This window comes from Balneolaceae bacterium, assembly GCA_034521495.1.
Taxonomy (GTDB): Bacteria; Bacteroidota; Rhodothermia; order Balneolales; family Balneolaceae; genus Rhodohalobacter.
Genome location: JAXHMK010000016.1, coordinates 1 through 115,343, shown reverse-complemented (window position 1 = coordinate 115,343; position 115,343 = coordinate 1). Strand labels below are relative to the sequence as shown.

Annotated in this window: 107 protein-coding genes (1 of these 107 running past the window's edge); 63 read left to right on the top strand and 44 right to left on the bottom strand. The window is 42.9% G+C overall.

What is annotated here, in order from left to right; translation table 11 throughout:
• Positions 1-1,134, bottom strand: partial view of an alginate lyase family protein gene (locus U5K72_15750; protein ID MDZ7720270.1) — the 5' portion only. Its footprint begins 186 nt before the window's first position; 1,134 of the gene's 1,320 nt are visible here — the first part of the coding sequence; the start codon lies at positions 1,132-1,134; its stop codon lies off the left edge, out of view.
• Between the two features lie 195 nt (positions 1,135-1,329).
• Here U5K72_15750 and U5K72_15745 point away from each other — a divergent pair, with 195 nt between their 5' ends.
• The 18 genes from U5K72_15745 (at position 1,330) to U5K72_15660 (ending at position 27,401) form a co-directional block, all read left to right on the top strand.
• Positions 1,330-2,100, top strand: a complete 771-nt coding sequence (locus U5K72_15745) for a sulfotransferase family 2 domain-containing protein (protein ID MDZ7720269.1) — start codon at positions 1,330-1,332, stop codon at positions 2,098-2,100.
• A 129-nt stretch (positions 2,101-2,229) separates the two neighbouring features.
• Positions 2,230-2,859: a class I SAM-dependent methyltransferase gene (locus tag U5K72_15740; GenBank protein ID MDZ7720268.1), complete on the top strand. Its 630-nt coding sequence runs from the start codon at positions 2,230-2,232 to the stop codon at positions 2,857-2,859.
• Positions 2,860-2,963: 104 nt separating this feature from the next.
• Entirely contained in the window at positions 2,964-3,857 is an 894-nt protein-coding gene (locus U5K72_15735) for a glycosyltransferase (protein MDZ7720267.1), read from the top strand.
• Positions 3,858-3,872: 15 nt separating this feature from the next.
• Entirely contained in the window at positions 3,873-4,919 is a 1,047-nt protein-coding gene (locus U5K72_15730) for a glycosyltransferase (protein ID MDZ7720266.1), read from the top strand.
• Positions 4,916-6,313, top strand: coding sequence for an O-antigen ligase family protein (locus tag U5K72_15725; GenBank protein ID MDZ7720265.1), 1,398 nt, complete (start codon positions 4,916-4,918; stop codon positions 6,311-6,313). Before U5K72_15730 ends, U5K72_15725 begins: the two co-directional genes overlap by 4 nt.
• Positions 6,310-7,503: a glycosyltransferase family 4 protein gene (locus U5K72_15720; GenBank protein MDZ7720264.1), complete on the top strand. Its 1,194-nt coding sequence runs from the start codon at positions 6,310-6,312 to the stop codon at positions 7,501-7,503. Before U5K72_15725 ends, U5K72_15720 begins: the two co-directional genes overlap by 4 nt.
• Before the next feature lie 152 nt (positions 7,504-7,655).
• Positions 7,656-8,642 (top strand): NAD-dependent epimerase/dehydratase family protein, encoded by a 987-nt coding sequence (locus U5K72_15715; GenBank protein MDZ7720263.1) that lies wholly within the window; start codon positions 7,656-7,658, stop codon positions 8,640-8,642.
• 103 nt (positions 8,643-8,745) lie between these two features.
• On the top strand, positions 8,746-9,525 hold the full coding sequence (locus U5K72_15710) for a WecB/TagA/CpsF family glycosyltransferase (protein MDZ7720262.1): 780 nt from the start codon (positions 8,746-8,748) through the stop codon (positions 9,523-9,525).
• Between the two features lie 165 nt (positions 9,526-9,690).
• On the top strand, positions 9,691-10,650 hold the full coding sequence (locus tag U5K72_15705; GenBank protein ID MDZ7720261.1) for a GDP-L-fucose synthase: 960 nt from the start codon (positions 9,691-9,693) through the stop codon (positions 10,648-10,650).
• A 260-nt stretch (positions 10,651-10,910) separates the two neighbouring features.
• A complete protein-coding gene (locus U5K72_15700) occupies positions 10,911-11,645 on the top strand; it encodes a sugar transferase (protein ID MDZ7720260.1) in 735 nt (244 codons plus the stop codon).
• A 67-nt stretch (positions 11,646-11,712) separates the two neighbouring features.
• The gene (locus U5K72_15695) at positions 11,713-14,289 is read left to right on the top strand and encodes an SLBB domain-containing protein (protein ID MDZ7720259.1); all 2,577 of its coding nucleotides are present in this window, start codon (positions 11,713-11,715) and stop codon (positions 14,287-14,289) included.
• A gap of 202 nt (positions 14,290-14,491) precedes the next feature.
• Positions 14,492-15,628, top strand: coding sequence for a GDP-mannose 4,6-dehydratase (gene gmd, locus U5K72_15690; protein MDZ7720258.1), 1,137 nt, complete (start codon positions 14,492-14,494; stop codon positions 15,626-15,628).
• 16 nt (positions 15,629-15,644) lie between these two features.
• A complete protein-coding gene (locus U5K72_15685) occupies positions 15,645-17,447 on the top strand; it encodes an ABC transporter ATP-binding protein (GenBank protein ID MDZ7720257.1) in 1,803 nt (600 codons plus the stop codon).
• 353 nt (positions 17,448-17,800) lie between these two features.
• Positions 17,801-20,212: a polysaccharide biosynthesis tyrosine autokinase gene (locus tag U5K72_15680; protein MDZ7720256.1), complete on the top strand. Its 2,412-nt coding sequence runs from the start codon at positions 17,801-17,803 to the stop codon at positions 20,210-20,212.
• A 103-nt stretch (positions 20,213-20,315) separates the two neighbouring features.
• Entirely contained in the window at positions 20,316-20,855 is a 540-nt protein-coding gene (locus U5K72_15675; GenBank protein ID MDZ7720255.1) for a hypothetical protein, read from the top strand.
• Positions 20,856-21,498: 643 nt separating this feature from the next.
• Positions 21,499-22,869, top strand: a complete 1,371-nt coding sequence (locus U5K72_15670; protein MDZ7720254.1) for an Nramp family divalent metal transporter — start codon at positions 21,499-21,501, stop codon at positions 22,867-22,869.
• A 109-nt stretch (positions 22,870-22,978) separates the two neighbouring features.
• Positions 22,979-24,397: an alpha-L-fucosidase gene (locus U5K72_15665; protein MDZ7720253.1), complete on the top strand. Its 1,419-nt coding sequence runs from the start codon at positions 22,979-22,981 to the stop codon at positions 24,395-24,397.
• A 193-nt stretch (positions 24,398-24,590) separates the two neighbouring features.
• A complete protein-coding gene (locus U5K72_15660) occupies positions 24,591-27,401 on the top strand; it encodes a family 78 glycoside hydrolase catalytic domain (GenBank protein MDZ7720252.1) in 2,811 nt (936 codons plus the stop codon).
• A 31-nt stretch (positions 27,402-27,432) separates the two neighbouring features.
• Here U5K72_15660 and U5K72_15655 read toward each other — a convergent pair whose 3' ends face one another.
• On the bottom strand, positions 27,433-31,638 hold the full coding sequence (locus tag U5K72_15655; GenBank protein ID MDZ7720251.1) for an ATP-binding protein: 4,206 nt from the start codon (positions 31,636-31,638) through the stop codon (positions 27,433-27,435).
• A 142-nt stretch (positions 31,639-31,780) separates the two neighbouring features.
• On the opposite strand from U5K72_15655, the gene U5K72_15650 reads away from it, so the two are divergent.
• From U5K72_15650 to U5K72_15630, 5 genes are all read left to right on the top strand, one after another.
• On the top strand, positions 31,781-31,966 hold the full coding sequence (locus U5K72_15650) for a hypothetical protein (GenBank protein ID MDZ7720250.1): 186 nt from the start codon (positions 31,781-31,783) through the stop codon (positions 31,964-31,966).
• Between the two features lie 112 nt (positions 31,967-32,078).
• On the top strand, positions 32,079-33,371 hold the full coding sequence (locus tag U5K72_15645; GenBank protein ID MDZ7720249.1) for a ubiquitin-like protein: 1,293 nt from the start codon (positions 32,079-32,081) through the stop codon (positions 33,369-33,371).
• The gene (locus U5K72_15640) at positions 33,301-36,702 is read left to right on the top strand and encodes a choice-of-anchor Q domain-containing protein (protein ID MDZ7720248.1); all 3,402 of its coding nucleotides are present in this window, start codon (positions 33,301-33,303) and stop codon (positions 36,700-36,702) included. The genes U5K72_15645 and U5K72_15640 overlap by 71 nt, the downstream gene beginning before the upstream one ends.
• Positions 36,671-37,171, top strand: a complete 501-nt coding sequence (locus U5K72_15635; protein ID MDZ7720247.1) for a T9SS type A sorting domain-containing protein — start codon at positions 36,671-36,673, stop codon at positions 37,169-37,171. The genes U5K72_15640 and U5K72_15635 overlap by 32 nt, the downstream gene beginning before the upstream one ends.
• A gap of 213 nt (positions 37,172-37,384) precedes the next feature.
• A complete protein-coding gene (locus tag U5K72_15630) occupies positions 37,385-37,516 on the top strand; it encodes a hypothetical protein (GenBank protein MDZ7720246.1) in 132 nt (43 codons plus the stop codon).
• A gap of 78 nt (positions 37,517-37,594) precedes the next feature.
• Here the strand turns inward: U5K72_15630 and U5K72_15625 are convergent, their stop codons facing one another.
• Positions 37,595-38,608, bottom strand: a complete 1,014-nt coding sequence (locus U5K72_15625; GenBank protein MDZ7720245.1) for a sugar-binding transcriptional regulator — start codon at positions 38,606-38,608, stop codon at positions 37,595-37,597.
• Between the two features lie 293 nt (positions 38,609-38,901).
• On the opposite strand from U5K72_15625, the gene U5K72_15620 reads away from it, so the two are divergent.
• The 15 genes from U5K72_15620 (at position 38,902) to U5K72_15550 (ending at position 60,055) form a co-directional block, all read left to right on the top strand.
• On the top strand, positions 38,902-42,123 hold the full coding sequence (locus U5K72_15620) for a family 78 glycoside hydrolase catalytic domain (GenBank protein ID MDZ7720244.1): 3,222 nt from the start codon (positions 38,902-38,904) through the stop codon (positions 42,121-42,123).
• Between the two features lie 145 nt (positions 42,124-42,268).
• The gene (locus U5K72_15615; protein ID MDZ7720243.1) at positions 42,269-45,724 is read left to right on the top strand and encodes a ThuA domain-containing protein; all 3,456 of its coding nucleotides are present in this window, start codon (positions 42,269-42,271) and stop codon (positions 45,722-45,724) included.
• A 169-nt stretch (positions 45,725-45,893) separates the two neighbouring features.
• Complete coding sequence (locus tag U5K72_15610) at positions 45,894-46,523, top strand: hypothetical protein (GenBank protein MDZ7720242.1); 630 nt, start codon at positions 45,894-45,896, stop codon at positions 46,521-46,523.
• 160 nt (positions 46,524-46,683) lie between these two features.
• Positions 46,684-48,087 (top strand): hypothetical protein, encoded by a 1,404-nt coding sequence (locus U5K72_15605; protein MDZ7720241.1) that lies wholly within the window; start codon positions 46,684-46,686, stop codon positions 48,085-48,087.
• Positions 48,088-48,345: 258 nt separating this feature from the next.
• Positions 48,346-50,544 (top strand): bifunctional rhamnulose-1-phosphate aldolase/short-chain dehydrogenase, encoded by a 2,199-nt coding sequence (locus U5K72_15600; GenBank protein MDZ7720240.1) that lies wholly within the window; start codon positions 48,346-48,348, stop codon positions 50,542-50,544.
• A gap of 176 nt (positions 50,545-50,720) precedes the next feature.
• Entirely contained in the window at positions 50,721-50,894 is a 174-nt protein-coding gene (locus tag U5K72_15595; GenBank protein ID MDZ7720239.1) for a hypothetical protein, read from the top strand.
• 175 nt (positions 50,895-51,069) lie between these two features.
• On the top strand, positions 51,070-51,699 hold the full coding sequence (locus tag U5K72_15590; GenBank protein MDZ7720238.1) for a hypothetical protein: 630 nt from the start codon (positions 51,070-51,072) through the stop codon (positions 51,697-51,699).
• A 98-nt stretch (positions 51,700-51,797) separates the two neighbouring features.
• A complete protein-coding gene (locus U5K72_15585) occupies positions 51,798-52,355 on the top strand; it encodes a hypothetical protein (GenBank protein ID MDZ7720237.1) in 558 nt (185 codons plus the stop codon).
• A gap of 300 nt (positions 52,356-52,655) precedes the next feature.
• Positions 52,656-54,056, top strand: coding sequence for an FGGY family carbohydrate kinase (locus U5K72_15580; protein ID MDZ7720236.1), 1,401 nt, complete (start codon positions 52,656-52,658; stop codon positions 54,054-54,056).
• A 5-nt stretch (positions 54,057-54,061) separates the two neighbouring features.
• Positions 54,062-55,393: a glycosyl hydrolase gene (locus tag U5K72_15575; protein MDZ7720235.1), complete on the top strand. Its 1,332-nt coding sequence runs from the start codon at positions 54,062-54,064 to the stop codon at positions 55,391-55,393.
• Complete coding sequence (locus U5K72_15570; protein MDZ7720234.1) at positions 55,342-56,895, top strand: glycosyl hydrolase; 1,554 nt, start codon at positions 55,342-55,344, stop codon at positions 56,893-56,895. The genes U5K72_15575 and U5K72_15570 overlap by 52 nt, the downstream gene beginning before the upstream one ends.
• 53 nt (positions 56,896-56,948) lie before the next feature.
• Positions 56,949-57,683, top strand: coding sequence for a (Fe-S)-binding protein (locus tag U5K72_15565; protein ID MDZ7720233.1), 735 nt, complete (start codon positions 56,949-56,951; stop codon positions 57,681-57,683).
• 288 nt (positions 57,684-57,971) lie between these two features.
• Positions 57,972-59,405 (top strand): LutB/LldF family L-lactate oxidation iron-sulfur protein, encoded by a 1,434-nt coding sequence (locus tag U5K72_15560; protein MDZ7720232.1) that lies wholly within the window; start codon positions 57,972-57,974, stop codon positions 59,403-59,405.
• Positions 59,398-59,709: a hypothetical protein gene (locus U5K72_15555; protein ID MDZ7720231.1), complete on the top strand. Its 312-nt coding sequence runs from the start codon at positions 59,398-59,400 to the stop codon at positions 59,707-59,709. Before U5K72_15560 ends, U5K72_15555 begins: the two co-directional genes overlap by 8 nt.
• Positions 59,657-60,055: an LUD domain-containing protein gene (locus tag U5K72_15550; GenBank protein MDZ7720230.1), complete on the top strand. Its 399-nt coding sequence runs from the start codon at positions 59,657-59,659 to the stop codon at positions 60,053-60,055. The genes U5K72_15555 and U5K72_15550 overlap by 53 nt, the downstream gene beginning before the upstream one ends.
• Before the next feature lie 212 nt (positions 60,056-60,267).
• Here U5K72_15550 and U5K72_15545 read toward each other — a convergent pair whose 3' ends face one another.
• The 4 genes from U5K72_15545 to U5K72_15530 form a co-directional block, all read right to left on the bottom strand.
• On the bottom strand, positions 60,268-60,783 hold the full coding sequence (locus tag U5K72_15545; protein ID MDZ7720229.1) for a hypothetical protein: 516 nt from the start codon (positions 60,781-60,783) through the stop codon (positions 60,268-60,270).
• 47 nt (positions 60,784-60,830) lie between these two features.
• Positions 60,831-63,554, bottom strand: coding sequence for a hypothetical protein (locus U5K72_15540; protein MDZ7720228.1), 2,724 nt, complete (start codon positions 63,552-63,554; stop codon positions 60,831-60,833).
• A complete protein-coding gene (locus U5K72_15535) occupies positions 63,539-63,817 on the bottom strand; it encodes a hypothetical protein (protein ID MDZ7720227.1) in 279 nt (92 codons plus the stop codon). Before U5K72_15535 ends, U5K72_15540 begins: the two co-directional genes overlap by 16 nt.
• Before the next feature lie 352 nt (positions 63,818-64,169).
• On the bottom strand, positions 64,170-65,684 hold the full coding sequence (locus U5K72_15530) for a CAP domain-containing protein (protein MDZ7720226.1): 1,515 nt from the start codon (positions 65,682-65,684) through the stop codon (positions 64,170-64,172).
• 256 nt (positions 65,685-65,940) lie between these two features.
• Between U5K72_15530 and U5K72_15525 the strand changes: the two genes are divergently transcribed.
• The 4 genes from U5K72_15525 (at position 65,941) to U5K72_15510 (ending at position 68,937) form a co-directional block, all read left to right on the top strand.
• A complete protein-coding gene (locus U5K72_15525; protein ID MDZ7720225.1) occupies positions 65,941-66,285 on the top strand; it encodes an ECF-type sigma factor in 345 nt (114 codons plus the stop codon).
• A gap of 1 nt (position 66,286) precedes the next feature.
• The gene (locus U5K72_15520) at positions 66,287-66,538 is read left to right on the top strand and encodes an ECF-type sigma factor (GenBank protein MDZ7720224.1); all 252 of its coding nucleotides are present in this window, start codon (positions 66,287-66,289) and stop codon (positions 66,536-66,538) included.
• 204 nt (positions 66,539-66,742) lie between these two features.
• Positions 66,743-68,650, top strand: coding sequence for a serine/threonine-protein kinase (locus U5K72_15515; GenBank protein MDZ7720223.1), 1,908 nt, complete (start codon positions 66,743-66,745; stop codon positions 68,648-68,650).
• A complete protein-coding gene (locus tag U5K72_15510; protein ID MDZ7720222.1) occupies positions 68,647-68,937 on the top strand; it encodes a tetratricopeptide repeat protein in 291 nt (96 codons plus the stop codon). The genes U5K72_15515 and U5K72_15510 overlap by 4 nt, the downstream gene beginning before the upstream one ends.
• A 391-nt stretch (positions 68,938-69,328) precedes the next feature.
• Here U5K72_15510 and U5K72_15505 read toward each other — a convergent pair whose 3' ends face one another.
• From U5K72_15505 to U5K72_15490, 4 genes are all read right to left on the bottom strand, one after another.
• Positions 69,329-70,018 (bottom strand): CPBP family intramembrane glutamic endopeptidase, encoded by a 690-nt coding sequence (locus U5K72_15505; protein ID MDZ7720221.1) that lies wholly within the window; start codon positions 70,016-70,018, stop codon positions 69,329-69,331.
• A 26-nt stretch (positions 70,019-70,044) separates the two neighbouring features.
• On the bottom strand, positions 70,045-71,175 hold the full coding sequence (locus U5K72_15500) for a Gfo/Idh/MocA family oxidoreductase (GenBank protein MDZ7720220.1): 1,131 nt from the start codon (positions 71,173-71,175) through the stop codon (positions 70,045-70,047).
• Between the two features lie 92 nt (positions 71,176-71,267).
• The gene (locus U5K72_15495) at positions 71,268-72,215 is read right to left on the bottom strand and encodes a response regulator (protein ID MDZ7720219.1); all 948 of its coding nucleotides are present in this window, start codon (positions 72,213-72,215) and stop codon (positions 71,268-71,270) included.
• 1,164 nt (positions 72,216-73,379) lie between these two features.
• A complete protein-coding gene (locus tag U5K72_15490; GenBank protein ID MDZ7720218.1) occupies positions 73,380-74,660 on the bottom strand; it encodes a GAF domain-containing SpoIIE family protein phosphatase in 1,281 nt (426 codons plus the stop codon).
• Between the two features lie 207 nt (positions 74,661-74,867).
• Between U5K72_15490 and U5K72_15485 the strand changes: the two genes are divergently transcribed.
• The 5 genes from U5K72_15485 to U5K72_15465 all read left to right on the top strand — a co-directional run bounded on the left by U5K72_15485 (position 74,868) and on the right by U5K72_15465 (position 81,538).
• Positions 74,868-76,400 (top strand): serine/threonine-protein kinase, encoded by a 1,533-nt coding sequence (locus U5K72_15485; protein MDZ7720217.1) that lies wholly within the window; start codon positions 74,868-74,870, stop codon positions 76,398-76,400.
• Complete coding sequence (locus U5K72_15480; GenBank protein MDZ7720216.1) at positions 76,393-77,412, top strand: tetratricopeptide repeat protein; 1,020 nt, start codon at positions 76,393-76,395, stop codon at positions 77,410-77,412. The genes U5K72_15485 and U5K72_15480 overlap by 8 nt, the downstream gene beginning before the upstream one ends.
• Before the next feature lie 88 nt (positions 77,413-77,500).
• Positions 77,501-77,917, top strand: a complete 417-nt coding sequence (locus tag U5K72_15475) for a hypothetical protein (GenBank protein MDZ7720215.1) — start codon at positions 77,501-77,503, stop codon at positions 77,915-77,917.
• 596 nt (positions 77,918-78,513) lie between these two features.
• On the top strand, positions 78,514-80,391 hold the full coding sequence (locus U5K72_15470) for a protein kinase (protein MDZ7720214.1): 1,878 nt from the start codon (positions 78,514-78,516) through the stop codon (positions 80,389-80,391).
• A 934-nt stretch (positions 80,392-81,325) separates the two neighbouring features.
• Positions 81,326-81,538 carry a hypothetical protein gene (locus U5K72_15465; protein MDZ7720213.1) on the top strand — a complete coding sequence of 71 codons (213 nt, stop codon included), beginning with the start codon at positions 81,326-81,328 and terminating at the stop codon, positions 81,536-81,538.
• Positions 81,539-81,729: 191 nt separating this feature from the next.
• On the opposite strand, the gene U5K72_15460 is transcribed toward U5K72_15465, so the two are convergent.
• On the bottom strand, positions 81,730-82,380 hold the full coding sequence (locus U5K72_15460) for a phosphoribosylanthranilate isomerase (protein ID MDZ7720212.1): 651 nt from the start codon (positions 82,378-82,380) through the stop codon (positions 81,730-81,732).
• A 98-nt stretch (positions 82,381-82,478) separates the two neighbouring features.
• On the opposite strand from U5K72_15460, the gene U5K72_15455 reads away from it, so the two are divergent.
• The 3 genes from U5K72_15455 to U5K72_15445 all read left to right on the top strand — a co-directional run bounded on the left by U5K72_15455 (position 82,479) and on the right by U5K72_15445 (position 83,771).
• Complete coding sequence (locus U5K72_15455; protein ID MDZ7720211.1) at positions 82,479-82,859, top strand: hypothetical protein; 381 nt, start codon at positions 82,479-82,481, stop codon at positions 82,857-82,859.
• A 23-nt stretch (positions 82,860-82,882) separates the two neighbouring features.
• A complete protein-coding gene (locus U5K72_15450) occupies positions 82,883-83,419 on the top strand; it encodes a hypothetical protein (GenBank protein MDZ7720210.1) in 537 nt (178 codons plus the stop codon).
• A 70-nt stretch (positions 83,420-83,489) separates the two neighbouring features.
• On the top strand, positions 83,490-83,771 hold the full coding sequence (locus U5K72_15445; protein ID MDZ7720209.1) for a hypothetical protein: 282 nt from the start codon (positions 83,490-83,492) through the stop codon (positions 83,769-83,771).
• 146 nt (positions 83,772-83,917) lie between these two features.
• On the opposite strand, the gene U5K72_15440 is transcribed toward U5K72_15445, so the two are convergent.
• The 5 genes from U5K72_15440 to U5K72_15420 all read right to left on the bottom strand — a co-directional run bounded on the left by U5K72_15440 (position 83,918) and on the right by U5K72_15420 (position 86,482).
• A complete protein-coding gene (locus U5K72_15440) occupies positions 83,918-84,112 on the bottom strand; it encodes a prolyl oligopeptidase family serine peptidase (GenBank protein MDZ7720208.1) in 195 nt (64 codons plus the stop codon).
• Complete coding sequence (locus U5K72_15435) at positions 84,079-84,708, bottom strand: alpha/beta hydrolase (protein ID MDZ7720207.1); 630 nt, start codon at positions 84,706-84,708, stop codon at positions 84,079-84,081. The genes U5K72_15440 and U5K72_15435 overlap by 34 nt, the downstream gene beginning before the upstream one ends.
• Before the next feature lie 299 nt (positions 84,709-85,007).
• On the bottom strand, positions 85,008-85,226 hold the full coding sequence (locus U5K72_15430; protein MDZ7720206.1) for a hypothetical protein: 219 nt from the start codon (positions 85,224-85,226) through the stop codon (positions 85,008-85,010).
• Between the two features lie 28 nt (positions 85,227-85,254).
• Complete coding sequence (locus U5K72_15425; GenBank protein MDZ7720205.1) at positions 85,255-86,262, bottom strand: S41 family peptidase; 1,008 nt, start codon at positions 86,260-86,262, stop codon at positions 85,255-85,257.
• Entirely contained in the window at positions 86,210-86,482 is a 273-nt protein-coding gene (locus U5K72_15420; GenBank protein ID MDZ7720204.1) for a hypothetical protein, read from the bottom strand. Before U5K72_15420 ends, U5K72_15425 begins: the two co-directional genes overlap by 53 nt.
• A 75-nt stretch (positions 86,483-86,557) precedes the next feature.
• Here U5K72_15420 and U5K72_15415 point away from each other — a divergent pair, with 75 nt between their 5' ends.
• Positions 86,558-86,983: a hypothetical protein gene (locus tag U5K72_15415; protein ID MDZ7720203.1), complete on the top strand. Its 426-nt coding sequence runs from the start codon at positions 86,558-86,560 to the stop codon at positions 86,981-86,983.
• A 167-nt stretch (positions 86,984-87,150) separates the two neighbouring features.
• Here the strand turns inward: U5K72_15415 and U5K72_15410 are convergent, their stop codons facing one another.
• From U5K72_15410 to U5K72_15390, 5 genes are all read right to left on the bottom strand, one after another.
• Entirely contained in the window at positions 87,151-88,032 is an 882-nt protein-coding gene (locus tag U5K72_15410; protein ID MDZ7720202.1) for a phytanoyl-CoA dioxygenase family protein, read from the bottom strand.
• Positions 88,033-88,109: 77 nt separating this feature from the next.
• Positions 88,110-88,496 carry a hypothetical protein gene (locus U5K72_15405; protein ID MDZ7720201.1) on the bottom strand — a complete coding sequence of 129 codons (387 nt, stop codon included), beginning with the start codon at positions 88,494-88,496 and terminating at the stop codon, positions 88,110-88,112.
• Between the two features lie 69 nt (positions 88,497-88,565).
• Positions 88,566-89,621 (bottom strand): calcium/sodium antiporter, encoded by a 1,056-nt coding sequence (locus U5K72_15400; GenBank protein MDZ7720200.1) that lies wholly within the window; start codon positions 89,619-89,621, stop codon positions 88,566-88,568.
• 267 nt (positions 89,622-89,888) lie between these two features.
• A complete protein-coding gene (locus U5K72_15395) occupies positions 89,889-90,080 on the bottom strand; it encodes a sialidase family protein (GenBank protein ID MDZ7720199.1) in 192 nt (63 codons plus the stop codon).
• Between the two features lie 1,059 nt (positions 90,081-91,139).
• Complete coding sequence (locus U5K72_15390) at positions 91,140-91,556, bottom strand: hypothetical protein (GenBank protein MDZ7720198.1); 417 nt, start codon at positions 91,554-91,556, stop codon at positions 91,140-91,142.
• Positions 91,557-91,986: 430 nt separating this feature from the next.
• On the opposite strand from U5K72_15390, the gene U5K72_15385 reads away from it, so the two are divergent.
• Both U5K72_15385 and U5K72_15380 read left to right on the top strand, forming a co-directional pair.
• Positions 91,987-92,208 (top strand): hypothetical protein, encoded by a 222-nt coding sequence (locus U5K72_15385; protein ID MDZ7720197.1) that lies wholly within the window; start codon positions 91,987-91,989, stop codon positions 92,206-92,208.
• Positions 92,205-92,594 carry a type II toxin-antitoxin system death-on-curing family toxin gene (locus U5K72_15380; protein MDZ7720196.1) on the top strand — a complete coding sequence of 130 codons (390 nt, stop codon included), beginning with the start codon at positions 92,205-92,207 and terminating at the stop codon, positions 92,592-92,594. Before U5K72_15385 ends, U5K72_15380 begins: the two co-directional genes overlap by 4 nt.
• A gap of 208 nt (positions 92,595-92,802) precedes the next feature.
• Here the strand turns inward: U5K72_15380 and U5K72_15375 are convergent, their stop codons facing one another.
• Both U5K72_15375 and U5K72_15370 read right to left on the bottom strand, forming a co-directional pair.
• The gene (locus U5K72_15375) at positions 92,803-93,390 is read right to left on the bottom strand and encodes an OsmC family protein (GenBank protein MDZ7720195.1); all 588 of its coding nucleotides are present in this window, start codon (positions 93,388-93,390) and stop codon (positions 92,803-92,805) included.
• 599 nt (positions 93,391-93,989) lie between these two features.
• Complete coding sequence (locus tag U5K72_15370) at positions 93,990-95,069, bottom strand: alpha/beta fold hydrolase (protein ID MDZ7720194.1); 1,080 nt, start codon at positions 95,067-95,069, stop codon at positions 93,990-93,992.
• A gap of 672 nt (positions 95,070-95,741) precedes the next feature.
• On the opposite strand from U5K72_15370, the gene U5K72_15365 reads away from it, so the two are divergent.
• The 9 genes from U5K72_15365 (at position 95,742) to phoU (ending at position 101,518) form a co-directional block, all read left to right on the top strand.
• Entirely contained in the window at positions 95,742-95,993 is a 252-nt protein-coding gene (locus tag U5K72_15365; protein MDZ7720193.1) for a zinc-dependent peptidase, read from the top strand.
• Positions 95,920-96,303 (top strand): zinc-dependent peptidase, encoded by a 384-nt coding sequence (locus U5K72_15360; GenBank protein ID MDZ7720192.1) that lies wholly within the window; start codon positions 95,920-95,922, stop codon positions 96,301-96,303. Before U5K72_15365 ends, U5K72_15360 begins: the two co-directional genes overlap by 74 nt.
• A 278-nt stretch (positions 96,304-96,581) precedes the next feature.
• Positions 96,582-97,700, top strand: coding sequence for a phosphate ABC transporter substrate-binding protein PstS (gene pstS, locus U5K72_15355; protein ID MDZ7720191.1), 1,119 nt, complete (start codon positions 96,582-96,584; stop codon positions 97,698-97,700).
• 85 nt (positions 97,701-97,785) lie between these two features.
• Positions 97,786-97,974: a hypothetical protein gene (locus U5K72_15350; GenBank protein MDZ7720190.1), complete on the top strand. Its 189-nt coding sequence runs from the start codon at positions 97,786-97,788 to the stop codon at positions 97,972-97,974.
• 66 nt (positions 97,975-98,040) lie between these two features.
• Positions 98,041-98,787, top strand: coding sequence for a phosphate ABC transporter permease subunit PstC (gene pstC, locus U5K72_15345; GenBank protein MDZ7720189.1), 747 nt, complete (start codon positions 98,041-98,043; stop codon positions 98,785-98,787).
• Positions 98,784-99,659 (top strand): phosphate ABC transporter permease PstA, encoded by an 876-nt coding sequence (gene pstA / locus U5K72_15340; protein MDZ7720188.1) that lies wholly within the window; start codon positions 98,784-98,786, stop codon positions 99,657-99,659. The genes pstC and pstA overlap by 4 nt, the downstream gene beginning before the upstream one ends.
• A gap of 170 nt (positions 99,660-99,829) precedes the next feature.
• Positions 99,830-99,979 carry a hypothetical protein gene (locus tag U5K72_15335; GenBank protein MDZ7720187.1) on the top strand — a complete coding sequence of 50 codons (150 nt, stop codon included), beginning with the start codon at positions 99,830-99,832 and terminating at the stop codon, positions 99,977-99,979.
• A 4-nt stretch (positions 99,980-99,983) separates the two neighbouring features.
• Positions 99,984-100,586, top strand: a complete 603-nt coding sequence (locus tag U5K72_15330) for a phosphate ABC transporter ATP-binding protein (protein MDZ7720186.1) — start codon at positions 99,984-99,986, stop codon at positions 100,584-100,586.
• A gap of 281 nt (positions 100,587-100,867) precedes the next feature.
• Positions 100,868-101,518 carry a phosphate signaling complex protein PhoU gene (gene phoU / locus U5K72_15325; GenBank protein MDZ7720185.1) on the top strand — a complete coding sequence of 217 codons (651 nt, stop codon included), beginning with the start codon at positions 100,868-100,870 and terminating at the stop codon, positions 101,516-101,518.
• Between the two features lie 52 nt (positions 101,519-101,570).
• On the opposite strand, the gene U5K72_15320 is transcribed toward phoU, so the two are convergent.
• Both U5K72_15320 and U5K72_15315 read right to left on the bottom strand, forming a co-directional pair.
• Positions 101,571-102,296, bottom strand: coding sequence for a radical SAM protein (locus U5K72_15320; GenBank protein MDZ7720184.1), 726 nt, complete (start codon positions 102,294-102,296; stop codon positions 101,571-101,573).
• Complete coding sequence (locus U5K72_15315) at positions 102,239-102,445, bottom strand: hypothetical protein (GenBank protein MDZ7720183.1); 207 nt, start codon at positions 102,443-102,445, stop codon at positions 102,239-102,241. Before U5K72_15315 ends, U5K72_15320 begins: the two co-directional genes overlap by 58 nt.
• Before the next feature lie 513 nt (positions 102,446-102,958).
• On the opposite strand from U5K72_15315, the gene U5K72_15310 reads away from it, so the two are divergent.
• Complete coding sequence (locus U5K72_15310; GenBank protein ID MDZ7720182.1) at positions 102,959-103,099, top strand: hypothetical protein; 141 nt, start codon at positions 102,959-102,961, stop codon at positions 103,097-103,099.
• Positions 103,100-103,161: 62 nt separating this feature from the next.
• Here U5K72_15310 and U5K72_15305 read toward each other — a convergent pair whose 3' ends face one another.
• The 18 genes from U5K72_15305 to U5K72_15220 all read right to left on the bottom strand — a co-directional run.
• A complete protein-coding gene (locus tag U5K72_15305; GenBank protein ID MDZ7720181.1) occupies positions 103,162-103,350 on the bottom strand; it encodes a hypothetical protein in 189 nt (62 codons plus the stop codon).
• 4 nt (positions 103,351-103,354) lie between these two features.
• Positions 103,355-103,639 carry a hypothetical protein gene (locus U5K72_15300; GenBank protein MDZ7720180.1) on the bottom strand — a complete coding sequence of 95 codons (285 nt, stop codon included), beginning with the start codon at positions 103,637-103,639 and terminating at the stop codon, positions 103,355-103,357.
• Between the two features lie 3 nt (positions 103,640-103,642).
• Positions 103,643-104,623, bottom strand: a complete 981-nt coding sequence (locus U5K72_15295; protein ID MDZ7720179.1) for a permease — start codon at positions 104,621-104,623, stop codon at positions 103,643-103,645.
• A gap of 23 nt (positions 104,624-104,646) precedes the next feature.
• Positions 104,647-104,970 (bottom strand): rhodanese-like domain-containing protein, encoded by a 324-nt coding sequence (locus U5K72_15290; GenBank protein ID MDZ7720178.1) that lies wholly within the window; start codon positions 104,968-104,970, stop codon positions 104,647-104,649.
• 89 nt (positions 104,971-105,059) lie between these two features.
• Complete coding sequence (locus U5K72_15285; protein MDZ7720177.1) at positions 105,060-105,296, bottom strand: thioredoxin family protein; 237 nt, start codon at positions 105,294-105,296, stop codon at positions 105,060-105,062.
• Between the two features lie 515 nt (positions 105,297-105,811).
• Complete coding sequence (locus tag U5K72_15280; protein ID MDZ7720176.1) at positions 105,812-106,558, bottom strand: sulfite exporter TauE/SafE family protein; 747 nt, start codon at positions 106,556-106,558, stop codon at positions 105,812-105,814.
• 28 nt (positions 106,559-106,586) lie between these two features.
• Positions 106,587-106,913 (bottom strand): carboxymuconolactone decarboxylase family protein, encoded by a 327-nt coding sequence (locus U5K72_15275; GenBank protein ID MDZ7720175.1) that lies wholly within the window; start codon positions 106,911-106,913, stop codon positions 106,587-106,589.
• 188 nt (positions 106,914-107,101) lie between these two features.
• Complete coding sequence (locus U5K72_15270) at positions 107,102-108,400, bottom strand: arsenic transporter (protein MDZ7720174.1); 1,299 nt, start codon at positions 108,398-108,400, stop codon at positions 107,102-107,104.
• A gap of 65 nt (positions 108,401-108,465) precedes the next feature.
• Positions 108,466-109,386, bottom strand: coding sequence for a universal stress protein (locus tag U5K72_15265; GenBank protein ID MDZ7720173.1), 921 nt, complete (start codon positions 109,384-109,386; stop codon positions 108,466-108,468).
• Positions 109,383-109,733: an ArsA-related P-loop ATPase gene (locus tag U5K72_15260; GenBank protein MDZ7720172.1), complete on the bottom strand. Its 351-nt coding sequence runs from the start codon at positions 109,731-109,733 to the stop codon at positions 109,383-109,385. The genes U5K72_15265 and U5K72_15260 overlap by 4 nt, the downstream gene beginning before the upstream one ends.
• Positions 109,720-110,952, bottom strand: coding sequence for a TRC40/GET3/ArsA family transport-energizing ATPase (locus tag U5K72_15255; GenBank protein MDZ7720171.1), 1,233 nt, complete (start codon positions 110,950-110,952; stop codon positions 109,720-109,722). Before U5K72_15255 ends, U5K72_15260 begins: the two co-directional genes overlap by 14 nt.
• 22 nt (positions 110,953-110,974) lie before the next feature.
• A complete protein-coding gene (locus tag U5K72_15250) occupies positions 110,975-111,172 on the bottom strand; it encodes an ArsA-related P-loop ATPase (protein ID MDZ7720170.1) in 198 nt (65 codons plus the stop codon).
• Positions 111,173-111,889: 717 nt separating this feature from the next.
• Positions 111,890-112,144: an arsenite efflux transporter metallochaperone ArsD gene (gene arsD, locus U5K72_15245; GenBank protein MDZ7720169.1), complete on the bottom strand. Its 255-nt coding sequence runs from the start codon at positions 112,142-112,144 to the stop codon at positions 111,890-111,892.
• A gap of 573 nt (positions 112,145-112,717) precedes the next feature.
• A complete protein-coding gene (locus U5K72_15240; GenBank protein ID MDZ7720168.1) occupies positions 112,718-113,161 on the bottom strand; it encodes a DinB family protein in 444 nt (147 codons plus the stop codon).
• A gap of 6 nt (positions 113,162-113,167) precedes the next feature.
• Positions 113,168-113,548, bottom strand: a complete 381-nt coding sequence (locus U5K72_15235; GenBank protein ID MDZ7720167.1) for a hypothetical protein — start codon at positions 113,546-113,548, stop codon at positions 113,168-113,170.
• A gap of 159 nt (positions 113,549-113,707) precedes the next feature.
• Entirely contained in the window at positions 113,708-114,472 is a 765-nt protein-coding gene (locus U5K72_15230) for a metallophosphoesterase family protein (GenBank protein MDZ7720166.1), read from the bottom strand.
• A gap of 3 nt (positions 114,473-114,475) precedes the next feature.
• A complete protein-coding gene (locus U5K72_15225; GenBank protein MDZ7720165.1) occupies positions 114,476-114,802 on the bottom strand; it encodes a metalloregulator ArsR/SmtB family transcription factor in 327 nt (108 codons plus the stop codon).
• Between the two features lie 292 nt (positions 114,803-115,094).
• The coding region (locus U5K72_15220) for a hypothetical protein (protein MDZ7720164.1) at positions 115,095-115,343 on the bottom strand (249 nt) is incomplete at its 5' end.

Here is a 115,343-nt window from a genome sequence, read left to right as displayed (position 1 = left end):
CTGCTTGATAAAATCGGCGATATTATCAAGGGCTGCTTTCAAACCACCTGCTTCGCAACTGTTTAGGGCGCAGTTCTTAAGCACAGGCCAATCACGATCCTGGCCTGTTCTGAAAAAATGGTTCTTCCGGAGAATACTTAACTTCATATAGGCTTTTAAATTAAAATAAATATAGTGCTGAGGAATTCCGCGATTCGATTCATAACGTTGAAGTCCATTTGCCTCAATTTGATTTTCAATACGCTCGGAAACGGGCTGAACATGCCTGGAGTTGTTTAATTTATCTTCCTCTTCGGTAAATAAAAGATAGATTACTCGTTGTACATCGAGCCAGGTTGATATGTTAGTAGCACTGTAAGAATCCGCAGGATATTTATTATGCATCCACACGTAAAACTCAAAAAACCATTTTTTTAGCTCATAATGCAGATCTGACGTCCAATCAGAGCTGTCGTATATCAGGCTTGCTGCTTCTATCACGGCAATAAAATCAAGTGCTCCAACGATGCCGGCTCCACCGGGTTCTTCATGCACACCTGGACGTAAGCTCGAATATTTCATGTTTGGATTCATTCGGGTTTCAGGGTTTAAAAACCAATTTTTAAGTAATTCTGAAGCCTTTTTAGCATAAGCTTCTATCCCTGTATAATGATAAGCTAATGCGAGAGCATAGACCGAAAATGAAATTTTTTCAAGTTTGGGCTTGTCGTAATCATAAAATTCAGGATTTGTTTTCCCATCTATGATATCTGTGTAAGCACCGGTGGAATCATTCGGGTAAGAATATCTGTGAAGACTAACGTAGTCATGAGGATCTCCGCTTGGGGCAATGTTATCTTTATTTTTATCGGGGACGTATGTAAAATTGACGGTCAAAAGAGAGTCGGCGCCGCGGATCAGGTCCCGGTAGGCTTGGTTGATAACAGGATCTTCAGCTCTAAGAGAATCTATTAGCCTGAGATGGTCAATTTTTAGGATATAGGGGCCGGTGTTTGATGTTGAAAACTGCGGTATTATGCCATCACTCTTGTTGCAGGAGATAAAGAACAGGCAGGCCACTAAAATAGACAAACCAAGATAAATTCCTCTGAAAGTATGCCGAAACTCCAATAAGCGTTGGATTTTATTAGTCATAGACTTTAACCATTAACAGCATAAAATATAGAATACGTAGATGTTTTTAGCGAACCATTTTGGTAAAGTTAACCAAATATTAATTTAACGCATTTCATAATCTCCAATTTATAGAACTCATTGTATTGTCTCCTTTTGGATAGAACAGGATTTTCCTATTATCTCTTTCACACTTGAAGAGATATTAGAACAGCAATGGATCTAAGTACTATTTTAGAAAAAATTAAGAATCTGCCCACACGCAATAAGCCATATATTTTTTTTGTGCACATTCCTAAAACGGGAGGAACTTCATTGATCTCCTCTTTAAAGAGAAAGTATCCATTCAATTTTTTTAAAGTCAATGCTGGCAGTTCATTACGGGCGGCAGAGAGAAAATATGGCGAGAACTATAAAAGTTTTGAACAGTGCTATGATCTTCGCGAGTCAGTGGCCATATATGCAATGGAAACGGGCTTTAAATGCATTGCAGGTCATGTTCCGTATTCAAAAAAACTTTTTGAAATTGAGAACAGCAAATATCTAACGCTCACGATTCTTAGAGATCCAGTTCAGCGTTTTATTTCCAAATATTTATTCAATGTTCATAAAACAGGTGAACACTGCAGTTTTGACGTATCATTTTCGGAGTATTTAAACTCCGGCACTGGAAGAGAGTCCGGCAGGGAATATTTAAGATATCTTAGCGACGGGTATAAACCGGGTGATACCGTTTCAAAAGAGATGATTGAGCGATCGAAGAAAAATATTTTAAAATTCGATCTTGTTGGATTTCTGGATAATATGGATCATTTTGTGTCGAAATTTCAGAAGAAGACAAACTTAAAGCTCAATATTCCTCACAAAAACCGTACAAGTGATCTTACAAAAGGAAATAATTTTTCACCGGAAACTATTGAGAAGATTGAGAATCTGTGTAAGTACGATATAGAAATTTTTGAGCATGCCAAAGAACATATTCAGTGAATAAATATTTCCGTGCTTACTTTGAAAAGCCCCTTCCTTTTAAACTTATTTTAGAGAAATCGTTAAATTGATTTGATGCACATTTTTGTATTAGCTACTTTCAATACCTTTTGATTTTAGATTATTTAAATGCTTAAAAAGATACTTGAACGAATTCGGATCTGCTTTTCATCAGTTGCTTATCGCAGAGAGATTTGGCCGTTTGCCGAAAAGCTTAAATCCAGGCATATAAAAAATTGTAAGCTGGTTGAAGATCGCATAAAAATGCTTGAGGAGATTCCAAAAGGAGGTGTCTGTGCCGAGATTGGGATTTTAAAAGGGGATTACTCACGATATATACTGGATATTGTAAAACCCCAGCAGCTGCACCTGGTCGACATCAACCCGAAATCAATAAAGGTAGCCCGAAAACGGTTTGAGGATGAGATTGAACAAAATCTTGTTGATGTACATGAGGAAGATTCTTCAACCTTTGTATCATCCATGCCGGATAATACCTTCGACTGGATCTATATTGACGGTGACCACAGTTATGAAGGAGTGAAAAAAGACCTGGAGGCAGCGCATAAAAAAATTAAGCCGGAGGGATTGATATCACTGAACGATTACATCTTTTTTGGTTCGTCTGACTTGACAAAATATGGCATTATTGAAGCGACCAATGAATTTTGTATCAAGTATGATTATGAGCTGATCCATTTTGCACTTCACGGCAGAATGTATAATGATGTTACTATCCGGCGAATAAAGCAGGATTGATCCGGTTGCATTCAATCTCTTACTGTTTATTAGGCTCGGGTTCTATACTTCACTATTATTCATATGAATGTTAACTTTGTCGAGTCAAAACAGATAACCCGATTGTGAATACCAAAGTATCCGTTATTATTCCTGTTTTAAATGCAGCCGATCTGCTTAAACGGGTACTTCAATCTCTTTCTGAACAAACCTATCCTGCGGAATTAACAGAAATAATTGTAGTTGATAACGGGTCGATAGATAAATCGGTTGATGTGGCCAGATCATTTGGAGTGAGGCTTTATTCTCAATCAGATAAAAAAAGTCCGTATGCGGCCCGAAATCTTGGTTTAGAGCACGCCTCAGGTTCAATCATAGCTCTGACGGATGCAAATAAAATTCCCGATAAACGCTGGCTCGAAGAGGGTGTAAAAGCACTTGAACATAATAATGCAGATCTGGCCGGCGGACAGATCTCATTTGAGCTGGAAAATCGGGCAACGGCATCTCAGGTTTATGATGCCATAACTTACAATAATAACCGGCTTCTTGTCAGGGAGCGTAATGGTTCAGCGGCCGGTAATCTCTTTTTTAAAAAAGAGCTGATTAAAAAGAATGGTAAATTTCCGGATACATTTCGCTCCGGTATGGATATCTGGTGGACGGCTAAAGCTGTAAACGCGGGACACAGTATCGTCTTTGCAGAAAATTCGATTGTATATTGCCAGCCAAGAAAATTAAAGTCACTTCTAAAAAAATCGTGGCGGGTTGGAGTACTTCACCCGGTGATATTTCAACAGCAGGGTAAATCACTATTTTATATTCTGGGACAGACATTTCGTACATTTGCTCCCCCAAAAGTACGTGTGTTGCGGCAAAAAATGGATGGTTTAGATTATTCCACATCTTTCACAAAAGTTTGGGCCGTAGCCTGGCTAAACAAAATGATGATGGGAATGGGACGAATTCGGGGACTTACAAATCTCAGCAAACAGATTGATGTCCCTCTTGAACAGTAGGTTGAAGATTTCAATATGAAGGTTGGATTCATTTATTACACATTTTACCCGGTAACAGGCGGCGCTTCTGTTCATGGTTTTAATCTTGCAAAGGAGTTGTATAAAAAAGGATACGAACTATTCAAGATTAACGGAGAACCTGATCCGTACACGCATCGACTGAAGAATCCGATTTCGGGATTGTTTTGGATACTGGCAAATTGCGATCTGATCTACCTGCGGATGGATTATTTTCTGTATATGAGGAATTTCGTATCCATACTGGCACTTCTGAGCAGAAAGAAAATAATTGTAGAACTCAACAATCCGTCAGATGAACTTCATCTTTTTGGGCGTGGAAAAAAATATATTCAATTTACAGATCGTATTATTTCAAAAATTTTAAAACGTGCAGATGCTGTCATCACTGTCAGTGAACCATTGAAAAGATATTGTGAAGAAGCTCTTCGCCTGAACAATGTACATGTGATTGAAAACGGTGGAGAAATATTTGATGATTCTTCAGATAAAGTGAGTAGTAAAATCACAGAAAAACTTGAAGAGCTTAAGAAAATATACTCAAGGACAGTGGTTTGGTCCGGTTCGGCTAACAATATGCAGGATCTCAAAAATTTGGAGGAGATAGCCAAGTCTCAGAAGGGGGAGACGGCAGTACTTTTGCTTGTTAAAGATGACAATCAAAATAACACCTTGCCTGTATCAAAAGAGAATCTATTTGTTTTTAAAAATTTACCCAGAGAGGATGTGAAATATATCATTTCCAATTCTGATATTGGTTTGGCACTTTACAAAGAGTATCCATGGTCGCGCTGGGGATTTTACAACAGTTCGCTGAAAATTTTTGAATATCTGAACAACGGGCTTTTGACGATCACAAATAAAGAAGGAACGGAGGTTCAAAAATCATATCCCAATTTTAAATTCGCAGGATCGAACGAGGAAATTATCACCCTTATCAATGAATACAGTGATGAACGTTCCTTTGATATTGAACAACCCCGAACATGGGAAGATGTGGCGGAGGAAACATCCCAAATCATACAGCAGATTTTAAGCCGATGATGACAATCACACATAAACAGGTTAAGGAGTGGCTGTTTTTACTGCCCTTTTTCTTGTATGAGGATATCGTGTTGTCCGCCATCATGACGGTTTTGGGATTTGCACTCATTAAATATGAGAAAATTGACAAGGCAATTTCAGAGCTCGAATGGCGAGAGTATCTCTTTTTTATTTATATGTTCCATATGATGTTCGGGGAGCGCAGCTTCGCTTATGTGGGGTTTGAGCCTCTCTTTATTACAGAGATTGTTATTTTCGCACTTGTACTCTCCTATGCCAGAGACCTTTTAAAAATCAGGAAAACCTTGTTTGTTTACTACCTGATGGTGATGATAGGGCTGGGTTTCGCTATTCTCTATTTCCCGGTAAATAAACTGGATGCCATCCGCGATTCTTTTATGTTGGTGTATGCTATTTGGGTGCCCATCGTTTACCATGTTTTTAAAAGTGAAAGGCACTATGATCTGTTCTTTCTGCTTTTAAAGCTCTTCATTGTCTTGAAAGCGGTATCGTATTTCTACGAAGCGGTGATGATTTTAGCAGGTATGAGAACGCTTTCCTTTGAAGGGTTCCGGTTTGGAGTGGGGTATATTGTACCGTCTTTAATTGTAATTGCTCTTTTCCTCCCTCTCAAACATATAGACTTTAAATATAAAGTGGTTGCCCTGGTGATGATCCCGGCCGTATTCACCATGTTTCACCGCTCACTCTTTGTAGGAATTGCGCTGGCTGTTTTATTGATGTTTGCAATTGGCAGCAATCTTACCAAGCGAAAAATTGTTACGTACGGTTTGATAAGTTTCGTTTTGATGGTTGGATTCCTGTTTTACTATAATTCCCTTGTTGATGTAAACCTGTTCCAGATACTGGAAGAAAAAACCTCTCTTGAAGAGGGAAATATAAATTATCGGTTTCTCTCCTGGCAACATGTATTGGATAAATTTTACGAACACTACATCCTGGGATATGGTGTTGGAAGGCCTCTTTTCTTTTCGCAATACAATGTTTTCTACAGCACGGTTGAGTTGACCTATTTTCAGATCAGAGATCTTGAGGGTAATGCCCAGCCGCATAATTCATATCTTAATATGCTGGCCCGATTTGGTGTACTTCTGTTTCCTATACTTATGTATGGAATTTTAAAGCCGCTAAAAAAGATTCCTGAGTTTTTAAATATCAAGAGAAAAGGCGGAGATCATGTATATTCTAAATTTTTGTTCCTGGTAGGGTTTTTAGTCATCATGTATGTTTGGGCGTTCTTTAATGTGGTTTTGGAGGGGCCGCATCATTCATTCCATTTTTGGTTGGCTGTTGGAATGATATTGAGCTTTGGACGTGCCGGTAACTTCTCGAAAAAGTATGTTCGAATTCAGAAAATAGGTTCAGCCTCATGAATATTCTCCAGGTTCATAACAGGTATAAAAAACCAGGCGGGGAGTGGACGGTTTTGAACATGGAGTATGATCTTCTCAGCAGGGATCATTCTGTTGAACAACTGATTGTAGATAATACGAAAGAACTAAATTCACTCTATAGCAAGTTAAAACTGATTTTTACCACACATTACAATCGGCAATCAAAAGAGCTCGTACGGCAAAAAATCCACGAAACCAGCGCCGATATTATGCATGTGCACAACTTTTTTCCATTGCTGAGCCCGTCTGTTTTTGAAGCGTCTAAAGAGGAAGGTGTTCCATCCGTTTTGACTCTGCACAATTACAGGCTTATCTATCCGAATGGTTACTTGCTGCATGATGGTGAAATTGATGAGCGGACTATTCATGGAACTGCATACTCCTGTGTATCAGATGGTGTTTACCGGGATTCCATCCTTCAAACGGCTGTGGTTGCTCATATGATTGAATACCACCGAAAAAGGCAGACATGGGCTAAAAAAGTAGATTGCTTGTTGTGCCTGACTGAGTTCGCAAAGTCAAAATTTGTGGAGGCGGGATTGCCGGAAGAGAAATTGAAAGTAAAACCGAATTTTGTTAAAGACTCTTTTCAGGATCAGGACTTTCAGCAGGTTGTGAATCAAAAAGAAAATTTCTACTTGTTTATCGGCCGTATCAGCGAAGAAAAAGGAATACGAACTTTGGTAAATGCCTGGAATTCTTCCATAAATAAATCGGGTTCTAAACTCTTGATTCTGGGTGATGGACCGCTCAAAAAAGAGTTGCAAAAAAAATCACAAGATAATTCACGGATTTCCTGGCTGGGATTTCTTGACAGACACCAGGTACTGGATTATTTGAAAAAAGCGAAAGCATTGATATTTCCATCAGAATGGTATGAGGGGATGCCAATGACAATTTTGGAGGCCTTTTCAGCCGCAACTCCGGTTCTGTCAACAAACATCGGCAGCCAGGCCGAAATTGTGGATCATGGGAAAACAGGTTTGCATTTTGAGCCAGGAAAGGAGGAGAGCTTGATTAATACTGTTCAACAATTCGAATCTATGAAACAGGAACAAAAAGAGATGAGCTTGGCAGCCCGGCGGGAATATGAAGATAAATACACGCCGGATGTGAATCGATTGAAATTGCAATCTGTTTACCGGGAACTTGTTGATGGGAGGGGCTAAATCAGGATTTTATTTTACTCAAAATTTTCAGAATTTGAGGCATCAGAAATAAAATAAATTCAATAAGTTTCATCTGTAAGATTTTAATGAATTTGAGGCATTTTTGAGTGTCGGCTATTACTAAGCATTATAATTAAAAAAACGCGCAGTTTATGACAAAGCAAAAGAAAGCACTTGTTTGCGGAGCAGGAGGATTCATCGGGGGACATCTTGTCAATCGGTTAAAAGAGGAAGGATATTGGGTGAGAGGTGTTGACCTCAAAGAAAACGAATTTGGTAATATGAATGCAGATGAATTTGTGATCGGTGATCTGCGCGATGCAGAGGTCGTGAGAAATGTAGTAACTGCCGATCTGGATGAAGTTTATCAACTGGCGGCTGATATGGGTGGGGCCGGTTTTGTTTTTACAGGTGATAACGACTCAGATATTATGCATAACAGTGCACTTTGTAATTTGCATGTAATCGAGGAGGTTAAGAAAAAGGGTATTGACAAAACCTTCTATTCCTCATCGGCGTGTATTTATCCCGAGCGGAATCAACTGGATCCTGATAATCCGGAATGTTCGGAAGATAGTGCCTACCCGGCAGATCCAGACAGTGAATATGGATGGGAAAAACTGTTTAGTGAGCGACTTTATCTTACCTACCGGCGAAATCATAATATCGATGCTAATATCGCCCGTTTTCATAATATTTTTGGTCCGCAGGGAACCTGGGAGGGAGGCCGGGAAAAGGCACCTGCCGCAATTTGCCGTAAAGTAGCCGAAGCGGAAAATGGAGGTACTGTAGAAGTATGGGGTGATGGAACTCAAACCCGATCATTCCTGATTGTTGATGAGTGTGTTGAGGGAATTCGCCGGCTGATGGAATCTGATTTTTCCGGCCCGGTAAATATTGGATCTGATGAAATGATATCGATTCAGGATTTCACAAAGATGGTGATTGACATTTCAGGAAAAGATCTTACCATCAATAATATTGAGGGACCAGAGGGCGTAAAAGGGCGTAACTCTGATAACAAGTTGATCAAGGAAAAACTGGACTGGGCTCCATCGAAACCACTTCGCGAAGGCGTGGAAAAAACCTACCAATGGATTTCAGAGCAGATCCAGCTGCGTGAAGCAGTAGATGCGTAGCTGCTGTACTTAAATTGTATGCTACCTTTGTTAGAGCAGAGCATTGTTGAAATTTTTCAGATAATCAGTTTATTACCTGCAAAGAATTCTTAGAAAGCATTTGATGAGAGATGATTACAGTATAGAGGTTATCGGTATTCAGATGTACAACAAAGATCTGGATTCCTTTGTTAATCATGCTTTAGAAATTGTTTCTGATGATCAAACCCGGGAAAACCTGTGCATTAGTGCGACGGGTGCGCATGGTATTATCCATGCAAAAAAAAATGCAGCATTCAGGGAACTGCTCAATAGTTTTTATACAAATCTGCCGGATGGCATGCCTGGTGTTTGGGTAGGCAGGGGAAAGGGAGCCAGTGACATGAAACGATGTTACGGACCGGATCTTTTTGCTAATCTCATGGAAAGATCAGCCGGTAAAGATGTTCAACACTATCTCTGTGGAGGAAAAGAGGGTGTGGCTGAAAAATTAAAAAAAGCATGTGCAGATAGATTTGGAAATACAAATATAGTAGGTACATACAGCCCGCCTTTTAAAAAAGTTAATGAGTATGACTACGAGGGGATTGCAGATCAAATCAATCGGTCAGGGGCAGATGTAGTTTGGGTTGGAATCAGCACACCCAAGCAGGAAAAATTTGCAAAAAGATTGTCTCGTTATACGGATGTTCATTTTCTGATTACAGTTGGAGCAGCCTTTGATTTTCATATTGGTGAGCTTCGGCAGGCACCTAACTGGATGCAGAAAGCTGGTTTGGAGTGGTTTTTCAGGCTGATTGTAGAACCCAGCCGGTTATATCGCCGATACCTGGAAATCGTACCCGCATTTTTGTTTTATGGAATCAAAGACGTAATAAAACACAAAACCGCAAGACGAAAGTAAGTTTAGAGGTTACTGAATAGATTATGCAGGCTGGTAAATTTATAATATTTTCCTACGCAAGGATCGAAGTTATCAGTATGTAAACTCTGATTGTATATGAATGGGTTTATCTTTCATTCATCACAGAGAAAAAGAGTATAATAGAAAAGTACAAATAGGAATAGCATGACGGTAAATAAACAGGATACTGTTTTTGTTGCAGGTCACCGGGGTATGGTTGGGTCTGCAATTCACAGGAGACTCAAAAAAGAGGGATTTACAAATCTTCTCACACAAACGCGGCAGGAGTTAGATCTTCGTAATCAAGCTGCGGTCAGCCGATTTTTTAAGCAGGAAAAGCCTGATGTGGTAATTATAGCTGCGGCAAAAGTGGGTGGAATACTGGCTAATGACCGATACCCATATTCATTTCTGCACGAAAATCTGGTTATTGAAGATAATCTTATTCATGCTTCTCATAAGAATGAGGTAAAAAAACTGATTTTTTTGGGCAGCTCCTGCATCTATCCGAAATTTGCGGAACAACCTATAAAGGAAGATTCTCTTCTCACAGATAAACTCGAGCCAACAAATCAATGGTATGCCATCGCCAAGATTGCCGGAGTTAAGCTTGTTGAGTCTCTCAGGAAACAACATGACAGGAATTATATTTCTCTGATGCCCACAAATTTATACGGGCCGGGCGACAATTTTGACCTGGAGACATCTCACGTTTTACCGGCTATGCTTCGGAAATTCCATGAGGCAGCCCGGAACGGTCATCAGCCCGTAACTCTTTGGGGAACCGGCAGTCCGATGCGTGAATTTTTGTATGTAGACGATTTAGCTGATGCGGTTTTCTTTGTTTTAAGAAACAAAATGGATGACCATCTCTATAACATTGGGACAGGTAAAGATGTTACAATTAAGAAATTAGCTGAAAAGATACAGAAGATTACCGGCCATGAAGGAGAGGTTGTCTGGGATAGAGATAAACCGGATGGTACCCCGAGGAAACTTTTGGATGTGTCTAAAATTGCCGGTCAAGGATGGACCAGCAATATAGAACTGGATGAAGGCATAGAGAAAACATATCAATGGTTTGTAGATAACGTTGAAAATATTCGGGAAGTCGAAATGAGTTAAATTTAAGGGATTTTATACAAAGCAAACATTGACTAAACTCAGAATTTTGTTACTTGCCTGTGTTAATTTGAGCGCAGTGATTTGTGCGTTATTTAAGTATCTGCCGATTATAATTTTATGTTCAATTTTGAAGACAAATATTATTAAGTTTGACCGATATGATAATATTTAAATAGTACTTTTTTTTATTGTAAATAAAACACAAACAAAGTAAGTTTATTTTTTCCAAAAATTACGTGGCGAGGTAAAGCTATTAAGTAATGGATATATCGATCAACGAAGTTCAAACCGTAAGAGAAAAACTCCGACAAGAGTCTGAAAATGGCTCTGCTGATGGGAGTGGTTCTGTCGAAAACGGTTACATGTTGTCGACATATAAAAATTTGAAGGTGAGACAGTACCGGGGTAAAAGAGTGTTAGATCTGACGATTGGTTTTGTTGCATTAATTTTTTGTCTTATTCTTTTTCCATTTATAGCTCTTGGAATTAAACTCTCCTCAAAAGGCCCCGTTTTTTTTAAGCAAACCCGAACAGGACAAAATGGTATTACATTTACCTGTTATAAGTTTCGTACAATGAAAGAATCATCCCAAAGAGATTTAAATGGTAAGCCTGATATTACCGTAGAAGGTGATGAGCGAATTTTTCCTTTCGGAAGGCTCCTGCGGCTGTTGAACCTCGATGAACTACCTCAAATTATAAATGTTTTAAAAGGAGATATGAGCCTTGTGGGGCCAAGACCGTACCCCGTTGATGAATGTTCTTACTGGAATTCAACCTTCGATGATTTTTTCTATCGCTATGCAGTAAAGCCGGGGATTACCGGTTTTTCGCAGGTTAAAGGATACAGGGGCGGAACATATAGTGTAGAACACATGAGAAAAAGGACGGATTACGATCTCATCTATGTGCAAAAGAATACTCTTTTTATGGATCTGTATATTATCATGAAAACGGTTACCAAGATGATCAATTTTGATACGAATGCTCATTAATTAAATTTCATCCATTAAACTTATTTTACTGTACTTTAAAAATTTTACTCTACACGATAATAATCACATGAAAAAAGTTTTATCTCTACTGCTGCTATTTCTCTTCTCTGCCCTGATATTTATTCCTCAAGATTCAACTGCCCAGGTGAGTAACATTGGATTTGGAAATATCCAAAATGTAAATGTGGATAACCTGAGTGATGCTCAATTACAAAACTTTTATCAACAGATGCAGTCGCAAGGCTTAACACCTGAGCAGGTGGCCAGTATTGCCAGAGCAAGAGGAATGCCAGCAGCCCAGGCTTCCAGGTTGGTGACTCGCTTAAATCAAATATCATCTTCACAGGGTGGGCAAACAGGAACGAGTGATTCAGGAGCACAAACACGACAAGCCCAGGATACTGGATTACTCTATCCCGACAGAACTCTCCAGGAACAAAGTTTGCTCATATCTGAGTTACAACGCTTGGTTGAAGAGAGAAATGAAGAAGATCTTCTGCAACAGCTCGAAGTGATTATTGAAGAGGGATTCCCGGTATTTGGCGAGGCTATATTTACCGGGTCATCTCAGTCCTTTGAACCGTCTTTAAACATTCCTACACCGAAAGATTATGTATTCGGGGCTGGTGACCAAATAGAAATTGAAGTATGGGGAGCTGCTGAAGCTGAATATGTTTTGGAAGTAACTCCTGCAGGAAACATTAACATTCCGAACATTGGCCCAATACAAATAGGAGGCATGGTATATAATGAAGCAAGAACGAAAATCCTCCGAAACTTGCAGCAGATATACTCGGGTATTAATCTGTCAAATCCATCTGAGGGAAACACGTTTGCCGACGTTACATTAGGAAACGTAAGAAGCATTAATGTCAGTGTGATTGGTGAAGTCCGCCAGCCGGGTTCCTATACAATCTCTTCCTTGGCCACGGTTTTTAACCTTCTCTATGCTGCCGGCGGGCCGAATCGGTCAGGTTCCTGGCGGGAAATCCAGGTGATTCGGGGCGACAGTATTGTCCACACATTTGATCTGTATGACCTGCTTGTTTATGGTAACCAAAAAGGAAATATCCGTCTGAATGACCAGGACGTAATTAAAATTCCCCCGTATATCAACAGAATAGAATTGACAGGCCAGGTGAAACGTCCGGGATTATTTGAGATGAAAGAGGGAGAAACACTTGAAGACCTGATGACATTTACCGGTGGTTTTTCTGCAAATGCCTACAAAGACCGGATTGTGGTTCACAGGAAAACCAATATACAGCGAAGCGTCTCTGATGTAGACTGGCCTGAAGGAGGTGATTTTGTATTGCAGAATGGGGATGAAATTGAAATTGGGACAATAGTTGATCGATATACAAACCGGGTCACCGTAGAGGGGGCTGTTTATAAACCCGGTGATTATGAACTGACAGATGGGTTGACACTACGTGGATTGATTCAAAAAGCTCAAGGTGTTACTGAAGATGCTTACCTGGAGCGGGGAATTATATACAGGAATAAAGATAACCTGATGCTGGAAAGTATTCCGTTTTCAGTACGAGATATTCTCCAGGGGAATGCTGAGGATATTCGGTTGAGGCGAAATGATTTGGTTCGAATCTCATCACGTTTTAATCTTCAGGAAACACATACGGTTTCTGTAAGGGGTGCTGTTAACAGCCCCCAGACATTTGAGCATCTTGACGGCATGACATTGCAGGATGCCATATTCTTGGCTGACGGACTGAGAGACGAAGCTGCAGCCTACAGGGTGGAAGTAGCCCGAAGGGTTGTAGATGATGATACCCGCGTGAAGGTAAACCAAATTGCAAACGTCTATGAGTTTGAGATAGATGAGAATTTTACATTTAATGGTACTGATGGTGAGTTTGTGCTTGAACCCTACGATATGGTATTCGTGCGAACCAAACCAAATTACCAGGCACAACTTACGGTTCGGATAGAAGGTGAAGTTCAATTTCCCGGTGAATATGTCCTTGAAAGAAGAGATGCAAAACTGACAGATCTTGTTCGTCAGGCAGGTGGTTTGTCCGATTTTGCGTATCCCGATGGTGCATCGATGGACCGGATTTTAGAAATAACCGCAGAACAGGTTCAGGTTGATGAGGGTAGCGAACAACGAACCGAAGCATTGTCTACTCTGAATTTGGAAAATGTAAATCTGGATCGGTTCGAGACTGTAAATGATACTACTTATACGCCAGTTGGTATCCGTTTGGGTGAAGCTCTCGAAAATCCAGAGGGAATCAATGATATTCGGCTGCAGGAAGGAGATATCATTCGAATTCCAAGAAATTTGAATACTGTTCGGGTAGAGGGTGGTGTTCTCTCGCCGGTTACGATGCGCTTTGTACCCGGCCGAGGGCTCCAGGGATATATTGATAATGCCGGGGGAACGACCGAGCGTGGGCAACGGCACAGAGCTTATATTGTTTATGCAAACGGGGAGGTAGATCGTGTTCGGCGTTTTCTGAGAATTCGCAGTAATCCGGATGTTAGAGCTGGTGCTACAATTATAGTACCTGAGAAGCCACAAGCCAGAGAAATGACAGCACAGGAGCGAATAAGTATAGCATCAAGTATTGCATCAACAGCTCTGTTGTTTATAACTCTGATCGACAGAATACAGAATCAATAATTAAATCGGTTGACCAGAACTGCTTAACGTTACTTTCATCGAAAGAGAATAAACATCATTGGAAGTTCACACTGATGTGATATTTTAGGGAGCAGGTTTGATCGATAAATTTTTTCGGTTTCCCCGGTATGAGAGCTGCTGACGACTGTATATTCCGAATTCTGTGAATTGATTTTAGAATGATAGTTTTTAAAATATATCTATGAGTAAAAATAAAACGGCTTTAATAACAGGAATAACCGGTCAGGATGGAGCTTACCTCACAGAACTGCTGCTGGAAAAGGGGTACACTGTGCACGGTATTAAGAGAAGGGCCAGCTTGTTCAACACGGATCGAATCGATCACCTGTATGAAGACCCGCATGCGGAAGATCCATCCCTGTTTCTGCATTATGGCGATATGACCGATTCCATGAATATCACTCGTATCATCCAGGAAACACAGCCCGATGAGATCTATAATCTGGCTGCGATGAGTCATGTGCAGGTAAGTTTTGAAAAACCGGAATACACAGCAAATGTAGATGGAACCGGCACACTCCGGATTCTCGAAGCCGTTCGGCTTCTTGGCCTTGAGAAAAAAACCAGAATTTACCAGGCCTCCACATCTGAATTGTACGGCAAAGTTCAGGAAGTTCCTCAGGATGAAAATACCCCGTTTTATCCACGCTCTCCATATGCTGTTGCAAAACTTTATGCCTATTGGATCACCGTTAACTACAGGGAAGCGTATGATATGTTCGCCTGTAATGGAATTCTTTTTAACCATGAATCACCCCGGAGAGGAGAAACTTTTGTAACCCGTAAAATTACCCGGGCGGCCTCCAAGATTGCTTTAGGTTTACAGGAAACCCTATATATTGGGAATATGGATGCCAAAAGAGACTGGGGGCATGCCATCGATTATGTAGAGGCAATGTGGCTCATTCTACAACAGGAAAAACCGGAGGATTTTGTTATCGCTACCGGCAATACCACTTCCGTTCGAGACTTTATTCAGTTTGCATTTGCTGAAACGGGAATTACCGTTCGATTTGAGGGTGAGGGAGTTCATGAAAAAGGTGTGATTGATACAATTGATGATGAGTTGAAAGAGAGCTCTTTGTTCAAACTCAAGCCTGGGGATGTAATCATAAAAGTGGATCCAAGATATTTTCGTCCTACGGAGGTTGATATTCTGATCGGAGATCCGTCAAAAGCAAAAGAGAAACTTGGGTGGGAACCCAAATACGATCTGAAATCGCTGGTTGTGGATATGGTACAGTCTGATCTGAAACTGTTTAAAAAACAGCAGACCCTACTCGATAACGGGTATGAAATATTGAACCAGGCTGAATAGCCGGCACAACTCCTGAATGATGAAAAAAGCCGTCCGTCACATATATCATCTTCTGCCGGAGGGCGATCTTTTGAAAATTGCCGCTCTCTTTATCATGATGATCATCGCATCTGTAATTACTCTGATCGGGGTGGGTACAGTGCCTGTATTTGTCTCGGCCGTAATTGACGCCGACCGTATTTTGAACTATCCTGTCCTGGGCGATTTCTTAACCGAGATTAACATCACCACTCCCCAGAAACTGGCTCTATTTGGAGCATTTTTTCTAATTACAATCTATCTTCTTAAGAATCTATTCATGCTTTTTTATAATTACATGAATAGTAAATATATGCTCAACCGGGTGCTTTATCTTCAAAACCGGATTTTCCATGCGTATATGAATTCGCCTTATACTTTTTTCATCGGCCGAAACTCCTCTGAACTTCTGCGGAATATTAACAGCGAAGTTGGTAAAATTGTAAATGGAACTCTGCAGCCGGCGCTTATAATTAGTCTGAATGGAATCATGACGTTTGTCGTGGTGGGTGGGCTTATTGCTGTTGAGCCGCTTATTACTGGTCTTGGAATTCTATTCTTTGGTGGATTTACGTTTTTATTCCTTCAAATGACTAAAAGTGCAATTTCGCGGTATGGAAGTGAATCCCTGGCTCACCGAAAATCGATGAACAAAGCGATTTTAGAGGGGTTACAGGGTTTTAAAGACGCCAAAGTTTTAAAGCGGGAGGCCTATTTTTTAGATCAGTATGATCGACATGCAAACCGCCATAAAGTGTATGATTTGAAAAATATGGTTCTGAATACACTACCCCGGCAAATCATTGAGATGATTGCCCTGAGCGGTATTCTCTTTATTGCTGTTATAATGGTTCTGCAGGGGAGAGAAGTATCTGCAATTGTTCCGATGATAGCTCTATTTGGGGCCGCAGTAATGAAGATAAAACCATCTATTATCGCAATTATAGAAAATACGAATAGTTTAAGATATAATATTTTTTCAGTTGAGGCGGTGTATCAGGATTTGACTTATCTGGAAAATAAATACAATCAAAACACGCCGCAGAGGGAGGGAAAGAAACTCAAACTGAAAGAAGAAATCCGTCTGAAAGATCTGGATTATTCCTACCCGGACCAAACCCGGCCGGCAATTCGCAATATCAACCTTACGATTCCCAAAAACAGAGCAGTAGCATTTGTAGGACCTTCCGGTGTAGGAAAAACCACCCTTGTTGATGTGATCCTCGGGCTGCTGGTTCCTCAAAAGGGATCCATTACAGTGGATGGAAAGAATGTATTTGAAAATCTTGATGCCTGGCAGCGAAACATCGGCTATATCCCCCAATTTATCTATCTGCTTGATGATACTATCCGAAGAAATATCTGTTTTGGAATCTCTGAAGACGAGGTGGACGAGGAGATGCTGGAAACAGCTATAGAAATTGCTCAGCTCAAAGAGTTTATTTCAAGCCTTGGTGAAGGGATGGAAACTGTAGTGGGTGAGAGAGGAGTACGTCTTTCCGGCGGGCAGCGGCAGCGTATCGGAATTGCAAGAGCATTGTACAATAATCCGCAGGTACTGGTGATGGACGAGGCCACATCTGCACTTGATAATGTCACCGAGAGAGTCCTCATAAAGGCGATTGAACGATTACGCGGCGATAAGACAATTATTATGATCGCCCACCGCTTAACAACCGTGAAAAATTGCGATACAATCTATATGATGAAAGACGGTGAAGTGATTGCTGATGGAACTTACGAAAACCTGCTGGTAAACAGTAAGGAGTTTCGGGAGATGAGCCTGGTGGATGAATCCTGATTGTTTGTCTTTTCAATTATCATCCTGCATTTATCTTCACCTAAAAAACTCATTCATCAGTTATCCCGTATTTGATGTGCGATCTCCAAACTGTTGTGGATTTTGGCTTTGCAACAATGGAAAGGATTTCCATACCCGTTCGGAGATTCTGAGTCAAACACAGGATGTGGTAGTGACGAGTGTGAACCTGATAATAGATCCATTTTTCGTATTATCTTTTTTTGAATCTTTATGTTATTTTTTTAATTGATATGTTTTGGATATTAAATGATTTTAATAATTCAGAGAGGGCTAAGGATTGTAAGGATTATCAAAATCAAAGAAAGTCAATTTCTCAACAGCAGCATCAATAAATGAACAAAGGTAATAAGCAAGAACCATTCAGCAGAAAAACAAACGGCTCACCCAACGGAAATAAATCCTATCGCGGTGAATATTATTCAGGGGAGAATTTTGCCTCAAGTGAGACCGAAATGGAGGAGCTGGATCTGCAGCAACTCTTTGCAACCATCATGCGGTATAAATGGTGGGTGGCCGGTATTGTAGTTGGAGCAGCTTTAATTGCAGGAATTATTGCGAAAACCATTCAACCGGTTTATCAAAGCTCCGGAACGATGATGATTGCCGAGGAGAGAAACCGATATACATGGGCCGGCGGCACCGATTTGAATAGTATGATGTCCTCTTCGTTTGGAGTTGGTGCGGGAAGCCGGATCGCAAATGAGATCCAAATACTTCAGTCAAGAACACTGGCACAGGAGATTGCCCAAAAGATTTACGAGCAGGAAGAGCTGCCCAATGGTGAGATGTTCCCTTCTCTTTACCTGGAATACCCTGACCAACGTTCTAAAATAACGGAGTCGATGCTGTCCTCTCGTATTATGAATAATATGTCAGTAAACCAGATTTCACAGGAGACGGATGTCATTACTATCTCCTATCAAAGTCCATCTCCGTTGGAGGCAAAGACCATAGTGGATCTGATTATGGAAACCTATATGGAGGTTTCTGCCCGCCAAAAAAGAAGCAGGGCTAATTCGGCTATCGATTTTCTGGAGGATGAACGGGCACGAATTCAAGATAGACTTGCCCGGGCTGAAGAAGATCTTCGGGACTACATGAGAAATACAAATTTGGTGCAGGTTGACGGCCAGACCCAGGCGGCCATTGATCGGGTTGCTGAACTCGAATCACAACGGCAAGAGGTACAGGTAGAACTGGTTGCTGTAAACTCCTCCATTGATTCATATGAAAAACAGCTCAATGAGATCAGGCCGGGGCTGGCTGAACAGTTTGCTGAAAATGTGAGTAGTCAGCTTGAAAATGCACAATTAAGACTGGCTGAACTTCGAACCGAACGTTCTTTGATTTTACAAAGAAACCCAACACTGAGAAATAATCCCGAAAGTGAACCGCAGCTTGTACAACTCAATGAAGATATTGAAAGGGTACGAAATGAGATCCGTGAGATCACCAGCAGTGTGCTGAATGCAGATGACTCAGATGTTTACATCGGCTTTCTCGAAAATGAGGATGGCGGAGTTACGGATCGTATTGTGGAACTTAGAAGAAACCTGATTGAACTGAGGATCCAGGAGTCTCAACTCATTGCACAGGAAGAGGTTATAAATCAACGATTACAGGAAGAAAACCAGTTCTTCGAGAATCTTCCGGAAAATATGCTGGACCTGGCCCGATTACGCCGTGAAGTTCAAATCAATGAACAACTCTTTACCGAGATCTCAACAAAGTACCAGGAAACTCAGCTTTGGGAACAAACACAATCCGGTAACGGGCAGGTTATTGATGAGGCAAGTTTACCCGGACAACCTACTTATCCAAACACAACTCTATTTATTCTTGTGGGATTTATGATTGGCGGTGTTATTAGTATAGGTTCGATATTAACTCATGAAACATTTAATCGAACTATTGACGGAACGGACAAAATTAGATCGATGGGATATCCTCTCCTTGCTGTGATTCCTGATTTCCATGAATATCTTTCGAAACGTTTTGAAGGTAAAGAACGGGTGAATATTGAAGGACGTTCTGTTTCAACATCCTGGACGACACTGATTGATAGCATTTCCCCTATTTCTGAAGCCTATAGACGGTTGCACAATAATATTGTATTTGCGGATCCCGACAAAAACTATCAAACGATCCTTGTAACCAGTTCGAGAAAAGCAGAAGGAAAGTCAACAATTTCGGTGAACCTTGCAGTAGCGTTTGCGGAATCTGGTAAGAAGGTACTTCTTGTGGATGCCGACCTTCGGCGCCCAAATCTGAACAGATTGATCGGTGAAGAACGGGAGCCTGGAATTGCTGAACTTTTTTATGATAAAGCGACAAGAAAGGAAGCCATTCGCCCCACAGCTGCACCGGGAGTTGATATTATAACATCCGGGCAAAAAATTCCCAATCCATCTGCGGTTTTACACAGCAAGAAAATGGTTGAGTTTCTTAAGGAGCTGAAACAAGAGTATGAGCATATCATCATTGATTCTCCGCCATATGGAGTGATTACCGACGCAGCACCTCTCATACAACATGCCGCAGATGGGATTCTTCTTGTATCTCAATTTGGGGAAACACAGGTCAACGAGCTCAATCATACAGTAGAAAATCTTCAGCAAATCCGGGCCGATGTACTCGGTACCGTTTTAACTGCTTACAGATACAAAGACAGTCGTGATTACTACTATTACAACGAATATACCTACGACAGTTACCAGGCTTATGAGGATTATAAAGAAGCTTAGGTTTAGGTATGAGACGTGAGATGTGAGATGTGAGATTTGAAACTTGAGCTTGACACGTGAAACCTGAAACTTAAATTTAGACCTTAAACCTACTATCTCTCAAATGAAAAAACTTCTGTCCCTGTTTGTCTCCACAATTCTGTTTATCATAACCCTGAACATTGGCACCGTAACCGCCCAAAGCCTCAATGCCTCTATGTTTCGCCTGGCAGAGGGATTTGTACGCATAGCTGAACCCGGTCAGCTTGCGGATACCCTGAACGTTTGGGGAGATGTTAGTGCGCCCGGACGATACATTGTACCACGTGGGACTACTGTTCATGAACTGATTTCATATGCTCGCGGTGCTACAACAAGCAGGGGAGGTTCCAGAGATCAAAACCTTGACTGGAATAAACTCCGTGTAGAAATCAACATCTCTTCCTACAATGGTACCCAAGAGTCTGAAACTGTAGAAAATTTTATTTACCGATATAATGAGCCTTATCCGGCAGAGCTAAGAACATATGTTTTGGAGAATGATGATATTTTGAGTGTAGAGATGAAACGACGTCCCAACTTCCTTGATTATCTAAGGGTATTTTCTACTGTAGTTAGTGCCACCGCGACGACCATCATCGTCGTTGACCGTCTGGCAGAATAATTTCAAATAGAAACCAATATTGATCTCTTGTAGTTTATCAATCCGTTCCAACTTTCATACAGGAGTTGATACGGGATCTTCTTCCGTCGGCCTTCCGGGATCGGTACCAACGGTGCAGAGTCGTTGGTGCGTAGGTGAATCTGAATCGAGTTCAGAATGACGTTATTGAAGTTGGGAGGTCTTAAGGGGAGAAGTTGTTGATTACCTCTTGCCAATCCCACCCGGAAGGGGTTAAATAAGTAGCCACCACTCCGTTAAAGCCTCGAGGTGCAGGCTCAAGTGATCTTCGAAAAATTGTGCTCCAAAACGATTATCTCGTTAGTCTTGAAATCAAAAGAAAACCGGCCTTTGTAGACTGCGGGACTGTGGTACGGGTCTTATCTACCGTCAGCTTGTCGGAGTACCATGCAGGTCGATCAGCGATTATTATAATAGATCGTATCTCTGAGTAGAGTGAAATATTTGGTTTAAGATGAAAGATTTCGCATTTAAAATCTTTCCGAATGCAGAATTGCAACCTGAATCCTGAATGAATTTGTCTTGTCGAATAAAAAAAGCTACTATTTGTGATCAATAGGGGACTGCCAAATGACATGGAGCTCAAGCATTTCCCGCAGATTCTACCTGTTAATTTTTCGCAAATATGGAAGATATAACTAAAGATCGCCCCAAAGATCCTTACGTACTGACACAGGACGATATAAAAGATCCACCAGAAACATTCCTGGAAACCTTGAAGCATTTGGGCCCGGGTTTTGTGATGTCAGCCGCAATTGTAGGCTCGGGAGAATTGATAGCAACAACTACACTGGGTGCAAGGGCGGGATTTGTAACTTTCTGGGTGATTATTTTGAGTTGCCTGATAAAAGTTACACTGCAGCTTGAGTTTGGGAAACACGCCATCAGCAACGGGGAAACCGTGATGAGCGCCTTTAACCGATTGCCCGGCTGGAATTTCAGAGAGATCAACTGGACCATCTGGACCTGGCTTTTTATCCAGCTATTTAAACTTTTGCAGGTTGGGGGGATTGTTGGCGGAGTAGCTATCACCATGAATATTTTCTTTCCCTCAGTGAATGTCACACTCTGGACATTCATTACAGCAATATTAGCCTCACTTTTGGTTTTTCGCGGATATTACTCTTTTGTGGAGCGATTCTCCCTGGTGATGATCGCCTTTTTTACAGTTCTCACTTTTCTCTCTGTCTATTTTCTACAATTTACTGAATTTGCTTACAGCTGGCAGGATATCGCCTACGGCCTGGAGTTCAATCTGCCTACTGCAACTGTTGGTGTTGCCATTGCGGCTTTTGGTCTTACCGGGGTCGGCGGTGATGAAATCATGTATTATCACTACTGGTGTATTGAAAAGGGATATGCGGCTTATACAGGTCCGGCGGAAAACACTCCGGAATGGGTAAACAGGGCAAAAGGCTGGACCAAAGTGATGTACTGGGATGCCGTATTATCAATGGTGGTATATACATTGGTTACGGCCGCATTCTATATTCTCGGAGCTTCAGTATTGCATGTGCAGGACCGAATTCCGGAGGGTTACCAAATGATTGAAACGTTATCTGGAATGTACACAGAGACGCTGGGTCCGGGTGCCAGAAATATATTTTTGATCTGTGCTATTGTTGTTCTGTTTTCAACACTTTTTAGCGCATTGGCAAGCTGGACCCGTATTTTTTCAGATGCATTCGGTAAGCTCGGTTTTTTGGATTTTCACGATATTGAACAGCGACGGAAAGCAATTGCTATATTCGCCTGGGTATTTCCACTACTGTGGGCATTGATGTTTCTGTTTGTTCAGCTTCCTGTATTAATGGTAATTATTGGTGGATTTTTTACATCCGTTTTACTTTTGATTGTTGTTTTTGCTGCTATACATTTCAGGTATAGACAGTTGAAACCGGAACTGGAACCGGGGACATTTTACGATATTGCTTTCTGGGTTAGTGTGATTGCAATATTACTCGCTGCGATTTACAGTATCATTCGATTTTTTTGATGGTTCATCTTATAAATTCACCGTCTAATCGCTTTGAGCGGTCTGACGGGTTCGATTTGTATCAATATAAACGACAACAGTTCACTAAAACCAAAATACCTCTAAACCGATGAAACAGTTAACAGTTCTCCTGATCACAACGCTCTTAATAACAGGTTTTACCGCCTGTCAGCAATCCAAAACTTCAGATGGTGAAACAACACTCACCAGAGAAGAGATCCTAAACGAATCGGAAGAAGACTTTGACAAAAGGATGGAGTGGTGGCGCGAAGCCAAATTTGGTCTGTTTATTCATTGGGGACCTTATGCCGTTCCTGCCGGTGTTTATAATGGAGAAAGACTTGAAAGTATTGGTGAATGGATCATGGAGCGGGCTGAAATTCCGGTAGAGGAATATGAACAATATGCCCGGCAATTCAATCCCACAGAGTATGATGCTGAGGAATGGGTTCAAATAGCCAAAGATGCAGGAATGAAATATATTATCATTACCTCTAAGCATCACGATGGATTTGCACTATGGGACTCTGAAGTAGGAGACTACAACTCGGTTGAATTTGCAGAAATTGGAAAGGATCTTCTTGCGGAATTGAAAGAAGCGGCCGATAAACATGATATAAAACTCGGTTTCTATCACTCCATCATGGACTGGCATCACCCTGATGCACAGGCACCACACTATCCCGATTATAATACCAGTGAAAAAATGAATCCAAATTTTGATCGATATGTGGAGGACTATCTCAAACCGCAGGTCAGGGAGTTGGTCGAAGAGTACGATCCTGCAGTGATGTGGTTCGACGGTGAGTGGATTCCGGAATGGACCCACGAGCACGCCGTGGATATGTATGTAATGCTTCGGCAGATGGATCCCGATATGATTATTAACAACCGCGTGGATGTAGGTAGGAAAGGAATGCAGGGGATGAATGAAGAGGGAGGCGAGTTTGTCGGGGATTTTGGCACACCTGAACAGGAGATCCTGGAAAGTACCAGTGATTACGACTGGGAAGCCTGTATGACGATGAATGATACATGGGGATACAAAGAGCATGACGACAACTGGAAATCAACCGAAACGTTGATACACAATCTGGTGGATATCGCCGCAAAAGGTGGGAATTACCTGTTGAATGTTGGTCCGACTGCCGAAGGTTTAATCCCGGCAGCAAGTGTTGAAAGACTGGCCGATATGGGAGATTGGATGGATATCAACAGTGAAGCGATCTACGAAACTGTGCGACTTCAAAATCATTTCAGGGAAGGTGAATCGATCCGATATACGAAGAAAAAAGGAAAACCGGTGTACTACGGAATCACATTGGAAGCTCCGGGAGAAACAGTACAATTCAGCTACCTGCAACCCGAAGAGAACTCAGAAGTTACGCTGCTTGGATATGATGAGCCATTGAACTGGGAGTTTGATGAGGAAAACGGACTCACCGTTCAAATTCCGGAAGAAGTCCGAAATAATGACAGTTTGAATACGGCCTGGGTGTTTAAAGTGACCGGAAGTGAGATTAGCTAATCATTGATCGATTGCTAAAAACAGTAGAAAAGATTTTGGAGTCTCTCTTTAAAAGGTAGTGGGAGAGGCGATTCACTCAAATCTCAATTTATTAAAACTTCAGTGACCGCTGAGTGAGGCAGAGAACTTTCCATACACTTAGATTGGCAGTGTTCTGCATCCATTGCGGTTCATCAAACTTCATTTTTAATCAATGAATAGATTATCTGTTGTAGTACCAATTGTAACTCTTTTATTCGGACTCATTTTATCTAACTGTTCGGGTTCTGGAAATTCCTCAAATGTACGCAGCTTGGAAGTTGAACATCTCACCAATCCCATTGGCATCGATAAGGAGAATCCCCGGTTTTCCTGGATTTATGATGATGAGGCAAGAGGAGCAGCTCAATCTGCATATAGAATTATTGTATCAGGCAGCGAAGAAAACCTTAAAAATGAGCAGGGTGATCTTTGGGATTCCGGCAAAATAAACAGCTCAAACAGTGTCAATATTCGATATGAGGGAGATGAACTTGAAAGCACAGAGAAATACTACTGGAAAGTGCGGATCTGGGATCAAAACGGAGAGCCTGCCTCATGGAGTGAAGTCCAGCATTTTCAAATGGGATTGTTAAATGAGGATGACTGGCAGGCGCAATGGATTACCACCCCGGACAGTACGGTCTCATCACCACTTTTTAGAAATGAATTTTCTATTGATAAAGAGATTGAATCGGCTACGGCTTTTGTAACTGGTGCCGGATATTACGAATTCTATCTGAATGGAGAGAAAGTTGGGGATCATGTTTTGGATCCTGCTATGACCGATTTCAGGAAACGAATTCTATATGAAACCTATGATGTAACCGGTCAGCTAAATGAGGGTGAAAATGCCTGGGGACTCTGGCTTGGAAACGGAGCGTTTCGGTTGAAGGCGGAAGAGGGACGATGGACCTGGTACGGCATGAACAATCAATTCGGAACACCGATGGGAATTGTTCAGCTTCATATTCAGTACGAAGATGGTTCAAATGAGATCATTGGCAGTAACGGTGATTGGAAAACAGATGCCAGTCCCATTATCTACAACAATGTCTACGGCGGTGAAGATTATGATGCCCGGCTGGAGCAGGCTGGATGGAATACGGTTGGGTTTGATGATTCCGCCTGGCAGTCAGTAGAAGTAGTTGATGATCCGGATGTAATTATGGATTCACAAGTGATGCCGCCGATTCGGGTGATTGAGACGATTGAACCGGTCACACAAGCCAATCCTGGATCAGGAACCTATCTGTATGATCTGGAACAAAACATCCCCGGCTGGTGGCGATTACAGGTTGAGGGTGAACGTGGAACCGAGATCAAAATTCGCGGGGCGGAAACGCTCAATAATGAACTCTTTCCCAAGCCGCTTAAGGAGGGCGACAGCCTCAGTACGAAACATCAATATCATGCAAATGTTTGGACAACCTATACTTTAAAGGGCGAAGGAATTGAAACCTATGAACCCCGATTTTTCTACTCCGGATTTCGATACATTGAGGTTCAGGTGGATCATCCGGAAGCAATTGAATCACTCAATATTGAAGGTCGGGTGGTTCATTCCGATTTGAAACGAACCAGCTCATTTAGCTCATCAAACACACTGTTGAATCAAATTTGTGAAGCAGCGGTGTGGTCTCAGCGTGGAAATCTACACGGATATCCAGAAGATTGTCCGCACCGGGAGAAAGGCGGTTACAATGGCGACGGACAGGTGATTGCCGAAACGTCTATCCACGATTTTGACATGCATGCACTCTATGCCAAATGGCTGAACGATATGAAGGATTCTCAGTATGAGAATGGCCGGATTCCGAACACATCTCCTCTAATGTTGGGCGGAGTAGGCGGGGGAATTGCCTGGGGAAGTGCGTACATTTTGCTGCCCTGGTGGATGTATCAATATTATGAGGATGCCGATCTTTTGGAAGAGCATTACGAAAGTATGAAGGATTACATGGCCTATCTCGAAAATCTTGCTTCAGAAAATGACGAAAATCCTGATGAAGAGTTCATCATTAATGAATTTGGTGGATATTGGGATTCTTTGGGTGAATGGGAAGCTCCGGTTCATGAGAGAACAGGGCCAATCAATCCACTTACGAACACCTATTATTGGTATCTGAATTCTTTAACATTTGCGAAGATTGCCGGGGTTTTGGGAAAAGATGAGGAGCGTGCAGAATACCTGGCCTTGGCCGATACGATCAAAAATGCGTTCAATGAAAAATTCTTTTTACCTGAGCTGAATCTCTATGGAACCGAAAAACCTGATCAGGGATATCTGTTGTTTGCGCTGAGTGGAGATATGGTTCCTGAAGATCGTCGCCAGGCCGTATTGGATCATTTAATTCATGATATTCAAGTGACGAGTGACGGTCATCTCGGAACCGGAATTTTGGGGACGAAGCATCTGATCAACTTCCTGGCTGAAGAGGGGCGCGAAGATGTTATTCACGAAGCAGTAACGAAAACAACATTTCCGAGCTGGGGGTACTGGATTGAGAACGGTGCGACTACTCTTTGGGAAAGCTGGGATGCAGAAAGTTCGCATAACCATCAGATGTTTGGTACAGTGAATGAGTATCTGTACAAGTACCTGGCAGGTATTCGATCTCCAATGAATGATGGGACCTCAACTGGATACAAAGAAATTCACATCAAACCGTACATTCCTGATGATATGGACTGGGCTGAAGCTTCTGTTGAAACGGTACGGGGAACCATTTCATCAAGATGGGAAAAATCAGAAAATAACCTGACTCTGGAGATTACGATTCCTGCAAATACAACCGGTAAAGTTAGTATTCCGAAATTGGATTGGAGCGAAGTTCAGGTTTCGGAAGGTGGAGATACGGTTTGGATCGATGGAGAAATCGTGGAAAATGATGCTCAAATTTCGGGTGGAAGAGAAGGAGACCGATTTATTGAACTCGATATTATGTCGGGCATTTATGAGTTTGAAGTGACTGGTGAAGAATAAGGGCAATCTGAACGTACTGTCTTAAGCATAGTTATTCTTTAAGAATCTGCCGGGCCTGGAATTCGCTTGGGGTCACCTTATAGGTCTTTTTAAAAACCTTGCTAAAATATGCCATGTTGTTGAAGCCGCATGCATATCCAACTTCCGAGATACTTTCGGACCGTTCGCGTAATAGTTTCGAAGCCTGCTTCATTCTGAAATCACCGAGATATTGCTGGGGCGATTGGTCGGCTGATTTCTTCAATTTTCGATATAAACGTGTACGATCCAAATGCAATGCTTCTGCCATTTCGCTAACGCCAAACTTGGGGTCAGCGAATTTCTTGGTGAGTACAGCATCTACTTCATTCAAAAATGGATCTGAGTGAGTCTCTCCAGTTGCACTATCCAATCCATATTCCAGGATATGCCGGCGAAGAAGCTGCCGTTTTTCGATAATGTTTTGTGCTCTTGTAATTAAAATTTCGGCATCGAATGGTTTAGTCAGGTAGTCATCAACACCCGTTTTAAGGCCTTCAAGAATATGTTGTTGTCCGGCTTTTGCTGATAAGAAGATGACCGGAACGGCTTCCAGCATCGGATCTTTTTTTAATTCTTCATTCAGTTTAACCCCGTCCATATTAGGCATCATGATATCAGAAATAATCAGATCAGGTTTCATTTCCCTCAATTGATGCAGTGCTTCTTCTCCGTCTTTCGATTCAATCACAGAGAAGTCATCTTCAAGAGTAGATTTGATGAATTCCCGCACATCCGAATTATCCTCAACCACCAATACGGTTGGTCTTGTATGATCCGGCTCGATCTGTTTATCTGACGAATGAATTTCTGAACTTTCGTTGTCTTTATACGTCTCAGGGAAATCATTCTCCCGGTTTTTTGAATGAGTAATGGGTGTTAAATCGGAATCATCAAAATGTTTACTCCTCTTTTTGAACCTGATTGAAAATGTACTTCCGGAACCAATCTTCGATTCCACTTTAATCTCACCCTTGTGCAATTCGACTAAATTTTTGACCAGTGCCAGGCCAATTCCGGTTCCTTCTGCAATTCTCGTTGAGGAGGAATCAGCCTGGTAAAACCGATCGAAAACATGGTCAAGTTCTTCAGCTTCAATACCAATTCCTGTATCTGAAATAGAAATCAGAATGTCATCTTTATCTTCTTCCAGTATCAGGCTGATTGTTCCACCGGAAGAGGTGAATTTAATGGCATTCGAAAGTAAATTTGCCAGAATTTTTTCAAATGCATCGGGATCGGCATAGATAAATAAATCATGATTGGGAGCCTGGAAATCCATTGTTATAGACTGACTCGTCATAAGTGGTTTAAACATTTCAGCAATGTTATTCGAGTACTCAATAAGATCGATTTTTTGGACGTCCAGGCTGAATTCGCCCGCCTCTAATTTAGAGAGATCCAGGATCTGATCGATTAAACGTTGAAGCCGGCGGCTGTTACTGAGAGCTCTTCGCAGGGTATTATGGATTTTTTTGGATGAGGTGTTCCCATTTTTACGCAACAGATTCTGTAACGGTCCGATGATAAGAGTTAAAGGAGTTCGAAACTCATGGGTGATATTGGTAAAAAATTGAGACTTGAGTTGATCAAGTTTTCGCAGCTTTTGTGCCTGGGCTTCTGTTTTTAGCTTTTCAGATTCTAACTCAGCGGTTCGCTCTTTGATGGACTGTTCCAACGTCTCTTCTCTTCGTTTCAGGCTATTTGTACGGTATTGAACGAGGGTGAAAATCAAAAAAGCAATGCCGGCCAAAACCATAAACCGAAACCATATTGTCTCATGGAAAAAAGGGAGAATCGTAATCGAAGCTGTTACAGGACTGGGATTCCATTCACCTTGTTTATTGGTTGCGAGGACCTCAAACTGGTAGCTTCCTGCGGAAACATTCGTGAAGAATGCAACCCGTTGTGATTCAACTTCCGTCCACGTTTCATTAAAACCTTTAAGCCGGTATTTAAAGTGAATTTTTTCAGCTCCGGTATAATTGATCCCGGTATAGGAAATGTTGAAATTGCGCTGCTGAGGTTCCAGAGTAAATTGATTGTTTTGTAATTGAATGCTCTCGTTCCCGGATCTTGTCTCTTCAATTAAAATTGGAGTTGGGGAGCTAAACTGCCTGAGGTTATTTGGATTGATTTCTACCAAGCCATCTTGAGTGGGGAACCATAATGTACCGTCGTGGGATTTAATCCCTGGAGTTTGTACGCCGCCATTCGCTTCACGATTTCGAAGTCCATCCTGCTCTGTATAAAAAACAGTATTGATCTCTGTAATGTCACCTCTTGAAAATCGCTCCAGGTCTGATCTCAACACCCAGGAAATTCCTTTATTGCCACTCATCCAAAAACGCCCGCTGTTGTCCGGGAGAATAACATGAACAGCATTATCATAGAGGCCAGTTTTCTCACTGTAAATGGTGATATGTTCAAAATCGGGTTGATCATTTTGAAGAGGTAAGCGGTTCAGGCCATTATCGCCGGTTCCAATCCACAGAGTATAGTTTGATCCATTTTTGGAGGCCGTTGTATCTACATGGATGTAGCGAACGAAATTGCTTGAAAGACCCTGTTCTGTAGTGAAGGATGTAAACGTATCGTCTTTATATCGAAGTATTCCACCGCCGTAGGTAGCCATCCAGAGTGTGCCGTTTGGGGCTTCAGAAATGTTTCGAATGGTTTGATCCGGATTGCTGACCTCAACAGGAATTTCAGACCACTTGCTATCCATATTTTCTTTCACGTACAGCCCGTGGTTACTTCCAGCCCATAATCTTTCTTCAGAATCCTGATACAAAGATTCAATACTGAGTGGCCGTGCACGGTTTGGTTTTTTCGGCGGAGTATCCCAGGGACGGAAACGTTTGTTTGATTGATCGAACCAAAAGATTCCGTGATCTGCAAGACTTACTAAAAGTGTATCAGATTCCAGTTGAAGTATGGATCGGGTTAACTGGTTCTTTACCTCGAATTCAAAGCCGGCGTTGACCTCTCCATTCTTTAATTGAGCGGGGCCTTTCCCATAGGTTCCAAACCAAATGGAGTGATCGGAGGCTTCATATACAGGATAAATATTTCTCATCGGTACTCCCTCTTCCTCGCTGTATGTTTTGAACAAGTTCGGCCTTAAACGAAAAATACCGAGGCTCGCAGTTCCAAACCAAAGCCCTCCCTCATTATCATAAAAAGTTGAAATAATGTGATTATCGAATGAGAAAACAGGTTGATGGTTATAAAAGATAGCCTGGTCGCCTAACACCCAGGTATCTTTTTGATTCTTTAAAAATGTTTCCCCGCCTATACTAAGAACAGGACGAGATCCATCCCTCGTCGTAATTTTTTTCAATGGGGTCAATCGGTTATCCGCGAGCCGGAAAAGCCCATTTGCTGACGTTGAAAGTACAACATCTCCTTTGTCTGTCTCAAAGAAATCAGTGATTAAATAAGGCTCAGGAATGCCCGTTTGAAGTTGATTAATTTGTCCATTTCCAAAACGATAAAGACGATTCTCCAAAGAAATAAGGGTACTTCCATTACGAAGTGTGAGAAATAGGAGTTCTTCATCTTCTGAGCCGGCATCCCTCGTGATGAACGTTTGAGTTTCACCATCAAACCGAAACAGGTCCTCTGTAATATCATTTCGATACCAGAGCGTACCGTTGCGATCAAACTGAAATTTATCGATATGCCCGCGAACGATCTCCGGGTGATATAATTGAAAGTTCTGATCCCTGTAGCTGACCAACCCATCGGTCGTGCCAATCCATAGTGTTTCGTCATCATTCCTGAAGAATGAAAATGCATTGGCACCATTATACCCGTCTTCCAGGGTAATTTTTTTAAAACTGCCATTCTTAAACTGAATCAGGTCTTTGGTGGTATTGATCAGGAAAAGGGAACTGTCCGGGGCTTCCGCAATATCGATGATGCGGTTACTGACCAGTCCATCGTACTCGGCTGTTTTAAAGACTTTAAATCGAACACCATCGAACCGAACCAGCCCGTCGTACGTACCAAACCAGATGTATCCCCGGCTTGATTGAATAATTTTGGTGATGCTGTTTACAGGAAGGCCGTCTTCTACCGTCCAGTGTTGGCTGATGAAGGAAGGCGATACAAAAATGTTTTCAGAGTTTTGGCTTTGGGCCAAACCGGGAGCTATGACTCCTGCCCAAATGATCCCGAAGAAACCAATTTTTATGATCCCAAATAGCCGCTGCATGTTTAAGAATTTCTATTCAACGAGTGGGCTTATATTAGTTGAAACACGTCTGTAAGTCAAATAAAGCCCGTCAGCAACATCAGGAACAGAGAACGCAACATGAGTGATACCACCCAATATCCCTTTTGCTGTACACTCACACATGGATAAGAATTCAAACGATGGCAAAGGGGATTCGGGCAAAGACCAGGGAAAAGATCTCTACGAATACGTGGATATCGAAATAGCCGCCCTGAAATCCATCCTTAAAAACAGAACGGCAGATTCCGCCCAACCTGCACCTGAACCTCCGGAGACGGATCCAAAAAAACCTGCGTCTGGCAACTAAACTTCAAAGATTGAACACTATGAATCCACTGAATTTCAATACCAGTTATTTATTAAGAGAAATAGGGACGATCCTTCATGGAATACATCCTTCATCCAAAGCAACTTCAGTTATGATAAACACATATTTGCGCCGCCTGCTTATAACCACATTGCTTTTCACCTGCCTTGTATCCCATGCATTTGCCATGCAGATTTTTGTGAATCTGTACACAGGAGAAACGATAACCGTGGAGGTAGAACCCTCTGACACAATAGATGGTGTAAAACAGAAAATTCAGGATCAAGAGGGCATTCCGCCAGACCAGCAACGGCTGTTTTTCGAAGGAACTCAACTGGAGGATGGCAGGACACTTTCTGACTATAACATTCAGGAAGAAAATTATCTCGACATGTTGGGCTCTATAACACCGGGAACAGGTAATATTTTGTATGTAGATGAAAATGTATCTGCCGGAAACCGGGATGGAAGTTCCTGGGGCAACGCCCTTCCGGATTTGTATATGGCGATGTTGTATGCAAGGGAAGTATATGATTCTGAAAATAACGGAACGCTTCAAATTTGGGTGGCGGATGGATTGTATGTTCCCACCAGCGATGATACCGACCGCGAGGCCACCTTCCAGTTGGATAACAATGTTGAAATCTATGGCGGGTTTGATGGGGATGCATCTGAAGATCAGCTTTCCGATCGTGATTGGGAAACCAACCTGACGATCCTCAGCGGGGATATTGACGGGAATGATACCACAACCGACGGAGTGGTGACCGACAGCGATAACATAAATGGAGACAACTCCTACCACGTGGTAACCGGCTCGGGCAGTGATGCAACCGCCATCCTCGACGGGGTTACCATTACGGGCGGGCTTGCCGATGGAGGAGGTACTCAAGGTGATGGCGGCGGGATGTACAACGTCGACGGCAGCCCCTCCCTGGCCAACCTCACCTTTTCCGGCAATTCGGCCGGTGACGGGGGCGGGATGGCCAACTTCGACAGCAGTCCCACCCTGGCCAACGTCACCTTCTCTGGTAATTCGGCCGATGGCGGCGGTGGGATGTTCAACTTCGAAAGTGACCTCACCCTGATTAACACCACTTTTTTCGGCAATTCGGCCGATGACGGCGGCGGGATGTACAACATCGAGGTAGGCCCCACCCTGGCCAACGTGATTATCTGGGACAACGAGGCAGACGGAAGCACAACCTCCGCATCGGCTTCTATTTATAACGCCGGGTCTGCTACACCTGTAATCTCGCACAGCCTGATCGCCAACTCCGGCGGCAGCGGAAGCTGGGACGGCGCCCTTGGTACCGACGACGGCAACAACATCGATGCAGATCCCGCAGTTTTCCGATCCGGGCAACGGCGATTTTACATTGATGAACAGCAGCCCGGCCATTAATGCAGGAAATAATGATGCATTGCCCGAGGGGCTCACAACCGACCTCGCCGGCAATGCCCGAATCTTCGATGGAGCCGCCGACCCCGATATTGTGGATATGGGAGCTTACGAATTCCAGGGTGATCCCGCAGGCACCATTAATCCGGATGGAGATAATATTCTTTATGTGGACCAAAATGTAGACGGCGGTGATGGCAGTGGAAGTTCGTGGGGCAACGCCATACCCGAGCTTGCCGATGCGCTGGCATGGGCACAAGACTGGGATGCGGATACCGACGGCACACTGCAAATCTGGGTGGCCGACGGACTGTACCTACCCACCAGCGATGATACCGATCGCGATGCCACCTTCCAACTGGTGGATGGCGTGGAAATCTACGGCGGGTTTGCCGGCGGGGGCGGGGAAAGCGATCTGGATGACCGCGACTGGACAGCCAATCTGACGATCCTCAGCGGGGATATTGACGGAAATGATGCCACAACCGACGGAGTGGTGACCGACAGCGGTGATATAGATGGAGATAACTCCTACCACGTGGTAACCGGCTCGGGCAGTGATGCAACCGCCATCCTTGACGGGGTTACAATTACGGGCGGGCTTGCCAATGGATTAGGTTCTCAAAGTGATGGCGGCGGGATGTACAACAACGCCGGCAGCCCCACCCTGTCCAACCTCACCTTTTCCGGCAATTCGGCCGAATACGGCGGTGGGATGTACAATAACGACAGCAGCAGCCCCACCCTGAGTAACGCCACCTTCTCCGGCAATTCGGCAAGTGAAAGCGGCGGCGGAGTGTTCAACGTCGAAAGTAGCCCCACCCTGGCCAACGTCACCTTCTCCGAAAATTCGGCCCATTCCGGCGGCGGGATGGCCAACGTGGTCAGCAGCAGTCCCAGCCTAATCAACGCCACTTTTTCTGGCAATTCGGCAGAATTTGCCGGCGGGATGTACAACTCCGCCAGCAGCCCCACCTTGAGTAACGTCACCTTCTCCGGCAATTCGGCAAACCAGGTAGGCGGCGGGATGTACAATTCCGGCAGCAACCCCACCATGGCCAACGTGATTATCTGGGACAACGAGGCAGACGGAAGCACAACTTCCGCATCGGCTTCTATCGTTAGTCTTGGCGGGTCTACACCTGTAATCTCGCACAGCCTGATCGCCAACTCCGGCGGCAGCGATAGCTGGAACGGTGACCTTGGTACCGACGACGGCAATAACATCGATGCCGACCCCCAATTTACCGATCCGGGCAACGGCGATTTTACGCTGACGAACACCAGTCCGGCCATTAATGCAGGAAATAATGATGCATTGCCCGGGGGAATCACGACCGACCTCGCCGGCAATGCCCGAATCTTTGACGGAGCCGCTGACCCCGATATTGTGGATATGGGAGCCTACGAATTCCAGGGTGATCCGTTGACGACTCCGGAACAGGTTGTGCTGAGCACACCTGCCGATGATGCAGAAAATACAGTACTGACCCCGGAATTTAGCTGGGAGTCTTTGGATGGCGCGGATGAATACTACCTGCAAGTCTCGCAAAATTCAGATCTGTCTTCTCTTCTGATTGATGAATCTGAATTGGAAAGTAACACTTTTGAACCAACCAGCGACCTGGATTACTCTGCGACCTACTACTGGAGGGTTCGCGCATCCAACGCGGCAGGGGACGGGCCATGGAGTGAGGTCTTCAGTTTTACTACTCTCCCGGAAAGCTCGGAGGTCGTCATTTTGACCGATCCGTCTGATGAAGCGGAGGACGTTCCACTGAAACCGCTCTTTGAATGGAATACTGCCGATGGTGCGGACAGCTATGATCTGGTCGTCTCCCCAAACAGCGATTATTCTGATCCGGTGATTGATGAGAACGAGATTGAGAATACTGAATTTCAAACCAATACGGATCTTGACTTTACTACGATGTACTATTGGAGAGTTCGGGGGGTAAATTCCGGCGGTACGGGGCAGTGGAGCGAACCGTTCAGCTTCACAACCCTGACCCGGCCGGAAGCGTCTGACAATCGTATTCTGCTGGCCAACACCGAATCCTACATGTTTACACCCTCTGATTTTGGTACAACCGATAACAGTTTCACAATTGTGATTGAAGATCTGCCCGGCGGGTTCAGCGGCCAACTTCAAGTTGATGGCAATAGCGTCAATACAGATGACGAGATCTCAGTCGGCGATATTGATAATGGCGATTTGATCTACACACCCCCGGCTGGTATCTACGGCTATGGGTACGACAGTTTTGAGTTCAGTATCGAAGATGCCGGTGGTAATCCCAGCGAAAACTCCTATACCATGAGCTTGGATGTGGCTGCAACCAGTGTCATGTTAAGCTATGATGGACCGGGTTGGCGATTCTTGAGCTCACCCTCCGATGGAGAGGCGGTCGGGGATCTCTTCAGCCCAATCTGGACACAAGGCTTTTCCGGTTCAGATAATCCTGCAGCAGACTTTCCCAATATTTACAGGCTCAACAAAGACGAATATGAATGGGAGCCGGTTGCAAGCGACAACTCTGCACTTGATGCCGGAGATGCGGTGATCGCCTATGTGTATGCAGACGATGACAACAACGGCTCGGATGATGGATTCCCTAAAACCCTGACCAGCTCTGCGATGAACTGGAATGAACTGGATGGGCTCTACGATGAAACGCTGGCCTATGACAGCGATCAGCAGGAAACCGGGGACAGCTTCTATCTGTGGGGCAACCCATATTCAATTGCGGTGGATCTCTGTGATTTTGAAATGACAAGCATTGCTGAAAACGCTTATTTCTGGAATCCCTCACTGAATGGGGGCAATGGTGGATATGAAAATCTGAGTTGTAATGTTGGCGAAGATGCGGTTGTACCGGTAGCTCCATTTCAGTCGGTCTGGTTGCGCATTACAGATATGAATAATGATATAGCTGTTCCGGCCGATGCCTACATAGAGGGAACAACAAATGGATACTTTAAAGGCAAAGCATCGCCAGATAACTTCCTGATTACGTTGAATGTGAGTAGCTGGGATCAAAAAGAAAATCATTTTGCTGCGAGCACAAGAATATTATTTGATGATGAAGCATCTGCCGGTTCAGACTTACTGGATGCTCCAATGTTAAGTTCAGCAGGGTTGGCGAATCGGTACCTGTCCTTCTTCTCGATGGATGATGACAATCAATCCTATGAGTTACAAGCTTTACCATCAATAATGGACGATAAAGTATCCATACCGCTGGATATTCAAACCACTGAAACAGGACAGTTTGAAGTGGACTGGTTGCTTCCGGAATCTCATGTTCAATGGCAGTTACTACCTGAGGGATAACGTAAGTGGCGAGGTAATTGAGCTGCGGGAGGGATCGACCTACCGTTTTGAGATTGATGAGGATCAAACCTCCAAGGTTTCAGGCGAAGAAAGATCCGCGAAGTCTTTAGGAGACTTCGCGGATCTGGAAGGGGCAACACCTCGCTTCGAACTGCTGATTACCGCTTCCGGCGTAGACGGCCTGACCGAACTCGGCGCCGTTCCGGATGATTTCACCCTGGCCCAGAACTACCCGAATCCCTTCAATCCTACCACAGTGATCAGTTATCAGTTACCAGTGAGCAGTGAGGTGAGGCTGGAGGTTTATGATATGCTTGGGCGGAATGTCGCAACGCTTGTGAACGCTCAGGTTTCGGCTGGGCGGCATACGGTGAATTTTGATGCGGGTGACTTGTCGAGTGGGGTGTATCTGTACCGCTTACAAGCTGGAAGCCAGATCATGACAAAGAAGCTAACGATTTTGAAGTAACATCGAACTCAAAAGCCCCGTTGGGTTTACTATCTATGGGAAACAGTAACTATTTACAGCCATTGCATTTGCCACGAAAAACCCGACGGGTCTCACGACTTGGAAAGAAAACCAAAACAAGAAGAATAACCACTTTTGACACTCTCGGCTCCGGCGAACCGGGCTACGGTGAGCATCACAAATCAAAACTTAATCAACCAATAAAATCCAACTATGAAAAACGATAAAAATCAAACCAACCCAACCCCCTGGCAAAGACCAGAAATTAAAATCTTGACCATCAGCAGCGGCACCCAACAGAACGGACCAAAAGACCCGCCGGATTTTGAGTCGCAGCAATCATGATCTCAATTGATAGATAAATAAATATGCAGTAAGTCTATCTAAGAAGTTAAAAGCGTAGAAAATTGAATGGTAAAATATTCAGGTAATTTCCAGAACTTTGCGAGCCGTCATACTATCCGAAATTAACACATCGATATTTTTCCCGGTCAACGCTCCGTGAATCACTTTTGCTTTCTTCGGGCCTCCGGCAATTCCCACAACTGTGTCGATCTGCATCATCTCCTCCGGAGAGACGCCGATAACCAGACTACTGTGTCGATCTCTGTTCATCTGCATCATAGAAACGCCGATAACCAGATCTTTTACTGCTGTATCAACCTCTTTTCCATCTGAATCATAAAAACGAAGGGCTATATCGCCTATAGCATTTGAATTGTAAATTTCATCGGCTATTTCATCCGAAATTTCTTCACCTTTCTTATTCAGAACCGGGTTTGTTTCAAGTGCGCCAATGCCAACATATAAAGTGTTCATATTTTTGAACATGTTGAGGGCATTTTTTACCTGGGGATCATCCAAAAGAACATCTTTTGCCTGTTTACTGCCCACAATTCCGGGAGCGGGAAGAAGCGTAAGTTTTGCATCAAAAAGCTGGGATAAGCGCCTGGAAATATCCGTTGCATGAGCCTTCGCTTCCGGCGGCCCCACGCCTCCTAACGCCTGAACGATATGAAGATTCTCAACCGGTTTGGGCTGCATTGAATCAACCATAGCTTGCAGAGTTGTTCCCCAGGTTACCCCGATGACATCGTCTTTTTGGGCAGTTCGATTTAGATAATTTGAGGCGGCGGCCCCGATCTGGCGCTTAATCATATCGGCAGACATCTCCGAGTCAGATTCGACAAGGACCACCTCTTTTAATCCAAATTTTTCCTCCAATGCATGTTCAAGCTCTACAAAGTTACTGTTGGGAGTTGCAATCGTAATCTGTACGATGCCCTGTTGACGGGCCTGTTTTAGCATACGAGATACTTTCGGGCGCGAGAGGTGAAGCCGGTCTGCAATCTCCTGCTGATTGTAATCTTGTTCGTAATACATGGAACTAATTTTACTAATCAGACGCACATCAATTGGATCTTTTGCTCGGGGCATAGTAGTTCGCTTATTTCAATTTTTTAATGTAACTAAATACTAAAAATACTGTTGATTTTTGCAGATGCTTTAATAACTTAAAATCAGCAATTATTCAAATATGAACAAATGTTCATGATTTTTTACTACAACCAGAAATTTAAATTAAGGCTTTACAAAACTCTGACCGTCATCCTGAACTTGATTCAGGATCTCCAGATACTGGCTATAAAGACGAATGGAGAATCTGAATCGAGTTCAGATTGACGAATAACCACGGTTTTGCAAAGCCTTCTAAATCTACCATAATGAAAATGAGTGTGATTCGATTTGGCGTCAGTTTTATTTTGCTGTCATTTTTACTTCAGCACAGTTTCACTTCAGCTATTCTTTTTGCCCAGAATGCGAATGGAGTTGCAGTTCAAGATTTAACTGTGGAATACTTCACAAATCCAGTCGGGATTGACGATTCCAATCCTCGTTTGTCTTGGAAAATTGAGAGCGATCAGCGAAATACGCATCAAACAATTTATCAAGTTCAGGTATCCAATAGTTCTGATTTTACTGATATTATTTGGGATACGGGAAAGATGGAATCTGACCAATCCATTCATATTTCGTATGAGGGGCCTGAACTGGAATCGCGTAAAAGATATTACTGGCGAACCCGGATTTGGGACAATCACGGGAACCAATCTGACTGGAGTGAACCGGCGTTTTGGGAGATGGGATTATTGAATGAAAGCGATTGGCAAACTGAGTGGATTGAACCGGGTTTTGAGCAGGATTCTACAATTTCACCTCCAAGCCCGATGTTTCGAAATGAGTTTGAACTGAATGGAGATATTGCAAGAGCACGGGTATACGTAACGAGCCATGGTGTTTATGAAATGCTAATCAACGGCGAGAAAGTGGGGAACCAGGAATTTGCACCCGGCTGGACGAGCTATCATAACAGGCTGCAGTATCAAACCTATGATGTTACTGAGCTGTTGAACACCGGTGAAAATGCTGTTGGTGTAATGGTAGGTGATGGCTGGTATCGCGGTTTTCTGGCCTGGGGAGATGCCAGAAATCATTATGGCAAAACATTGGGAGTTCTCGCACAAATTGAAGTGACGTATGAGGATGGTTCCACCGAAGTGATTGGAACGGATGAAAGCTGGAGATCGTCCACGGGACCGATCCTGAAATCAGATATTTATAATGGTGAAACCTATGATGCCCGACTTGAAAAAGAGGGATGGACGCAATCAGATTATGATGACAGCGACTGGTCGATGGTACAAATTGCTAATCACCGAAAAGATCACCTGGTAGCTCCCGAAGCGCCGCCGGTTCGAAAAATTCAGAGCTTAAAACCCATCGAAATTTTGGAAACTCCGGAAGGGGACACTGTGGTGGACTTCGGTCAGAATTTGGTTGGCTGGGTTCAAATCAAAGCTGAAGGGCCACGCGGAACGGAAATTGCACTTGAACATGCGGAAGTTCTCGACAAGGACGGAAATTTTTACATGGCAAATATCCGGGCTGCTGAACAGCTCAACACCTACATTATGAAAGGTGATGGGGTTGAAGTTTGGGAGCCAACATTTACCTTCCAGGGATTTCGATATGTGAAAGTGGAAGGCTATCCGGGCGAGCTCACGCTGGACGATTTAACAGCGGTAGTTCTGCATTCTGATATGGAACCGACCGGTCACTTTCAAACTTCCAATCCGCTCATCAATCAGCTTCAGCATAATATTGTGTGGGGGCAAAAAGGCAATTTTCTGGACATTCCAACCGATTGTCCGCAGCGGGATGAACGCCTCGGCTGGACCGGAGATATCCAGGTGTTTGCTTCAACTTCTTGTTTAAATATGGATGCTTCAGGATTTCTCACAAAATGGTTGCGTGATGTGGAAGCTGATCAGAATGAGGATGGAAGCGTACCTTATGTAGTTCCAAATGTATTGGGAGAACAGGCAGCCGGAGCTTCCGGTTGGGGCGATGCGAGTGTGATTGTTCCATGGGCTGTTTACCAGGCTTATGGAGATGAACAGATTCTTGAGACACAGTACGAAAGCATGAAAGGCTGGGTTGATTTCATGAAAAAACGTTCCGCGATGGATGAAACGACCTACCTGTGGAATAATAACTTTACATTTGGCGACTGGCTCTCGTTCAACAGCACAGCCTCCGACTATCCCGGTGCTTATACGGATAAAGCTCTGATTTCAACCGCATTTTTTGCCCATTCTACGGATCTGCTGGCCCGGTCGGCCCGGATTCTCGGAAAAGATGAAGATGCCCGGGAATATGAATCACTTTTTGAAAATATTAAGGAAGCCTTTCAGCATGAATATATGACCTCGAGCGGGCGGATCATGTCGAACACACAAACCGCTTATCTGCTTGCTCTTCAATTCAACCTTCTGACTGATGAGATGGAATCGAACGCTGCCGAATACCTGGTTTCAAGAATTAATGAGAGAGGGCATCTGACGACCGGTTTCCTGGGGACACCTCATCTCAACCCGATTTTAACTCAGTACGGACACGCAGATCAGGCCTACGAATTAATGCTCCGCAAAGAGTATCCGTCGTGGCTCTACCCGGTAACGAGAGGTGCCACAACCATTTGGGAACGATGGGACGGTATCAAACCCGATAGTACTTTTCAAAACCCGGGAATGAACTCATTTAATCACTATGCCTACGGTGCAATCGGCGAGTGGCTCTACAAATCGGTAGCCGGGATTGATCAGAAAACCGCCGGGTATAAAGAGATTTCCATTCAACCCGTCATAGGTGGAAAACTGACCCATGCAAAAGGTGTTTTGCAAACTATGTATGGAGAGATCGAATCATCGTGGAACCTGAACCAGGAAAATTTTGAATTTATCGTTGAGATTCCGGTGAATACGAAAGCGTACATTGTACTGCCCAATGCCGGTATGCAGCAGGTTGCTGAAAGTGGCGAGAGTTTACATCGTGAAACAGATGGAGTGGTGAATATATCTGAGCGTGAAAACAGTGTTGAGGTTGAAGTAGGTTCCGGCAGATATCACTTTTCATATCCCGCCGGTAAGCTGGCCTCTGATCTGGTCAATGCTTTGAATGTATCAACACCGTTGGAAGAGTTGATGAAAAATGATCAAGCCCGCTCCGTTCTGGAAAATTATATTCCCGACATGATTACGGGGGTTGCCTGGAATCAATATGGGAGTGCATCCCTTACAGATCTGGCAGAAACGTACCCGGATCAATTGCCGCCTCAAACCTTAAATGAGATAGATGCCAAATTGAGTACAATTGAGGTCGGAGAATCCGGTTCTATCCATGCAGATGAAACTCTCGCAATCCTTATTGCCAACAAAGAAACCAGGGAATTGTTGATAAGCGAACTGCCGGAATGGATGAACTCTCCGTGGCTCAGCCAGGTGATGGGATATCCGCTTGAAAGAGCAAATGAATCACTCCCCGATATCATAAAAGTTGATGAAGAGAAAATTGCTGAGATAATAGCTAAAATTAGTGCTCTTGCGGAGTAATTCTTGCTGAAATTCAAAAATCTGTAAAAATTTCAAATGCATTTTATTCATTGAGATAAATAGCGTATATACATGATTGTTTGTTAGTGAAACAAACTCCGATATTTACCAATTTGCAATCTCTCTATTTAACTAATTGATTTTCATGAAGTTTTATGTACGATCTGTTCAGGCCATCTGCCTGATGGCCATTGCTCTTATTCTGTTTCAGGCATGCTCAAACGAACGGCCGGGCGACCCGAAAATTCTTGTTTTTAGTAAAACAGCCGGTTTCCACCATCAATCCATTCCGGCGGGAATCCAGGCCATCCGGCAACTGGGTGTCGAAAATGGCTTTGAGGTGGATACCACAACCAATGCCAATATGTTTACGGAAGATTCTCTTGCCCAATATTCAGCAGTGATTTTTCTTAGCACTACCGGCGATGTTTTGAATCACTACCAGGAAGCCGATTTTGAACGATATATCCAGTCCGGCGGCGGATATGTTGGAATTCACGCCGCAGCGGATACAGAATATCACTGGGGTTGGTATGGCAAAATGGTTGGCGGATATTTCCTGGACCATCCCGGAATTAACGATCCGCATCCCAATGTGCAGGAGGGAACTGTTCATGTTGAAGATGCCACTCACTCATCTACAGAATTTTTACCGGAGGAGTGGAACCGAACGGATGAATGGTACAGCTATAAGGATTTCAATGAAGACGTAAATGTGCTTCTCTCGCTTGATGAAGACAGCTACCAGGGGGGAGCCGATATGGGATTTCACCCGATTGCCTGGTATCATAATTATGACGGTGGCCGTGTATTCTACACCGGACTGGGCCATACCAGTGAATCGTTCACCGAAGATCTGTTCTTGCAGCATCTTCAGGCGGGAATTCAATATGCTATTGGAGAGAATGAACTATTAGACTTCGATGAAGCCAAAACGGAACGCGTTCCGGATGAAAACCGATTTACCAAAACTCAACTGGTTCAGGGTGAATTTTATGAGCCGACCGAGATGACCGTTCTGCCTAACCTGGATGTTTTGATTGCCCAACGCCGCGGTGAAATTCTGTTTTTCAGTAATGAAGATTCAACAGTTAGCAGGGCCGGGTACCTGGATGTATATCATCAAAGCGATGCCGAAGGTGTGAATGCTGAAGAAGGCCTGATGGGAATCCAGGCCGATCCGAATTTTGAGGAAAACAATCATGTATTTGTGTTTTACAGTCCCGCTGATACTTCTGTCAATCGCCTTTCAAGATTTGTGTTTGACGGTGGAAAGCTGGACATGGAATCGGAAACCACGGTTCTCGAATTTTATTCCCAGCGGCATATCTGTTGCCATACAGGCGGTTCCATTGCGTTTGATAGTGACGGTCTTCTGTATGTCTCAACCGGTGATAATTCTACTCCGTTTAACCAACAGAATAGTCAGTATGTAAACAATGGATTTGCTCCGCTTGATCAACGAGAGGGATATGAGCAGTACAATGCGATGAGATCATCCGGAAATCCGAATGACCTGCGCGGAAAAATTCTCCGAATTCGGGTCAATGAAGACGGCAGTTACGAAATCCCGGAAGGAAATCTTTATCCCGAAGGGCAGGAGGGAACACGACCCGAAATTTATGTGCAGGGGAACCGGAATCCATATCGAATATCTGTAGACCAAAAAACAAACGATCTCTATTGGGGTGAAGTGGGTCCGGACGCCAATAATGACAGCCTTCAAACCCGGGGCCCGAAAGGTTACGATGAAATCAACCAGGCTCGTGAAGCCGGGAATTTTGGCTGGCCCATGTTTGTCGGGGATAATTATCCGTACGTACGGTTTGATTACGCCACTGGCGAATCAGCAGATCCATTTGACCCTGAAAATCCCGTGAATGATTATGAAGCAAATACCGGAAGGCAAGAACTCCCACCGGCTCAACCGGCATTTATCTGGTATCCGTACGGTACGTCTTCCGAATTTGGAGATATGGGATCGGGCGGACGAAACGCGATGGCCGGTCCGGTTTATTATGCGGATATGTACCCCGAAGAGACCCGACTGCCGGATTATTATGATGGAAAACTATTTATTTATGATTGGGTTCGCGGCTGGATAAAAGCCGTAACCATGTGGCCGAACGGCGATTTCTCGAAAATGGAACCGTTTATGCCCGGCACTGAACTGAATTCACTGATTGATATGGAGCTTGGGCCCGATGGACGACTCTACCTGCTTGAATACGGCAGCGGATGGTTCACCAAAAATCCCGATGCAGGCCTGTCGAGAATAGATTTTAATGCCGGAAACCGGCCGCCGGTTGTCCGCGATATAATTGTGGATAAGAGTTCAGGTACATTGCCTCTCACCGTAAATGTCTCAGCTGATGCAGCCGATCCTGAAGACACAGAATTAACCTATGTATGGAATTTTGGAAATGGAGAGACCGCAGAAACAAGCGAGCCTCAAGCAGAGGCAACATATAATGAGGTTGGCGATTATAGCATATCTGTAGAAGTGCGTGATCCACACGGACTTTCAGGTGTCGGTCAACCTGTTTCCGTATATGCCGGGAATGCTGCTCCTTTAGTTGATATAGAAATTGAAGGAAACAGCACATTCTACTTCCCTGATACACCTGTTTCTTATTCAGTCAGTGTTAACGATCCGGATGATCCGGAGGCCTCAGAAGATCTGTCTAACCTCTATGTTTCGGCCGATTATATTGAGGGGAGCGACATGGTTCAGGCTGATCAGGGTCACCAGGTGATGGCTGATGTAAATACCGCCCGGACCATGATTGAAAACCTGAATTGCCAGGCATGCCACGGTATTGATTCGGAATCGATTGGCCCGTCGTATACTGCGGTCGCTGATTTTTACGAAGATTCCTCTGATGTAACTTCACATCTCGTCAATAAAATCATAAACGGCGGTTCAGGCGTTTGGGGTGAAACCGTGATGCCGGGACATGTAAACCTGAGTGAAGAAGATGCGGAGATGATTGTAGAGTGGATTCAGGCTTTAAACGATGAGCAGGCTGAAAATCAATCACTGCCGGCTGAAGGGACTATTGAGCCCACTCTTGGCAAGCAAGCCACACCAAATGGGTTGCTGATTTTGTCTGCGAGTTATACAGATCAAGGTGGTTCTAATGTGAAGCCATTAACAGGCAGTACCAGTGTATATCTCAGAAACAGTACGATGTCGTTCGAGCAGGCTTCAAATCTACAGGAGTACACAACTATGACATTTGGAGGCAACTTTTTGATGATGGTACCAGAGGACAGGGGATCATTCAGTATCAATGATATTGATCTGACTGATATCGGAGCTGTATCCATTATTGCCGGATTACAGGAACCATTAGCAGGAGATATCAGCTTTGAATTACGATTAAATTCACCTGACGGAGAACGTATAGGTGAAGCTATCTATGAACCGGGTGGAGAATTTCAAACCCCACAAGGATTTTTAGGTTATAACCTGACATTCAATTTATCCTCCTCAATCCAGGGTGATGAGACTCAGGATCTCTATATCGTCAGTCAACGAGAGAATGGGGCCGCCGGAACGTTTATTCTCTCAAATATTCAGTTTAACCCGGCTCAATAATCTAAGTTGGGTTGGATCTTTACGTTTAAACAATCGAGATAGATTTTTAAAAAGATTTGAGCTTTAGCAGTTGAACTGTATATTATAGGAACAAAAATTCATTCATGAACATATGTTCATGATTAGGATTTTACATTTAGAGTTGAAAGTATATACGGCGCTATAAAAAATGGGACAGTATTTTGTCACAGCAACATCAAATCTCGAGAATATGAAAGTTCATGTAGGTTGCCGAACGTTTTATCTGGTGTCAATTTTAATGATGATGGTTTTTAGTTTTGCAGCCGTCAGTATTGCATTTGGAAACCCAATCCAGCAGAATCAAAGCTCACAAACAACCCTCACCGGGCTTCAAACAGAATACACGGATACACCACTGGGTATTGATGTTGAACATCCGCGTTTTAGCTGGCAGATGAGTGCACCGGACGGCGGTCATGGTTACTTTCAAACTGCCTATCAAATCGTGGTAACCGATTCTGATGGAGATGAGGTTTGGGATACAGGACGTGTAGAAAGTGATATTTCGGTTCACATTGAATACGCCGGTCAAGCAATTAAACCTACCACCCGGTATAAGTGGGAAGTAATCGTTTGGGATCAGGATGGAAATCCGGTCTCTAATTCCTCATGGTTTGAAACCGGATTAATGAATTCAAACCCGGATTTATCAGCTTGGGACGGAGCCACCTGGATTGGGGGAGCTGAAAAAGACGTCCTGGAAAGCGGAACTCCGGCATCCGAAGGGGAGAGGGCGAAACAACGGTCTGTGCCAAGAGATAGGTTTTTCCGTTTGTAAGATCGATAAACAGCTATGGTAAAAAATTTAGGCAATATTAAAGTAGATTATTGGAGTGGCAATCTCTCTAAAAGAGAAACCCCTTAGAGTTTTGTTTTTACATGACTGATTAGGGGCAGGCCAGTTTTTATTAAGTGGTTGATTAATATTAAAAGAATTGATGAGTAATTTTTTTAAAAAATTAGATGCACGCTTAGACACGATTGACGAGTACGAACGCGAACCAGTCCCTGAAAAGAAACTCAAGGGCTGGAAAGGGTTTTTGGGAATGTACGCCGGGGAGCATACGGCGGGAACGGAATTTGTGATTGGTCCGCTTTTTGTGGCTCACGGCGTTGCGGCAGGAGATCTGATCTGGGGATTGATCGTTGGAAACGTGTTGGCTGTTTTGAGTTGGGCTTTCCTTTGTGCACCGGTTGCCGTTCGAACAAAATTGACTCTCTATGAGCAACTCAAGAAAATATGCGGGTCAAAATTATCAACCATCTATAATATTGTTAATGCCATTATGTTCTGCTTTTTGGCGGGATCCATGATTGCTGTTTCGGCGACTGCTGTGGGATTGCCGTTCGGTATTCCCATGCCGGAACTGGGTGATTGGCTGCCTACAAGTTTTAGCTGGATCGTTACGGTTTTTATTGTGGGATTGGTGATTACGACGGTTGCCATTCTTGGATATGATTTTGTAGCGCGTTTTGCCAACATTGCATTTCCCTGGATGATTTTGGTGTTTATCGCCGCAGGATTAGCCGTACTTCCTCAATTAGGTGTGAATTCTGTATCCGATTTCTGGACAGTAGCCAATGAAAAAATCTGGACAGGTGTACCGGCATCCGGGCAGAGTAAATTCACCTTCTGGCACGTGATGTTCTTTGCGTGGTTTGCCAACATGGCGATGCATATCGGGATGTCAGACATGTCTATTCTCCGGTATGCAAAAGATTGGAAGATGGGTTTTTCATCCGGAACCGGAATGTTTTTCGGTCATTTTATCGCGTGGATTGCATCCGGAATTTTAACGGCCGCAGCTGCCGGTGCCATTGCTCCGGGAATTATTGCGTACAACAGTGCAGGCGTGGCCGGTGCCATCTGTGTGGTGATTGCCGGATGGACCACGGCGAATCCTACAATTTACCGGGCGGGGTTGGCTTTTCAATCGGTAACGCCGAATTGGAAACGCTGGAAAGTGACACTTTTTACAGGTTTGGTTACATCCATTGCTGCTTGTTTCCCCGCATTAGTGATGCTTCTACTTGATTTTGTAGCATTGTACGGATTGGTCCTCATGCCGATGGGCGCTGTCATTTTCCTGGATGTAATCGTATTCCCCAAAATCGGGATGAAGAGCAACATCGCCGAACTGGCCAATCTCGATTTCAATTGGGCGGCTGGCCTGACCTGGTTTGTGACCCTGCTTTTATGCCTGTTTATTAATTTTTATATGGGAATTGAAATTTTCTTCCTGGGACTGCCGGGTTGGTTTATCGCAATCATTTTGTACTTCGGATTAAGCAAATATTATCAGAACAAAGTCAGTAAATCTCATGTTTTAGAAACAGTCTAAAATAAGATCTTCGGGAAAACTCCCCTCTTGAGAGGGGACAGGTTAAATCGCGTTTAGCGATTTGAACAGGGGTGTGTTAACGGAGCATCGCTTGGTTTCGTACCAGGTTCTAAGGTTATGTAATGCGAACCCACCCCGAGCTTATCATGACGGCTTACGCTGTCATGATTTCGCTTTCCCCTCCCGGGAGGGGAGGAATTAACGACCTGACAGGTTGCATTAATAGAATTTTTAAATCATCAAATAGAAATCAAATAAATGAGTAAAAGCACAACAGAACATTATTTCAGAACAGTAGAAAGCAAATGGGAAGATCAAAAAGCCAATGAGATGGATCTCCTTGAGCGGCTTGTCTATCGCTCCAATTTGTTGGGAAGTGATGCCTACATCAACAATACGGGCGGCGGAAATACATCCAGTAAACTGATTGAAACAGATCCACTGACAGATGAGGAAGCGGAAGTGCTTTGGGTGAAAGGTTCAGGGGGCGATCTCCGAACCGCTAAAAAACCAAACTTCGCATCTCTCTATCAGGAAAAACTATTAAAACTGCAGGATGTCTATCAATCCATGGATAATACCGGGCTGAAGACGCCGGCTGAGGATTCCATGACGGGGATGTACCCGCATTGCACATTTAATTTAAATCCGCGGGCACCTTCTATCGATACACCACTTCACAGTTTTATTCCGTATAAATTTGTGGATCATACGCACCCGGTTCCTGTAATCGCCATTGCAACGGCAGATAATGGACCAGAGCTGACAAAAGAGATCTACGGTGATGAGGTAGTTTGGGTGGACTGGATGCGTCCCGGTTTTGAGCTGGGATTGAAACTCCAGGAAACGATTGAGGAAAATCCGGGAATCAAAGGCATTATTTTAGGAGGACATGGACTGATCAACTGGGCGAATGATGATAAGGAGTGCTATGAGTTGAGCCTCGAGCTGATTAACCAGGCGGCTGAATATCTGGCTGATCATGAAAAAGGAGAAGATTCTTTCGGAGGAACAAAGTTCGAATCACTCAAAAAAGAAGAACGGCGTGCGGTTTTGTCTGAAATTCTGCCGTTTTTGCGGGGACAAGTCAGTCAGCAAAATCAGTTTATCGGAACCATTCAGGATGATGATGTAACGCTGCAATTCATCAATTCAAAAGATGCTTCACGTCTTGCTGAGTTGGGCACATCCTGTCCGGATCACTTCTTGCGAACGAAAATTAAGCCGCTGTATGTGGATTGGAATCCTCAGAATGATTCACTTGAAGATTTGAAATCTGAGATCTCCTCCGGCCTGGAAAAATACCGCGATGATTATGCAGATTATTACAACAATCACAGTGATGAGGATTCGCCGGATATGCGTGATCCGAATCCGACCGTAATTTTAATTCCGGGACTTGGAATGGTGACCTGGGGCAAAAACAAAAGTGAATCGCGCGTAACAGCCGAATTCTATACGGCTGCAATCGGTGTGATGCGGGGAGCCGAATCCGTTGCCGAATACACCGCAATTTCAAAGCAGGAAGCCTACGATATTGAATACTGGGCGCTTGAAGAAGCGAAGCTGCAGCGAATGCCGCCCGAAGCTGAATTATCACGACAGGTTATTGCAGTGATTGGATCTGGAAGTGGAATCGGCAAAGATTTAGTTCCGAGATTGATCGACGAAGGAGCAACGGTTGTAGCTCTCGATCTCGATGAAGACGCGGCAACAGCCACAGCCAAAGAAGTTTTGGATGATATCGGAATGGGAATCGGAGTGGCCGGATCAGATATAAGCGGCTCTGGTGATATCATTGGATTGCAGTGTGATATTACAGACCGGAAAACTGTTCAGAAGGCACTTCAGGATATCGTGATTGCTTATGGCGGATTAGACAATGTGGCTGTAACCGCAGGTCTCTATCCAACGCCCGATGAGGCTGGAAATGTGAGTGATTCAGCATGGGATAAAAGCTTTGCCGTGAATGTAAAAGGAAACTTTATCGTAGCGGATGAGGCATCCAAAATCTGGAACGCCCAGAACCTGAAAGGAAGTATGGTGATTGCCACCAGTGCCAACGCTGTAGTACCCAAAGATGGAAGTTTTGCCTATGATACAAGCAAAGCGGCTGCGAATCACCTGGTGCGCGAGCTTGCAATTTCACTCGCGCCAAATGTTCGGGTGAATGGTGTGGCTCCGGCAACCGTGGTTGAAGGAAGCAGCATGTTTCCGCGAGACAGAGTGAAAGCATCGCTCACGAAATATGGAATTGAGTTTGATGATGACGAAAGCACGGAATCTCTGAAGGATAAACTGGCTGAATTTTATGCGAGCCGGACCCTTACAAAGAAACCGATTACGCTTGAGCAACAGACCGAAGCGTTCTATCAATTGCTGAGTTCGAAATTTGAAAATACATCCGGCCATATCATTCCTGTGGATGGTGGCCTGAAAGAGGCATTTTTGAGGTAAGAATAAGACCCGTCGGGTTTTCCTTTTTTTGGATATTACCTTAGATAGTGGTTGGTTTTCCATTCATATGATAAACCCGACGGGTCTCACGAGAGTTCGGGTTACGAGCATATATTCGCAACTCTGCCAGGACCTTTCGGACTCTGGTAGGTTGCTTAATGTTTAAATTTATTAGCATGAAAATTCTTTTAATCATCTTATCAATTATTGGGCTGGGGCTCACAATCATTCCATCAATCCTTGTATTTATTCAGGATATTACCCTGGAATCCCACAAACAGTTTATGCTTTTTGGGATGATTTTATGGTTTGTAACTTCTCCGTTTTGGATTAAGGAACAGAAATTGTAAAAAAGATCCACGAAGTCTTCAAAAGACTTCTCGGATCTTATATCAGCACCAAACATAGACATGGTATTTTTTCTTGCTGGCATTAAATATAGTTTTAATAAAAAATTTTGAATCAGGTGAAGAGTTTAGAAATCACACGAAAAATACCATGTCTCTCAAATAAGAATTTATTGAAATGAGAATTACTAAGGAACAAATACTCGATCACAATCAGAAGCAATCCAGGAAACATGAAGATTCGTTTTCCTTTCTGTCAGATCAACTAACATCTCAAAATATTGATGTGGAAGTATTGGTCGATCAAATCGCTTCCTTTCAAATTGCAATTCCAAGCTGGGCATTAGGAGCGGGAGGGACCCGATTCGGACGATTTCCAATCGGTGGCGAGCCGGGAAATCTCACAGAAAAGATTGAAGATGTTGGATTGATTCATGCACTCAATCGATCCAGCGGAGCAATTTCCCTTCACATTCCCTGGGATATTCCGAATGATTCGGCTGCAATTAAAGAGTTAGCCGATGATCTGGATATTACGTTCGATGCGGTCAACTCCAATACGTTCCAGGATCAGAAAGACCAGGAATATTCGTATAAGTTTGGTTCTCTTTCTCATACGGATCCAAAAGTCCGAAAGCAGGCGATTGATCATAACATTGAAGTGATCAAATATGGTGAAGCGCTTGGCTCAAAAGCGCTGACGGTTTGGCTGGCGGATGGATCTGTGTTTCCGGGACAGCAGAATTTTAGCAAAGCTCTGGAACGAACTCATCAGTCGCTCGAAGAGATTTACAATGAATCTGCCTGATGATTGGAAAGTGTTAATCGAGTACAAACCCTACGAGCCCAATTTCTATTCCATGGTCATTCCGGATTGGGGGACCTCGTTTTTACTGGCTAACAAGCTTGGGCGAAAAAGCTAAAACATTAGTTGATTTAGGTCACCATCTGCCTAATACCAACATTGAACAAATCGTATCCATTTTATTGATGGAAGGAAAGTTAGGCGGCTTCCATTTTAATGATTCAAAGTACGGCGATGATGATTTGACAACCGGCTCCATCAAACCGTATCAACTGTTTTTAATTTTCAACGAACTGGTTGAAGGAACAACCGGGAAGAATGATCTGGAGCAAAATATTTCCTGGATGATCGATGCGAGTCACAATGTGAAAGATCCGCTTGAAGATCTGCTTCAATCCGTGGGGGCGATTAAAAAATCGTATGCGCAGGCGTTGTTGATTGACAGGAAGAAACTTTCTGAAGCGAGGCAGGACAATGATCCCGTAGCCGCACAGGAATGTTTGCAAGATGCGTATCAAACAGATGTTCGTCCGCTGCTTCGGGAATCGAGAATTCGTTCCGGTGCTGCAGCGAATCCGATTGGGTTATTCAGGGAATTGAATGTACGCCGGGAGTTAATTAATGAACGGGGTTCAGATACAATTGCAACTGGGTTGTAGTTACTCTCCTCTTGCCTGTCCCGATGATTTTAATCGGGGAGAGGAGACAGACAGAATCACGTTCAGTGATTCTGTCAGAGGTGTGTTCACGTGGTTGAGACTTAAATCATGAGAACCCACCCCGAGAATTTATACTCGTTCCGAAGCTCCGGCTTCGGAATGCCAGTGAGAAGCTCCAGCTTCCACTTATTTATGGATGCCAGAAATCATAAGGAGTTCAAAGAATGGAAGCAAGAGCTTCCTGATATGCGTTACGAAGGAGGACCTTCGTAACGAGTAATAAGTCATAAAAATCAATTCATGCCATCACACAAACCCGTAACAGCAATTTTCGACATCGGTAAGAGCAATAAAAAGTTCTTGCTGTTTGATGAGGATTATGCTGTTATTGAAAAGCATCAAACCAAATTGGAGCAGACGGTGGATGATGATGGTGATCCATGTGAAGATCTGGAAAGGCTGGAAACCTGGATTAAATTTCAATTTCAGAAGGCTCAAAAGAAATACGAAATTCAAGCTCTGAACTTTTCAGCGTATGGAGCCAGTTTTGTGCATATTGACAAAAACGGCCAGCCGGTAACTCCGCTTTATAACTATCTAAAGAACTTTCCGGAGGAACTTTTAGACCAGTTTTACAAATCCGTGGGCGGAAGAGAGAAGTTTGCACTGGAAACCGCATCGCCGCCGATGGGAATGCTGAATTCCGGATTGCAACTCTATTGGCTAAAATATCAGAAGCCGGAGATCTTCAAGAAAATCAAAAATTCTCTTCATCTGCCAAACTATTTGAGTTACTTGTTCACAGGAAAAAGTATTTCAGAACTGACCAGCATCGGGTGCCATACAGGCTTGTGGAATTTTGATGAGATGGATTATCATTCCTGGGTTAGAAAGGAAAAAGTTCAATCTTTGCTTCCTAATCCTCAGCCTGTCACAGAAATTGTTGAGAAAAATGGTGTCAAAATTGGTCCGGGAATTCACGATAGTTCAGCAGCTCTGGCTCCATATCTCATTGGATTAAACGATCTGTTTATGCTGATTTCAACCGGCACATGGAGTATCACATTAAACCCGTTTAATGATGAACCGCTGACATTCAAAGAGCTGGAGAAAGATTGCCTCTGTTATTTGGATATTTTTGGAAACCAGGTGAAAGCCTCGAGATTGTTTTTGGGGGCTGAGTATTCACATCAGAAGAAAAAAATTTATCAGCATTTTTCAGTTAATGATAAGGGGCCTTGGATGAATTCGGATGTAGATCTGCTGAATAGATTGATTGAAACTCAAAAGAATGAAAAAAGATTAGAACTTGAAGAAGCATACAATTCAGGTCCGTTTCCGCAAAAAAAAGCCGGAGATTGGCAGTTGGATCATTTTTCGTCTGCGAAGGAAGCCTACCATCAGTTAATGTTAGACTTAGTGTCAATTCAGGCGGAATCGATCAAGCTTGCGGAGGGATCAAAGAATATTGACAAATTGATTGTAACCGGGGGCTTTAGCCAGAATGATCTGTTTGTCTCACTTTTAGCTTCATTTTTTCCCGATAGAAATATTTACACAGCGAAGCTTTCGGATGCATCTGCTCTCGGTGCAGCAATGGTAGTCAATAATATGGCAGTCCATCTTGAACAAAAAGAAAAACTAAAAACATTATTGGGATTTAAAAGGCACTGGCCAATTAAAAGGCTTACTAAAAAATAATATTTATGGATATTTCACGAAAAGAATTTATAAAACTAAACGCTTTGGTAGCAGCCGGTCTGCCCTTTATAAAACTCTCACGATTAAACGCCAGTGCAGATGAAATAGAATCTCTTTATGGAGGTTTTACATCACCGCCCAATGCTGCAAAACCGTTTGTTCGCTGGTGGTGGAACGGGAATAAGGTCACAAAAGATGAAATCGTGCGCGAGTTGGATCTGATGAAAGAAGCTGGTATTGGTGGTGTAGAAATTAACTCCATTAAGTTTCCGAGTAATGCTGATGCTATGGGCATACCATCGCACGAATGGCTAAGTCCGGAGTGGATTGAAATGGTAGAAACTACGGTAAGTGCTGCTGAAAAACGAGGTATAACCTGCGATATAATCGTAGGGTCCGGATGGCCGTTTGGAGGCAGGTTCCTTGATAAGAATGAACAAACCCAGCTAATGACTTTTGGCACAAAAAAGCTTCAGGGGCCACAAACGAAACAGTTCAGCCGGTCTGACCTGCTTGATTCGATAGAACTCGAATTGCATTCCAAGAATGAAGACCTAATTAAAGAACTGGTATTCCTTCGGCTTGCTCCAGCCCGAATGGAGAAATTTACCATGGGAGAAGATCTATCCGCGAAACTTAATGGTGATAATATCACAATTGAAGTACCGAATGGAGAATACGTCCTTTACTATATGGTGAAATTTACCGGATTCCAGGCGGTGATTAACGGTGCTCCCGGTGCTGATGGGCCTGTCTTAAATCACTACAATAAAGATGCAGTGGAAAAGTATTTAGGACGGATGTCGGATAATATGGAATCACAGATGGAGGGACTGGGTGAATCATTCCGAGCTATGTTCTGCGACAGTTTGGAATTGGAAGGTGCCAACTGGACGGATGATATGCTCGAAGAATTTGAGCGTAGAAGAGGCTATTCGCTCTATCCATACCTGCCCTTTGTGCTATTTAAAACCGGCCATATGGGCAACCCGGTTGATGATAGCGGTGGATCGGAACTTACCCAGACAGTGCAGGAAACAATTGACAGTGTTCGATACGATTTTTACAAAACACGTCTGGAACTGTTTAACGAACGATTTATACAAACCTTTAATGATTGGTGCCACGAGCACAATGTGGAATCAAGAGTGCAAGCTTATGGCAGGGGCTTTCACCCGATTGAATCTTCGATGGAGATCGATATTCCGGAATGTGAAACCTGGCTGCGGTCAACAATAGGGGGGATCATTTCGAAGAAATTGGTTTGCAGGGAAGAGCCTATACTATGGTCAATAAATTTGTTTCCTCAGGTGCAAGACTGGCTGGGAATAAACTGATTAGCTGTGAAGAGATCACCAACACGGGTTACGTTTTCAATGCATCGCTGGAGGATATAAAAATTGCCGGTGACCAAAGCAATTTGTCCGGCGTGACGCACTCTATATTACATGGCTTTAATTACAATCCCGAAGAAGCTGAATTTCCTGGCTGGATTCGCTATGGAACATACTTTAATGAACGCAATACATGGTGGCCATACTTTAACAAATGGGCTGACTACAAAGCGCGGTTATCATATCTTTTTCAGAACGCCGAGCTTGTTTCCGATATAGCCGTCATGCATCCACTGGCTGATATGTGGCGCAAATATGGACCGCAACGTGATCCATTCCCACGACTAAACTATCCAGACTATCAGCATAATGTTTGGGAAGCAATCCACCAAAATGGTAATGGGTGCGATTATGTGAGTGAAAAGATTATACAAGAGGCTTCGTTTAATGAGGGAATGCTCCGTTTTGGAGACCGAAGCTATAAGGCAATTATTTTGCTGGAAGTCGATAGCATAGAACCGGATACCGCACGAGCATTAGCAAAGTATGCGGAATCAGGTGGGAAGATTATTTTTATTGACCGGGCGCCACACCAGGCACCGGGTCTGCAAAATAAAGCTCGAAATGATCGGCAAGTGAATCAGTCGGTTCAGCGGTTATTAAATCAGTTCTCTGAGAGTACCGGTATTTATCCTGCGCCCGGGAATGAAAAGCTTATCGACTGGTATAGGGGAATACAGTCTGGATACGATCTTTCGCCAGATATTATGTTTGATGAATCAAGTGCATATGTAAGCCAGTTACATTACCGGTCAGGTGAGAAGGATATCTACTTTTTTGCCAATTACAGCAATCATATTGTTTATTCTTCAAAAGTGACTTTCAAGAGGAGCGACAACCGAGTACCCTGGCTTTGGGATCCGGAAACGGGTGATCGATATCGCTACCCTTTAGAGAATTCGCCAAATGAACTTCAATTAAGATTGGCACCGGCCGAGACTAAACTTATTGTTTTTGACGAACCAGCGGAGGCCGAGGAGTGGAGCATTCCAGAAATCAACCCATCGAAAACAGAATTGTTAAGTGGTCCGTGGGAGCTTACTTTAGATCATGTGGATGGTACAAGTAGGTCGGTAAAAATGGAGTCGCTCAAAGGGTTTGATACGGATCCAGATCTACAATCATTTGCAGGTGCAGCAATCTATAAGAAGAAATTTGAAGTTCATGATCCCGAACAATTTACTTTCTTGGATCTGGGAACAGTTAAGGGAATTTCAGAAGTATCGATAAACGGAAATACCCGAGGCTCTCACTGGTATGGTCAACATCTTTATGAAACAGGAAATTCGCTTGAGCCCGGTGAAAATGAGATCACAATTAAAGTTACAACGGTATTAGGTAACTATGTGAAATCACTTACAGATAATGAAGTTGCACAAAGGTGGACTGGGGGACAAGAGCTAAATAAAACGGGACTTATTGGTCCTGTAAAACTAATAAGGTAAATATATAACCTTATATTATATGATTACTAAAAATCAAAAATAGCTAAGGAGTAATTATTCAGATTTCTCTATTCATAACCTGCTTTAACGATACCCTTTTCCCGGAAACGGGAAAAGCGATGGTACAGCTTTTAGAACGGCTCGGCCACACTGTTGATTTTCCCCTCGAACAAACCTGCTGCGGGCAGATGCACTACAATACCGGTTACCAGGAAGAAGCGATACCGCTGGTCCGGAAATTTATAAATGTTTTTGAAGATGCGGAGGCGATTGTGGCTCCGTCGGCATCCTGTGTGGGAATGGTTCATGAGTTTTACGGAAAAGTAGCCAAGCGTTCAGGGGATGATAAATTAAAAAAACAGGTTGACAAGATTGTTCCGAAAGTGTTTGAACTAACGCAATTTTTAGTGGATGAATTAAGTCTAGAAGATGTTGGAGCGTACTATCCCCATCGGGTTACGTATCATCCAACGTGTCACTCGTTACGAGTTTTGAAAGTGGGCGATGCCCCGCTGAAACTCCTCAGAAATGTAAAGGGAATAGATCTTGTAGAACTGCCAATGGCTGAAGAGTGCTGTGGTTTTGGAGGCACATTCGCCATAAAAAATGCGGATACCTCAATGGCTATGCTGGGAGATAAAATCCGCCATATAAAAGGAACCGGCGCCGAAGTCTGTTCCGCTGCGGATAACTCCTGTTTGATGCATATTGGTGGTGCGTTAAGCCGGCAAAGAAGTGGAGTAAAGCCAGTTCATATTGCAGAAATTTTGGCCTCAACGGAGGAATAATCTCCCTTTCAGGGGAGACAGTATTTCTCAAAAGTTCTTGAGAAATACAGAGGGGTGTCACGTGAGACGTAAACCCATCCCTCTGCTTACACTTTCATGATTTTACGGAACTCAACAAAGTTTTTTAAATGTGCGAAAGGATGGTACAAGTTGCAAACTTGCACCAGTTATGGGGTGTGTTTGGCACGACACGGACCCACCCCGAGTTTATCATGACGGCCTGACGCTGTCATGATTTCGCTTTCCCCTCCCAAGAGGGGAAGATTCTTGATTTAATGATTATTACCTATGAGAAAATCTGAACAAACACCGACATTTGAAGATTCGGCAAAAGCATATTTGTCGAATACGCAACTTCGAAAGAATATTGGCCACGCGACGCATACGATTCGTGAGAAACGAAAAGGTGCCGTGGATGAGATGCCGGATTGGGAGAAGCTTCGGGAGGCGGGAAGTCAGATCAAGACGCGGGTGATGCGGCACCTCGACAAGTATCTTCTCCAGCTTGAGGAGTCTGTTCAGAAGGCCGGCGGACACGTTCACTGGGCCAGAGATGGGAAAGAAGCGAATCGAATTATTGTTGATCTCGTCAAACAAAAAAAGGTTGAAGATGTTGTTAAGGTAAAATCGATAACTACGGACGAAATCAAACTGAATAAAGCATTAGCCAAGGAGGGAATCCAGGCGCTGGAGACCGATCTGGCTGAGCTGATTGTGCAATTAGCGGAGGATGAGCCGTCTCATATTTTGGTTCCGGCGATTCATAAAAACCGCGCTGAGATTCGGGAACTGTTCCGGGAAAAACTGAATCAAAAAGAGTTGAGTGACCGACCGGAAGATTTGGCGGAAGCGGCTCGTTTGTACCTCCGAAAGAAGTTTTTGAATGCAAAAGTTGGCATCAGCGGAGCGAATTTTGGAGTTGCTGAGACAGGGACGGTTGCGGTTGTGGAATCGGAAGGGAATGGACGGATGTGCACTACGCTTCCCGATACATTAATTACGCTGATGGGCATCGAAAAAATCATCCCGACCTGGCAGGATTTTGAAGTATTTATGCAGTTACTGCCGAGATCTTCCACAGCGGAGCGGATGAATCCCTACAATTCGTTTTGGACGGGTGTAACCGAAGGTGATGGTCCTCAGGAATTTCACCTGGTCTTACTGGATAATGGCCGGACCAATGTTTTGAAAGATGAAGTGGGTCGGCAGACGCTTCATTGTATTCGATGTAGCGCGTGTTTGAATGTGTGTCCCGTTTATGAACGAACCGGGGGCCATGCCTACAACTCCGTCTATCCGGGGCCGATCGGGGCGATTTTGACGCCTCAACTAAAAGGGATTGAAGATGATGGAGTCGCTTCACTCCCGTATGCATCCTCACTTTGCGGAGCATGTTACGAGGTTTGTCCGGTCAAAATAAATATTCCGGAAGTGTTGGTTCATCTGCGCGGAAAAATTGTGGATGAGAAAAAACGGAATGGTACTATAAAACAAAAAGCAGACCCGGAACATATTGGGATGAAAATAATGGCCAGGGCTTTCCAGAGTCGATCACGATATGAACGTGGACAAAAGATGGCAAAGATAGGACAAAAATTATTTACAAAGGATGGCACAATTTCAAAACTACCGGGTCAGCTTTCCGGTTGGACGGCAATGAGGGATTTGAAACCAATTCCCGATCAAACCTTCAGAGAATGGTGGAGGAATCGCGATGAGTGATGCAAAAACAGAAATGCTGGCGACTATTCGAAAGGCTTTGGCTGAAGTGCCGGATTCGGAAAAGCCGGAAGATGTTGAACTGAAGAGAACCTATCGGCAAAAAGGTAAGTTATCTCAAGCCGAAATTGTGGCTCTCTTTGCAGAACGAGTGGGTGAGTATAAGGCAAGGGTTCAGAGAGTCAATCAAAGTGATTTAAAGAAAGTGATTGCGGAGAGCTGCAAAAAAGAGAATGTTGAACAGTTTGTGATTCCTGAAGGTTTTCAAAAAAAATATTCTGCCGGAAAACATCGAACTGCTTTTTGATGATTCTGACACCCAACTTACTCACCGGGAACTGGATGAATCGGACGGGGTCATTACAACCTGCGCTTTTGCCGTGGCTCAGACCGGAACCATTATCTTGGATGCAGGAGTAGGGCAGGGGAGACGGGCATTGACATTGGTGCCGGATTATCATCTCTGTATCGTTCGGGAAGATCAGATTGTGGAGTTGGTGCCGGAAGGATTTTCGGCTGTTGAGTCCACTGTGAAAAAAGAGGGGAGGCCTATCACGTTTATTTCAGGCCCATCGGCTACATCAGATATTGAACTGAGCCGGGTGGAGGGCGTTCACGGCCTCGGGCCGGAAGTATCGGCTGGCAGGTTTTGATTGAGTGACCAGTTAATCGGCTCGGCGAATCTGATTTATATAACACGGCTCGCCTGAGCTGTGAACAGATTACCGTGGTCGTGACTGCTATGGGAGGGTAAGGAAGTAGTGGTGCCTTATGGGAACTAAGAAGTAAAGTAACGAGCACAAGCGGGACGCTTGAATCAGGCTCATTGGCGATTAGAGGTACTTATATAGCAAATAAATATTGATTATAATCTCATCCCCTCAATATTATAATCCACAAAACAGAGAGTGCTCCCCGATTCGTCTTTTAACAAAACTTCTGATTCACCGCTCAGCGAAACTGAAAATGGATCATCAGAATAGTTGAGTGTAGCACTCCATGATTCACTGATGGTTGTTCCATCCCCGCGCTCTACTTCCCCGGTTGTACCGTTGAATTCACCTGTTTCAATATCGTAAGATCCACCAATTCCCGCCGGTGCATCCGGAAATTGTACGATAAAGGAGGTAGGGCTTGATGAGATAATGGAAGCTCCAACGGTGAACTCAGGCTGAGTTCCCGAACAGGTATATGCCTGTCTGTTATATGTGAAATCCCAATCACCCACAATCATTTCAGTGGATGGAATCATATCGTCCCCATCTTCATCCCCATTACTAAAGTCAGGCCCGAAAAATGGTGCTTTTTTTAGATCACATCCCGCCATCAGAACGATCAAAAATATGCTTACAAATATGAGATAAACTTTTTTTGTAGCCATGTCGAATTGGTTTAAAATTTCTGGATTTTCTTCAAGATCAACTGGTTTTAAAAATTGTAGTTAATACTCGCTCTTATTCCACCCAATGCATCTGCGCCTCCGCCGTCGGTACCCCAGTAAACTCCGAGACCCGTTCCGATTTTTTGGTTCCAGTTCACATTCACTCCGGCACCCGTTGTAAAATTCAGGTTTTGATGAGAACGTGACTCCCTTTCAACTTCATCCCCGGAGGAGAAAGACTGATTTTTAAACTCCACTTTGTTCCATGTATAGTTAAATCCAATATTAAAAGATGCTTCAAACTCTGAGTCTTCCATCGGAAATCCATCTTTGATGGGAGCTGAAAATCTCGAATAGAAACCAGCCGAGGTAAAGTTTAAGGATCCATCAACCATATAAGGATAACCGGACCCTTGATTGTACATCTGCCTGAAATCCGTCGAACTTCTTTTGGATCGGAAACCCATAGCAATGGATAGATCTGTATTCGTTCCTGGGAGTTTTAGGTTATTAATTGCGTCAATTTCTGCAAAAAGACCGAATGAGGGTGATCCATTTGCAGCCTCACATCTGTCCAATTCTTCCTGATTGCAGGCTTCATCTTTGAGGTTGTACCGGGTTTCATATCCCAGGTAAAATCCTACCCGAAACGTTTCAATATTAAAATCCCAGTCAGTATTACTGTTTGGTTGAGGATTCGGCTCTTCGGGAAGATCCTTGACTGGCTCATCTGATGCCACTTGTTGATCTTCAGTTTGTTCTTCTTCATCCTCCTCTTCGCAGGGATCAACCGTCAAATGAAGAGAACTGGCTTCAGCAAATTGTTTATCAAAGACTCTTTCTTGCGCATCAAATCGGATCGTATATTCACCCGGACCAGGAGCCTTAAATGTTCCTGTATTTGTTCCGCCGGGTTGTACTTCAAGTTCAATTTCATTCCCGTTTAACGTGGCTGTGACTTTGAGGGGATCTCCTTCCGGATCTGCCGCTCGTACACCAACCGTAATTTCTTCGCCGGGACAGACTCTCCGGTTTACCTGGGTAATAGTCAACTCTTGCTCTTCATTTCCTCCCCAGATATATCCGGTTGCACCAATTTCAGGTTCTTCGTTGCCTACATGAATAAAATCTTTGCTTTCAACGGTATTGGATTTATCTTTTTGATCCGGATGATCCGTGACGGTTATTGGAATTGGATGATTATCCGGTTCTCTTGTGTGTTTAAAGGCCTCAGTAGTAAACAATATTCTCGATTCGTCTTGCTCTTTTTCCTGAAGGCCATCATTCCTTTCAAAGATCTTAGTTTTATCTGCGGCAGCTTTGCTTGCATCAATCGTTATTTTATGAATGTCATTGTTGGTGTTATCATCGCGAACTAAAGCGTGGACGGTAATTTCTATTGGTTTACCAGAATGTAAAAACCGTCTCGGTTCAACCCATGTTCTCTCAATAACGGGTGGTACATTATTAACTTCGTAATAGAGATTACCATTAACTTCCTCATTTTGGTCGTCCCAAATTGTAAATTCATTTTGAAAACTACCGTGTTCATGCGGATTATTCACTCGTGCACTCCTGCTTAATTCAAATAGATATGTTCCTGTTTCTGGGGCGAACGATTTACATGTGATGTCAAATTCCGAAAATTCGGGTATGGTTTGAAGCCCTTCCGGCTGCCCAGATAGTTTGATTCTATTAATCGTTAACTCTGATTCATTTTTTTTGTCTGCGTTTCTATCGATAACAGTGACTTCTACGCCATCGAGTGCCATCGTCTCGCCGGGATCTGCAGAGGTTGAGTTATTAACAACAGGAGGAACAATTTCAGGTTCTACATTCAGTACCTCATAATCGGGATTGATGGTAGTTGTAACTCCTTCAAAATCTGTGAGTTGAATATCCAATCCATACGTTTGGTCCTTCCGGGGCTCGGCAATTGTAAATTTCACCTCAACATTCTTGGCTGGCAGTGCGGTAATCACATTATAATCGGCTCCCTCTTCCATAATGGTATCCAACCCGGCGATATCCACTCCATGAATATCAATATCTCTGCCGGCAGCATCTTTGGCTGTAAGGGTAATAGTAACATCGTCGGAAGGTTCGCCGGCTTCCGGGTTAAATTCGGCTTTAGCGGAATCGATGTTGTCGTCATTTTCATCACAATAACAGTCAGGTAAAATGTTTTTTTGATCATGAGTTACTTTCAGCTTTACCTTTGGTTCATTTTGATTATCTGTACCATCGCCATCCATATCTAATACAGGTTTTGCACTGCCGCCTCCAAATACCTGGAAAGAGTTAAGTTTTACAGGTCGATTTCTGCCGGGTACAGGAACTAATTCACAACCACAAGAACCAGAAATATAGTACAGGTATTTACCATTTTTTTTGTTCCAAAGAATATCTATTGAAGCTGAACACTCTAAATCACCAAATAAACTACGATCATAATGAAATTTCTCGACTGGCGGTTTACTTTGCCACCACTTCTGAATAATTCCCTCCATCTCTTTTCTGATTTTTTCATAAGCTGCTCGTGTAGGTGCTTCTACGAGTTTAGCAGCTAAACCAGGGGCTCCGGGGATCTCTTTTGTGACTAAATCGAAGGCTATTCTGCCCATACCTTTAAGCGCATAAAAATCATCTATATCACCAAAAATTCTACATGCCATACCTTCAGCAGCCTGTGTGCACAAATCTTTTTTTCTACGATCCAAATTATCTTCACAAGCATAGTTACCATAGATTTCTTTTATAATTTCATCCATTTGAGGAGATATTTCAGATCCGAAAATTCTACTCTGAGGTTAGAGATAGCTTGATCCTTCAGAAAGCTTTTAAATTTTTCTTTTGTTGATTCTCCCACTGTCTGTTGATCAAAAGCAACACCCTCGAAAACATCTGCAGCTAATTTTCCAAATTCTGCTGAACCTTCAATCAATTTATCATAATCTGTAGCGTTTTGGGCCAGGGAAGCCGTTGAATAAATTAGTAACAGAAGAAATGTCAGAAAGGTATTTTTAAAACCCATGGACGTAATTTTTTAAAGTGTTGTGAATAATTTGACTGTCTCTATTGAACTACGCAGGAAAAAAATCGTAAGTGATCATTATTGTTTTCTGAGAGGCATGAAAATCCCCTCTTGAGAGGGGACAGACCGAATCGCGTTCAGAGATTCGGTCAGGGGTGTGTAAAGAGGCATGTATAGGACTACATAGTGAGTTTAAAACCCACAGCTCTGCGAACACACCCCTGCTTCGTCAAACAGTCCGTCAGCGGACTTTTGACTTCACCGTCCCCTCTCAAGAGGGGATTTTCTTCCAACTCCGAGACGACAGGTGCTAATCACGTACAGGCAGACGTCTGATGAAGGCAAGCATCACTTACTGCAACTGCACCTCATAACTAAAATCCCGGCTTTCCCCATTTACGATCACGTTTGAAATGGTAACCGTATAGCGTTCGTTATCCCGGAGATCGGGTACTTTCCATTGTAAACTGTTGGGCAGGCCAAAGGCAGTGTGATCAACTGATACGTCAGTTACAGACAATTCGTCGCCGTTTTCATTTTGTACTGTGATAGACGTGCTGCTGTAATCTACCTGCTCGTTGGCACCGAATCGGGAACCGGTATTGGCAAGTACAGAGAATGAGAGGAACCAGTTGTTTGTCAGTAATTCTTTTGGGAAGTCTCCACGGGGATAGGCCACAAATGGCAGTTCCAGATTATTGATATTGGCTTCGGGTCCGCCTACCACCCGAACAGCAGAACCCGCAGCATCTGAAAATTCACCCTCGATGGGAGTTCCCTCCACAAGGCCGACGGCAACCTGGCTGAGAAACGGATCGATCAGCCAGCGGCGGTGACCCAGGCTCGGCACTCTGTTGTCATCCGCCCAGAGAATCATAAATTGTTCGGGTGTGGCATTGATTTCGTTATTTCTCAGGTCGATGGCCAGATTGCTCGTTTCGGCTCCGTCCGCTCCGGATTCGGAATAGCAGTGCCAGTCTTCGGGCGGGGAATGGGAGAGATCACTGTTGGCTGCCATCATCAGGGACGCTTTTTGGACCATATCATCACTGCCAAAATCGTAACCTACAGGTGGTACGCCGAGGAGCGACCGGATAAAGTTGAGATACATGAGTCCCCGTTTTTTTGTGAGTTCAGTAATGGCTCCCTCCTCGCAGGCTTCTACGTCAGGCTCTATCTCATATAAAGATTCATTTGAAAGAGAATAGTTTAATTGAATAAAGGTCTTGTTTTTATATGCTTTAGCAACATCAATAGTCTGAACTCCCTGATTTGGGATATATGTATTGCCGGATTCATTTACAGGGCCTGCTGCTACGGTGTATGAACCAGGTGGAAGTTCAGTGAGGGCACTATTTTTGCTGACCCATTGCATGTAATCATCGTTGTTAGTTACGGCTATATTCGCATCCATTCCGGCCGGCAAACCGTTGACTTCTACTTCAATGGCAACCACACCCTCGGGTATTACGCTTACGGAGAGTTCTGATTGGTCGCTTCCAGCTTCATTTTCGGCATTTAATTGATAGGTTGTATCCTCCTCAGGAGATACTTCGATACTTGTTTCACCTGATACGTCCATACTCCCCGGTTCAAGAGTTAACGTAATAGGGTCGTCACCGGACACTTCCCAACTGAGTGTTACGGTTTCGCCTTCGGTGATAATTTCATCCGATGCGGAAAAACTGCTAATGTTGGCAGCGTTTGAATTTGGATCTGAATCTGTATCATCCGATGAATTTGAATTATCGTCAGATCCGGTGATTTGATCGCAACCGGCTATCAGTCCCACTATCAACAGGGAGATAAAGAGGTATTTCCATGGTGATCTATCTGTAAATCTTTGTTTGGCTGATTTAATGCGCATAGAAAATTTCGTTCTGTGGATTCAAATTCAATTATTTGAGATTTAAAACGAACCTTTATAGTAATACGCAGGAAAAAATTTGGAAGTGATCATTTTAACTATGGACTGAAGTCGTTTTGACTGGCTTTTTTGCCTTTACTTTTTATTTTAAATCATAGGGTTTACAAGATAGAAGTAATTGGTGAGTTAAGGAGTAGAAGACATGCCTTTTAGCGAAGACTGACTTCAGGAACCGGAAAAATATTCCAAAGATAGAATTACAGAGCTTTTGCAATCCTCAAAGGCAGGCGATAAGGAGGTGGTGAATAAGCTGTTGCCGCTGGTGTACAACGAGATGAGTTCCATAGCTCATCAGAAATTAAAATTTGAACGCAGCGGCCATACTTTGGATACTACTGCATTGGTGCATGAAGCCTATTTTAAACTTGTAAATCACGATGAAGTGGAGTGGCAGAGCCGGGCGCATTTTTTGGCTATCTCGGCATTAGCGATGAAACGAATACTCATCAACTATGCGGAGAAGAAGAAAGCGATAAAGAGGGGAGGGGAGTTTTCACGGGTAGAGCTGGAAGAAGTTGAAGGAGAGATGGATACTGAATGACATGAGTGAGTCGATGGCCGATGAGATCCTGGCGCTGAATAAAGCTATCAAAAAAATGGAAGATTTTAACCAGCGGGGGAGCCAGGTAGTAGACTACCATTTTTTTGGGGGATTGACCTGGAAAGAGATTTCGGAAGTGATGGGAATTGCACCCATTACCGTTCGCCGTGCCTGGAATGTGGCAAAACTTTGGCTAAAGCGGGAGATGAAGGATATGGAGATGCCGGGTTTGAGGGTGAGAAGTCAGAAGTAAGAAAGCTCCCCTCTTGAGAGGGGACAAGATCCATAAGCGTTTAGCGAATGGATCAGGGGTGTGTTAAATGGGTGTGGTTGCGTTGCGTGACAGGAGTTCGAAGGCCGTGTCTACGTGAACACACCCCTTGCTTGTCATGACTGCTTACGCTGTCATGACTTCACTTTTCCCCTCTCAAGAGGGGAGTTCCAAAACTTATATCAAATGAAACCGGAACGCTGGAAAAAGATCGAAACGATTTGCCAGGAGGCAATGACCCTCAGCGGTGAGGAGCGTACCACTTATATTGAGAATTCTTGTGCTGGTGATCCGGACCTACTGGATGAAGTGAATAGTTTGCTGGCTCAGGAAACATCCGGATGGATGGAAGAACCATTGGTTGATATGCAATCGTCACTATTGTTCACGGATGAGGAAAAAGCCAACGAACAGGTTATCGGCCCATACCGGCTGATTCGAAAAATTGGTTCCGGCGGAATGGGGCATGTGTACCTTGCCGTTCGAAATGATAAGCAGTTTGAACGGTTCGTGGCTTTAAAAGTGATTAGGAAAGGGGTGATTTCTGATGATGTTCTGACGAGGTTTTATGAGGAGCGGCAGATTCTTGCATCACTCAATCACCCGAATATTGCACGTTTGTTTGACGGAGGTACTACCGAAGATGACCTCCCCTGGTTTGCTATGGAATTTGTGGAGGGCACGCCGGTTACGGACTATTGCAAGCGTCATCAATCCACACTGGAAGAACGGTTGGACCTGTTCCTTGAAATCTGCTCAGCGGTTCAATATGCTCATCAAAATTTGATTGTACACAGGGATCTTAAACCGGCAAATATTTTAATCACAGAGGCGGGCCGCCCCAAGTTGCTTGATTTTGGAATAGCAAAACTGATGGACCTGGACCAGAAGCAGAGGAAAGCACAGTATCAAAACCGGATGATGACCCCGGAGTACGCCTCCCCCGAACAAGTAAGAAATGAGCCGATCTCAACGGTTAGCGATCTCTATTCACTTGGTGTGTTGTTATACGAATTGCTGGCAGGTGATTTGCCCTATCATTTTGAGAAACGTACACCGGCGAATATTGAAAAAACAATCTGCAATCAAATACCGGAAATCCCATCAAAAATAAAAGGTGCTATACATTCGGGTGATGATCTGGATGCCATCGTCCTGAAGGCTTTAAAAAAGGATCCTACTGAGAGATATTCTTCGGTGGAGCAGTTCGCGGATGATGTTCGGCGGTATCAAAAAACATTACCGGTAGTCGCTAAAAAAGATTCCATCTCATACCGATCAGGAAAATTTATCCGTCGGCATACAATAGGGATAGCAGCTTCGGCCGTGATTGCACTGTTGGTGATCTCTTTTGCAAGTGTAACCTATATTCAGTCAAAGGCTATCGAAGAGCGGGCGATTGAAGCTGAAAATGAGCGGGATCGGGCGGAAGAGGTCAGTCGTTTTTTGATTGATCTTTTTGAATCAGTGGATCCGTCTGAAGCACAAGATCAATCTCTTTCTGCTGTGGAGCTGCTTCATCGCGGGGCAGGCCGGGTGGAAACGGAGTTAAACGATCAGCCTGATCTGCAATCTGAACTGTATCTTGTGGTTTCGGATGTGTACGAAAGTCTTGGACTCTACAGGCAAGGCTTTGAAATGGCGGAAAAAGCATTGCAACTGCAACGGAAACTTTATGGAGAAATACACCCCGATATCGCCCGAAGCCTGAACTCACTGGGATGGCTGCAATATCAAATAGGAAATTATGATAGAGCTGACTCTTTGCTGAACGCTGCTTTAACAATGCGTAAGCAACTTTTTGATCATGAGAATCTGGAGGTAGCAAGAACTCTGAACGATCTTGCCGTCCTGAAACAAAGTATGAGTGATTTTCAGGCGACAGATTCACTGTTGAGTAAAGCACTTGAGATTCGCAGATCTGTTGTCGGAGAGAGTCATGAATCTGTTGGAGTGGCTTTAAGTAATTATGCCGCATTAAAATGGAGGATGAACGATTTGACAGCAGCGGCTGAGATGATGAGAGAATCGCTGGATATTTTAGTTGAAAATAACGGCAAAGAAAATCTTCAGGTTGCGAGCATTCGTCCATGACACAAACACTGGCCGCTATTACTGACGTTAAGCGAAGAAAAATGTATGATGAAGCTGAGAAATATTACAGAGAAGCATTAGATATTCGTCTTCAGTTGGTTGGCGAAGAACATCCTGATGTTGCATACAGCCTGGTACATCTTGGGAATTTACTCAGAGCCAAAGGGGAATATGAGGAAGCAGAAAAACTTTTGTTGGAAGCCTTAGAGATGCGAAAAAAAACTCATATGCGGAGAGACAATCACATTATTGGTCTGGAGATATTCATAGAGGCTAATCGGAGTTGAAGTTTGTCTATCAAAACGAATGGGGCAGGTACATGCTATATTCACGCAGAAACAGCGACTAATGTGGCAGCGATCAACCTTTTTCAAAAAAAATTTCCAGATGGACATGTCCGAACGGCCCAGGTACGTAGCAAATGTTGGCGGTAGACAACATACATTTGAGTATGCTCAGTCGATATTCGAGGAACGCCTCGGAAACCCATTTTGAAATGCATGGCATTACAATCATCGTAATAAGCTTTATCTATGGCTAATCGGAATTCCCGAACTGTTGAATCTATGAGTTCATCTTGAAGCAGTTTCACTTATAATGAATTTAGGAAATCACTATTCAGGTCGAAGATGAGATAATTCTGTTCAGAATCGGAGTATCGAAAAGCATTGAACAGCTTTACGAGGCATGCGAATCTAATGAACCTCTCACATTAGCAAAGTCCACGTCGTGTATTTGCCAATTGAAAACAATTGTATGATTCAAGATTTTCAATGAATCACTACTCAATATTTGTTTAATCCCATACAGCACAATCACATCATACATAAAATGGGCGGCCATTGCCGAAATTAATCCCACGTAAATAAAGAGCACGCCCAGCATGCAGCTCAATGCAAAGGTAAACAGCGAGTATAAAACATGTGTTGTTGATTGCAAGCGAATATAGCCGTGGATTCCGATAAACAGGAGGGAGGTCCACCAGATGCCGATGACCGGTTGAATGGCTCCGCGAAATAAAATCTCTTCAGAAATACCCGCGACAAGCGAGATATAGACAATCTCATTTGGAGATAGATTCATCTCCTGTATCTGCCGAATGACGGCGTATTCATCCAGGATCTTTTTAAACGATGGAATTTTTATCAATCCCAACCCCGCGATGCCAAATACGGCTCCGGATGTGATACCCAAAGAGATTTGAATTAAGAAGTGATATCCTTCAAAAAAGAGTGCGGCAAGAGACGTTTCCTGGATATAATAGATGATCAAATTTGCGAGTAACAACCATATCACCCCTGAAAGAACGGAAACAAGTAAAAGCTTGTGGCCATCTATGCGGGATTTTCCTGTATTGTATTCATTCATAAATAGTAAGAAACTACAAACCAGACTTAGTTACTCAGGTAGATTGTTTCGCCTGTCTCGGCAGATGTTCGGGCGGCATCCAGAATTTTCATAACTGTAATGTTATTTGAGAGGGAGGAGAGATCGGTGTCCTTTACAACAATGTCTCCCCGCACAACACCTGCAAAATAACTAAAGGGATCGTTATAGGGGTAATTACGTGAAGGTAATGATTGTGAATCAGGTGAATCATTCTGTCTAAGGACTTCAATGTTAACATCATCATGAGCAAACACATATCCGCTTTCGCCATAAACCTGCATATCTTTTCGATTGTACGGCCAGTTCCAGGAAGCCTGGATGATAGCCTGTGTGCCGGGATAGGTGAGAATAATGGTGGCTTCGTCATCCACTTCAGAGTAGATGTCAGGTTTATGGGTTTGAGTAATAGCAGTAACGGTTTCAGGTTCTTCTCCATCCATCAGCCAGGTGGTTAGATTGGCCCCGTAACATCCAAAATCCATAATGGCTCCACCGCCATTCAAAACAGGATCAGTCAGCCAATCCAAAAATTCATCACTCACGCCAATCTCTTTCGGACCCTGGTGTCCATCGTTTACAATCACTTTTCTTATCTCACCAAATTGTTCTTCCTCTTCAAATAACCGTTTTACTTCATGATTACTTGAGTACCAGGTAGTTTCGTAGTTGGTAATTAAATGAATGTTATTTTCATTGGCTACTCTTTTCATCTGCATTGCATGATCGAGATTCACAGCTAAAGGTTTTTCTACCATCACATGAATACCTTTCGGAGCGGCTGTTTTCACCAACTCAAGGTGTTCAAACGTAGAACCAAAAGCAGTGACCGCCTGAGGCTGAGTCTTATTAAACATCATCTCCATATCCTCATAATACAATTCCTGGTCCAGGTCATACATCTGCTTGTAGTGCTGCCAAAGGTCCCGGTTGGATTCGTAAATACCAACAATTTCAATATCATTGTTGCTGTTATCACGACCGAATAGCCAGTGTACATGGTCATGTGTTAAGCCTGCAACTGCAATTTTTACCGGTGTGGTTTGGCTCTCAGATATTTTTTGAGGGGTGTTTTGAGTAAGAGTGAATCCGGTAATTAAAATCAGAAACAATGGGTTTAAAATATATGAGTTTAACATAGCTGTATTGATTTTAAGGAATGATAAAGGGCTTGAATAAACTTTCAGAAGATTGCAAAACAGAAAAACCAAGAGGATGGAGAAAGTTTGAATTAGGCATTGCCTGAATACAGTTTTCTGTACAAACCCCAAAGTATTGTGCCGCATTGAATAACGAACCGTGAGAGAAGTTTATATTCTTTTGTAGTAAAGACTCTGTTCCTTTTTAAAATAACAAAACCAAACAGGGGGGTGCTTCCCGGAATGACCATGCCGTTTTTTGTAAATGTCTCTTTGTCGATTTTAAAAAGTGGAATTCCGGCTTCAGAACTCAGGCCAAGTTCTTTTGAAGTATCGGCAAATATTCCCTTTTTCTCAGATCGCGGATTATTGGTCATGTAGGGACGCTTGGTGCGAGCCAACTCTCTGAAGGCGCGTTCGGACATCAATTCGTCTGGCCCGAAATTTTCAGGCTGACGGTCTCCGATTGAGAGAATTAAACTCGGCTTCGATCGCTGGATTTTCCAGAAAGAGATGTAATCGATCTCAAATGAATTCATCAATCCGACGGCCAATTTTCTGCATGCAGAGAAGAAATCACCGTGTACCGCTTCGGTCTGTATTTTTTTGATGATGGTGCGGAAATCCTGTTTATATCGATCTGAATGTTTAGACTGTTTTGCCTTGTCAAGGAGGTGTTCGTCCAGTTTTTCTTTAAACTCATCTTTGTTTGAAAACAGGAACTCTTTTGAGACAAAATCAGCCGCTCCAATATCACGAGCCTCCTCTTCAATATCCTCAGTTGCTTTTCCGGTCATAACAATTACCGGTATACTTCTCATAACGGTGTCTGTCATGATAGATTCAAGAAGTTCAATACCGGAAAGTTCGGGCATCTGGATATCGAGAAGTACAAGGTTAATAGAGTTTTCTGCTGCCAGATCAATTCCCTCTTGTGCGCTATTGGCAAACATTAGATTGTAGTCCTTCCCAAGCATTGCTTTGAGCATTACGTGAGTAGACTTCTCGTCATCAATTACCAAAATTGTCTGTTTCTCCATGGAAATACTGACTTTAATCTTCAGTTACAGGCAGTAGTATTTTCGCTAAATATATTAATTTCTATTAATCCAACGTATCCAATGATAATACTTTGCTCGTTCTTTTAATAAAATAGTATGCTTATAAAACGAATTTTTATGCCGGATCTAAAAATTGTTGTTGTTCTATTTTAGAATAACAACTCCCAAGGTATAAGGAGGATAGTAATCTGTTGATAATACTGTCTCTCGATACGATAATATCATACCTATTTTTTACAGAATATTAAAACAGAACCTTACTCTTTTTAATATATGATTTTTTTTAATCTCACAATAAGATAGCAGTGGACTGAAATATAAATACTGGGCTTTATACAAGATTGTTTGCATGAGAAGTTTTCAACCAAAATAAAGAATAATGGAAGAAGGTTTTGAAATACCGGATATATTTCGACTTCGCTCCGCTACGCTCAATAAGACGTCAGTTTGAGCGCAATGAGGAGGTACGACGAATGAAGTCGAAAACAAATGTTTGGTTCTGCAAAGCACTCTGGAAAATAGAGGAAGAGTTGATTCAGAGAGATAGTTTGAGAAAACTCTTACGAGACAAAAAATGATCTGCATATTGTTGTACAGTCTCAGTCTATCTATTCTATAGGAATACATACATTTATCATTGTTAGAGGCTCATAGTGTGATTCTTTTTCAGTACTGTCCAAAACGTTTCAAGATGTACACATAACTTCACATGGATGCATCTAAAGACAGATTTTTCTGCATCTCAAAAACCAATCCTCTCTGAGAAATTTTTCTTGTTTGCCATGCTCCTTTGGGAGCATCTGGTTAGTAATCTTTTTAGATCTGGAATGGTCCGTTAATTACCTGAGAAAATATGTAGTGAAAATTTCGTAAAGAAAGCTCCGGAAATGTAGAGATAGATACCTGACCTAAATAATTTAGGGTATCAAAAAATTTTATATAAAGTACTATAAACTATTGAGCCAAAGTAAAATAAGTCTATTTATATAAAATTATTATGGTTATTAAAATATTTCTGATTATTAGGTTCATGACAAAATGACTGCGGTGATCATGCCGATTTTAGAAAAGAAATTTTCAATTTATTTGAAAACTAAAAGTAGAAGTACTGAAGCATTTACTACTTAGCAGATTCTAAAAGATTTAAACCCTTTTAATCAGCATCAGGGTGATATCATCACTTTGTGTATTACCTCCGGCGTGTTCTTTAATACCATCTAAAATGATAGAACCAATTTCGGAAACGGGTTTATCGACATTTTTTTGAACCAACTCTTCCAGGCGGTTTGTGCCAAACATTTCCAAATCCGAATTCATTGCTTCTGTTATCCCATCACTAAATATCAACAGCAGATCGCCGGGTTCAAGTTGTATCGATTCCTGCGTATAATCTGACTCTTCAAAAATGCCGAGTAACAAACCGGTGGATTCAAGCTCCAGTGGAGCTTGGTTTTTCTTGAAAAGTATCGGGCAATCATGGCCTCCATTCGTGTATTTAATCTGCCCGGATTTTGGATCTAATGCCCCGTAAATCATTGTAGCAAATTTTGTTGATTCTGTACTTCTGTAAAGCAGCGTATTCGTGCGTTTTATGCAGATGGCACAATCATCATTTACAAGAACCTGACTTCTGAACGTAGCCTGGAGATTTGCCATCAGCATTGCTGCAGGCATTCCTTTCCCGGTGATATCCGCGAGACAGAAAGCAAGCCGGTCATCAGAGAGTGGTACAAAATCGTAATAATCACCACCCACAGATTTTGCAGGAATATTTGTAGCAAACAGTTGATAACCCGAAATATCAGGAGTAGCATCGGGGAGTAACTTTCGCTGAATCTGCGTTGCCATACTGAGTTCTTCCTGGAGCGTAATCAATCTCTTTTCCTCTTCGAGCAAACGAGCATTCTCAATGATTTGTGCAGACTGAGAACCGATGATGGAGAGCAACCGCCGATCTTCATCCGTAAAATCCCCTTTTCTTTTATTAAATACAGCCAGGTAGCCGGTCATTTCGCCTTTAACAATTAACGGTACGCAGAGGATAGAATCGAAGGGGTATTCATCATCCGTGAGAAATTGAAACCGATCATCATGGCGTATATCATTACTTACAAAAGAGGTCCGGTTCTTAAGCATCCATCCTTTCAGGCCGGCATCCATTCTGAAAGGTACTTTTACACCCGAGGTATCGCGGTGCCGAACCATGGTATGAAAATCTTCGCCTTCGGTATTCATCTCCAGGAGGTTTATCGTACCCTCTTCCACACCAATATGCTTGATGCATTTCATTACAATTTGGTTAATGATTTCATCCACTGACTGAACAGAAGAGATTGTGGTTGCAATATCATTAAGAATTTTCAACTCATTGATTGCAAGCTGAAGCTGCCTGTTTTCGGCTTGAAGTTTTTCGATGTTTGACATTGGTTTGGAAGCTTATTCGTTTAACAGAAATGATTCAAAAGAACTCAATGAATCTGTAATTAAGACTAAATAACATAAAATAATCAACATTATACTATAAATATTTTGTGTTAAGACCTTAATTATGTTTAATATCCTTATATATTTTTTCAAAAGAATTCCATTCATAAAGAGAGGGTGAAGTAACTTAAACATTAGAAATCTGGTATGTCTTCATCCTTTTTACACTACGAAATTCAGAGAAAGCTTGGACAAGGCGGTATGGGAATCGTATATCTTGCAAAAGATACGCGATTACACAGATATGTTGCCCTCAAATTTTTACCTGCACATATCGCGAAAAATGAGATTGAACGTCAACGGTTTGAGATTGAAGCTCGGGCCGCTGCCGGTTTAAGTCACACCAATATTGCACAAGTATATGCCATCGAAGAAGTTGATGACGAGTTGTTTATTGTGCTGGAGTATGTTGATGGACAAGAGCTCAAAGATGTGATTGAGGAGGGGGAACTAAGTACCAATGATAAATTAGAGATTGCTTCACAAACAGCTTCAGGAATACACGCTGCACATCAGAAGGGAGTAATCCACAGGGATATTAAAACCCGAAATATTATGATAGATATCTCGGGAAATGTCAAAATTATGGATTTTGGTTTGGCACGGCTTGTGGGAACCGACCCTATCACAAAAACAGGGACGACCATTGGAACCACGGCATATATGTCGCCGGAACAACTAAGGGGAAGCGGAGCCGATATGCGATCTGATATATGGTCCTATGGAGTTGTGCTGTATGAGCTGTTTTCCGGTGAACTGCCATTTCGGGGCTTGCATGAACCTGCCGTTATGTACTCTATCACAGAAGATCCTCCTCATCCGATAGACGAGAAAGATGCAGAAGTTCCGGAGTATATAAAGACTATTATTGCCCGTTGCCTGGAGAAGAATCCTGAAGAACGCTACCAAACTGTAGGGGAGATTCTGGACGATCTGAAGTCACAAAATTTGGACTCTTCAGAGAATAGCTCGCCTCCTTCCCGAGTCTCGCCAATGAGAACTAAGTATTTAGCCGCGGGCATTGTGGTCGTTAGTTTGTTCATTATTACATTCTACTTCTTCCGGGATGGGATCAGCGGGTATGGAGAGAATTTACCGGACAAGCGATACCTCGCTGTTTTACCTATTGAAAACATTAGTGGAAATCCGGAAATGCAGGCCATTTGTGATGGATTGGCAGAGACATTTTCATATCGATTGTCTGAACTGGAACAGTATGAGGATTTCTATTGGGTTACTCCTGCAAGCGAAATCAGAAAGGAAAATGTGTTGAGTGCTTCCCAGGCGAATCGCATATTTGGCGTGAATTTGGCGATATCTGCCAGTATCCAAAGTGTTCAGGACTCAACAAGAATGATTCTTGAACTGGTTGATGCCGACAATATTCGTCGATTGAGTACCCGACAAATTACCGTACATGCTGATGACCTGGCAGCATTGGAGTTCAATGCCATCAAAGAGCTGCTGACTATGCTTGAGATTGATATCCAGCCCAGGGTGCAGCTTGCAATTCTGGAAGATGCACCTTCAAACCCAAAAGCTTACGAATATTATCTGAAAGGCAGAGCGAGCCTCCAAAAAGAGATGAATTTAGATGATTTGAATGAAGCGATTGACTTTTTCGAACAAGCGGTAATTTTGGACTCCGCAGTTTGCCCTTGGATATGCCGGATTGGGTGAAGGCTACTGGAGACAATATGAAATAACCGGCGATGTAGAATATGTAAGTTTAGCTGAAACAGCTCTGAATCGAGCCAACTCCGTCAACGATCAACTGGCACCGGTTCAGCATCTCTTTGGATTGGTAAAAAGTGGAACAGGAAATTACGAGGAATCGATTAACTACTTTGAACGAGCTTTGGATATAGATCCTAAGTACACCGCTTCATACCGCGAGATGGCAAATGTATATAATGAAATTGGTGATACGGGAAAAGCTTTAGATACATATCAAAAAGTCATTGAGTTAAAACCGGATTATTGGGAGGGATATAAAGATTTAGGCGTTTATCATCTCAGTAATGGCAATTTTGATGGTGCCATCCGGAACTTGGAAGAGGTTGTTGAGATCACACCAAACAATAGTAAAGCATTTTCGAATTTGGGCATCGCTTACTTCTATAAAGGAGATAATAGCAGAGCTCGTGAGATGTTTGAAAAATCGCAGGAACTGAATCAAAATCCGTTAACCGCGAATAACCTGGCCGGGCTCTATTTTTCAGATAAGATGTACACGGAAGCGGCCGATATGTATAAGATTGTTTTAGATGAGTATCCCAACCGATACGATGTTTGGGGGAACTACGCTGCAGCTGTTGAATTCAGCGGGGATTCGCTTGAAGCGATCCAACATTATAAAACAGCCATAGAGATAGCAAAACAACAGCATGAAGTGAATCCGAATGATCCGCTGATTTTGGCCGATATTGGGGCATATTACTCCGATTTAAACAACTCCATTGAAGCCAGGAACTATATCAATCGAGCACTGGACATTAACAATCAAAATCTTTTCATAAGATTACGTGCTGTATCGATCTACGAAAAGCTGGAGATGAGACAGATGGCTTTTCAATGGATTTCTGCGGAGATGATTGAGGATATTGAAAGCCAGCCGGAATTACAGGATTTAGCAAACGACCCTGCTTTTCAGGCACTTAAAAATCAACTTGTGAACCAAACGAATAACTAATCCTTTCTTGGTTGGTTTTGAAAGGAGGATCAATTAAAACAAAAAAAACAACGAACACATGATAAACAAAACAAATTTAATTCTATGTATGGCAGTGCTCTTTATTATTTCTTCGGGGATGATCTATAAAAGCATCGACTTGGAAAATAGATATGCACAATTGAACGTAAGGATTGAAAAAGACAGCGAGGATGTGTGGAGAGTTCGAGATCTCAATGGCAACAGCAGAGGAACGCTTAATGCTGCATCGAATGACCGGGTTCAATGGCAAAATCGGAGTGAAGGTGAGGTAGTATTTACTTTTTCTGAGGATATTGAAGATTACTTTGAATTCAGTGGTAATCTTTTTGAAGATGGACGATCTCAGGTGGTTGGGAGAAATGGGAACCTTCGTGTAACGATTAAAGAAGATGCACCAAGGGGAGAGTTAATTTATGAGGTGTTTATAATAAGCGAAGGGAAGTTTGTCCAGGGAAATTCAGCCCCAAGGATGATCATTCAATAGAAAATAACTAAAAAACCCGGATAGACTTCGAGGTTTTTTAATCTAAAGTGCGAGCCGGGGGGATGACTTTCTAAGTTCTGAATTGACTACATCTTGTTTCTGAAGCATTATGGATCATCCCCCAGTGTCCCTTTCGAAAAAGAGGACACTTCAAGAAAAACGTAAAGTTAACCCAAAATTTTTGGAATGTATTGATAACCCGTGGGTTCTGCCCCGAGGCAGTACATCTTTAAAAGTGATATTTCAGAGGGCTTTGCAAAACCGTGGTTATTGGTCAATCTGAACTCGATTCAGATTCTCTATTCGTCTTTATAGCCTGTATCTGGAGATCCTGAATCCACCGGAGGGATCCCGATGAGAAAGTTCAGGATGACGGTCAGAGCTTTGCAAAGCCTTCTTCTTTTTTGTTAAAGACTACCCGAAAAGTGATGATATATTTTAAAGTGAAAGGGGGATTTATTTGTCCATATATATTAAAATATTTTATATCGTAGTTAGTTTTTTTAATAACCAAAAAATAATCAGTAACATATAGTCGAATTTAAAGTATAGAGAGACATATATTTTAAATCTAAACTTTCGGATTGGTGTAAAAAATGGCATCCAGTTTTTTGCATTACGATATTACAAAAAAGATAGGTGAAGGAGGGATGGGTGTTGTGTATTTGGCACAAGACACACGCCTGAATCGAAAAGTAGCACTCAAATTCCTGCCGAAACACATATCAAAAGATCAATCCAAACATGATCGTTTTCGGGTTGAAGCCCAGGCTGCGGCAGGTTTAAACCACCGAAACATAGCCCAGGTATATGCCATTGAGGAGGCAAATGGAGAGTTATGTATCGTTTTAGAATATGTAAAGGGGGATGAGCTTAAGGATGTAATTGATGAAAATAAACTGACGCCTGAAGACAAGATTGAAATTGCCATTGATATTGCCGAAGGGATTAAGGCAGCTCATGAAAAAGGGATCGTCCACAGGGATATCAAATCCAGGAATATTATGGTCAATTCCTCGAACAAGGTAAAGATCATGGATTTTGGCCTGGCACGATTGGAGGGGAGTGATCAGCCCGCCAGCAGTGATACAACGGCCGGTACTACGGCGTATATGTCGCCGGAACAATTGCGCGGAAATGAAGCAGACAACCGTTCAGATATATGGTCATACGGAGTGGTTCTCTACGAACTGTTTACCGGTGCACTGCCTTTCCAGGGGATGCACGAAGCGGCCATTATGTACTCCATTACAGAGGAGGAGCCGTTATCTATCGACTCCGATAATTCAGACATTCCGGAGTTTATACGGCAGATCATAAACCGGTGTCTGGAGAAAAATCCGGAGGATCGTTACCAGCAGATGTCCGACGTTTTAGATGACATAAAGGAGGGGCGAAAATCCGGAAGTGAATCCACGAAGGAGCAGGAGACAATTTCACTAAAAAGAAATACTTACTTAATAATCAGTGCTGCGGTGTTTACCGTTCTGCTCACCCTGTTCATCTTTTGGTGGAATAATGAGTTTGAGTTATTGGGGAATGTTCCACAGAAAAAACATTTGGCTGTTTTACCCATTGAAAATATAAGTGATGATCCGAACCTGGAATCTATTTCCGCCGGGCTGACCGAAACACTTTCCTTTAGGTTATCAGATCTTGAACAGTATGAAAATGAGTATTGGGTTACACCGGCCAGCGAAATTAGAAGTGCAAATGTAGCAAGTGCTTCCCAAGCTAATGAAATGTTTGGAGTAAACCTGGCGATACACTCTACTATTCAAACCATTCAGGACTCAACGCGGCTTATACTCGAACTTATTGATGCCGATAATATTGTAAGGATAGAAACTGAACAGGTAACAGTTTCATCCCGAAACCTGGCGCAACTGGAGAAAGAAAGCGTTCAGGCTATGTTGAATATGCTACAGATAGAAGTACAACCGGTGATGGTTGAGACAATCAGTCGAGGAGAGCCCAATAATCCCGATGCATACGAATTTTACCTGAAAGGCAGAGCAAGTCTCCAGGAACCGGCAAATCTTGAGATGATTGACGATGCCGTTCAACATTTTGAGAATGCTCTGGACATAGATCCAGAATTTGCACTGGCATACGCTGGATTAGGCGAAGCATATTGGAGAAAATTCGTGATCAACCAAAATGTTGAGTTGGTTGATCAAGCAAAGGCCGCACTCAATAAAGCTCAGTCTATCGATGAAAATTTACCAGCTGTACAATTTACGATGGGGCTTATTGAGTATGGGCAAGGTAATTATGAAGCTGCGATCAGGTATTTTGAAAATGCACTTAAACTCGATCCGGAGTATACGGAAGCATACAGTCGTCTGATGGCCAATGCTTATAACATTGATCGGGAGAATCCGAAAGAGGCATTGAAATTTATGAAGAGATTATTGAATCGAAAACCTGAGTATTGGATAGGTTACAATGCGATCTGGCAATTTATCATTTGATGAGAATCAAAATTGGGATAGGCGATTGAAAATTTTAAAAAAGCTATTGAAATTAACTTCTCAAAATAGTTCAGTCTTATTCGAATCTTGGAGTAGCATATTTTCAAAAGAATGAGATAGACAGTGCCAGGATCATGTTTGAACGATCGATGGCGATTGACGAAAATCCTCTTACGGCTAGCAATCTTGGCACTTATTTATTTCAGAAATGGTAACTATACTGAAGCTGCCGATATGTACGAATTAGTGCTTGAGAATGAGGCATTCAGAAACCGATATGAGATTTGGGCAAATTATGCGGCATGCAGTTGAGTGGAGCGAAGAGAACATGATGGGGAGGAAGAATTATACCAAACAGCTATTGATAAAGCAGAGGAACAGCTTAAAGTTAATCAGCTGAAGATGCTGTTACTTTCATCTAACATCGCTTTATATCATTCTGACTTGAATAATAGAGAAACAAGCACTTGAATATATAGATCAGAGCACTTGACTCAAAATCAGGAAAATCTATAATGTTAATTGTAAATGCGATTAGTACATATGAAAACTTGGGCATGCGCAGATGAAGCATTGAAATGGGTTCGGGCTGAACATATATCTCATATCGAATGGCTGCCGGATTTACAGATCTATGACACAAAGATCCAGAATATATAGAATTGAAAAAGAGCTTTTAAAGAAAGAATGCTGATAGAATCTTTCCTAAAACGAGAGTACTAACACTAAATCAAACTAATATTATGAGTAATAAAAACAAAGATGTCGTAATCAATTAGTAAAATCAGTCTTGTAGTGACATTAATTGATGTACTTCCTGTATCCAACTAAAGTATGAATAAGAAGATAACTTTGGTGAAGAAGGTACAAGCAAGAACGATGGAAATGGAGAAGATAGAATGAGACCTAAAGTGGCTAAATATGCGGAACGGTCATGGAAAGTGGAGATACCAAATGGAGGATAGTTGTTGGTACACTGGTTTTGAGACCGGGTGATGAAGTTTCCTGGAATGCCGATAAATCGGATATGTTATTTGGATTACCTGTAGATATGAATGATTACTTCGAACTGAATGAGGGCAATTTACGAAAACAAAAGAATCTCCCAAATGGCCTGAAATTGAGAGTAATACGCCTTCAGATGTAAGAAAAGTTCAACCTTTAGCCGCTGGCGATTCGCTTACTTTAAAGGTTAAGGAGGATGCATAGGAAGCCAGGATTGATTATGATATTTATGTTGATGGAAGCAGAGGAATTTGTTGTTGGTAACTCACCCCAACATTAATTATTCAAAGACCTTATCGAATGTAACTTAATTTTGGAGCTTTATACGCGAGGTTAAGTAAGTACAGCCTCAACAAAATTTTCCAGCTTTTTTGGGTCTAACTTACCGTTGGTGCGAACTCCGCTGCAAATGTCCACACCAAAAGGTTGAACGGCATCGAGGGCTTGCTTTACATTCTCTGCATTCAAACCGCCGGCAAGGAAAATGGGAATAGGAGATTGCTCAACAATTTTCCGGCTGATCTCCCAATTGTGGGTCCGGCCGGTGCCGCCCAGCTCTTTCACTTCCAGGTTGGGATTCCCGCTATCAAGCAAAAGGAGGTCCGCTTTTTCGGCGTAGAATAACGCTTCATCAACTGATTCTTCATTTGCTATATGTATAACCTGAACGCGTTTTATATTGGATAACTCTTTTTCCAGATACTCGTGAGTTCCATCTTCCGGCCGATCTACAACTTGAATGGTATTTGTTTGTGTTCTTTTATGATGTTCATATATAGCTTTCCCGGATGTCTCACTTGTTAAAAGAAATGTTGCGATGGTTGTGGAAACTGTATTTGCAATTTCTTTTATGAGTTTGTCATCAATCGGGCCCGGCCCGCTGGGCATTTTTCCAACCAATCCTATAGCAGACGCTCCAACATTGAGGGCCATTTTGGCTTCTTTTTTTGAAGAGATGCAGCAAATCTTAATTTGTGGCTTCATAGGTAATTTGTCCATCCAGGGTGTATAAAAGATAAAGAATGATCGATATTTCTTTTTTACAATTCAGTTTTTCTTAAAAATAATAACGTATCAGTGTTGTGAGAAATCTGTATGTAGTATTGGTTTTAATGATCTGGCTTAGCGGCTGCAATATTTTTGAAGCGGATTCTGCAGAGTCCGTCGTCAGAGATTTTGATGTAGTAAACGCTGAAATAGAATCTGCTGGAGAATATATCTATAATGTTGGTCCCTTGGGGGATGAAGAACAGGTGTCCATCAAGGAAGACAGACCGAATGCTTCCGTTAGTGAGCTTTTTTATGATTTTGACGGAACCGCAGTTGTAAAATATCGTTACCGACCAGAAACAGGTTTTTCCGGCAAGGATACGATTGTTCTGGAAGTCCGGCGCGGATCAGATGGCGAAACTAAAAACACCGATATCTATTACATGGTGATAAATTTGAATATCAGGGAATAGTTTTTAATCAAATAATCTAAAATATGACAAATGCAAAGCGTCCGCGGAAAGGAATGATACTTTTAACTGCACTTTCAATTCTACTTGCAATTCCTCTGAGCGTTTTTTCACAGGAGAGCATCCAAAATCTTGAGCCCGAAAACTATTTTGACTTTTGGGTTGGCAAATGGGAAGTACACTGGGAGGAGGGAGATGGCATGGGGCGCGGAACCAATCACATTGAAAAAATCCTGGACGGAAATGTGATACAGGAAAATTTCAGGATATTAGAAGGACAAAATTCCGGTTTTAAGGGGACCAGCATCTCAGTTTATCAACCCAAATTTGAACGCTGGAAACAGGCTTGGGCAGATAATAACGGGGGATATTTTGATTTCACAGGCAAAATAGATGGAGAAAAACGGATTTTTCAGACAGAGATATTTGAACGAGAAGATGGAAGTAAATTTACACAGCGAATGGTGTTTTATGATATCACAGAACATTCTATGACCTGGGATTGGGAATCATCGACCGATGGAGGGAAGACATGGAGCGCTGAACTGGCGGATTTTTTATGAGAGAATGGATGAGTAAAGCATGAAGTATTTTTAAATCTTTAAGATCATTCTCAATCTTTGAGAAACTCATATGAGCCTGGAAAGTGTAACGCTCCCCAGCCCCGATACTGGTTTCCTCACCGGTTCAGATTTAAAATCAGCGCTGAACGTCTGTTTTGTAAATATCATCTTTAAAGAATTCTGGGATAATCCTCCGGCGTTCCTGGAGCGCCGTATTCTGTATCGTCAACAATTAAGAGCATACCAACACCGTCAACCGCTGGTGAGCCGCCCCATTCAAGAGTTCCGAACCGATTTCGATTTGAATATCCTTATCGGCGTTTACATTTGTACTGGAGCATGCAGAATGTAAAAGAGGCCATTAACAATAAAGACATATAATGATTGCAGGATCGGAAAAGTTTTTTTGATTTCATAAAGATGTTTTTTGTGATGCAATCCTGTTTTTAATAGGCATAAGAAGAAGTAGAATATCTATACAGTACAGTATAGAACGAATCAATCAAGGGTCTTCATCCATTCATAGACTCGCTCTGTCCATCCTTCAAGACGATCATGTCCGATTGCCAACGCAAATCCATGCCCGCCTTTGGGATAGATGTGCATCTCCGGGTGATGTCCTTTTTCTTTAAGTGCCTTATAAAACATCAGGCTGTTCTCTACGGGAACGGCATCATCATCCGTTGCATGCAGTAGAAATGTGGGGGAGTATCTTCGGTGACTTGCGCCTCATTCGAATAGTATTCAACCATCTCGTCGCTGGGATTTTCACCCAGTAAATTATTTCGTGAACCGTGGTGGGTGTACGGTTCTTTCATAGTGATAACCGGGTAGATCAAAATCATAAAATCCGGGCGGGCACTGAGTGTATTGATGGAATCAGATGCGACACTGTCTTCATGATTGTAATGTGTTCCCAGGGTAGAGGCCAGGTGTCCGCCGGCTGAGAAGCCCATCACACCAATTTCATCTTTCGACAAATTCCATTTTTCAGCATTCGCCCGAACGGTACGCAAGGCTCGTTTTGCATCCTGGAGAGGAGCTTCATTCGGTTCAACCACAGAATCGGAAATCGGCAGCCGGTATTTCAATACAAAAGCGGCAATGCCTTTGGAGTTAAACCATTTGGCAAAGTCCGTTCCTTCCCAGTCGTAGGCAAGTCCCCGGTAGCCACCGCCGGGCAGAATGACAACAGCTCTGACCTGTTGAGCTTGATCCTTGGCCGGAAGATAGATCTCCAGAGTTGGGGTTCTGAACCTGTTCAATCCATAAGATTCTGTCGGTTTCATGGATTTCGGTTGTTTCTGTTTCTTGTGAATTCGGGATGCCATCAGGCCAGAGAGGAATAACTTCTTGAGCATTTAAGCCATTTACAATAAAGATAAGAACTAACAGCAGAGATAATTTTTTTGGGGTATTCGTTTTTGAGTTGATGAGTTCTGAGTTTATGGGTTGAAGAATTAATAAATATGAATGACTGACTCAATAGCGTATTTATACGTTGAGCGAGACGTTTGCATCATCTAAGATTAAGAATATAATAAAACTTCAGAACTCACTAACTCACCAACTCAAAAACTTATCATTTCTACCTTTGAGGAAGCACATACATATCCTTCCCAAACTGTTCCAGGTCCCGGCTGTCTTTAAAAAATTCTCCGTTGAAGGGAACCGGCTGAACTAATTGTTTAGCAACGGGCTCGCCTGAAATCAGTTCAAGAGCTCTTGCGAGAAGCGGATCTTGTTCATCACCGAGGGGAGGAAGGTTGTCCAGATAATCAATTTCGCGGATGAAGTTGTTACCCATGGGAATAAAACCTTCTCCGTTTGATTCGTCAATTGGTGTTTCTGATCTTCAGCACAATTGGTTGAATAGCATTTTTATGATCCGGATTTGCATTGTCGCGATTAGTATAAGGTGCGCCATCTTGTGTATCATAAAGTGTTAGAGAAGCATCATCTTTTCCAACCGTTTGTCGGCCAATTAATGTTACGTCCATAAAAGGATTTAATCCATTGATGACCGCTTCGCTGGCTGATGCCGTTCCAAAACCTGTAAGTACAAAGAGCCTGTCAATGGAGAGAGAATTCATTTCTATCCGATCTACGATATTAAAATTTTCATCAATAATGAGTACCTCCTCCAAAAATGGAACTGTATCATTCTCATCAGATCGCTTGGCATTATGGGTAAATACGGCAAAATCTTCGTTTTCGCCCAAACCCGATATCATGCTGGCAAGTGTGGCGCTTGTAATTACAGCCCCACCGCCATTATAGCGGAGATCTAACACGAGTTCATCAATACCTTCAGAAATAAAATTTCCGAAAACATTATTTAGATTTTCGTGAGAATTTGTTTGAAAGGAGTTGTAAAGCAGATATCCAACTTTAGAGCTGCCCGTATCGATCACTTTGGAGATGTTGATTGGATTTTCGGTTATTTCTGTGGAACTGACAGATACTGTTTCACCGGTTTCTGAGATTGTACCCTCAATAGACTCTGCCATTGTCAGCTCATACGTACTGTTGGCCAAAAGAGAACGAAAATTATTAACTGTTAAAGCTGTACCGTTAATACCTGTAAAAATATCTCCCCGTGTTAAGCCGGCATCATCAGCCGGTGTGCCATCAAGAACATACTGTACATAACCGTAAATGTTATTGCTTTGACTGCTGGTTTGAACGAGTCCATACTCAAATCCAAAATCCTGAGAAATGCCCTGGCGGCTTTGTCGAAACTCTACATAATCATCAATAAAAAAGGAGAAATCATCTTCTCCGATGCCTTCACCAAAATTTTCCGGAGTAAAATAACAGATCCTCAAATACACCTTCGGCATCCTGAAAGCCGATCAAATAATCGTGGTAGGCTTGGTCATTCTTAAAGAATGCTTTATTATCGACTAATTTGGGAACATCGGCTTGCCAAAAATACCAATAATTCAATGCCTCCCAGACAAACTGTTTCTGGGATGGAGCCTTATCGATTTTATCTTTGCAACTTGAAAAAATGATAAGTGTAAGACTCAAATAAAGGAGAATAGAAAAACCTTTTTTCATAGGAAATATTTATTAAAATCTATTGATGATTCTGGCGTTGTATTCTAAAAATTGTATACACATAAAATAAAACTTATGAGATCAACATTTATTACGATTGTATCATTTTTTTTACTTCTGTTTGGATGTTCATCAGAGAAGAATCTCATGACTGATTATGATATTGAGATTATACAAGCTTCTTACAAACATTGGAGTGAAGCTCCGCCGGTGCAATCAGATGTTCGGGAAAGGGGTACCGACCTTGAATTAATTGTAGAAAACTGGCCGGAGGGAGCGGAACCGAGGCACATTATTTATCGAAAAATGAGATCGTTCCCGGTTGAAATAGTTGACAGTACTGAAACCGGCATGACGGTACAAGCGCGGATCATCAGAACCTCCGCCGTGATGAGTGAAACATCCGGAAGGGTTGAGCAGTCCGATCGATTGGTTTTTACATTGGCGGATGGTAAAATGGGCTATGTAGAAATTGATGAGTGGAGCAGGATGGAGGAGTAGAAACTCCACCTTAGAAAGAAGTGATATTTGAGCTCATCAATAAGAACACCCCTCTGAGTTTTTCAAGAACAGTTGAAAAACTCTGTCTCCCCTGAAAGGGAGACCTTCTTTCTCACCATTTCTCCAATCCCAGTAACTTCTTACCAAGCGCAGTTAATTCAGCTGTTTCAGCATGTTCCTGTTCCCACTTTCGGGGATCGCCGGGAAAAGCGTAACCTTGTGGGGCAATTCGATCTCTCCAGGATTTGATGCGCCATTCCCGTCAGCTCCTCATTTTCCTCTTCGGCGGGAGTCATGGACAGATATTGAGCGATTCGTGGCCGGTTTGAATGATTGGGCCGGATTCCGTGCGGAAGCATACTGTTAAATATCAACAAGTCCCCCGCTTTCATATTTACTTTCCTGATATCAAACCCGGAGATGTCGGGCTGAAACGGATCGCGGTCGTCGGGTTGATTTTTCACCCATTCATCAAAATTACGGTAAAGCTCAGGCACGCATTGGAATCCACCCGTTTTATCGTCGGTATCCGAAAGCGCAAGAACACCTTGTACATTTACCGGCAGTGGATCTTTGGATGTATCAATATCCCAGTGTATAAATCCTTCAAATTCATAGCCCTCTCTGACCGGAAAATTCAGGTTCACACGATCGATAGAAACCCACAAATTCTCCGTTCCCCAAATATCCACAAATGCGTTATACACTTTTGGATGCTGTCGGTTATTCCAAAGTGCCTGGTGATTATAAACCTCCACCATGCCGCTGTTTACCAGTTCTGTCATTTCGATCTCACGGCGAGGCGGACGATACCAGGTTTCGGGATGGTCGGGGTCTTTTTCCTCAAACGTCCAGATCAGCTCTTTCGTTGCTTCTACATTTTCTTCGGGTACCGCATCAGAAATAATCACATATCCATTCTCTTGCCAAAATGTCCAGTCATCTTCAGAGAGAACCCGAAGAGATTCATTGTTGTCTCGTTGATTAAACGAACGCTCCAGATCGTAGGAGACTCCTGCATTTCCGGGTTGTTTTTCTGATTTTTTCATAGACAAAGTAATTATTAGGATTGAAATAGAATCTGCAAAAACAGATTCAAACTTCCAAAGATGCTCATCTGTCGGGTTTAAACGGGAGAAGTAAAATTCAATTTGATAAAACCTGCTGTTAGAATCAGGTAGAGCAGAGCCGGAAGTCCAAACAGAATCCATGATTCTGCACTAAAAACATATTTAATTAATCCCAAACCGGTGGCTAAATGGAAAACCAAATTTCCAAGGAGCAAAGGTTTCCCATAGATACCGCCAATTGTTATCCCTCGGCTCATATAGTTAATGATGGCAATTCCAATCAGGGCTGAACCTAAAATCTGCATTAACGCGAGGTCTGCCGTGTTCATCTCCGTAGTGCCGATAAATTGACCCGTTTCCTGGGGTAAAAATGTGATGGCAATTCCAAGTATTGCGTTTATAATTGCACTCGAAATCAATACGATTTTGCTAAGATTCTTCATGCATCCGATCTTTTGATTAAAATGTTTTGTAAAGTGTATAAAAAATTTATCAGCATTTTCAAGGATTTGTCACTTCTTTTTGAACTCTTGAAAGAAGATCACTGCAATTGTAATAATGGTGATCGGTACAACGAAGTAGAACAAAATGGTACTAAAAGCTGAAAGGAGTTCATGCTGAGTTGCATTGAGAATCAAATATGTTGTGTAGGCGATATAATATCCAAGAAACAGAGCGCCTTCCCACCGGTTTATAGTTCCCCCGGTGAAAAAGATGGGCAGACAGGCCACTGATACAGCTATCAATAGTGGAATTTCTAAACCAATAGCCACTTCAGATACGAAAATTCCGGCCGGCGCCAAAACACTCGAAATTCCAAGCACACCCAGGATATTAAAGATGTTGCTGCCCACGACATTTCCCACTGCAATATCGCGCTCGCCCCGAATAGCGGCAATAATGGATGTTACCACCTCTGGCATGGATGTACCTGCAGCTACGATCGTTAGCCCAATGATGAGTTCACTAATCCCAAGATTCTCTGCAAACGTAACAGCACTGTTTACAAGCCACCGCGAACCAAAAATCAAAAGTATGAGCCCCACAGCCACGTAGGTACTATTTAAAACCCATTTTACTTTCTCAGGCGTGGTTTCTGATTGTTTATTTTCAGTTTGGCTTTTATCCCTGAGGCTAAAATATGTCAGGATGCCGATGTAAGCCACAAGTCCGATCACGAGCATCCATCCATCAAAGCCGCTAATTAATTGATCTAACGATATCAACAACACTCCTATAGATAGAAAGATCATGATGGGCACATCAAACCGTATGAGCTGTTTGGAAACAAATAATGGCGTGATGATGGACGAAAGCCCGAGAATAAAAAGTATGTTGAACATATTGCTTCCCAGAACATTTCCGAGAGCAATGTCTGCCTGTCCAGTGATAGTTGATTTGATGCTCACAGCCAATTCCGGCGAACTGGTACCAAATGCTACAACGGTTAGTCCAATAATAAGCGGCGAAATACCAAGCCCCGAGGCAATTTTTGAAGCACCACGAACCAATATTTCGGCCCCGATAATGAGGAAAGCTAATCCCAGGATGAATAATAAGATTGTCATTGAAGGCTATGAATGATTGTTTGAATATGTGATTTGATATCGCAGAATCATACGATTTTTGATTCAATTATTTTAGCAGATTTTTTACCGCTAAAAAAGAATATATAAATTGAACGTTGATTCAATCAAACGATGATACTTCAGTTATCAACCATTGTAGAAGGCTTTGCAAAACCGAGGGTATGCGTCAATCTGAACTCGATTCAGATTCTCCATTCGCCTTTATAGCCAGTATCAGGAGATCCTGAATCAAGTTCAGGATGACGGTCAGAGTTTTGCAAAGCCTTCTTGTAATGGAATAGATACAAATACATTTTTAGAGTATTCATCTTTTTCAAAGAAGAGCCCTATGTTATCGTTTTCCAGAATCGTCATTGAAGAGTAAGCAGAACTTCCGGGATAGATTCTTAACCCATCTGTCCAGGTTTTACCCCTATCGAAACTGGTCCGAATGGTCATATTTTTTACGCTCTTTAGGGTGTTTAGAATTTGAAAACAGTAGTATCGATCCGATCATGTTCTGGAACAACGATTGTGCTGTGCATTCTGCGAATCACAATGTTGATATCCTGGTGTACTGTTCGCAGATCTGCCGCGATCTTCTACGCGTGTCATGAAGGGCCGTATATCAGTCGCCGATATCAGCTACAGCGGCTGATGAGAGCGGGAATCACGATAACAGCCGTGATTCTAAATCACCACTGTTAAGAAGATTTTTGAAATCAAGTTTTTTCCCTGATGATTGATTTTGTGCGGTAACACTCCCAAAGAAAATGGTTGAAAACAGAAGTTTAAAAACTGTTAGATAGATAAAATGTCTGAATGGCATATTTATTTCGAATCACTGAGTTGAGCGTTTAACACACTTGTCAATAGAATATACTTTCTATCAGTACTGTCCAAAACGTTTCAAGATGTACACATAACATCATATGAATGCATCTAAAGACAGATTTTTTGAATTTCAAAAAACCAATCTTCTCTGAGAACTTCCTGTTTGCCATGCTCCTTTAGAAGTACCTGGTTGGTATCCCTAACAAGTGATCGAAGCAAAATGCGTCCAGTAGGGTACGCTTGGCAGAAACTCAATATGCTTTATGAAATTGAAAAAACTCACAGGTGCACACCATGCGTTCCGAAGGAACGCAGCCACTAAAATGGGGCCATCCAACATAATACCCACCAAACCTTCCCAAAGGAAGGTGAAGCGTTTGCTTTAAATCCGGGCATGATAAAGTGGCATCTCATTATTTATGAAATGGATTGTTCACAAATTTGTTTTCAATTGTTTTGACGATTATCAACCAGTTATTTTAAATGGTTTGGACAGCACTGACTTTCTATATAGTGTCTCTAAGAAAATGTCAATCTCTGCGTTCCGCTTGCCCCAAAACTGCTCATGTACACGTAGTACACTGCGCTTTTTGGGACTGCGCGCGCCTTGATCTTGACGTTTTCTTAGGACACTATGAGTTTTCTTACAAACACTATAAAGCATTTCGTTTGAGGTGAGCACTATTAAAAAATAGAGTGATCAGGATGTTTCACGGTGATAATCTGATACGCTTCATTGCGCTTATCAAGAATATACTGATACTTTGCTGATGCAGCTCTGTCCTGGTAAATAGAAATAAGGGCGTTCACATATCCATTCGCTTGTCTCTCAATACTTTCCAGGTTGATACTGATGCCCCGTTTATGTAATTCTGATTTATGAACCACAGGCGCGGAAAATCCATACGTAACTTCTGAAGAGGAGATCGGTTCTACAGTTGGAATATGGTTTTTAAAGCCGTTTAAAATTTCAGGTGAGGGATCTGAACCGAACGTACCAATAAACAGGTAGTCAGGATTAACTTTTGGATGATAAGTGAGATAATCGACTAAACTGGAAAAGACCTCTGATTCTATTTGGTGACGCTCCTCAGTGCTCATTTCCCATCTCAGATTAAAAACATAGGCCGATCCTATAATTCCGACTAATGAAAAAGTAAGAATCAAGAAAATTTTGAGCTCTGATGTTTTTATACCACATGATTGTGGGTGAGTGTTGTTAACAATTACCCGTTATGTTCCAACTAACGAAAGATGAACTTGAAAACCAAGAGTAGTGAAAGATAGAAGCTAATTTGATTCATTTTCTTTAAGAGGGCTTTGCAAAACCGTGGTTATTGGTCAATCTGAACTCGATTCAGATTCTCCATTCGTCTTTATAGCCAGTATCTGGAGATCCTGAATCAAGTTCAGGATGACGGTCAAATTTTGCAAAGCCTTCTTTAGATAAAAGCACTATATCAGCGTCGCGAAATTACAGATTTAATTATAATATTGTTATAACAACTATAGAAAAGAAACCACACCTATTATGGAAACAAAAATCAGAAAAATCGGAAATAGTTTGGGAATTACTCTTACAAAACAATTGATTGATGAGCTTCATCTAAAAAATGGTGACACATTAACCATTAAGAAAAAGGGATCGAATTTAGAATTAATACCGGTGGACCGGGAGTTTAATGAGTGGGCAGAGGCGTATCGCGAGGCCAATACAGATTACAAAGATGTATTGAAAGAGCTGGCGAAATGATAAAATTTTTAGACAAAAAGATTATTCTGGCTTTTCATCAGGATCAGGTAAAAATTTATGGTGGTAAAGATGGGGTTCGGGATGAGGGATTACTGGAATCAGCATTTGCTCAGCCACAGGATAGTTTTGGTGGCGAAAATGTTCATAGCAGTATTTTTGAGATGGCTGCCGCCTACGGGTTCCATATTTGTAAGAATCATCCATTTTTTGACGGAAATAAGAGAACAGCTTTGGTAGCTATCTATACCTTTCTCTATGTAAATGGCTATCGTTTGCAGGCAGACAAAAAAAGCCTCTATGCCGTGATGATTGATTTAGCAAGTGGCAAACTTGAAAAAGAGGAGTTAGCGGATTTTCTGAAAAAAAATTCCAAAGAGAGGAAATAGCTTCGTTTAATCCTAAGTCGTTTAATTTCCGGGCCCTCTGGGTTGGAAAAGAATAAAATTCCCCTTAGAAGGGGGAAGGCGAGTGAAGTGAACAGGGGGATGATGTTCTAAATTTTGGATTGTGGCAATTCCAATCTGCGTTAATGCGCTTGATTATATGACGGCTATTATTTGCTATAGACGCTGTTTATACCGGTATAAGATTCGTTCACACTATTTTCAAGGTTTTTGTTATTGGGATTCCAGGTTTTAAGGTTTGATAGACCACGCAACTTTTTACTGCAGCACCAAATAAAGTTTTTAAAACCTTTTCTCCTGCATTGTCTGAACCTAATTCTACCTCCATATTCATTTTTTGAAATCCTACAGGAACAGAGTTATCAAACTTTAATGTTCCGCGAACATCAAGATTGGCTTCAACTGACACTTTTGTGTGCTCCAATTGGATTTCCAATCGATCTGCAATCATTCTCATGGTACTTTCCAGACAAACTGCCAATGCGGCACATAAAATGTCTCCGGGTGTTGAGTAATCGTGATCACCGCCTACAGCTCTATGGAGTCCCGTTTTGAGTGGCAATTTTAGCTCATCATTCATTAGAACTTTAGAATGAAATGGATCATCCAGGTTTTCACCTTCAACGACTGCTGAATCTACAATCAATGCTTTTTGTGGGTCATTATCATAGATCTCCTTTAGTTGATTATGCCTTTTTACGACTTCGGATGTTACATTTCGCAGTTTAAGTTTTTTAGCTAAATGCTTAGCGGTAAATTTAATGTCATCTTTTTCCATAAAATGTAATTTGATACTTATTATGATTATAAACTATATCTGAACATTTATTTAATTGGTAGGAGGCTTTGGAATACCCATCTGTCGGTTGTTTTTACCGGCTGATGGGTGTCCCTAAACCGTCAGCCCGCACATACAGCGTGCAGACGGGTAGTAATGCAATTCCCACTGGTACTACATTGGTATAACAGCCATGTGATTAAAGTTATCCTCACTTCGGTCATAAGTTTCTGCAAAGCCATTCTTATAAATCATATGGAAGACATGAAGAAAATCGCTCTCAAATCAAAGTAACTTACCGAATCACTCTGCTGTTTTGTTGACCGGTTGAAATGCTTCTTTTACCGTTCACCTAAAGGATAGGTAATAGAGGAGAGCTTGTCATGAGACGCAGGTCTCAAATTTAATTTTCTTTTTATGCAGAAAGTATTTTTTCTGGGACTTTTGTCCCACTTGAATGATATAAGAATTGTTCAATTTGTGGGCCAGCACCCATTTAGTATAACTTAGAGAAGGGCAATCTCGGCACTAAATCTTTGATTATTCCTTAGAAGGCAATAAGTAGTAAGAATAGGTAAAAATGAATAGGAGTCAGGTAACTATTCTTTACCCATACCCGCTTCCCGGGCCAGCACAATAGCCCGGCTGCGTGAATCAACCTGCAGCTTGCTGAAGATACGGGTGTTGTGATTGCGCACCGTCTTGGGACTGATAAAAAGCTTATCAGCAATTTCATCGTTACCCAACCCTTTTGCTATTAGATTGAGTACTTCGCATTCTCGCGGAGTAAGTTCGGGGAAAAGTTCCTGTGTATTATCGCCCTTTTTTTCGGTATCAGAAGCATCGATAAAACTTCGAACTTCGGCCAGAAAACGATCCCAAGCAGGCTCATCGGGTTGCATGATATGATTTTCACTCTCCAGCGGGACAAACCGGGCATCGGGTATCAGAGAGGCCAACTGCCGACCTGCTTCAAAAGGCACCACTTTATCGCCGGTTACATGAAAAATAAGCGTGGGTACTTCTACCTGTGTTGCCGAATCTTCGATATCGATATGGTGATAGGCTTCCCAAAGTTGAGCAGCCATGGTGGGTGTGGCTGTTTTGCGTTGCAGTTCAGCAAGCCATCTATGTTCCTTTTCTGAGGCTTCCGGCATTAGTAAATCAGCAAAAACTCTTCGAAACACATCCGTATCCTTTCGTCCCCATCCCGCTTCTATCATTTCGGTTAGTGCTTTCGCTTCTTTTTTCTGCTGCAAAGAAGCTCTTTCTGTGAGATTTCCCCGGCCATAACTATCAAAAAGAATGAGGTGACTAACCCGTTCGGGGTGTCGTACCGCATAAGAAAGTGCAATGGAGCCTCCCTGGCAAAAACCTAATAGCGGAAATTCATCAATGCCAGCATCATCTATGATCGCTTCCAGGTCCTGTACCCAGGCTTTCATAGATAACTCTTCAACCGAACGATCGGATAGGCCCGAACCACGCTGATCAAAGCGGATAAGAGTGTGATCTCTCGAAAACTCCTCGAACCAATGAGACCAGATCGGTCCTTTCCAATCGAGATCCAGATGGGTCAGCCAGTTAGCGACCCGGACCAAAGGAGGGCCGTTTCCCGAGGTTGCATAGGCTAAATTAATTCCGTCAGGAGCCGTGCAGAAATGAATAGCTTGTTTCATATCCTTTTCAACTGATTTTGCTTACTTAAATTAAGCTATAAAATGTCCCTCTCTATTTCTACTGTTGTTATTTAGAAGATTAGTAGAATCAATATAGCTTTAAACACCTCGATGTATAACTCGGCTCCGCAAATAACCGGCACCAGAATTGATTGAGTTGATAAAAGATAATTTCCTAAAACTACCACAGAATTTTAAAAAAACAAGGCGGTGTTTCGGTTGATTTGCTGTTCAAAGCAACCTCACGCACTGATTTTATGCGGATCCTGTCGGACATGCCACACGGTTTGGATATAGATCGTATTCTCCTCTTTACGTATCCGATCGGGTGCCGATAATTGCCGGATTTCAGTTCAAATGATGAGGGGATCAGACATTTACACTTACCTTTGATAATAAAGCTGAGCAGGCTCTTCAGGCCTGATTCCATTGTCACTTACGCTCAACGGAGACAAACAATGCCATTTATAAGATCTATCAAGCGCTACTTTTCAGCCAGGAGGCCGCTTCAGGATTACTATAAAGATCAACTGCAGACGTCTATTCCTTTTTACAGGTATCTGAGCACATCACAAAAAAGCAGGATTGAAACGCGAATGAGCGTGCTGCCAGGATGAGAAAATTTTTGAGGGGTGTGGCGGGTTAGACTGTCACCGATGAAATGAAGGGGTTATTACGGCATACGCGGGGTTGCTTATCATGGAGAAACCGTCTGACTACTACAGTGATCTGCGCGCCATCCTTGTTTATCCTGATGATTACGTAGCACCCGTGTATGAAATGTATGATGGGGGTGTGATCTCGGAAAGGGTCCGAACGGCGGCAGGGCGAGTCGTGGGATTCGGGCAGTATCGTACTTTCCTGGAAAGACATTCAGGATTCTACGCTGAACAGAGACAACGCACACAATTTGATTATTCATGAATTTGCGCATCAGCTGGATGATCAATACGGACTATCGGGCGGAATTACGTTTGAAGGCAAACCGCTTCAAACGGATGAATGGACACATGACCTTGCCAAAATCTATCGCGACCTGATGGATGCCGAGCGGTTTGGGCGAACCAATCACCCGCTGGATCTGTACGGTGCCACGAACCCGGCGGAATGCTTTGCAGTAGTGATGGAAGCTTTTATTGAATCTCCCCGAAAGCTTCAAACCGCATATGGGTCGGCCTACAGGCAGCTGGCCGACTTTTTTGGGTTTGATCCGGGGAGAATGTGGGATTTTTAAGTACAACAGTTGACCTGAAGAATTAATATTGAGATAACATAGACTCTTTCTAAAGATCCATATATTTGAGTTCACTATAATAGAAGGTGAATTTTACTAATGAGCAAGAAGATTAAAGTAAACCGTTCACTGCTCACATTATATGCAAGCTACTTATTGTGCTATGATAGTGGAAGAACAGATTGTTTCACTCTTATGTGCCATGTTCTATTATTTCTTGATCTTACTATTTAAGCGTTAACAATTCGTCACTAACTAATTATTCAAATCTCATTTTGATGAAATTAATAAAGCACATCTTAGTACTTACATTCGTTTCCCTTTTTCTCTATTCATGCGGAGGAAATGGAGATCAGGATCCATCACAACAAAGAGTAAATATTCTTGGGGCCGGGGCAACATTTCCTGCGCCACTTGTTACTGCAATGGCCGATGAGTATAGGAATCTTACAGATCAGAGGATAACTGTTAATTACCAGTCGATCGGGTCAGGCGGCGGAATCAGGCAGTTTATGGAACAAACGGTGATGTTTGGCATGAGCGAGGCGTTTCTTTCTGATGATGTAATCTCTGATATTGAAAGCAGTACCGGTGGCCGTGCGTTTAACATTCCGATTACTCTCGCCGATGTTGTGCCCACATACAATCTTCCAAGTGTTGAGGAGAAACTTATATTTAACGGCCAGGTGCTGGCAGATATCTATCTTGGAAATATTGAAAGATGGGACGATCCCGCTATTGTTGAACTGAATCCCGATGCAGATCTGCCGGACAGGGATATTACCGTTGTTCACCGTTCAGATGGATCGGGCACGACCAATGTGTGGACCAGTTATCTGACGCGTGTTTCAGACGAATGGAGAGAAGAGGTGGGCTTTGCTACAAGCGTGAATTGGCCTACAGGTATTGGCGGAAACGGGAACGAAGGAGTGGCAGGTGCAGTACAAAATACGCCGGGTGCACTGGGATATAACAGCCTGACCTACGCGATTCTCAGCGATATGTCGTTCGCGTCGGTAATTAACAGTTCAGGCAATGTTATTGAACCAAGCTATGAAGCAACAACTGCTGCAGCTGATATTGAACTGCCGGATGATACCCGAATCCTGTTTACCAACACACCTGCTGAATATGGATACCCTATAGCCGGATTTGCCTGGATGCTTATCTATGAAAATCTGGAGCAGAACAATGCAATCAGTAACCGAAGAGAAGCTGAAGAGCTTGTTAAATTTCTGGTTTGGAGTATTACGGACGGCCAGGATCTGGCAGAGCCACTTGGATTCGCAAGAATTCCGGATGCGGCGCTGGAGAAAAATATCCAGATGATCCGCCAAATAAAATGGGATGGAGAAAATATTGGAGAGGAGATTCTGCAGGAAGAAGGGCTGATCTGATCTGGTAAACATAAAAATTTTGAAATAGAAGGATGAAACATCTGCGTGGTAGTCATCAAATTGTTGAAGCAAAGAAAAATGGCCAATGGAAAAATTAGATTCTGAAAACGGCGTAAAATCAGATTTTTCTGTTCAGCCTCTAAAACGGATCTATCTTTGGCTGGGCGACAAAATTTTTACCACCATTGTTGTTGCGTTTAGGCATTACCATAATTCTCATAACGCTCGGGATGGCGCTTGTTCTCTTTTGGGAGGGGAGTTTAGCACTCAATGAATTCGGATTGTTTGGATTTATAGCTGAAACAACCTGGGATCCTGCCGTGCAGCTGGTATTTGGTGCATGGCCTTTCATAGTGGGAACTGTTGTTACCAGTGTTCTTGCTCTGGCAATATCGATATTTCCGGCGGTAGCGGTTGCTATTTTTTCCGCGGAATATGCGTCGGGTGGCTGTCAGAAATTATTGACAATCTGGTCCGGTTAATTGCCGCTATACCCAGTGTTGTTATTGGAATCTGGGGAATTTTTATCCTTGCACCCTGGCTGCGTGATACGATTTATGAACCCATCTATTTTTGGACGGAAACAAACTATCCCGACTATGTATCGATCCTTGGTAATCCGATGGGGTACGGGATGGCAACAGCCACCATCGTTTTGGCCCTGATGATACTTCCCTACACCACAGCTCTCGCAAAGGATGCCATCAAGGCGGTTCCAAAAGATCAGCGGGAAGCATCCTGGGCGCTTGGGTCTACGCGATGGGAAGTGATTCGAATGGCTGTGCTACCCTATGCCCGCGGGGGAATTATGGCCGGCGCTATTTTATCCCTTGGCCGGGCGATTGGTGAAACCATGGCCGTTGCGATGCTAATTGGAAATAAAAACACGCTGCCGTTTTCTATCTTTGGTGCAGGTGCCACAATGCCTTCTGTGATCGTAAATGAATTTCGTGAAGCAGTAGAAAGTCTTCACCTTTCGAGCCTGATGGCAATCGGGTTTGTACTCTTTCTGATTGCCCTGATCGTGAATTTAACGGCAGCCTACATTCAAAGAAGAATTTCTATTGGAGGAGGGCAGGTCGTATGAAAAGCCTGAAACGCAGGAAAATTCACGACAAACTCATGATAGGAGTACTCAGCTTTACAACTATTATTGTTCTGCTGCCGCTTCTCATCATTATTTTTCACGTTTTTATTGAAGGGTTTAGTGCACTGAGTTATGAGTTTTTTACAGAGGAGCTTGGATCCCCAGCCAGGGCAATTCAAAACACGCCCACAGGTTTAGTCCACACCATTATCGGTACTGTGGTAGTTGATACTCTCGCGTTAATAATCGCAGTTCCTGTAGGTATTGGAGCGGGTATGATGCTCAGTGAATATCCCGAGCACATGCTGAATCCTTCTCTTCGTCTGATGAATGATACCCTCAACGGAATGCCCGCCATTTTGAAGGGCCTGTTTGTATTTGTACTGATCGTAAAACCGATGGGCACATTTTCAGGTATAGCCGGAAGTGTAGCACTTGCCGTAGTGATGCTCCCAATTATTGCACGAACCACAGAAAGCGCCCTGCAGTCTATCCCGTGGACCATTCGGGAAGCAGGCCTTGCGCTGGGTCTGCCAAGATGGAGAGTGGTGATTTCAACCGTAATGCCGGCGGCAAAAGCCGGACTAATAACCGGGGTTTTGCTCGCATTTGCGCGCGCTGCCGGTGAAGCTGCTCCTCTCTTATTTACATCGTTCGGCAATAACTATCTTCCAAACAGCTGGCTTGGTTTTATATTCAGTCCAACGGATACACTCCCACAGCGTCTCTACAGCCTGGCAATTAGTCCGTACGAGCAGTGGCATGGTATGGGATGGGCGGCGGCAATTGTGCTGTTTGGTATTGTAATGATTACATTTATTATAGCTCGGTTTTTAGCAAAAGATAAATTCGGAAAAGTTAAATTATCATAGTTTAAACCTTGATGATTCGTGGGTGTGGACGTTATTCAATCCTGTCAGCTCGTTTGGACATGAGCATTTGGTGTCTGATAACGTACAACGGACCCGTCAGCCCGCAAAAACAGCGTGCAGACGGGTGTTTAGGAGCTTTAATACTAACAGAGTGGAATTACTAATTTACTATGAGTTTTAAATTAGAGACAAAGGATTTAACGGTAAAATATGGCGATGTTATCGGGGTTAAGGATATTTCGCTTGCCGCGGCACACCGGTCAGTTACGGCGCTGATTGGCCCTTCAGGGTGTGGTAACAACCTATCTGAGGGCGCTTAATCGCATGCATGATCTTACCCGCGAAGCGAAAGTTGAGGGGAAGGTATTGTTTGAAGGAAAAAATATCTACGATGAGGATGTGAACCCGGTGAATGTGAGGCGTAAGATTGGAATGGTTTTTCAAAAGCCTACCCCGTTTCCCACGATGTCGATCTATGATAATGTTGTGGCAGGCCTGAAACTTGTGGGCATCAAAGAGAAATCGCTGCTCAAAGAGGTTTGTGAAAAAGCACTGAGGCAGGCGGCTCTTTTTGAGGAGGTAAAAGACCGCCTGAATACGGCAGCGGTAAGCCTGTCGGGTGGCCAGCAGCAGCGTCTGTCTATTGCACGGGCGCTTGCGGTTGAACCGGAGATTTTGCTGATGGATGAGCCGACCAGCTCACTGGATCCGCAGGCAACAATGAAGATTGAAGAGTTGATTCAGACATTAAAGAAAGAAGTAACGATGATTGTGATTACTCATAATATGCAGCAAGCTGCACGGATTTCCGATAAAACAGCTTTCTTCTATGAAGGAGAACTGATTGAGGTAGGTGATACAAAAAAAATATTTACAAGTCCTGACAAGCAACAGACAGAAGATTATATTACCGGTAAGTTTGGATAGTTTGTATCTTTAGAGAACGCGTTTACCAGTTGGATTAAAATTTCGAAAAACAGTCCCCCTTCTCCCAAAGGGATCACTTTGTGGGAAGGGTGAAAGCGAACGGAGTGAGCAGGGGGATGACCAGATGAGTATTGATTTTATCCAAATTTTTAATAAATGGCTTAAATCAAGTACTTATCATCCCCCATTGCCCTCCGCCGGCTGGCGGAGGGACACTCTTCAAAACAACCTCAACCAGTAAAAGCGTTTAGAGAGTAATAATCAATTAAAATAAGAAAATAATGACGACATTAATCCAGGAAAGCCTTAAAGATCTCCAGGGAAAACTTAATGAAATGGCCGAAATGGTGGTTGACTCCATCAATGGGTCCATTGAATCTCTTGTAGAAAAAGATGTAGAGAGAGCTAAACAGATCAAGAAAGAGGATAAAAAAATCAATAACATTCGATGGGATATCGAGGAAGACTGCATACATCTGATTGCCACACAGCAGCCTGTTGCGTCCGATTTACGTGAGCTGATTGCTCTGCTCAATATAATCACTGAGCTTGAACGTATCGGGGATTATGCAGCGGGCATCTCAAAACTTACCATTCTAATTGGCGATGAGAAACATGTGAAATCGCTCATTGATATCCCGAGAATGAAGGAAATTGCTGTGGATATGATTGAAAACTCCATGAAAGCGTATATCAACCGTGATGCCAAATCTGCACGAATGATCCACAGCCAGGACGATGATATCGATGATCTTTACCAGCAGGTTTACAGAGAGCTGATCTCGTATATGATCGAAAAGCCCTCTAACATCACACAGTGTACATATCTTGTTTGGGTTGCCCATAATATTGAGAGAATGGGAGACCGGGTAACCAATATCTGCGAACGAATCATCTATCATGCAACCGGAGAGCGGGCGGATGATTTGTAATGAAAATTGTATTTAGAAATCGATTGAGCATATAATCCTCAATCGCTTAAATTCAGCCCCCAATTGTAGTCATCGTCCGGTTCTTCTGATTGGACAGATTGAACATTCCGGCGTGTTTGGCCTTTTTGTGATAGAGGGCTTCCCTAATGATGGGTTTCAGGTCTTCGCCGTCTCGTAAGGGTTGCAGAAGATTAGTCTCGTCACGGGAAAACAGGCAGTTTTTGATGGAGCCGTTGGCAAGCAGCCGAATTCGATTGCAGCTTCCACAAAACTGTTCACTCATTGAGCTGATGACCCCGATTTGCCCCTTGAATCCGTCGATGGAGTAGTGCTTTGTGGTGTCATGTGGAGCATCTTCATCACGAATTAAAGTGTATCGCTCCGAAAGGCGATCCCTGATTTCATCTGCCGATACCATCTTATCGTTGTTCCAGCGGTTGCCGTCAAACGGCATAAATTCGATGTAGCGGATAATGATCGGAAGGTCTTTTGCAAGTACCGCAAAATCCGCGATCTCTTCCTCATTCATTCCGCGCATCACTACCATGTTTATTTTGGTATTGAATCCGCGCTCCACAAGGGTATAAATGTTTTCAAGCACATGTTCGAAACCCGAACGCCGGGTGATCAGGTTGAATTTATCGGCGTCCAGCGTGTCCAGGCTGACATTCACATTTCTCAGGCCGCATGATTCAAACACATCAATAAACCGGTTCACGATCAAACCGTTGGTTGTGATGGCAAGCTCAACCGGCCGCTTGCCCAGTTCGTGAAGAATGTGATCGGCATCCTTGCGTACAAGCGGCTCTCCGCCGGTAAGGCGTATTCTATCGACTCCAATTCAATAAACGTATCAATTATTTGCAGAAGCTCTTCGTAGCTGCAGATATGTGATTTTGGAGACAGATCAATTCCCTCTTCCGGCATGCAGTAGGTGCAGCGAAAATTACACCTTTCCGTTAATGAAAGCTCTCAGATAGTTGTGAACGCGTCCGTGTTTGTCTTTTAACATTTGTTAATTGGACTTCAAAAATTTAAAGATTTCTACGATATCGTGAAATTAAAGTCCTCACGTATGGTAAATATGATTTTTTCTCCACTGGCCGGGGTACTGGTCTTGAACAAAGACAAAGTCACTGGTTTTGTGCCGAAGGCATTCCTTTGGAGCAAAAACTTCCTTTTTTTTGTTTAGCCTGTAATTGTTTTAAGAGAACTTTAGCTCTAAGATACTCACCTTTTGTCGGTAATTAATTATTATAATAAGAAAAATATGGACCGTATTAGTAGTGGGATCATTACTTTTTCCGGCCGGGCCAGCAAGGGAATCTATGAAGACAAGTCAGGACCGGGCACTAAAAATAATTTTCAAATTGACTAAGCTACGAAATCGAATGGATTTACCAAGCAATCCCCGACGAGTATGAAAAACTTGTGGATGAAATGAAAAGAATAAGTGATGTGAATAGTTGTGCTGTAATCTGTAAAGCAAGAGAGACCGAAGCAATGTGCGAAAAGAAGCTGCCGGGGTTTGGTGAACAGACACGGAAAATATCGATGCAGTATAATCCACAGCCACTTTGAGATAAAATTTTGACCCATCGGGAAGCCTTTGGCTCGGGTTTATAGTTGAAATGATCATCTCTCTATTGGCTGACTTTAATTTCATCTCCGGAATGAATCATCCCGTCCTGAATAATTTGAGCACGTAAACCGGCTTTGTGAACCAATGGTTTCATGATCTTTTTCCCGGTCAGTTTTTCCAGGTGGCGGCAGGGTTCACACAATTCAATCCCTTTGGCAGTAACTTCTCCAACCGTAAAAACCCTGCCCACCAGATCATTTAAACGGATATTTTTCAGTCACCAGATTTCTTCTGAGATCGCCCGGTTGAATGATGCCAAACTCCCCTGATTGATTAAGCTCATCAACCGATTCCCCTTCGACCAGCGTACATTCATTCTCAGGTTTACGTTCTTCAACAGGCAGTTTTATCTGTTTGTGATAATTTCGATCGCCTTTTAAGCCAACACCGGCAACGGCTTCAATCGACTCAACCTCCGAAATTTCTCCCTCCGGTTCAGGTGTAATATATATACCTGTAACTGTTCCATTTAAATTCATGTATTATAATACCATATTAAACACATAACCGGAAAAAATAATAAAGAGAGTAACGGTACCGAAAAAGATGGCAATTAATTTAAAAGTCATCACTTTTTTCAATAGTGTGCCTTCCGGCAGAGATAAGCCAACTGTTGCCATCATAAACGCCAGGGCGGTTCCGAGCGGTATCCCTTTTGTTACGAAGACTTCAATAACCGGTACGATTGCTGCTGCGTTAGCGTACATAGGAACAGCGAGGATTACCGCAGCCGGCACAGTCCACCATCCGCCATTGCCCAAATAGGTGGCAAAAAAGTTTTCAGGAACATATCCGTGCATGGCAGCACCAATACCAATTCCAATTATGATGTAAACCAAAACACCGCTGACAATTTCCCACGCTTCTCGCGATATTCCGGGCAGACGATCCCGAAACGATGGATCCTCTGCCTCATGATATTCTGTATTTGACTGGTTGGAGTTCGCAATGATTTTTTTGGCCCAGTCAGAAAGCAGGGGTTCTAAATTGAACTTTCCTAAAAACCATCCGCCAAACGTACCCAGCAAAATTCCCGACCCCGCGTATATCAGTGTGGTTTTTACGCCAAACATGCCGATGAACATCGCAATTGCGATCTCATTTACAAGCGGTGAGGTTATCAAAAACGCGAACGTTACGCCCAGCGGTATCCCACCCTGCACAAAACCGATAAACAGAGGTACGGACGAACAGGAGCAAAAAGGTGTGACCGCTCCAAAAAGTGCTGAGATAAAGTACTCCAAACCATATAGCTTTTTCCGGTGCAGAAACGACCGAAGCCGTTCAACCGGAAAATAGGCGTTTACGATTCCCATCAGGAAAACGATGATAAAAAGCAGAATGAGTATCTTTATGGTATCGTATACAAAAAAGTTCAGGGCTGTTCCAAGCTGTGAATCCGGACTTAATTGTATCGTGGAAAAGATGAGCCAGTCTGCAAATGATTGAATCCATTCAAACATAGTATGAACCTGCTTCTAATTTTTTAATTTGATGACGTACTGCAGCAAGAATTGCCCATGCTGCCATCAAGAATAAACTTGGGATCGCCAACAGTTGGAAAACCCTTTGAAACCCAGCGATCCAGACCAAATTTCATGTTTGCCACGAGGTTGTTGTCGAACCCATTGTGAATGAGAAAATTAACAGCTCTCAGGCTTCTTTCTCCTATTCGACACACAACCACTACCTGCTCATTTTTTGGAATATCGTTATAGCGATTTTCAAACTCAGATAGTGGAATGTGCATGATTTTTGGCGCATCAAACGCCAGTTGTTCAACTTCATCCTGTTCACGTACATCAACCAGTAATGCGCCGTCTTTAATCCACGTTTGAGTCGTTCCGGGACATATTTCTTTTATTTGATCTTGTGTCCATTGTGCTTCTCTTGATTTATTTACTGTTCCAATAATTTTTTGATTTCACTTACCTGGGCCACTCGTCCCTTAATGTGAATTGTGTCGTCAATGAGCAGCACAGGAGTTGTTAATACGTTGTATTTTAACATCTCTTCCATGTCTTCTACTTTCTCCACATCCGCCTGAATACCTGTGTTCTCTAAGGCTGTCAACACATTTTGATAGGTGGTTTTACATTTCGGGCAACCGGGGCCAAGAATTTTTATTTTTTTCATGTCTGTTTAACTATGTTTGTGATTTTTAATTTCATCGTAAATATACGAACAATTACCCATTTATCGTAATTTTGCGATTAATAGCTTGATTGTTTTTATCTATTCAGCGATCATCAGGGAAGTTTTGGGCTGAGAAATATTTATTTGAGCTGAAACCACATTAGCTCAAGCTTTCACAAAATGGAGAAAGGTCTGCTGCGAATGACAAGGCTTCATTATTCCATTTTGATAAATTAGCGCATATGGGGCTGCTGCCCCTGTGAAGCCAGCGGCTTGACTGATATAAGCCCTGAATGGGCGGCGAATGCCTGCCAACTTCGACCATAGGGCGATGCCTGATGTTATGCTTAAGCCCTTTTCAGGGCTTTTTTGCTTGTTGCTTGTCTCTGCTCAATTATCAAATGTTTATAGAACTGCTTAACATTACTTTGACTGTGAAACATATTAGTTCCTTTTTGGAAGCAGCCTCAAAGTTGTTTAAATCCGTGATTGGTTACGACCACCAAACTCACGCTTTAAAACGCATACTGTGCAAGCATTTTAATGCCTGCGATCAGCAAGACGATGGAGAGCAAATATTGGATGTAATACGCCTTCACCGATTTTACGCCAAAACGGGAACCGATAAAACCGCCAACCACGACAGGGATGACGAAGTAGAGAGCCAGAGGCCACTGTATCTGTGTTGAAACCGCATGGCCAATGATTCCGCTGGTTGAATTGACAAGAATAAAAAGTGCGCTTACAGCCGCAATATTTTTCAATTTTCCCCAGCCAAGGAAGAGCATAAACGGAGTTAGAAAAATACCGCCGCCCACACCAATCAGTCCCGAAGTAAATCCGATAACCAAACCTGAGAGTAGCGCGACAGGAATATAAACCGGTTTGTTTTGCTCTATTTCTTCTTTTTTCAAGGTTCTCAAGAAGACGATTCCCGCCATTAATAAAAGAACCATACCGACAATCGTGAAAAACAGATTGGCACCTACAGTAACATATCCGCCTAAAAAAGCAGCGGGGATTGACGTCACTGCAAACGGCCAAAATAGGGACCACTCAAAATGTCCGCGGCTGCCGTAGTTATAAAGCGCGATGGATGATACCAGGATATTGAGGATCAACACCACGGGAACCAGTTCCGGAGAAAAGTAACCGGTGAGCGTAAGTACAGCTATGTAACCCGAAGCGCCGCCATGGCCGACAGATCCATAAATAAAGGCAATCAATAAAAACAGCAGTAGCAGGTAAAGTGGAAACTCCATTATATTCTGAATTCAGACTGCTGGTATACTATTCGGTATCCGTTTCCTCTTCAATTATATCATTCACCCAGGTCATGGCCGCCATCATGCTGGGCATTCCAAGAGTTGGAAGAAGCAAAAGTACCACTTGGTGAATCTCTTCTTTTGTGCAGCCTGCATCCAGGGCCTTGCGCGTATGAGAGTGAACAGCTCCCTCTTTTTGAGCTCCGCAAGACATTGCCAGTTTCACAAGCTCTCTTGTTTTCTGATCGATGGGTCCGGCGTTGTGAACGGCATGGCCCAACTGGGCATAGGCCTGGCCTACTTCGGGGTATTCCACTGTAAAATCGATGAAGGGCTGTGGGATATCTGACATAGTTGTTTGAATTTGATGGAATAAAGGGATTTATTTTAATCTAACATATTTCTAAAAGGAATTAAAAATTAACCGTATGGATATACAATAACCCACTTTATTGCCGCCATCATGAAGGGCATTCTCATTATTATATTTCGTATCTGCTCCAAACTTACTACCGGATTGTTTTTGCTGTTATCCTGAATTTATCCAATCAACAGCAACCAAAGATAAAGCCCAAGCAATGTAAAAAACAGTGTGGGAATGGTGAGTATGATTCCGACTTTAAAGTAATATCCCCAGGTGATTTTCACTCCTTTTGTTGATAATACGTGCAGCCACAGCAGGGTTGCCAGCGAACCGATTGGGGTGATTTTTGGCCCCAGGTCAGAACCGATCACATTCGCATAGATCAGCGCTTCCCTCATCAATCCTTCCGTTGATGTGGCCTGGATAGCCAGCGCATCAATCATTACCGTAGGCATGTTATTCATCACAGAAGAGAGAACTGCTGCCAAAAAGCCCATCAGCATCGTGCCTGCAAAAAGTCCCTGGTCGGCGCCTGACTGAATCACATCAGCGAGCAGGTCGGTCAGACCCACGTTTTGCAATCCGTACACTACAACGTACATCCCGATGGAAAAAACGACAATGGCCCACGGCGCATTTCGCAACACTTTTCGTGTGTCAACCGCCTTGCTGTTCATTCCCATCAGCGAGAAGAAAATGGCGATGGTTCCCGCCACAAACGAAACCGGAATATGCACAAATTCGGCTGCAAAATAGCCGATCAGCAGAATGCTCAAGATCACCCACGACATCTTAAACATTTTGTGATCACGAATGGCTGATTCGGGTGGTTTCACATCATCAAGAGAATAGCTTTTCGGGATATCTTTTCGATATACCAGGTACAAAACCAGCAAGCTGGCCAGTACCGCGAAGAAGTTCGGGACAATCATCCGGCTGGCATATTCCACGAACCCGATCCCAAAGAAGTCGGCCGAAACGATATTTACAAGGTTACTTACAATCAGGGGGCTGGATGCTGTATCCGCAATAAAACCGCTGGCCATGATAAATGGCAGAATCATTCTCTCTTTAAATTTCAGCGCCCGCACCATAGCCAGTACAATAGGTGTGAGGATTAGGGCGGCACCGTCATTGGCAAAAAACGCGGCCACAATGGATCCGAGAAGCGTTATGAAGATAAACATCTTGAGTCCGCTACCGTTGGCGAATCGCGCCATATGCAGGGCCGACCATTCGAAGAACCCAATCTCATCCAGTATAAGCGAGATGATGATAATGGCCACGAACGTAAGTGTGGCATTCCACACAATTTCAGTTACCGTAATTACATCCTGGAAACTGACAACCCCGGCTATCAGTGCAAGTACGGCTCCGATGGTGGCCGACCATCCAATGTTTAAGCCTTTCGGCTGCCAAATAACAAGAACAAGTGTAAAGAGAAAAATAAGTGAGGCAATAATCGCTAATGACATAATTTTGTATGTACGTCTTTTTTTTAGAGATAGTTTGTTTTAAATACTGAGAATGAGTGATTCTTTCATGAACCATCTTCATTTGTCCTGTCGGCCGGAACCGTTAAAACCGGGATTTTGGTTTTTCGAATCACCTGCAGGCTGACTCCACCGAGAAACAAGTCGCTCACATAGCCGCGTCCCTGACTTCCCATAATAATCATGTTTGCATCTATTTCATCAGCGATATCCAGGATCTGTTTTACCGGTGAGCCATATTTTATAATCGTATTAACAGATGTCTGCGTAGCACTCTCAAGATCGGTTTTTAGTTTCGCCAAATGAGCAGAATCTTCTTCATCAAATTCCCGGAGTCTGTCAGGATCATCCACCCCCGGCCTGCCGCTCGCTTGTACATGTAAAAGAGTGATCTGTTTTGTGTCTTTCCGGGAAAATGATTTAACCACATCGAACGCCCGTAGCGAAGTTGACGAAAAGTCAATGGGCAGCAGAATGTGTTGCAAAGAATCCCGGCATGATTTCACGCAGTATAGTTTCCGTTCTTCAAGTGCCGACTCTTCTGACACGGAGAGGTTAATCAGGTACACCGGCAGCGGACACCGCTGTAAGAGTTCGGTGGCTGTACTGCCCAGCAGAAATTCTCTGAATTTATTATATCCCCTGTTACCGATGATGATGTAATCGGCACCTGCTTTTTTTGCCGCTTCCATTATTTGAACGGGTGAATAGGCATTGATGCCAATATCCACTTTTGCTTCAACCTCAAAATCGTGAGGTTCCAGCTTTTCTTTGTATTTCTCCAGCTTTTTCTTGTAGGACTCTTCATCTGCTGACCCTATTCCACCCGGGTAGGGAATGCTTACAGATGTATAGAGCGTAAATTTTTGGGTACCGTATTTTTTAAAATGAGCCAGGCAATCTGTGATGATGTCGCTGGCCTCAGATTGGTCGAGTGCTACAAGTGCATGATCGAAATTCAAACTCATATCGTTTTCTCTTTTTGATTGGTATTGCTCAACATTCTTTCCAGCACACGATCTTCCGGAATCCATGGAATCGCATAGAGACGTTCTGCGTGCTCCTTATCCATTTTTTCCAAAAGTGGAATTTCGGCCGCAGCTCTTTGCTTTAAGAGCGGGTCATTTACAACCGTGGCCGACATACTTTGATTAGCCACCCATGCGTAAGGCTCAATGCCGGATCTTCTGAGATCATCCTGAAGTTTTGCAGCTTCCGTAATCGGTGTCGTCTCAGGCAATGATACAATAATCAGTTTCGCATAGTCCGGATCCTGAAGATACATGTACGGGGTTTTCAGTTTATCCGCATCCATATGGGTATTTCGCAGCACCTCTTTGTGATAGCTTCCGGTGGTGTCGAGCAGCAGCAGGGTGTGTCCGGTTGGGCGCTGTATCTACAACCACGAACTTCCGTTTCGCCTGATGAATGGCTTTAGAAAACGCCTGAAATACTGCAACTTCTTCCGTACATGGCGACTCCAGATCTTCCCGAAGCAGCTTCAGCTCGTCGTCTGTTTTGTTTTTTCCTTTCTGCTTCAGCACTTTTTCGATATAGGCCTGCTTTTCGGCGTGCGGATCAATCCGGTCGACTTCCAGATTTTCAGGCAGCTTCAGATCACCAATGTGATCCATCAGGTGTGCAGCCGGATCGGTTGTAGTGAGATGAACCGGATAGCCTTTTTGAGCGAGCCGAAGCGCGATGGCTGCTGCAATTGTCGTTTTACCGACACCACCTTTCCCCATCGTCATTACCAGGCCGTGATCTTTATCGTCGATGATGTCTTCCACCATCTGTTCAAGGCCGGGAAAATCACTCTCGTGATCTTCTGTCAAAATAGATCCGCTGTTATTTTTAATCTCTTCTTTATCAAGCGGTTCAAACACTTTTCTCAATTTCTCGATACCAAGCAGGTTGTAAGGACGAAGCGGAAATACCATCTGTTTCATCTCTTTGAGGCGTTCCGGCATATTTTCCAGTATCTCATCAGCCATCGCCTTCATTTTTTGGGCAAACGGATCCGATTCATCCACCGGTTCAAAATAGCCGTTGATGAGAAGCAGCTGACTCGCCAATCCCATCTCCTTCAGCTCTTGTCCTGATCGATCCGCTTCACGAAGTGCTGAAGCGTCGGGTCGGGTTACCAGATAAATGGTTGTAGCATCCTTATCTTTAAGCCTGTCCACCACTTTTTGATAGCGCTCCTGGCTGGTTTTCAACGCCGATGACGGGCCGATACACGATGCTCCATCAGGATTCGATTCAATAAATTCACTCCAGGCAGCCGGCAGTTCCAGCAGGCGCAAGGTGTGTCCGGTTGGAGCCGTATCAAAGATAATCACATCATAGGGCTGATTCTCTCCATCTCCTGCAACATATCGGGCAAATTCGTCAAATGCCGCGATCTCCGTTGTGCATGCTCCGGAAAGCTCCTCTCTGATCTTGTTGATTTCCTCTTCGGGAAGAATTCCCTCCATGGGGGATGTAACCCGGTTTCGGTACTCCTCAGCCGACATCTCAGGATCGATATTCACCGCGTGCAGATTTTCTACTCCGTTAATCGGCGTGACCTTTCTCGGTCACATTGGTTTCGAGAACTTCTTTTAAATTTGAGGCGGGATCTGTGCTGATCAGCAGTACCGTTTTGCCTTCATCGGCCAGTTTGACTGCTGTTGCACTTGCAAGCGAAGTTTTACCAACGCCTCCTTTACCTGTGAAAAAGATATATGGTGTGATTTGTGGTAAGTTCTTCATGATATTGGTGTAAAAGTTTTGAAATTTCTTTGCGGCAGTAATTCCCCTCTTGAGAGGGAAAGGCTGATGAAAACGCGTAGCGTATTCAGTCAGCGAGGGGTGTGTTTCAAAGCGTTGATAAAAGTCTAATGCTTATTCATAGCTTCCAATCCCGCGAACACACCCTGATTACAGAACTGATGCTGCGCACGTTCTGATTCTGCCCTCAGAGGGATGATCCATCAACCTGAGCATCCACGGGACCTGACAGCGTTGAGATCTGTAAAACTCTCGACGCTGTCAGGACTTTCGCTCCGCTCCAGACGCTGACAGGTCTTATTTCATTAACAACATCCGCTTCCAGGAGCACAGCCATTAGCAGGAGCTGCGTGGGTACTCCCAACAAGTTTGTTTGCATAGTTCAATAATGTTGCTGAAACAGGAACCTGTTGTGCATTTTAATCCGGTTTGCATATGCTTTAGCCATCTGTTCTTGTCAATCCCAGCTTCTTTTGACCTCTTTAAAAGTGAGATTTTAGACAAGTCTCACAACCGGCTGCAACGGATGCACCTAATCGCAACAAGAATATCTACCTTTTCACTGTAGTCAAACTCTTTACTTATGTGATTCCATCGTTTTGTTCATTTGAAGCTTCATTTAACATTTCTAAGTCCGGCCCATTTTAAGTAGAGTAGTTCGATCCGGATACCCACCTTCCGACATCATCTCGCCGTTCATTAAAATGAATTGGGAAGCACTTCAGTGCCACCTTTCTGAAGTCTTGTTAAAACCGGCGGATTGGCTTTAAAGGCTTCCGGCTCCTGCCCTAAATTATAGCGTTTTACTTCTACGCCTTTTGATTTTAGCCATTTAACATCATTTGCAAAATCTGCAAGTGAATCGTCCACGTCAGGTCCGCACACTCCGGTGCTGCAACACATGGCAGGATCGTATACTTCAATTAATGTCTTGGTCTCGGTCTGATTACTCATTTTTAATTGGTCTTATTATTTAAGGGGTCGTTTTATTCAATCGTAAAATTACGATGATAATTTAGACATCCAACCTTATTTCTTTTTTTGGTTTTGCAGTCTCATGAAATGAAGACGAGGTTGAAAAAAATCCTTATATTAATGTATGATATTGATTATCAAGCTGATTGAAGTCGTTTTAATAATTTCGATCAGTACTTTTAATAATTAAAGACGATCATTATGCCTTTTTATGATACAGTGTACAGAATGTGATGAGATTATCGAGTTTCGATCTTCTTTGAAAAAAGCAGGAGATGGTTCATCACTTAATGTGAAAACTGCGGATCTAAGAGTTCACCCAGGTTTTCAGCGGAATTCGCTAACCGGTTCAAAGGGAAATCATCAACTCTGCCCACGGGAGGTTGCTGTTCCGGTGGTATGTGAATATTTGAAGGTACCGGATCCTGAAACAAGAGTATCTCAATAATTTTGTGTGTTCTCCTTTTCAAAATATGACTGAAAGAATTTTTTCATAGCTCAAATTCGACGCTGTCAGGACTTTCGCTGTGCTACAGACGCTGACAGGTCTGTTTATTCGCCATACTTTTTTGCAAGTGCAACCTGTCCCGCATGATAGGCGGTATGTGTTGTTATTCTGCCAAGAGCTTCCGCACGGGTAACTGTGCCAAACTCGGCCGTGGTGACCTCGCCATCCCAATCCTCGATATCTTTAATAGCAGCTCCCAGTTCATCTCCCGCTCTTTCTATGAGCTCCAGCAGAGGTTCAAGCTCATCAAACTGTCCGTGGTCTTTGGCAATGGAGCCGATGGTTTGAGCTTTTAATTTCAGCTCTCGTCCGAAGACATTCTTGGCAAATAACAATTCCACTTCCGCGATGTGGCGCATCAGCCAGCCCACGCTGTTGCTATCGCTGTGAACTCGTTTCAGTAAGTCCTCTTTTTTCATGCTTTCCAGCTGATTGGTTAAACGGGTTCGTCCCATCTTCCACATGTCGTAAAATAGTTGATTGTTCATAATCTTTTAATTTTTAGTTTCTATTCTTGTTGGGTCTATCTTGTTTTTTGTGAACTCTTCTGCAGCCTGCTTGGCGGTTGTCAAAACCGGGCACCAAACATTCGGGATATCTACATCCTGTTCTCCTTTCGCCATTTTCTCCCAGCCCGATCTCATTTTTCTCAAATTCAACAGAGAAGCAACAAACATGATCATCATTCCGCTCATCACCATTATAAAGCTGAAGACAAGTTCCATGCTATATGTGGAGAAGAATTGAAGTTCAAATCCGCCGTACTTCATCACTAGATAGAGGCTCCAAAGCAGGAGACTTAAGATGGTCATCGAGATAAATACCGCTGAGTAAGCGTTAAGGTTTTTTGTCGAAAAAGGTTTGATATTACTCATAGGACTGTTTTTATTGATCTTTGAAAGTTTTAATGAAGGTATTACGCCCTGGTGTGTAATCAGTGTAGTTTTATTCCGTATGTTCTTTGGTTTCAAATTCAGCTTCTTAAATTTATTTGATAAAACGAGTGCACCTTTTTCCGCATGTTTCAATAAAAATCAACCTCCATTACGGAGCATGTCAGCGAACGGATTGGGGAGCGGACTCTCTTCAACTGCTTTTGCTGCTTTTTCAACATCATATTCCACACGAATAAATTCAACGTTTAGTCCATTGGAGCGGGACAAATCCAGGTCATCTTCCCACTCCAGCGTCACATAACAGGCACGCGGATCGCCATCCTTCGGTTTTCCCACGGATCCGATATTAATCGCATGGCGAAAGTTCCCATCGCTGTCTTCCAATCTTTTGTAATAAGGTTTGTGGGTGTGGCCAAACGCCATGATATGCGCGTTTGCTTTCTCCATCATTCGGATCATGCTTTTATCGGGTCGGTCTTCGAAAAGATATTCATTAATTTTTCTGGGGCTTCCATGTACAAGCAGCAGATGACAGGGATCCGTATTCACCCCAAACTCAACTCTGAGATGTGCGGGAAGTGACCGTAAATACTTTCGATTCTCTTCAGAGATAATCTTATTGGTGTAGGTGATGGATTCAACACCCCTGGCTTCATCTTCTTCATTTTTGTAAGCGCAGCCGCAGTCATCACTTTTCAATCCGACACCCTGGTCATAATTTCCTGCAATGACCGGAATTCCTTTTTCTCTGATCGTTTCAATCACTTCATTTGGATAGGGCGCATATCCAACAAGATCCCCAAGGCAATACACAGCATCAGGTTTACGGTTATAGATATCATTAAGTACTGGTTTAAGGGCATCAATATTTGCATGTATATCACTAAAAAGGGCGATTTTCATAAGTCAGCAGCAGGTTTTTACAAGTTTAGAAGATAGTTCTGATAATAAGTTATCGAGTTCACTGACTCCATCCGGATTCAGGCAGTAGCAGGTGCGAACACCATCTACAGTCCCAGAAATTAAACCGGCGTCTTTCAGAGCTTTCAAGTGTTGTGATACAGTAGATTGCGCAAGTGGAAGTACATCAGCTAAATCACCACAAAAACAAGAATTTTGCTCCATCAAAATTTTTATGATCTCAATCCTTGCAGGGTGGCCCAGGGCTTTGGCTATTGCCGCAGATCGTTCAGTTTTGAGATCGTCCAATTTTATCTTTTTGGCTCGTATCATAGTTATTTATTGATGATGAAAAACTTTTTCTGACAGTATCCGATATTCAGAATACAACAAAATATCAGTTTCTTTCGATTGGTACAGTTCGCCTCTCAGTGAAATATTTATTGATGGATTTCGTAGCCAGTTCTACTTTACATCGAATTGTGTACATGGCAGTACCTCATAATTTTAAAAATCAATACATTTGTTGGATGTCGTCTACATTTAAATAATACTTATTTAATATTTATGGTTAGCCGGTTAGGGAAAGATACCTGACCGACTGATTTTAGAACTGGTGAATGACTTATGCCAGATCCAGTTTGCCTTCATACCGTTCCAGTTTCACCCATGTATCGTAAAATACCGCGCTGCCGCCAGCAATATCACTAAAGGCTGTGTTTTTAAGATGCGGGTCTACCGCCATCACGGCATTGGCATGGATACCACGGCCCCGGCGTTCATCGCCTTTAATCACATCGCCATCAACTACGGTATCTCTGGCGCCATTTCCCCACTGGCCAAAGCCAAGTGAAAAAGTAATGGTTCCGGGCCG

Coding starts and splice junctions, on each gene's coding strand:
- U5K72_15745 (MDZ7720269.1), top strand. CDS start 1,330: ATGGATCTAAGTACTATTTTAGAAAAAATTAAGAATCTGCCCACACGC.
- U5K72_15740 (MDZ7720268.1), top strand. CDS start 2,230: ATGCTTAAAAAGATACTTGAACGAATTCGGATCTGCTTTTCATCAGTT.
- U5K72_15730 (MDZ7720266.1), top strand. CDS start 3,873: ATGAAGGTTGGATTCATTTATTACACATTTTACCCGGTAACAGGCGGC.
- U5K72_15725 (MDZ7720265.1), top strand. CDS start 4,916: ATGATGACAATCACACATAAACAGGTTAAGGAGTGGCTGTTTTTACTG.
- U5K72_15720 (MDZ7720264.1), top strand. CDS start 6,310: ATGAATATTCTCCAGGTTCATAACAGGTATAAAAAACCAGGCGGGGAG.
- U5K72_15715 (MDZ7720263.1), top strand. CDS start 7,656: ATGACAAAGCAAAAGAAAGCACTTGTTTGCGGAGCAGGAGGATTCATC.
- U5K72_15710 (MDZ7720262.1), top strand. CDS start 8,746: ATGAGAGATGATTACAGTATAGAGGTTATCGGTATTCAGATGTACAAC.
- U5K72_15705 (MDZ7720261.1), top strand. CDS start 9,691: ATGACGGTAAATAAACAGGATACTGTTTTTGTTGCAGGTCACCGGGGT.
- U5K72_15700 (MDZ7720260.1), top strand. CDS start 10,911: ATGGATATATCGATCAACGAAGTTCAAACCGTAAGAGAAAAACTCCGA.
- U5K72_15695 (MDZ7720259.1), top strand. CDS start 11,713: ATGAAAAAAGTTTTATCTCTACTGCTGCTATTTCTCTTCTCTGCCCTG.
- gmd (MDZ7720258.1), top strand. CDS start 14,492: ATGAGTAAAAATAAAACGGCTTTAATAACAGGAATAACCGGTCAGGAT.
- U5K72_15685 (MDZ7720257.1), top strand. CDS start 15,645: ATGATGAAAAAAGCCGTCCGTCACATATATCATCTTCTGCCGGAGGGC.
- U5K72_15680 (MDZ7720256.1), top strand. CDS start 17,801: ATGAACAAAGGTAATAAGCAAGAACCATTCAGCAGAAAAACAAACGGC.
- U5K72_15675 (MDZ7720255.1), top strand. CDS start 20,316: ATGAAAAAACTTCTGTCCCTGTTTGTCTCCACAATTCTGTTTATCATA.
- U5K72_15670 (MDZ7720254.1), top strand. CDS start 21,499: ATGGAAGATATAACTAAAGATCGCCCCAAAGATCCTTACGTACTGACA.
- U5K72_15665 (MDZ7720253.1), top strand. CDS start 22,979: ATGAAACAGTTAACAGTTCTCCTGATCACAACGCTCTTAATAACAGGT.
- U5K72_15660 (MDZ7720252.1), top strand. CDS start 24,591: ATGAATAGATTATCTGTTGTAGTACCAATTGTAACTCTTTTATTCGGA.
- U5K72_15655 (MDZ7720251.1), bottom strand. CDS start 31,638: ATGCAGCGGCTATTTGGGATCATAAAAATTGGTTTCTTCGGGATCATT.
- U5K72_15650 (MDZ7720250.1), top strand. CDS start 31,781: ATGGATAAGAATTCAAACGATGGCAAAGGGGATTCGGGCAAAGACCAG.
- U5K72_15645 (MDZ7720249.1), top strand. CDS start 32,079: ATGATAAACACATATTTGCGCCGCCTGCTTATAACCACATTGCTTTTC.
- U5K72_15640 (MDZ7720248.1), top strand. CDS start 33,301: ATGCAGATCCCGCAGTTTTCCGATCCGGGCAACGGCGATTTTACATTG.
- U5K72_15635 (MDZ7720247.1), top strand. CDS start 36,671: ATGTTCAATGGCAGTTACTACCTGAGGGATAACGTAAGTGGCGAGGTA.
- U5K72_15630 (MDZ7720246.1), top strand. CDS start 37,385: ATGAAAAACGATAAAAATCAAACCAACCCAACCCCCTGGCAAAGACCA.
- U5K72_15625 (MDZ7720245.1), bottom strand. CDS start 38,608: ATGCCCCGAGCAAAAGATCCAATTGATGTGCGTCTGATTAGTAAAATT.
- U5K72_15620 (MDZ7720244.1), top strand. CDS start 38,902: ATGAGTGTGATTCGATTTGGCGTCAGTTTTATTTTGCTGTCATTTTTA.
- U5K72_15615 (MDZ7720243.1), top strand. CDS start 42,269: ATGAAGTTTTATGTACGATCTGTTCAGGCCATCTGCCTGATGGCCATT.
- U5K72_15610 (MDZ7720242.1), top strand. CDS start 45,894: ATGGGACAGTATTTTGTCACAGCAACATCAAATCTCGAGAATATGAAA.
- U5K72_15605 (MDZ7720241.1), top strand. CDS start 46,684: ATGAGTAATTTTTTTAAAAAATTAGATGCACGCTTAGACACGATTGAC.
- U5K72_15600 (MDZ7720240.1), top strand. CDS start 48,346: ATGAGTAAAAGCACAACAGAACATTATTTCAGAACAGTAGAAAGCAAA.
- U5K72_15595 (MDZ7720239.1), top strand. CDS start 50,721: ATGAAAATTCTTTTAATCATCTTATCAATTATTGGGCTGGGGCTCACA.
- U5K72_15590 (MDZ7720238.1), top strand. CDS start 51,070: ATGAGAATTACTAAGGAACAAATACTCGATCACAATCAGAAGCAATCC.
- U5K72_15580 (MDZ7720236.1), top strand. CDS start 52,656: ATGCCATCACACAAACCCGTAACAGCAATTTTCGACATCGGTAAGAGC.
- U5K72_15575 (MDZ7720235.1), top strand. CDS start 54,062: ATGGATATTTCACGAAAAGAATTTATAAAACTAAACGCTTTGGTAGCA.
- U5K72_15570 (MDZ7720234.1), top strand. CDS start 55,342: ATGGTCAATAAATTTGTTTCCTCAGGTGCAAGACTGGCTGGGAATAAA.
- U5K72_15560 (MDZ7720232.1), top strand. CDS start 57,972: ATGAGAAAATCTGAACAAACACCGACATTTGAAGATTCGGCAAAAGCA.
- U5K72_15555 (MDZ7720231.1), top strand. CDS start 59,398: ATGAGTGATGCAAAAACAGAAATGCTGGCGACTATTCGAAAGGCTTTG.
- U5K72_15545 (MDZ7720229.1), bottom strand. CDS start 60,783: ATGGCTACAAAAAAAGTTTATCTCATATTTGTAAGCATATTTTTGATC.
- U5K72_15540 (MDZ7720228.1), bottom strand. CDS start 63,554: ATGGATGAAATTATAAAAGAAATCTATGGTAACTATGCTTGTGAAGAT.
- U5K72_15535 (MDZ7720227.1), bottom strand. CDS start 63,817: ATGGGTTTTAAAAATACCTTTCTGACATTTCTTCTGTTACTAATTTAT.
- U5K72_15530 (MDZ7720226.1), bottom strand. CDS start 65,684: ATGCGCATTAAATCAGCCAAACAAAGATTTACAGATAGATCACCATGG.
- U5K72_15520 (MDZ7720224.1), top strand. CDS start 66,287: ATGAGTGAGTCGATGGCCGATGAGATCCTGGCGCTGAATAAAGCTATC.
- U5K72_15515 (MDZ7720223.1), top strand. CDS start 66,743: ATGAAACCGGAACGCTGGAAAAAGATCGAAACGATTTGCCAGGAGGCA.
- U5K72_15510 (MDZ7720222.1), top strand. CDS start 68,647: ATGACACAAACACTGGCCGCTATTACTGACGTTAAGCGAAGAAAAATG.
- U5K72_15505 (MDZ7720221.1), bottom strand. CDS start 70,018: ATGAATGAATACAATACAGGAAAATCCCGCATAGATGGCCACAAGCTT.
- U5K72_15500 (MDZ7720220.1), bottom strand. CDS start 71,175: ATGTTAAACTCATATATTTTAAACCCATTGTTTCTGATTTTAATTACC.
- U5K72_15495 (MDZ7720219.1), bottom strand. CDS start 72,215: ATGGAGAAACAGACAATTTTGGTAATTGATGACGAGAAGTCTACTCAC.
- U5K72_15490 (MDZ7720218.1), bottom strand. CDS start 74,660: ATGTCAAACATCGAAAAACTTCAAGCCGAAAACAGGCAGCTTCAGCTT.
- U5K72_15485 (MDZ7720217.1), top strand. CDS start 74,868: ATGTCTTCATCCTTTTTACACTACGAAATTCAGAGAAAGCTTGGACAA.
- U5K72_15475 (MDZ7720215.1), top strand. CDS start 77,501: ATGGCAGTGCTCTTTATTATTTCTTCGGGGATGATCTATAAAAGCATC.
- U5K72_15470 (MDZ7720214.1), top strand. CDS start 78,514: ATGGCATCCAGTTTTTTGCATTACGATATTACAAAAAAGATAGGTGAA.
- U5K72_15465 (MDZ7720213.1), top strand. CDS start 81,326: ATGGAAAGTGGAGATACCAAATGGAGGATAGTTGTTGGTACACTGGTT.
- U5K72_15460 (MDZ7720212.1), bottom strand. CDS start 82,380: ATGAAGCCACAAATTAAGATTTGCTGCATCTCTTCAAAAAAAGAAGCC.
- U5K72_15450 (MDZ7720210.1), top strand. CDS start 82,883: ATGACAAATGCAAAGCGTCCGCGGAAAGGAATGATACTTTTAACTGCA.
- U5K72_15445 (MDZ7720209.1), top strand. CDS start 83,490: ATGAGCCTGGAAAGTGTAACGCTCCCCAGCCCCGATACTGGTTTCCTC.
- U5K72_15435 (MDZ7720207.1), bottom strand. CDS start 84,708: ATGAAACCGACAGAATCTTATGGATTGAACAGGTTCAGAACCCCAACT.
- U5K72_15430 (MDZ7720206.1), bottom strand. CDS start 85,226: ATGGGTAACAACTTCATCCGCGAAATTGATTATCTGGACAACCTTCCT.
- U5K72_15425 (MDZ7720205.1), bottom strand. CDS start 86,262: ATGCCGAAGGTGTATTTGAGGATCTGTTATTTTACTCCGGAAAATTTT.
- U5K72_15420 (MDZ7720204.1), bottom strand. CDS start 86,482: ATGAAAAAAGGTTTTTCTATTCTCCTTTATTTGAGTCTTACACTTATC.
- U5K72_15415 (MDZ7720203.1), top strand. CDS start 86,558: ATGAGATCAACATTTATTACGATTGTATCATTTTTTTTACTTCTGTTT.
- U5K72_15410 (MDZ7720202.1), bottom strand. CDS start 88,032: ATGAAAAAATCAGAAAAACAACCCGGAAATGCAGGAGTCTCCTACGAT.
- U5K72_15405 (MDZ7720201.1), bottom strand. CDS start 88,496: ATGAAGAATCTTAGCAAAATCGTATTGATTTCGAGTGCAATTATAAAC.
- U5K72_15400 (MDZ7720200.1), bottom strand. CDS start 89,621: ATGACAATCTTATTATTCATCCTGGGATTAGCTTTCCTCATTATCGGG.
- U5K72_15395 (MDZ7720199.1), bottom strand. CDS start 90,080: ATGACCATTCGGACCAGTTTCGATAGGGGTAAAACCTGGACAGATGGG.
- U5K72_15390 (MDZ7720198.1), bottom strand. CDS start 91,556: ATGAGCACTGAGGAGCGTCACCAAATAGAATCAGAGGTCTTTTCCAGT.
- U5K72_15385 (MDZ7720197.1), top strand. CDS start 91,987: ATGGAAACAAAAATCAGAAAAATCGGAAATAGTTTGGGAATTACTCTT.
- U5K72_15380 (MDZ7720196.1), top strand. CDS start 92,205: ATGATAAAATTTTTAGACAAAAAGATTATTCTGGCTTTTCATCAGGAT.
- U5K72_15375 (MDZ7720195.1), bottom strand. CDS start 93,390: ATGGAAAAAGATGACATTAAATTTACCGCTAAGCATTTAGCTAAAAAA.
- U5K72_15370 (MDZ7720194.1), bottom strand. CDS start 95,069: ATGAAACAAGCTATTCATTTCTGCACGGCTCCTGACGGAATTAATTTA.
- pstS (MDZ7720191.1), top strand. CDS start 96,582: ATGAAATTAATAAAGCACATCTTAGTACTTACATTCGTTTCCCTTTTT.
- U5K72_15350 (MDZ7720190.1), top strand. CDS start 97,786: ATGGAAAAATTAGATTCTGAAAACGGCGTAAAATCAGATTTTTCTGTT.
- pstC (MDZ7720189.1), top strand. CDS start 98,041: ATGGCCTTTCATAGTGGGAACTGTTGTTACCAGTGTTCTTGCTCTGGC.
- pstA (MDZ7720188.1), top strand. CDS start 98,784: ATGAAAAGCCTGAAACGCAGGAAAATTCACGACAAACTCATGATAGGA.
- U5K72_15335 (MDZ7720187.1), top strand. CDS start 99,830: ATGAGTTTTAAATTAGAGACAAAGGATTTAACGGTAAAATATGGCGAT.
- U5K72_15330 (MDZ7720186.1), top strand. CDS start 99,984: ATGCATGATCTTACCCGCGAAGCGAAAGTTGAGGGGAAGGTATTGTTT.
- phoU (MDZ7720185.1), top strand. CDS start 100,868: ATGACGACATTAATCCAGGAAAGCCTTAAAGATCTCCAGGGAAAACTT.
- U5K72_15315 (MDZ7720183.1), bottom strand. CDS start 102,445: ATGCCGGAAGAGGGAATTGATCTGTCTCCAAAATCACATATCTGCAGC.
- U5K72_15310 (MDZ7720182.1), top strand. CDS start 102,959: ATGAAAAGAATAAGTGATGTGAATAGTTGTGCTGTAATCTGTAAAGCA.
- U5K72_15300 (MDZ7720180.1), bottom strand. CDS start 103,639: ATGAATTTAAATGGAACAGTTACAGGTATATATATTACACCTGAACCG.
- U5K72_15295 (MDZ7720179.1), bottom strand. CDS start 104,623: ATGTTTGAATGGATTCAATCATTTGCAGACTGGCTCATCTTTTCCACG.
- U5K72_15285 (MDZ7720177.1), bottom strand. CDS start 105,296: ATGAAAAAAATAAAAATTCTTGGCCCCGGTTGCCCGAAATGTAAAACC.
- U5K72_15280 (MDZ7720176.1), bottom strand. CDS start 106,558: ATGGAGTTTCCACTTTACCTGCTACTGCTGTTTTTATTGATTGCCTTT.
- U5K72_15275 (MDZ7720175.1), bottom strand. CDS start 106,913: ATGTCAGATATCCCACAGCCCTTCATCGATTTTACAGTGGAATACCCC.
- U5K72_15270 (MDZ7720174.1), bottom strand. CDS start 108,400: ATGTCATTAGCGATTATTGCCTCACTTATTTTTCTCTTTACACTTGTT.
- U5K72_15265 (MDZ7720173.1), bottom strand. CDS start 109,386: ATGAGTTTGAATTTCGATCATGCACTTGTAGCACTCGACCAATCTGAG.
- U5K72_15260 (MDZ7720172.1), bottom strand. CDS start 109,733: ATGGATGCGGATAAACTGAAAACCCCGTACATGTATCTTCAGGATCCG.
- U5K72_15250 (MDZ7720170.1), bottom strand. CDS start 111,172: ATGAAGAACTTACCACAAATCACACCATATATCTTTTTCACAGGTAAA.
- arsD (MDZ7720169.1), bottom strand. CDS start 112,144: ATGAGTAATCAGACCGAGACCAAGACATTAATTGAAGTATACGATCCT.
- U5K72_15240 (MDZ7720168.1), bottom strand. CDS start 113,161: ATGAACAATCAACTATTTTACGACATGTGGAAGATGGGACGAACCCGT.
- U5K72_15235 (MDZ7720167.1), bottom strand. CDS start 113,548: ATGAGTAATATCAAACCTTTTTCGACAAAAAACCTTAACGCTTACTCA.
- U5K72_15230 (MDZ7720166.1), bottom strand. CDS start 114,472: ATGAAAATCGCCCTTTTTAGTGATATACATGCAAATATTGATGCCCTT.
- U5K72_15225 (MDZ7720165.1), bottom strand. CDS start 114,802: ATGATACGAGCCAAAAAGATAAAATTGGACGATCTCAAAACTGAACGA.